This window comes from Pleomorphomonas sp. PLEO (genome assembly GCF_041320595.1).
Lineage (GTDB): Bacteria > Pseudomonadota > Alphaproteobacteria > Rhizobiales > Pleomorphomonadaceae > Pleomorphomonas.
This window is the reverse complement of record NZ_CP166625.1, coordinates 4313521-4426581: the sequence shown is the minus strand read 5'-3', so window position 1 is coordinate 4426581 and position 113061 is coordinate 4313521. Positions and strand designations below refer to the sequence as shown.

General features: G+C 62.8%; 107 protein-coding genes, 2 tRNA genes and 1 pseudogene (2 of these 110 cut by a window edge). 58 read left to right on the top strand and 52 right to left on the bottom strand.

Translation table 11 applies throughout. From position 1 onward, the window contains the following. From AB6N07_RS20555 to AB6N07_RS20545, 3 genes are all read right to left on the bottom strand, one after another. On the bottom strand, positions 1-426 hold the 5' portion of the coding sequence (locus tag AB6N07_RS20555; RefSeq protein WP_370674915.1) for a hypothetical protein. The gene continues 30 nt to the left of window position 1, outside the view; the window shows 426 of its 456 coding nt (coding positions 1-426); its start codon is at positions 424-426; its stop codon lies beyond the left edge, outside the window. Positions 427-503: 77 nt separating this feature from the next. Then, the gene (locus tag AB6N07_RS20550) at positions 504-2246 is read right to left on the bottom strand and encodes an alkaline phosphatase (RefSeq protein ID WP_370674914.1); all 1743 of its coding nucleotides are present in this window, start codon (positions 2244-2246) and stop codon (positions 504-506) included. 195 nt (positions 2247-2441) lie between these two features. Continuing rightward, positions 2442-3413 (bottom strand): SDR family NAD(P)-dependent oxidoreductase, encoded by a 972-nt coding sequence (locus tag AB6N07_RS20545; RefSeq protein WP_370674913.1) that lies wholly within the window; start codon positions 3411-3413, stop codon positions 2442-2444. Between the two features lie 136 nt (positions 3414-3549). Between AB6N07_RS20545 and AB6N07_RS20540 the strand changes: the two genes are divergently transcribed. After that, complete coding sequence (locus AB6N07_RS20540) at positions 3550-4140, top strand: TetR/AcrR family transcriptional regulator (RefSeq protein WP_370674912.1); 591 nt, start codon at positions 3550-3552, stop codon at positions 4138-4140. A gap of 6 nt (positions 4141-4146) precedes the next feature. On the opposite strand, the gene AB6N07_RS20535 is transcribed toward AB6N07_RS20540, so the two are convergent. The 5 genes from AB6N07_RS20535 to AB6N07_RS20515 all read right to left on the bottom strand — a co-directional run bounded on the left by AB6N07_RS20535 (position 4147) and on the right by AB6N07_RS20515 (position 9800). Further along, on the bottom strand, positions 4147-5244 hold the full coding sequence (locus tag AB6N07_RS20535) for an ABC transporter ATP-binding protein (protein WP_370674911.1): 1098 nt from the start codon (positions 5242-5244) through the stop codon (positions 4147-4149). Between the two features lie 5 nt (positions 5245-5249). Next, the gene (locus AB6N07_RS20530; RefSeq protein ID WP_370678287.1) at positions 5250-6143 is read right to left on the bottom strand and encodes a carbohydrate ABC transporter permease; all 894 of its coding nucleotides are present in this window, start codon (positions 6141-6143) and stop codon (positions 5250-5252) included. Between the two features lie 20 nt (positions 6144-6163). Further along, positions 6164-7036: a carbohydrate ABC transporter permease gene (locus tag AB6N07_RS20525; protein WP_370674910.1), complete on the bottom strand. Its 873-nt coding sequence runs from the start codon at positions 7034-7036 to the stop codon at positions 6164-6166. Between the two features lie 76 nt (positions 7037-7112). Beyond that, positions 7113-8339, bottom strand: coding sequence for an ABC transporter substrate-binding protein (locus tag AB6N07_RS20520; RefSeq protein ID WP_370674909.1), 1227 nt, complete (start codon positions 8337-8339; stop codon positions 7113-7115). 123 nt (positions 8340-8462) lie between these two features. Continuing rightward, positions 8463-9800, bottom strand: coding sequence for a GH1 family beta-glucosidase (locus AB6N07_RS20515; RefSeq protein ID WP_370674908.1), 1338 nt, complete (start codon positions 9798-9800; stop codon positions 8463-8465). 297 nt (positions 9801-10097) lie between these two features. On the opposite strand from AB6N07_RS20515, the gene AB6N07_RS20510 reads away from it, so the two are divergent. After that, positions 10098-11258, top strand: a complete 1161-nt coding sequence (locus AB6N07_RS20510; RefSeq protein WP_370674907.1) for an ROK family protein — start codon at positions 10098-10100, stop codon at positions 11256-11258. Positions 11259-11332: 74 nt separating this feature from the next. On the opposite strand, the gene AB6N07_RS20505 is transcribed toward AB6N07_RS20510, so the two are convergent. Continuing rightward, positions 11333-11408, bottom strand: a tRNA-Asn gene (locus AB6N07_RS20505). Positions 11409-11669: 261 nt separating this feature from the next. On the opposite strand from AB6N07_RS20505, the gene AB6N07_RS20500 reads away from it, so the two are divergent. Both AB6N07_RS20500 and AB6N07_RS20495 read left to right on the top strand, forming a co-directional pair. Further along, positions 11670-11924, top strand: a complete 255-nt coding sequence (locus tag AB6N07_RS20500; RefSeq protein ID WP_370674906.1) for a PGPGW domain-containing protein — start codon at positions 11670-11672, stop codon at positions 11922-11924. A 446-nt stretch (positions 11925-12370) separates the two neighbouring features. Beyond that, positions 12371-12607, top strand: a complete 237-nt coding sequence (locus AB6N07_RS20495; protein WP_370674905.1) for a hypothetical protein — start codon at positions 12371-12373, stop codon at positions 12605-12607. A gap of 43 nt (positions 12608-12650) precedes the next feature. On the opposite strand, the gene AB6N07_RS20490 is transcribed toward AB6N07_RS20495, so the two are convergent. Continuing rightward, positions 12651-14144, bottom strand: a complete 1494-nt coding sequence (locus tag AB6N07_RS20490) for a glycoside hydrolase family 1 protein (protein ID WP_370674904.1) — start codon at positions 14142-14144, stop codon at positions 12651-12653. Between the two features lie 175 nt (positions 14145-14319). Here AB6N07_RS20490 and AB6N07_RS20485 point away from each other — a divergent pair. The 5 genes from AB6N07_RS20485 (at position 14320) to AB6N07_RS20465 (ending at position 18248) form a co-directional block, all read left to right on the top strand. Then, positions 14320-14393 (top strand) — tRNA-Cys (locus AB6N07_RS20485). Between the two features lie 213 nt (positions 14394-14606). After that, positions 14607-15263, top strand: a complete 657-nt coding sequence (locus tag AB6N07_RS20480) for a protein-L-isoaspartate O-methyltransferase (protein WP_370674903.1) — start codon at positions 14607-14609, stop codon at positions 15261-15263. Between the two features lie 245 nt (positions 15264-15508). After that, on the top strand, positions 15509-16969 hold the full coding sequence (locus AB6N07_RS20475) for a TolC family outer membrane protein (RefSeq protein WP_370674902.1): 1461 nt from the start codon (positions 15509-15511) through the stop codon (positions 16967-16969). 260 nt (positions 16970-17229) lie between these two features. Continuing rightward, positions 17230-17910 (top strand): PopZ family protein, encoded by a 681-nt coding sequence (locus tag AB6N07_RS20470; RefSeq protein WP_370674901.1) that lies wholly within the window; start codon positions 17230-17232, stop codon positions 17908-17910. Between the two features lie 5 nt (positions 17911-17915). Further along, on the top strand, positions 17916-18248 hold the full coding sequence (locus tag AB6N07_RS20465) for a YnfA family protein (RefSeq protein WP_370674900.1): 333 nt from the start codon (positions 17916-17918) through the stop codon (positions 18246-18248). Positions 18249-18258: 10 nt separating this feature from the next. Here AB6N07_RS20465 and AB6N07_RS20460 read toward each other — a convergent pair whose 3' ends face one another. Then, complete coding sequence (locus tag AB6N07_RS20460; protein ID WP_370674899.1) at positions 18259-18441, bottom strand: hypothetical protein; 183 nt, start codon at positions 18439-18441, stop codon at positions 18259-18261. A gap of 67 nt (positions 18442-18508) precedes the next feature. Between AB6N07_RS20460 and AB6N07_RS20455 the strand changes: the two genes are divergently transcribed. Genes AB6N07_RS20455 through AB6N07_RS20445 form a run of 3 tightly spaced genes read left to right on the top strand, consistent with a single transcriptional unit; the run spans position 18509 to position 19114 of the window. Next, positions 18509-18727, top strand: a complete 219-nt coding sequence (locus tag AB6N07_RS20455; RefSeq protein ID WP_370674898.1) for a hypothetical protein — start codon at positions 18509-18511, stop codon at positions 18725-18727. Next, a complete protein-coding gene (locus AB6N07_RS20450; RefSeq protein ID WP_370674897.1) occupies positions 18728-18904 on the top strand; it encodes a hypothetical protein in 177 nt (58 codons plus the stop codon). Between the two features lie 6 nt (positions 18905-18910). Next, positions 18911-19114, top strand: a complete 204-nt coding sequence (locus tag AB6N07_RS20445) for a hypothetical protein (RefSeq protein WP_370674896.1) — start codon at positions 18911-18913, stop codon at positions 19112-19114. Positions 19115-19351: 237 nt separating this feature from the next. Here the strand turns inward: AB6N07_RS20445 and AB6N07_RS20440 are convergent, their stop codons facing one another. After that, positions 19352-20248 carry a LysR substrate-binding domain-containing protein gene (locus AB6N07_RS20440; RefSeq protein ID WP_370674895.1) on the bottom strand — a complete coding sequence of 299 codons (897 nt, stop codon included), beginning with the start codon at positions 20246-20248 and terminating at the stop codon, positions 19352-19354. Positions 20249-20285: 37 nt separating this feature from the next. Between AB6N07_RS20440 and AB6N07_RS20435 the strand changes: the two genes are divergently transcribed. From AB6N07_RS20435 to AB6N07_RS20425, 3 genes are all read left to right on the top strand, one after another. Further along, on the top strand, positions 20286-20582 hold the full coding sequence (locus AB6N07_RS20435; protein WP_370674894.1) for a hypothetical protein: 297 nt from the start codon (positions 20286-20288) through the stop codon (positions 20580-20582). Between the two features lie 88 nt (positions 20583-20670). After that, complete coding sequence (locus AB6N07_RS20430; protein ID WP_370674893.1) at positions 20671-23430, top strand: valine--tRNA ligase; 2760 nt, start codon at positions 20671-20673, stop codon at positions 23428-23430. A gap of 158 nt (positions 23431-23588) precedes the next feature. Then, positions 23589-24335, top strand: a complete 747-nt coding sequence (locus AB6N07_RS20425) for a metallophosphoesterase (protein WP_370674892.1) — start codon at positions 23589-23591, stop codon at positions 24333-24335. A 6-nt stretch (positions 24336-24341) separates the two neighbouring features. On the opposite strand, the gene AB6N07_RS20420 is transcribed toward AB6N07_RS20425, so the two are convergent. The 5 genes from AB6N07_RS20420 to uvrA all read right to left on the bottom strand — a co-directional run bounded on the left by AB6N07_RS20420 (position 24342) and on the right by uvrA (position 29894). Continuing rightward, the gene (locus AB6N07_RS20420; RefSeq protein ID WP_370674891.1) at positions 24342-25025 is read right to left on the bottom strand and encodes a (5-formylfuran-3-yl)methyl phosphate synthase; all 684 of its coding nucleotides are present in this window, start codon (positions 25023-25025) and stop codon (positions 24342-24344) included. Next, positions 25022-25513 (bottom strand): 2-amino-4-hydroxy-6-hydroxymethyldihydropteridine diphosphokinase, encoded by a 492-nt coding sequence (gene folK, locus AB6N07_RS20415; protein ID WP_370674890.1) that lies wholly within the window; start codon positions 25511-25513, stop codon positions 25022-25024. Before folK ends, AB6N07_RS20420 begins: the two co-directional genes overlap by 4 nt. After that, complete coding sequence (gene folB, locus AB6N07_RS20410; protein ID WP_370674889.1) at positions 25506-25877, bottom strand: dihydroneopterin aldolase; 372 nt, start codon at positions 25875-25877, stop codon at positions 25506-25508. The genes folK and folB overlap by 8 nt, the downstream gene beginning before the upstream one ends. Then, positions 25874-26692: a dihydropteroate synthase gene (gene folP, locus AB6N07_RS20405; RefSeq protein ID WP_370674888.1), complete on the bottom strand. Its 819-nt coding sequence runs from the start codon at positions 26690-26692 to the stop codon at positions 25874-25876. Before folP ends, folB begins: the two co-directional genes overlap by 4 nt. 289 nt (positions 26693-26981) lie before the next feature. Then, positions 26982-29894: an excinuclease ABC subunit UvrA gene (gene uvrA, locus AB6N07_RS20400; RefSeq protein WP_370674887.1), complete on the bottom strand. Its 2913-nt coding sequence runs from the start codon at positions 29892-29894 to the stop codon at positions 26982-26984. A 433-nt stretch (positions 29895-30327) separates the two neighbouring features. Between uvrA and AB6N07_RS20395 the strand changes: the two genes are divergently transcribed. Together AB6N07_RS20395 and AB6N07_RS20390 are read left to right on the top strand one after the other, a co-directional pair. After that, entirely contained in the window at positions 30328-30855 is a 528-nt protein-coding gene (locus AB6N07_RS20395; protein ID WP_370674886.1) for a single-stranded DNA-binding protein, read from the top strand. Positions 30856-30962: 107 nt separating this feature from the next. Further along, positions 30963-31214 (top strand): hypothetical protein, encoded by a 252-nt coding sequence (locus AB6N07_RS20390; protein WP_370674885.1) that lies wholly within the window; start codon positions 30963-30965, stop codon positions 31212-31214. A gap of 3 nt (positions 31215-31217) precedes the next feature. On the opposite strand, the gene AB6N07_RS20385 is transcribed toward AB6N07_RS20390, so the two are convergent. After that, positions 31218-32261 carry a zinc-dependent alcohol dehydrogenase family protein gene (locus AB6N07_RS20385; RefSeq protein ID WP_370674884.1) on the bottom strand — a complete coding sequence of 348 codons (1044 nt, stop codon included), beginning with the start codon at positions 32259-32261 and terminating at the stop codon, positions 31218-31220. Positions 32262-32354: 93 nt separating this feature from the next. Then, positions 32355-32726, bottom strand: a complete 372-nt coding sequence (locus AB6N07_RS20380) for a winged helix-turn-helix transcriptional regulator (protein ID WP_370674883.1) — start codon at positions 32724-32726, stop codon at positions 32355-32357. Positions 32727-32855: 129 nt separating this feature from the next. Here AB6N07_RS20380 and AB6N07_RS20375 point away from each other — a divergent pair, with 129 nt between their 5' ends. Further along, a complete protein-coding gene (locus AB6N07_RS20375) occupies positions 32856-33698 on the top strand; it encodes an SDR family oxidoreductase (protein ID WP_370674882.1) in 843 nt (280 codons plus the stop codon). A gap of 24 nt (positions 33699-33722) precedes the next feature. Here the strand turns inward: AB6N07_RS20375 and AB6N07_RS20370 are convergent, their stop codons facing one another. From AB6N07_RS20370 to AB6N07_RS20360, 3 genes are all read right to left on the bottom strand, one after another. After that, the gene (locus AB6N07_RS20370; protein WP_370674881.1) at positions 33723-34595 is read right to left on the bottom strand and encodes an MBL fold metallo-hydrolase; all 873 of its coding nucleotides are present in this window, start codon (positions 34593-34595) and stop codon (positions 33723-33725) included. Beyond that, entirely contained in the window at positions 34592-35023 is a 432-nt protein-coding gene (locus AB6N07_RS20365; RefSeq protein WP_370674880.1) for a metallopeptidase family protein, read from the bottom strand. Before AB6N07_RS20365 ends, AB6N07_RS20370 begins: the two co-directional genes overlap by 4 nt. A 445-nt stretch (positions 35024-35468) precedes the next feature. Beyond that, positions 35469-36596, bottom strand: a complete 1128-nt coding sequence (locus tag AB6N07_RS20360; protein WP_370674879.1) for a PA0069 family radical SAM protein — start codon at positions 36594-36596, stop codon at positions 35469-35471. A 264-nt stretch (positions 36597-36860) separates the two neighbouring features. On the opposite strand from AB6N07_RS20360, the gene AB6N07_RS20355 reads away from it, so the two are divergent. The 3 genes from AB6N07_RS20355 to AB6N07_RS20345 all read left to right on the top strand — a co-directional run bounded on the left by AB6N07_RS20355 (position 36861) and on the right by AB6N07_RS20345 (position 39512). Then, positions 36861-37562 (top strand): glycosyltransferase, encoded by a 702-nt coding sequence (locus AB6N07_RS20355; RefSeq protein WP_370674878.1) that lies wholly within the window; start codon positions 36861-36863, stop codon positions 37560-37562. Between the two features lie 107 nt (positions 37563-37669). Next, positions 37670-38176 carry a DUF1993 family protein gene (locus tag AB6N07_RS20350; RefSeq protein ID WP_370674877.1) on the top strand — a complete coding sequence of 169 codons (507 nt, stop codon included), beginning with the start codon at positions 37670-37672 and terminating at the stop codon, positions 38174-38176. A gap of 175 nt (positions 38177-38351) precedes the next feature. Further along, positions 38352-39512, top strand: coding sequence for a site-specific DNA-methyltransferase (locus tag AB6N07_RS20345; protein ID WP_370674876.1), 1161 nt, complete (start codon positions 38352-38354; stop codon positions 39510-39512). Between the two features lie 306 nt (positions 39513-39818). On the opposite strand, the gene mutY is transcribed toward AB6N07_RS20345, so the two are convergent. Then, positions 39819-40898 (bottom strand): A/G-specific adenine glycosylase, encoded by a 1080-nt coding sequence (gene mutY / locus AB6N07_RS20340; protein WP_370674875.1) that lies wholly within the window; start codon positions 40896-40898, stop codon positions 39819-39821. 48 nt (positions 40899-40946) lie between these two features. Between mutY and AB6N07_RS20335 the strand changes: the two genes are divergently transcribed. The 8 genes from AB6N07_RS20335 to AB6N07_RS20300 all read left to right on the top strand — a co-directional run bounded on the left by AB6N07_RS20335 (position 40947) and on the right by AB6N07_RS20300 (position 48895). Next, positions 40947-41474 (top strand): DUF721 domain-containing protein, encoded by a 528-nt coding sequence (locus AB6N07_RS20335; protein ID WP_370674874.1) that lies wholly within the window; start codon positions 40947-40949, stop codon positions 41472-41474. A gap of 173 nt (positions 41475-41647) precedes the next feature. After that, positions 41648-42298 carry a DsbA family protein gene (locus AB6N07_RS20330; RefSeq protein WP_370674873.1) on the top strand — a complete coding sequence of 217 codons (651 nt, stop codon included), beginning with the start codon at positions 41648-41650 and terminating at the stop codon, positions 42296-42298. A 141-nt stretch (positions 42299-42439) separates the two neighbouring features. Then, positions 42440-45898 carry a chromosome segregation SMC family protein gene (locus tag AB6N07_RS20325; protein ID WP_370674872.1) on the top strand — a complete coding sequence of 1153 codons (3459 nt, stop codon included), beginning with the start codon at positions 42440-42442 and terminating at the stop codon, positions 45896-45898. A 247-nt stretch (positions 45899-46145) separates the two neighbouring features. After that, positions 46146-46520, top strand: a complete 375-nt coding sequence (locus AB6N07_RS20320; protein ID WP_370674871.1) for an AtpZ/AtpI family protein — start codon at positions 46146-46148, stop codon at positions 46518-46520. Positions 46521-46589: 69 nt separating this feature from the next. Next, positions 46590-47348, top strand: a complete 759-nt coding sequence (locus AB6N07_RS20315; RefSeq protein WP_370674870.1) for a F0F1 ATP synthase subunit A — start codon at positions 46590-46592, stop codon at positions 47346-47348. A gap of 64 nt (positions 47349-47412) precedes the next feature. Then, the gene (locus tag AB6N07_RS20310) at positions 47413-47640 is read left to right on the top strand and encodes a F0F1 ATP synthase subunit C (protein ID WP_026789496.1); all 228 of its coding nucleotides are present in this window, start codon (positions 47413-47415) and stop codon (positions 47638-47640) included. Positions 47641-47787: 147 nt separating this feature from the next. Next, positions 47788-48402: an ATP F0F1 synthase subunit B gene (locus AB6N07_RS20305; protein ID WP_370674869.1), complete on the top strand. Its 615-nt coding sequence runs from the start codon at positions 47788-47790 to the stop codon at positions 48400-48402. A gap of 10 nt (positions 48403-48412) precedes the next feature. After that, on the top strand, positions 48413-48895 hold the full coding sequence (locus tag AB6N07_RS20300; RefSeq protein ID WP_370674868.1) for an ATP F0F1 synthase subunit B: 483 nt from the start codon (positions 48413-48415) through the stop codon (positions 48893-48895). A 49-nt stretch (positions 48896-48944) separates the two neighbouring features. Here AB6N07_RS20300 and AB6N07_RS20295 read toward each other — a convergent pair whose 3' ends face one another. Next, positions 48945-49640 (bottom strand): ribonuclease HII, encoded by a 696-nt coding sequence (locus AB6N07_RS20295; protein ID WP_370674867.1) that lies wholly within the window; start codon positions 49638-49640, stop codon positions 48945-48947. A gap of 146 nt (positions 49641-49786) precedes the next feature. On the opposite strand from AB6N07_RS20295, the gene aroC reads away from it, so the two are divergent. The 4 genes from aroC to AB6N07_RS20275 all read left to right on the top strand — a co-directional run bounded on the left by aroC (position 49787) and on the right by AB6N07_RS20275 (position 55171). Beyond that, on the top strand, positions 49787-50905 hold the full coding sequence (gene aroC / locus AB6N07_RS20290) for a chorismate synthase (RefSeq protein ID WP_370674866.1): 1119 nt from the start codon (positions 49787-49789) through the stop codon (positions 50903-50905). Between the two features lie 9 nt (positions 50906-50914). Further along, on the top strand, positions 50915-51442 hold the full coding sequence (locus AB6N07_RS20285) for an N-acetyltransferase family protein (protein WP_370674865.1): 528 nt from the start codon (positions 50915-50917) through the stop codon (positions 51440-51442). A gap of 224 nt (positions 51443-51666) precedes the next feature. After that, a complete protein-coding gene (locus AB6N07_RS20280) occupies positions 51667-53796 on the top strand; it encodes a methyl-accepting chemotaxis protein (RefSeq protein WP_370674864.1) in 2130 nt (709 codons plus the stop codon). Positions 53797-53935: 139 nt separating this feature from the next. Beyond that, positions 53936-55171, top strand: a complete 1236-nt coding sequence (locus AB6N07_RS20275; protein ID WP_370674863.1) for an amidohydrolase family protein — start codon at positions 53936-53938, stop codon at positions 55169-55171. On the opposite strand, the gene AB6N07_RS20270 is transcribed toward AB6N07_RS20275, so the two are convergent. Beyond that, entirely contained in the window at positions 55172-55630 is a 459-nt protein-coding gene (locus tag AB6N07_RS20270; protein ID WP_370674862.1) for an Lrp/AsnC family transcriptional regulator, read from the bottom strand. Positions 55631-55798: 168 nt separating this feature from the next. Here AB6N07_RS20270 and ald point away from each other — a divergent pair, with 168 nt between their 5' ends. Beyond that, on the top strand, positions 55799-56914 hold the full coding sequence (gene ald, locus AB6N07_RS20265) for an alanine dehydrogenase (RefSeq protein ID WP_370674861.1): 1116 nt from the start codon (positions 55799-55801) through the stop codon (positions 56912-56914). A gap of 97 nt (positions 56915-57011) precedes the next feature. On the opposite strand, the gene AB6N07_RS20260 is transcribed toward ald, so the two are convergent. The 3 genes from AB6N07_RS20260 to AB6N07_RS20250 all read right to left on the bottom strand — a co-directional run bounded on the left by AB6N07_RS20260 (position 57012) and on the right by AB6N07_RS20250 (position 60406). Then, positions 57012-58244, bottom strand: coding sequence for a class I SAM-dependent RNA methyltransferase (locus tag AB6N07_RS20260; protein WP_370674860.1), 1233 nt, complete (start codon positions 58242-58244; stop codon positions 57012-57014). Next, positions 58237-58971 (bottom strand): TlyA family RNA methyltransferase, encoded by a 735-nt coding sequence (locus tag AB6N07_RS20255; RefSeq protein WP_370674859.1) that lies wholly within the window; start codon positions 58969-58971, stop codon positions 58237-58239. Before AB6N07_RS20255 ends, AB6N07_RS20260 begins: the two co-directional genes overlap by 8 nt. Positions 58972-59110: 139 nt before the next feature. Then, complete coding sequence (locus AB6N07_RS20250) at positions 59111-60406, bottom strand: MFS transporter (protein WP_370674858.1); 1296 nt, start codon at positions 60404-60406, stop codon at positions 59111-59113. A 314-nt stretch (positions 60407-60720) separates the two neighbouring features. Between AB6N07_RS20250 and AB6N07_RS20245 the strand changes: the two genes are divergently transcribed. Continuing rightward, on the top strand, positions 60721-61560 hold the full coding sequence (locus tag AB6N07_RS20245) for an MBL fold metallo-hydrolase (RefSeq protein WP_370674857.1): 840 nt from the start codon (positions 60721-60723) through the stop codon (positions 61558-61560). On the opposite strand, the gene AB6N07_RS20240 is transcribed toward AB6N07_RS20245, so the two are convergent. Next, the gene (locus AB6N07_RS20240) at positions 61561-62343 is read right to left on the bottom strand and encodes a DUF1499 domain-containing protein (protein WP_370674856.1); all 783 of its coding nucleotides are present in this window, start codon (positions 62341-62343) and stop codon (positions 61561-61563) included. Then, on the bottom strand, positions 62340-63344 hold the full coding sequence (locus AB6N07_RS20235) for a DnaJ C-terminal domain-containing protein (RefSeq protein WP_370674855.1): 1005 nt from the start codon (positions 63342-63344) through the stop codon (positions 62340-62342). Before AB6N07_RS20235 ends, AB6N07_RS20240 begins: the two co-directional genes overlap by 4 nt. A 241-nt stretch (positions 63345-63585) precedes the next feature. On the opposite strand from AB6N07_RS20235, the gene pdxH reads away from it, so the two are divergent. From pdxH to AB6N07_RS20205, 6 genes are all read left to right on the top strand, one after another. Then, positions 63586-64194 carry a pyridoxamine 5'-phosphate oxidase gene (gene pdxH, locus AB6N07_RS20230; RefSeq protein WP_370674854.1) on the top strand — a complete coding sequence of 203 codons (609 nt, stop codon included), beginning with the start codon at positions 63586-63588 and terminating at the stop codon, positions 64192-64194. A 20-nt stretch (positions 64195-64214) separates the two neighbouring features. Then, a complete protein-coding gene (locus tag AB6N07_RS20225; protein WP_370674853.1) occupies positions 64215-64460 on the top strand; it encodes an exodeoxyribonuclease VII small subunit in 246 nt (81 codons plus the stop codon). 169 nt (positions 64461-64629) lie between these two features. Then, entirely contained in the window at positions 64630-66552 is a 1923-nt protein-coding gene (gene dxs / locus AB6N07_RS20220; protein ID WP_370674852.1) for a 1-deoxy-D-xylulose-5-phosphate synthase, read from the top strand. A gap of 121 nt (positions 66553-66673) precedes the next feature. After that, positions 66674-67378, top strand: a complete 705-nt coding sequence (locus AB6N07_RS20215) for a GNAT family N-acetyltransferase (protein WP_370674851.1) — start codon at positions 66674-66676, stop codon at positions 67376-67378. 68 nt (positions 67379-67446) lie between these two features. Then, positions 67447-69399, top strand: a complete 1953-nt coding sequence (locus tag AB6N07_RS20210) for a bifunctional 2',3'-cyclic-nucleotide 2'-phosphodiesterase/3'-nucleotidase (RefSeq protein ID WP_370674850.1) — start codon at positions 67447-67449, stop codon at positions 69397-69399. Positions 69400-69572: 173 nt separating this feature from the next. After that, a complete protein-coding gene (locus AB6N07_RS20205) occupies positions 69573-70616 on the top strand; it encodes a helix-turn-helix domain-containing protein (RefSeq protein ID WP_370674849.1) in 1044 nt (347 codons plus the stop codon). A 398-nt stretch (positions 70617-71014) separates the two neighbouring features. On the opposite strand, the gene AB6N07_RS20200 is transcribed toward AB6N07_RS20205, so the two are convergent. Both AB6N07_RS20200 and AB6N07_RS20195 read right to left on the bottom strand, forming a co-directional pair. Next, positions 71015-71398: a hypothetical protein gene (locus AB6N07_RS20200; RefSeq protein ID WP_370674848.1), complete on the bottom strand. Its 384-nt coding sequence runs from the start codon at positions 71396-71398 to the stop codon at positions 71015-71017. A 117-nt stretch (positions 71399-71515) separates the two neighbouring features. Beyond that, complete coding sequence (locus AB6N07_RS20195) at positions 71516-72493, bottom strand: magnesium transporter CorA family protein (RefSeq protein WP_370674847.1); 978 nt, start codon at positions 72491-72493, stop codon at positions 71516-71518. A 212-nt stretch (positions 72494-72705) separates the two neighbouring features. Here AB6N07_RS20195 and AB6N07_RS20190 point away from each other — a divergent pair, with 212 nt between their 5' ends. Together AB6N07_RS20190 and AB6N07_RS20185 are read left to right on the top strand one after the other, a co-directional pair. Then, positions 72706-73095 carry a DUF2946 family protein gene (locus AB6N07_RS20190; protein WP_370674846.1) on the top strand — a complete coding sequence of 130 codons (390 nt, stop codon included), beginning with the start codon at positions 72706-72708 and terminating at the stop codon, positions 73093-73095. A 115-nt stretch (positions 73096-73210) separates the two neighbouring features. Beyond that, a complete protein-coding gene (locus AB6N07_RS20185; RefSeq protein WP_370674845.1) occupies positions 73211-73780 on the top strand; it encodes a copper chaperone PCu(A)C in 570 nt (189 codons plus the stop codon). A gap of 211 nt (positions 73781-73991) precedes the next feature. Here the strand turns inward: AB6N07_RS20185 and AB6N07_RS20180 are convergent, their stop codons facing one another. The 3 genes from AB6N07_RS20180 to AB6N07_RS20170 form a co-directional block, all read right to left on the bottom strand. Continuing rightward, complete coding sequence (locus AB6N07_RS20180) at positions 73992-74183, bottom strand: hypothetical protein (protein ID WP_370674844.1); 192 nt, start codon at positions 74181-74183, stop codon at positions 73992-73994. A gap of 586 nt (positions 74184-74769) precedes the next feature. Further along, entirely contained in the window at positions 74770-75699 is a 930-nt protein-coding gene (locus AB6N07_RS20175; RefSeq protein WP_370674843.1) for a histone deacetylase family protein, read from the bottom strand. Positions 75700-75846: 147 nt separating this feature from the next. Further along, entirely contained in the window at positions 75847-76800 is a 954-nt protein-coding gene (locus AB6N07_RS20170) for an L-threonylcarbamoyladenylate synthase (RefSeq protein ID WP_370678286.1), read from the bottom strand. A 209-nt stretch (positions 76801-77009) separates the two neighbouring features. Here AB6N07_RS20170 and AB6N07_RS20165 point away from each other — a divergent pair, with 209 nt between their 5' ends. The 5 genes from AB6N07_RS20165 (at position 77010) to AB6N07_RS20145 (ending at position 84304) form a co-directional block, all read left to right on the top strand. After that, positions 77010-77558, top strand: a complete 549-nt coding sequence (locus AB6N07_RS20165; RefSeq protein ID WP_370674842.1) for an ATP-binding protein — start codon at positions 77010-77012, stop codon at positions 77556-77558. A gap of 218 nt (positions 77559-77776) precedes the next feature. Further along, the gene (locus tag AB6N07_RS20160; RefSeq protein WP_370674841.1) at positions 77777-78727 is read left to right on the top strand and encodes an ImuA family protein; all 951 of its coding nucleotides are present in this window, start codon (positions 77777-77779) and stop codon (positions 78725-78727) included. 19 nt (positions 78728-78746) lie between these two features. Next, entirely contained in the window at positions 78747-80222 is a 1476-nt protein-coding gene (locus AB6N07_RS20155) for a DNA polymerase Y family protein (protein WP_370674840.1), read from the top strand. A 16-nt stretch (positions 80223-80238) separates the two neighbouring features. Next, on the top strand, positions 80239-83598 hold the full coding sequence (locus AB6N07_RS20150; protein WP_370674839.1) for an error-prone DNA polymerase: 3360 nt from the start codon (positions 80239-80241) through the stop codon (positions 83596-83598). 70 nt (positions 83599-83668) lie between these two features. Then, positions 83669-84304, top strand: coding sequence for a LysE family translocator (locus AB6N07_RS20145; protein ID WP_370674838.1), 636 nt, complete (start codon positions 83669-83671; stop codon positions 84302-84304). 21 nt (positions 84305-84325) lie between these two features. Here the strand turns inward: AB6N07_RS20145 and AB6N07_RS20140 are convergent, their stop codons facing one another. From AB6N07_RS20140 to AB6N07_RS20130, 3 genes are all read right to left on the bottom strand, one after another. Continuing rightward, a complete protein-coding gene (locus tag AB6N07_RS20140; protein WP_370674837.1) occupies positions 84326-85813 on the bottom strand; it encodes a UxaA family hydrolase in 1488 nt (495 codons plus the stop codon). 84 nt (positions 85814-85897) lie between these two features. Further along, on the bottom strand, positions 85898-87367 hold the full coding sequence (locus tag AB6N07_RS20135; protein WP_370674836.1) for a tagaturonate reductase: 1470 nt from the start codon (positions 87365-87367) through the stop codon (positions 85898-85900). A gap of 19 nt (positions 87368-87386) precedes the next feature. Further along, complete coding sequence (locus AB6N07_RS20130) at positions 87387-88400, bottom strand: zinc-binding alcohol dehydrogenase family protein (RefSeq protein ID WP_370674835.1); 1014 nt, start codon at positions 88398-88400, stop codon at positions 87387-87389. Positions 88401-88647: 247 nt separating this feature from the next. On the opposite strand from AB6N07_RS20130, the gene AB6N07_RS20125 reads away from it, so the two are divergent. The 3 genes from AB6N07_RS20125 (at position 88648) to AB6N07_RS20115 (ending at position 90166) form a co-directional block, all read left to right on the top strand. Beyond that, complete coding sequence (locus tag AB6N07_RS20125) at positions 88648-89157, top strand: HXXEE domain-containing protein (protein WP_370674834.1); 510 nt, start codon at positions 88648-88650, stop codon at positions 89155-89157. A 143-nt stretch (positions 89158-89300) separates the two neighbouring features. After that, complete coding sequence (gene fldA / locus AB6N07_RS20120; RefSeq protein WP_370674833.1) at positions 89301-89783, top strand: flavodoxin FldA; 483 nt, start codon at positions 89301-89303, stop codon at positions 89781-89783. After that, a complete protein-coding gene (locus AB6N07_RS20115) occupies positions 89762-90166 on the top strand; it encodes a DUF2023 family protein (RefSeq protein WP_370674832.1) in 405 nt (134 codons plus the stop codon). Before fldA ends, AB6N07_RS20115 begins: the two co-directional genes overlap by 22 nt. Positions 90167-90174: 8 nt before the next feature. Here the strand turns inward: AB6N07_RS20115 and AB6N07_RS20110 are convergent, their stop codons facing one another. From AB6N07_RS20110 to AB6N07_RS20100, 3 genes are all read right to left on the bottom strand, one after another. Further along, the gene (locus tag AB6N07_RS20110; protein WP_370674831.1) at positions 90175-90894 is read right to left on the bottom strand and encodes an LrgB family protein; all 720 of its coding nucleotides are present in this window, start codon (positions 90892-90894) and stop codon (positions 90175-90177) included. Continuing rightward, positions 90891-91277, bottom strand: coding sequence for a CidA/LrgA family protein (locus AB6N07_RS20105; RefSeq protein WP_370674830.1), 387 nt, complete (start codon positions 91275-91277; stop codon positions 90891-90893). The genes AB6N07_RS20110 and AB6N07_RS20105 overlap by 4 nt, the downstream gene beginning before the upstream one ends. A gap of 113 nt (positions 91278-91390) precedes the next feature. Then, on the bottom strand, positions 91391-93865 hold the full coding sequence (locus AB6N07_RS20100; RefSeq protein WP_370674829.1) for a putative bifunctional diguanylate cyclase/phosphodiesterase: 2475 nt from the start codon (positions 93863-93865) through the stop codon (positions 91391-91393). A 196-nt stretch (positions 93866-94061) separates the two neighbouring features. On the opposite strand from AB6N07_RS20100, the gene AB6N07_RS20095 reads away from it, so the two are divergent. The 5 genes from AB6N07_RS20095 to AB6N07_RS20075 all read left to right on the top strand — a co-directional run bounded on the left by AB6N07_RS20095 (position 94062) and on the right by AB6N07_RS20075 (position 97229). Beyond that, positions 94062-94421: a metalloregulator ArsR/SmtB family transcription factor gene (locus AB6N07_RS20095; RefSeq protein ID WP_370674828.1), complete on the top strand. Its 360-nt coding sequence runs from the start codon at positions 94062-94064 to the stop codon at positions 94419-94421. A gap of 117 nt (positions 94422-94538) precedes the next feature. Further along, entirely contained in the window at positions 94539-94871 is a 333-nt protein-coding gene (locus tag AB6N07_RS20090; protein WP_370674827.1) for a rhodanese-like domain-containing protein, read from the top strand. A 136-nt stretch (positions 94872-95007) separates the two neighbouring features. Beyond that, the gene (locus AB6N07_RS20085) at positions 95008-95808 is read left to right on the top strand and encodes a transporter substrate-binding domain-containing protein (protein WP_370674826.1); all 801 of its coding nucleotides are present in this window, start codon (positions 95008-95010) and stop codon (positions 95806-95808) included. Positions 95809-95815: 7 nt separating this feature from the next. Next, the gene (locus tag AB6N07_RS20080) at positions 95816-96640 is read left to right on the top strand and encodes an amino acid ABC transporter permease (RefSeq protein WP_370674825.1); all 825 of its coding nucleotides are present in this window, start codon (positions 95816-95818) and stop codon (positions 96638-96640) included. Positions 96641-96716: 76 nt separating this feature from the next. Further along, the gene (locus AB6N07_RS20075) at positions 96717-97229 is read left to right on the top strand and encodes a dihydrofolate reductase family protein (RefSeq protein ID WP_370674824.1); all 513 of its coding nucleotides are present in this window, start codon (positions 96717-96719) and stop codon (positions 97227-97229) included. Positions 97230-97283: 54 nt separating this feature from the next. Here the strand turns inward: AB6N07_RS20075 and AB6N07_RS20070 are convergent, their stop codons facing one another. From AB6N07_RS20070 to AB6N07_RS20055, 4 genes are all read right to left on the bottom strand, one after another. Then, positions 97284-98903 (bottom strand): methyl-accepting chemotaxis protein, encoded by a 1620-nt coding sequence (locus tag AB6N07_RS20070; protein ID WP_370674823.1) that lies wholly within the window; start codon positions 98901-98903, stop codon positions 97284-97286. Continuing rightward, a complete protein-coding gene (locus AB6N07_RS20065; RefSeq protein ID WP_370674822.1) occupies positions 98878-99402 on the bottom strand; it encodes a PAS domain-containing protein in 525 nt (174 codons plus the stop codon). The genes AB6N07_RS20070 and AB6N07_RS20065 overlap by 26 nt, the downstream gene beginning before the upstream one ends. A 285-nt stretch (positions 99403-99687) precedes the next feature. Next, positions 99688-102132 (bottom strand): GH36-type glycosyl hydrolase domain-containing protein, encoded by a 2445-nt coding sequence (locus AB6N07_RS20060; protein WP_370674821.1) that lies wholly within the window; start codon positions 102130-102132, stop codon positions 99688-99690. A gap of 320 nt (positions 102133-102452) precedes the next feature. Beyond that, complete coding sequence (locus AB6N07_RS20055; RefSeq protein WP_370674820.1) at positions 102453-103376, bottom strand: ketopantoate reductase family protein; 924 nt, start codon at positions 103374-103376, stop codon at positions 102453-102455. A 168-nt stretch (positions 103377-103544) separates the two neighbouring features. Between AB6N07_RS20055 and AB6N07_RS20050 the strand changes: the two genes are divergently transcribed. Beyond that, complete coding sequence (locus AB6N07_RS20050) at positions 103545-104384, top strand: aldo/keto reductase (protein ID WP_370674819.1); 840 nt, start codon at positions 103545-103547, stop codon at positions 104382-104384. A gap of 83 nt (positions 104385-104467) precedes the next feature. Here AB6N07_RS20050 and AB6N07_RS20045 read toward each other — a convergent pair whose 3' ends face one another. From AB6N07_RS20045 to AB6N07_RS20020, 6 genes and pseudogenes are all read right to left on the bottom strand, one after another. Beyond that, entirely contained in the window at positions 104468-105892 is a 1425-nt protein-coding gene (locus AB6N07_RS20045; RefSeq protein ID WP_370678285.1) for a gamma-aminobutyraldehyde dehydrogenase, read from the bottom strand. A gap of 43 nt (positions 105893-105935) precedes the next feature. Beyond that, positions 105936-106742: an ABC transporter permease gene (locus AB6N07_RS20040; protein WP_370674818.1), complete on the bottom strand. Its 807-nt coding sequence runs from the start codon at positions 106740-106742 to the stop codon at positions 105936-105938. Then, entirely contained in the window at positions 106732-107667 is a 936-nt protein-coding gene (locus AB6N07_RS20035; RefSeq protein ID WP_370674817.1) for an ABC transporter permease, read from the bottom strand. Before AB6N07_RS20035 ends, AB6N07_RS20040 begins: the two co-directional genes overlap by 11 nt. Continuing rightward, positions 107657-108679, bottom strand: a complete 1023-nt coding sequence (locus AB6N07_RS20030; protein WP_370674816.1) for an ABC transporter ATP-binding protein — start codon at positions 108677-108679, stop codon at positions 107657-107659. Before AB6N07_RS20030 ends, AB6N07_RS20035 begins: the two co-directional genes overlap by 11 nt. Positions 108680-108869: 190 nt before the next feature. After that, a pseudogene (locus AB6N07_RS20025) lies at positions 108870-109953 on the bottom strand (ABC transporter substrate-binding protein); the annotation flags it as partial. Between the two features lie 207 nt (positions 109954-110160). Further along, complete coding sequence (locus tag AB6N07_RS20020) at positions 110161-111072, bottom strand: LysR family transcriptional regulator (RefSeq protein ID WP_370674815.1); 912 nt, start codon at positions 111070-111072, stop codon at positions 110161-110163. A 305-nt stretch (positions 111073-111377) separates the two neighbouring features. Between AB6N07_RS20020 and AB6N07_RS20015 the strand changes: the two genes are divergently transcribed. Continuing rightward, entirely contained in the window at positions 111378-112541 is a 1164-nt protein-coding gene (locus tag AB6N07_RS20015) for an AI-2E family transporter (RefSeq protein ID WP_370674814.1), read from the top strand. A 50-nt stretch (positions 112542-112591) separates the two neighbouring features. Here AB6N07_RS20015 and AB6N07_RS20010 read toward each other — a convergent pair whose 3' ends face one another. Further along, positions 112592-113061: the 3' portion of a deaminase gene (locus AB6N07_RS20010; protein ID WP_370674813.1), read on the bottom strand. Its footprint extends 127 nt past the window's final position; 470 of the gene's 597 nt are visible here — the last part of the coding sequence; its start codon lies off the right edge, out of view — the gene reads right to left on this strand; the stop codon is at positions 112592-112594.

Sequence of the window (113061 nt, the reverse complement as noted above, 5' to 3'; positions counted from 1 at the left end):
GCGCAGCAGGCTGACGAAACCCGTCTCGGGATCGGTCCAGGAGCCTACCTCAAGCGTACCTGTCACCTCGATCAGCCGCGACGGTGGCACGAAGGTGGTCTTCTCGTCGATGTAGACGACGACGATGTTGCTGGGCCAGTCGGCGTCCGACGAGCAGAAGGGGCAGAGCGCCATGGGAATTTCGGTGAGCACGAAGAACTTGGCTTCGGCCTTGAGTGGTGGTGCCATGAAGCCGCTCATTGATGCGGTCTTGCCGTTCAGCGCTTTCACCTTGTCCGAAAAGGCAAGGCCGAGAACCGACACCTTGCCGTAGAGCTCGTCGAAAGTCAGCGTGTCGCCGGCCTTGGCGATACCTGAGCAAGAGAGGGCGGCTAGGCCGGTGAGAAATGTCCGGCGGCTAACCGCAGGGACTGCCATAGGGGGCATGGAAGTCTCCATTTGCGAGAAAAAGCTACGGGCCGGACGGCCGTCGACCGTCCGGCCCGCGATGGTTTGCGTGGAGATTACTGCTTCACGCCGAGGGCGAAGGTGTCAGCGAGCACCTTGTAGACGTCGCTTTCTTCCATGTAGCCCTTGAACTCTTCGGCACCGGGGCCGGCGGCCTGCAGCACGACGTCGTCAACCGTGTGCGTGCCGGTCGACTCGTCCTTCGGCAGGTTGCCTTCGACGAAGATGGCGCCCGGCACGTCCTTGTACTTCTCGTTGGCGACATACTCGCCCTTTTCGTTCTTCACCGCCGGCTCGAACGGCCCGTCGAGCTTCGGATTGAAGGTCTCGTAGTGGTCCGGGTAGTTCGACACGAACATGGCGAGGCGGCGGCTCGGGTCGATCTTGTCGGGGTAGCCGTCCTTGTCCTCGTCGGTGTAGGTCGGGAAGCCGGCGTTGGCGCCGACCAGGAACTTCTCACGACCTTCCTTGCCGATGGTGTCGTCGATGGTGCCGACGATCGAAACGCCATGGGTGTGATCGCCGGTCACGACGATCAGCGTGTCGGGGTTCTTCGCCTGGAATTCGCGAGCCGCGGCGATCGCCTGGTCGAACTCGATGGTCTCGAACGCGGCGCGTTCCATATCGAGCGGATGGCTGGCCTTGTCGATGCAGGACCCTTCGACCATCAGGAAGAAGCCTTCTGGATTCTTCGACAGATTGTCGAGGGCAACCTTGGTCATCTCGACGAGGCCCGGCTGGTTCGGGAACTTGTCGACGGTGCCCTTCTTGAGCTGCATGCGGTCGAGGGCATAGTCCATGTTGCCGGGGTGGAACAGACCGAGGATCTTGTCCGAACCGGCGGCCTTCTCAAGCTCGGTCTTGTCGGTGGCGAGCTTGTAGCCGGCGTCCTGGAACAGCTTGATGAAGTCCTTGTCGTCCTTGCGCTTGGAGCCAGGCACGTCCTTTGACAGGAAGTAGGCCGAGCCGCCGCCCAGCACCACTTCCGGCTTAACGTTATAGAGCATGCCGACGATGTCGGCCTTGTCGTCGCGCTTGCGGGTATGGGCGACGACGGCGGCCGGCGTGGCGTCCTCGATCTCGGAGGTGACGACGACGCCGATCGACTTCTTGGTGGTGCGGCGCAGCGCCTCGGCGATGTTCTCCACCTTCGGGTCGTCGAGCGACGGCGGCGTGCGGTCGGCGTAGACGCCGAGGGCGTTGATCGCCGTCTTGTGGCCGGTCATGTAGGCCGACATGGTGTTGGCCGAGTCGGTGTTGATCGCGTTGGTCGAAGACGTGCCGATGAAGGCCATATGATCGAGGTCGTCCATGGCGAGACGGCCATTGGCCTTGCCTTCGGTCATGCCCTTCGACATCAGGCGGGCGGCAGTGCGGTGGGCGACAGAGAGACCATCGCCAAGCAGGAAGATGATGTTCTTGGCCTTGGGCGTCTCAGGCGTTGCGTAGACGTTCCAGGTGACGGACTTCGTCTCATCGCCAGCCGTAACATCGACCGTATAGGCGCCAGCCTTGTTGATCTTCACGCCGCGCAGCAACACGGCTGAGCCGAGCGTCGCGTCGTCCTTGCCCTTTTCGGAGGCGACGAATTCGACTTCGCCACCGAGCGCGGCCTTGTAGTCAGCGCCGTTGACGGCAATCTTGACGTCCTCGGCCTTTACCGTGCCCTTGAACTCCACCTTGAAGTCGAAGGGAGAGCCGGCGAGGATGGTCGCCCGGTCGAGCGGATAAACAGTGGCAGCGCCGGCCGTGCCGATCAAAGCCGTGCTGGCGGCAAGCGCCAGAAGAAGAGTCCGCATAATGTGCCCCCGTAAAATTGGATCGCGTCGAAAAGCGCGCGCGTTCCTTGGTAGGCAGGGGCCATGACGCTGGCGTGACGGACTCATGAAGCCCCTGTGACATGTAAGGGACTGAAAAATATTTGTAATTTATCTAAAGGGTTAGCCGGCAGTCGATAACTTATCCGACTGCCGGCCGGTGTTGAGAGGTCGGCGCTAGAAGCGTTCACCGACAAATTCTTCGCTTTTGGCCCACAGCGCCTTGGCGCGATCGGGATCGAGCGCGTAGGAGCGGACGCCTTCCGAGATGGGATCAGTCGGGCTTTGGGTGACCGGCGCAACATGACAGTTCTCGCAGTAGCGACCGCCCACCTCGTCAGCATCAGCGACAACGCCGGCCCAGACGGAGGTGGCGGCCCCCTGCGGAATGGTTTTCAACCGGAAGGGCGGCTTGCCGGCTGCGGTGAGGTCAGCATTGATGCGTTCAACCATGGTTTTGAGCCTGTCGACGCCAACGTGTCGGGTCAGTTCGGTGTTGATGCCACCCGGATGCACCGCCGCCGCGCGGACGCCGCGCGCTTGGTGCCGACGGTCGAACTCCACGGCGAACAGAATATTGGAAGTTTTCGAACGGCCATAGGCAATCCAAGGGTCGTAGGGCGTGCGCTCGAAGTTCGGGTCGTCGAGGTCTACGTCGGCGTAGCGGTGACCGGCGGAGGAGAGGTTGACGAGGCGTCCACCCGGCGCGATCAGTCCGGCGATCCGGTTGACGAACAGGAAGTGGCCGAGGTGGTTGGTGCCGAACTGCGTCTCGAAGCCATCGGCTGTATGGCCGAAGGGAGCCGCCATGACACCGGCGTTGGCGATGACGACGTCAAACGCCCGGCCATCGGCGACAAGCCTGTCGGAGGCGGCGCGGATGCTGGCGAACGAGGCGAGGTCGAGTTCGGTAAGCTCGAAAGCGCCATGGCCTTCGGCCGCTGCCTCGCGCACCGGTGCCGTTGCAGTTTCTGCTTTTTTGAGGTCGCGCGCCGCGCCGACAACCGAGGCGCTGTGGGCGACAAGCGCTCGGGCCGTTTCGACGCCAAGGCCGGCCGAAACGCCGGTGACGAGAATACGCTTGCCGGAAAGATCGATACCGGCGAGCACGTCGTCGGTGGTGGAGGTTGCACCGAAAGCTGAAGTCATGTCTGTCTCCATATGCCGAGATCGCCCCTCTTGGCTGGCGAGCCGTTGCCTGGCGCCTGGCTTTAAGCTAAAAAGGAGGGTATCTCCGTTTTTAAATACGGAGGATACCTCCGTTTATCAAGAGGCTCACGCGGACGTGATTGAGAATGCTGAAAAGCCGCCCCGAAAGCCCCGCGCCGATGCCGCCCGCAATCGCGCCCGACTGATCGATGCCGCCAAGTCGGTGTTCGCGGAGAGGGGAGGGGCTGCCAGCCTCGAGGAGGTGGCCCGTGCGGCGGCGGTCGGCATCGGCACCCTCTATCGCCATTTCCCGACACGTGACGCGCTGATCGAGGCGGTCTATCGCAACGAGAGCGACCAGTTGGTGCGGGCAGCCTCCGAGCTTGCCGCAACACGACCGCCGGTCGATGCGCTCAGGGAGTGGATGCGCCTCTTCTTCACCTACATGTCCGTCAAGCACGGCATGATGGAGCTCTTGGACTCGCTTGCCGACGGCAAGTCGTCACTTACCGCCGCTTCCGGCGCAGCGACCAAGCAGACGATCGACCTCCTGGTAGGCAATGCCATTGCAGCCGGCGAAATCGGCAACGTCGCCGAACCTCTCGATTTGCTTCGGGCGCTCGCCGGCATGGTTCATTTCAGTGGTGGTCGCGTGAACGAGGAAGCTGCGGCCCATGCCATCATCGACATCATGATATCGGGCCTGCAGGCAAACCGGCCGCGCTGATCGGCTTTAGACACGCCGCTCGCTTTCGGCATCGAATACTGACAAGCGGCTAAGATCAAAGCCGACGGTAACTGGCTCCCCGAGGTTCGGCAGCATGTCGGAGGGGAACTTGGCGACGATCTCCTGTTCCCCCATCACCAGCACGACGAGGTTGTCCGAGCCGGTGTGCTCGGTCAAAATTGGCTTCAACGTTATGGGAAAGGGCGCTCTGCCACCCGAGGCCTGAACGGACACCGGCTGGATGGATTCGGGGCGGAGGCCGATGACCACCGCTTGCCCCTCGGTCGGAGCCGCCTCGAAGGCGTAGCCGTCGAGCGGCAGCGTAATAGCGCCGATATCGGCCAAGACGCGGCCACCATCGAGCCGAAGGTTTCCCTTCATGAAGTTCATGCCGGGATTGCCGAGGAAGTCGGCGACGAACAGGTTGACTGGCCGGTGGTAGACCTCTTCCGGCTTGCCGACCTGCTGGATCTCGCCGGCCTTCATCACCACCATGCGGGTGGCCAGCGTCATCGCCTCCAACTGGTCGTGGGTGACGTAGATCGCTGTTGTCCCCAGCGTCAGATGCAGCTTCTTGATCTCGGTGCGCATGCTGGCGCGCAGCTTGGCGTCGAGGTTGCTGAGCGGCTCGTCGAACAGGAAGACCTTGGGATCGCGCACCAGCGCCCGGCCAATGGCGACGCGTTGCCGCTGACCGCCCGACAACTGGCTCGGTCGCCTGTCGAGCAGGTGATCGATATGCAGCATGCGCGCCTTTTCCTCGACCAGCGGTCGGATCTCGGACATCGGCTTGCCGCGCATCCTGAGACCGAACTCCATGTTGCTGCGCACGCTCATGGTCGGATAGAGGGCGTAGGACTGGAACACCATGGCGATGTCGCGATCCTTGGGCTCGACGTCGGTAACGTCGCGGCCGCCGATTTCAATCTCCCCCGAGCTCAGCCGGTCGAGGCCGGCGACTATGTGCAACAGCGTCGATTTGCCGCAACCCGATGGTCCCAGCAGCACGATGAACTCGCCGCGTTCGATCTCGAGATTGATATCCTTCAGCACCCTCAGCGAGCCGTAGCTTTTGTTGCAGTTGGAAATGCGGATGTCGATCATGACGGTCAACCCTTGACGGCCCCGGCGGTCATGCCGCGCAGGAAGTAGCGGCCCAGCAGGATGTAGAGGATGAGGGTGGGGGCGGCGGCGATCACCGTCGCTGCCATGTGGACGTTGTATTCCTTCACCCCGAAATTGGAGTTGACCAGGTTGTTGAGGGCGACCGTCATCGGCGCGCTCGACGGGTTGGAGAAGGAGACGGCGAACAGGAAGTCGTTCCAGATGCCGGTGAACTGCAGGATCAGCGCCACGACGATCACCGATGGCGACAACGGCAGCACGATGCGGAAGAAGATCCAGAAGAAGCCGGCACCATCGATACGCGCCGCCTTGATCAGGTCGTTGGGTACCGACAGGAAAAAGTTGCGGAACAGCATGGTGGTGATGGGTATGCCGTAGATCACGTGGATCAGGATCAGCCCCTCCACCGAGCCGAACAGGCCAAGCGTGCGGAGCGTCACCGCCACCGGCGCCAGCACCACCTGGAAGGGCACGAAGTTGCCGGCGACCAGCGCGGCGAATACGAAGCGAGCGCCAGGAAACGGCCACTTGGCGAGCGCATAGCCGTTGATGGCGCCGATCATCACCGAGATCAGCACGGCGGGGATGGTCATTACCATCGAGTTGCCGAAATAGCCCTTGAGGCCACCGCAGGTGATGCCGATACAGGCCTCGCCCCAGGCGGTGACCCAGGGTTGGACCGTTGGTTCGTGCGGCAGAGCCATCAATCCGCCCGACTGTATCTCCGGCATCGTCTTGAACGACGTGCTGAGCAGAATGTAGAGCGGGCCGGCGAAAAAGAGGGCGATAATAGCCAGCAGCAGGTAGAGCACTCCCCGGCTCAGGATGGCCTTGCGCCGCCGGGGCGTCAGCCAGCCGGACCGCGCGGCCCGGGGCATTGTTTCAGTCGAGGCTGGCATCAGCCGCGCTCCCTCGTTTCGACGTAGAGATAGGGGATCAGGATCGCCAGCACGGTGCCGAGCATCACCACCGCCGAGGCGGCCGACAGGCCGAGATTGGTGCGGCGGAAGGCCATGTCGAACATGAACACCGACGGCAGGTCGGACGACACGCCTGGGCCGCCATTGGTCAGCGCCACCACCAAGTCGAACGAGCGGACGATCGACAGAGCCAAAAGCACGACGACGGTGAGGAACACCGGCGCCAGCATCGGGATGACGATGTAAACGTAGACCCGCCAGGCGGGAATCCCGTCGACCGCCGCTGCCTTCCATATGTCCTCGTCGATGCCACGCAGGCCGGCGAGAAACAGCGCCATGACGAGGCCACAGCCTTGCCAGAAGGCGGCCACCACCAGAGCCCAGATGACGGTGTCGGGATTGGTCAGCCAGTCGAGGCGAAAGCTGGTGAAGCCCAGTTGGTGCACCATCACCTCGATACCGAGGGTGGGGTTGAGCAGCCATTGCCAGATGATGCCGGTCACCACGAAGGACATGGCCATCGGATACATGACGATCGAGCGGAAGAAGCTTTCCGCGCGGATGCGCTGGTCGATCAGGATGGCAATGACGAGCCCGAGCGAAATGGTGACGAGCAGGAACAGCCCACCGAACAGGAACATGTTGGTGAAGGCGACGTGCCAGCGCGGCGTGTGAAACAGCCGCCAGTATTGCTCCAGTCCGACGAAGCTGTCGAAGCGCGGGAAGGCCTTGCTATTGGTCGTGGAAACGGCCGCCGTATAGGCGATGAAGCCGTAGAGAAAGATCGCGATCAGCGCCAGCGAGGGCGACAGGGCGACTTGCGACACGTGCCGCTGGAGAAATCTGCGCATGATCGGAGCCCTCGCTTGGCGTATTGGAGATGGACCGGCGGTTTCCCGCCGCCGGCCCAACTTGTCAAAACCCCAATCAGCGGGTCGCTGCCACGGCGTCGGCCATGGCGGTCATGCCTTCCTGCGGTGTCATCTTGCTGTGCAGGAAGGTAGTCATCTGGTCGACCAGCGCGCCGATGCTTGTGGCGTCTGCGACGTTATCGGGCACAAGGAACAGGTGACCCTCGGCCGCTTCCCCCATGGCGATCTGGGCGCAGGGGTCGAAACCGGTCTTGTCTATGTCGAGGCGTGGCGGGATCGAGCCCTTGCGCAGGCTGAATTCCTTCTGCACCACCGGGTCCATGATCGTCTTGGCGAGCGCGAGTTGGGCTTCGCGGGTCGCCGGGTCCTTGACGGCGGTCATGGCGAAGGCGTCGGTGCCGAAGACCAGTGTCTTGCCGCCAGCCGGGAACACTTCGCAGGCGATGTCTTTGCCGGGGGCTTTGTTCGCCGCCACGAACTCGCCCTTCAGCCAGTCGCCCATGATCATGTAGGCCGCTTTGCCATTGATCAGCAGGCCACCGGTGATGTTCCAGTCGCGGCTTGGACTGCCGGGGTCGACGAGATCGCGCACCTTGGCGAAGGTTTCGAAGGCCTTGAGCATTTCCGGACTGCGCAGCGCGGTGTCATCGAGGTTGTAGGTGACCTTGGTCAGGAAATCACGGCCGCCGACGTCGATCAGGATGCTCTCGAAAACGAAGATCTCCTGCCAGGACTGGCCGCCGAGCGCCAGCGGGATATAGCCCTTGGCGCGGATCTTGTCGGCCGAGGCGATCAGCTCGTCCCAGGTCTTCGGCATGGGGATGCCGACGTCGTCGAGAACGGCCTGGTTGCCCCACAGCCAGTTGTGGCCATGGATATCCATCGGCGCGCTGACGTATTTGCCTTTATACTTGGCATTGTCGGCAATCACCTTGGGTAATAGCTTGTCCCAGTCCTGTGCCACCGCGTCGATGTCGTTGAGTTGGCCTTCCTCGGCCAGCGCCATCAAAGGTGCGCCAACCTGCCACTGCATGGAGGTCGGCGGATCGCCGCCGAGGATGCGGGTGCGCGCCACCATGCGCGCCGCCTCGCCGCCGGCCACCGGGTTATCCTTCCAGGTGTTGCCCGTCTTTTCATAGGCTTCGACCAGGATCTTCAAGGCCGCTGCCTCGCCACCGCTGGTCCACCAATGAATGACCTCGGCGGTGCCGGCGAACACCGGCGTGGTTGTCGTCAGGGCAAAGGCCATGGCCGAGCCCAGCACTCCAAGTTTCGTGAACATCTCTCTCCTCCTTCGTCGTGGCCCGATACTCTCCCTTCGGGCCCCTCCAACATCCTCATCCGCTTCGGCCGCTGAGATGCGGGCCGACGGGACGGAAAACACCCTCGCTTCCGGTCCTCCGGATCACCCCTTCAGAAAGTTGGCGAGCCAGCGGCCGCTGTCTTTCATGGTCCGCTTCTGAGTCGCGAAATCGACGTGCACCAAGCCGAACCGTTTGGAATAGCCTTCCGCCCATTCGAAATTGTCGAGAAGGCTCCAGACGAAATAGCCGGTGAGGTCGACGCCGCTGTCCACCGCCGCGCGCAACGCGTCGATATGGCGATGGATGTAGACGGCACGCTTCTCGTCATGAATCTTGCCGTCCGCTCCGACCACGTCGGGATAGGTCGCGCCGTTCTCGGTGATGGCGATGGGGACTGGCTGATAGTCACGTTTGACGCGGGAAAGCAGTTCGGTCAGGCCTTCGGGATAGACCTCCCAACCAAAGCCCGTGACGTCGGTGGCCTCTGGTTCCACCACGCGCGACCGCATCGGGCCCCCCTGGGGATCGTCGGCGATGATCTCGCGGAAATAATAGTTGATACCGAGGAAATCGGTCCGCCCGGCGATGATGGCAAGGTCGCCGTCGACGATCGTCGGGGCGGCGGCGCCGAGCTCGCGCAGAACGTCCTGCGGATAGCCGCGGCCGTGCAGGGGATCGAGGAACCAACGGTTCCTGAGACCATCATGGCGGATGGCTGCCAACCGGTCCGCCTCGGAGTCGGACGCCGTGTGGATGGGGTGCAGGCTGAGCGCGATGCCGCATCGGGCGTCGGTGACGTTGGCCCTGAGCACCGGCAGCGCTAGGCCATGCGATAGCAGAACGTGGTGGGTCGCCTGCATCGCCGCCGCGAGGTCTCGCTTGCCCGGTGCGAACTCGCCCTCGTAATAGCCCTTGATGGTGCTGCACCAGGGCTCGTTGTGGGTGATCCAGCGCTTGACGCGATCGCCAAGCCGGCGGGAAACCACGTCGGCGAAATTAGCGAAGGCGAGGGCGGTGTCCCGGTGCGGCCAGCCACCGGCATCTTCGAGCGGTTGCGGCAGATCCCAATGATAAAGGGTCAACCAGGGCTCGATGCCGCGTTCGAGCAGCCCATCGACCAGACGGTCGTAGAAGGCGAGGCCCGCCTCGTTCACCGCGCCGGTTCCCGTTGGCAGGATGCGCGGCCACGACACGGAAAAGCGATAGGCGCCGACGCAGAGCGCCTTCACCAAATCGAGGTCTTCTTTCCAACGATGATAGTGATCGCAAGCCAAGGCTGGCGTATCGCCACCCCGAATGCGGCCCGGCTCGGCAGCAAACGTGTCCCAAACCGAGGGACGGCGACCGTCGGCATCCGTTCCACCCTCAATCTGCAGAGCGGAGGTGGAAACGCCCCACCGGAAATCGTCGGGAAACTGGGCGCGAGTAGAGCGAGGCATTTTGGCGACCGCTGTTGATGATCTATCTTATTTCAATTAATTAAATGAAATGTAGTACGAGTCAAGTCGCGTAATTTCGCCGCCCGAATTTATCACTTCGGCGAGGCGGGCCGGCAATCGACAGGAGCTGCAAGGCGATTTTTGCAGATTTCCGCCGGATTTTCGCTGACTGATAGGCACTTCGGAAGAGGTGCGGAGCAAACACGAAAGCGACCGCAGAGTTGAAATCGGCCCCTTTTTCATTTCTATAAGTGAAGCCAACAGGGCCTCCGGCTCCTGACCAACGAAAGCAGCCTCATGCCCTCGCTGAAGGGAAACCAGAGCACTTCGCGCACTCTCAACCGATTGCTGCTGCTCAATCATCTGCGTCGGCACGGCCCGACGGCCCGCTCGGATATCGCCGCTGCGACGGGGCTCAGCCCGGCGGCGATCTCCTACGTGTCGTCCGAGCTTTTGGAACAGCAGGTGATCACCGAGCGCGACGCTGTGGCCGATGGCGGCCGGCGCCGGATGACGCGGCTCGATCTCAACTATGCCGGCCATGTGTCGCTTGGCGTCAAGCTGATGGAATATAGCTTTCGCGCGACGCTGACCGATCTCGGCACCAACGTCATCGATACCCTTACCGCCGATGTCGATGCGCGCTCCCCGGAGGCGGTGGCAAAGGCAATTGCCGACGCGCTCGCCCATCTCCTCGAACGCTCGGGAGAGGACAAGAAGCGGCTGATTGGTATCGGCCTTGCCATGCCCGGTCAGCATGACGCCGAGCGGGGGATCTGCCTGCGTTGCGACCGGTTCGGTTGGAAGGATGTGCCGATCGCGGCGCTGATTACCGATCTGGCTGGCGCGCCTGTCTGGGTCGACAACGACGTCAACGCCTTCGCACTCGCCGAACATCTGTTCGGTGCCGGGCGAAAGGCGTCATCATTGGCTGTGTTTTCCTTCGGTCGCGGCATCGGCGCGGCAATGATCGTCGATGGCCAGCTACTGCGCGGCCGGTACGGTGGCGCCGGCGAGATCGGTCATCTCACTGTGATTGAGGGTGGCCCGCGCTGCGAATGCGGCAGGCTCGGCTGTCTCGAGGCGGTAACATCGCTGCCGGCCATCCTGAACGCTTACGGCATCGTTCGGCCATCCGATCGCACCATCGATCCGGCCGCTCTGGCGGCGCTCGCGGCGAAGGGCGACGCAGTGGCGCGGGAGATCCTCGACACCGCCGGCCGGCGGCTCGGCGCGGCGGCGGCCACCTTCGCCAGCTTGTTTGATCCGGAGACCATGGTGATCGGCGGCGAAGGCGTGCTGTTCGGCCCGGCGTTGCTCGATCCGCTGGTTGCCACGCTGAAGGAAAAGAACTTCCAGCGCGGCACCGAGGTGTTCGTCGAGTTCTGGAACGACGACGCCTGGGCACGCGGCGCGGCGGCGCTCGCCATCGACAGCTTCTTCTCAATCCCGATGTGAATGCGGCGTTACCGCAGCACAACACCGTAGACGCACATCTAAGTGCTAGACGCCTGATTTCCTTGGGAAACCGATGGCTCCGCGAGTAGGACTCGAACCTACGACCCGGTGATTAACAGTCACCTGCTCTACCAACTGAGCTATCGCGGAACAGCTTCGGTGGCGGTGCGTATAACAAAGCTGTCCCGGTTTGCAAAGCCCCCTCGGCAAGGAAAATGCGACGGCGGCGCGAAAAGGCCGGAGAAGGTGGATATCTGATTGCTAACAGTATGGGCTGGAAAGGCTTTTTCCTTCACCAGGCCAGTGTTTTTCCGCACCTCCCACCAGCGGTCTTTGAAAAGGGATCGGTGATTTCCTATTTGTCCGGGACCTGTTTTCCGCCGGAACTGCGACGGTTTTGAAAGGCGATCCATGCCGAAAATGAAGCTTTGGGGACGGACGGTGCGACTACCGAGAAGCCGGCCTCTTCGCGTCGTCATGGGGTTCGCCTTCATTGCCATGGGACTTGTCGGTTTCATGCCGGTCGTCGGCTTCTGGATGATTCCGGTCGGTCTTGCCATTCTCTCGGTGGATTCGCCTCTAGCTCGCCGGTTCAGGCGGCGTGCAGAAGTCTGGGTGCTCCGCCGCTACAATCGCTGGAGAGGGCGCGACGGCGGCTCCACTTAGACGAACGAATAAGCGTTGGCCCCCCGCGAGCGATTTGCCGGAATCCATTCACGCGAATGTGCCTGACTTTGATATTTCGTTCCTGGAGTGGGGACTCCACCTATGGCAAGTTAGATGCAGGACAAGCGCGATGCGATCGCGATGTTGACGAGATACGACACTGAGCCGAAACGGACGGCGTCATATTTCGGTCGCGGTTGATGATTATCGGTTTGCCCCAGAGAGAAGCGCTCTCTCGTAATTGGGAAAGGAGGTCAAAATGACAGACATTTCGCACACGCGGATCGCGCGAACGAATGTATGCCGTTCGACGATCCATCCCAATCATCTTGGCTCGAAACGCCAATGGCGAATGTGTCTTTGCTAAGCATCTGACACTTCACACGAAAAACGTAATCGACAGGATGATGGTCTCGCACACGGCGCAAGACCAGGAGAGCAATATTATGTCCAAGCCAAGTGTTATTGAAGTGGCCGGAAAGGCCGTCGCGGTTGCCGCTCCCGCCGGGGATCAGGTGCGTTTCGTTGCCGTCAAGTATGACGTCTGGGATCTCGACGGCGAGCTCTACAGCTCGGTTGACGAGGCCAAGCGGGCGGCGGCGCGTCACCTCGCCGGTCAGGGTGCTGTGGCACAGCGGTTCGGCCAAAATGGCTCCTCAACCAGTTTGGCGGTTGCCGTCTGAATGATGGCCGCCCCATGCAACAACTCCACACACAAAACGGCCGCTACCAGTCGAGCCGATTGGTGGCGGCTACCCGGCTGAACCACAGCCCGGAATCCTTGATGGTGCGCTTCTGGTTGCGGAAATCAGTATGGATCAGACCGTAACGCTCGGTATGGCCCTCGCCCCATTGAAAATTATCCAGCAACGTCCAGGCATGGAATGCTCTTACGTTCGCGCCGTCGGCGATCGCCCGGGCGAGCTCGGACAGAACCTGTCGATACCACTCGATCCGCCTGAAGTCGGGCACCCTGCCATTATCTTCCTCGTAGGGCGCGTCGAGATAGCTGCATCCGCTCTCTGTGATTTCGATGGGCAAGCCGTCGTATTCCCGAGAAATCTGGCTTACGAGGTCGTAGATGCCACGCGGCCATAGCTCAAGACCCGCCTCGGTGAGCGGCCCTTCCTTGGGCATTTCGGCATTGAACCGAGTGTAAGGATCGCGGCCACCCGGCCCGCCCGACTCGATTTCGGTGCCGCTGAAGCTGCCGCCCCCAAAATGCTGTTCATGGCTTGCGTCCGCGACGACGCGGCGCGTGTAGTAGTGAAAGCCGATCCAATCAAGCGGTGCCTTGAGAATGGTCTCGTCGCCCGGTCGGAAGTCCATCAGCTCCAGCGGCGCCTCGCCGACGAAAGCCTTGGGATAGTGCCCCTTCATCGCCGCTTCTAGAAAGAACACGTTGTTCATGGCGTGATAACGCGCCGCCGCGGCTCGGTCGGCTTGGCTGTCGGTCTTCGGATAGGCCGGCGCCATCTCATAAGCGCTGCCGAAGGTTGCCTTTGATGACGCCGCCTTGACGGCGCGGTGCGCCTCGCCTTGCGCTAGGCCCAGCGTATGCGCCGCTTTCAGAAAATCACTTAGGCTGGTGCGGCAGGGAGGCAGGGCGCCTGCGGCATATCCCATGTACGCGATGGCCCATGGCATGTTGAACGGCGCCCAGGTGGTAATGCGGTCGCCAAGATGCTTTGCCAGGAGGCCGGCGTAATCTGCGAAATAGCCAGCAAGATCGCGGTTCGGCCAGCCGCCGCGATCCTCAAGTCCCTGTGGCAGGTCCCAGTGATACAGCGTGCACCATGGCCGGATACCGGCGGCGAGCAGAGCGTCAACCAGCCGACTATAGTAGTCGAGCCCTTTCATATTGGGGGCGCCGGTGCCATTGGGTTGGATTCGCGGCCAGGAGATGGAGAAGCGGTAGCTCTTGAGGTTGAGTTTCCTCATCAATGCCACGTCTTCTTCGTAGCGGTGGTACTGGTCGCAGGCGATGTCACCGGTCACACCGCCGCGTATCTTGCCGGGTGTGTGGGCGAATCGGTCCCAGATCGATTCGCCTTTGCCATCCTCGTCCCAGGCGCCTTCCACTTGATAGGCGGCGGTCGCCGCACCCCATATGAAGCCGTCGGGAAAGCGCGCCTTGCGGATCTCGGCTTCCGGCACCGTACCGGGGATCTCGTCCGCCGGTGTGACAGTGGAAGGAAACGGGGAGGCGACATGGTTCATGGCCCATCCTTTCTGTCGGGTCGGATAACTAGCCTCAACAGTCAGTAAAATAGCTTATCCCTGGTTGTGGTGGATGTCACCCTGATCATGGCGGCAAAGGACTTTGACGGGATGTATTTTCGCGCCTTGCCCCTTGTCTATGCCGCCGCGCTCGCTTATGAAGCCTTCCCCATGGGGCCACGTGGCGGAGTGGTTACGCAGCGGATTGCAAATCCGTGTACGGGGGTTCGATTCCCTCCGTGGCCTCCATATTCTCCAAAAATATAGCTAGTGTCGGTCGTTCATGGACCCTAACTCGCCGTGAACGCAGTGTTTGCCGTTTGTCACGGCGGGCCTGTTTCGCCCTCTCGCCTTGATCCTTGGTCGGCCACTCCGCAAAGCTGCGTAGAAGCTCTTGTTTCGGATGAGGGGGGCGGCTATTGGAAGAGCCGGAAGAGTATTCCGGCAGGGGACTTGCGATCCATGGTCGATTTTCCGGCGTTGCGCACAAAGATGGTCGACGGCCAGGTGAGGCCGAACGACGTGACCGATCTTCGTATCATCGACGCGATGGGCGAGGTGGCGCGAGAGAACTTCGCGCCGGAGGATCAGAAATCGCTTGCCTATCTCGATCGGGACCTGCCGCTCGGCAACGGTCGTGCGGCGCGGGTGTTGATCCAGCCGATGGTGCTTGCCCGCTTGCTGCAATACGCAGGAGTCAAGTCGACCGACAAGGTGCTGGAAGTCGGTACGGGCTCCGGTTACGGCGCCGCCGTGCTGGCGCGTCTCGCCGGATCGGTGGTGGCGCTGGAGCAGGATCCGGATCTGGCAGTCATTGCTCGCCTCCGGCTCGCGGGCCTTGCCAACGTAGCTGTCGTCGAAGCGCCACTCGTCAAGGGTGCTGCGAACGCCGCGCCCTTTGATGTCATCCTCTTCAACGGTGCCGTTGCCACATTCCCGGACGTCATTGCCGGTCAACTCGCCAAGGGTGGGCGGCTTCTTCTCGTCGAAGAAGGGGAAAGCGCGCCCAGAGCCAAGCTCTACACGCGCGGCGACGCTGGTGTGTCTGGCCGCGTGTTGTTCAATGCCTCGATTCCGGTTCTTCCCGGATTCGAAGCGGTTGCGGCTTTCGCCTTCTAGTTTCGCCCTTTAACGGGGCATTTTACGTCACTATCCCCTTCCATTCGCGAGCGTAAAGCCACGCGAATGGACTGGCGTGGTGATGTGATTTCTGTGCATCGATTTGACTGAATTCGCCGCCACGCCGCCGGCCGAGCTTCCGTTCGCCCGCTCATCGGCTATAGTCCGTCGCCGTACGATTAACATTTTCTTAGGAAATGTGGCGATCTCACGGCTTTCTCGCGAAGGCGTGATAAGACGAAGCCTTGATCGTTGGCTATATCGCACGAGTGGCGATGAACATGAGGTGTGCCGTGGCGTTCCGTCCTTCCCTGTATCTGTCGGCCGCCTTCGGCCTCCTCGTTGTGATGTCAGGTGTCGCCTCGGCGGAATCATTGCAGGATGCGATGGCAGCCGCCTACGCCAACAACCCCGAACTCAACGCGCAACGAGCGGGAACGCGTGCCGCCGACGAAAACGTGCCTCTGGCGCTCGCGCAAGGCAGACCGACGATCACCGGCCAAATCTCGGCGTCGCTGAGCGCCAGCGACACCCGCTACAGGTATCGCTCCTATACGGACTGGGCGAGCGTCTATACCGATTCCGCGGCGGTAAAGAGCCAGATAACGATTATCCAGCCGCTCTACGCCGGTGGGCGCATCGAAAACGGCGTCAACCAGGCCGAGGCAGCGGTAAAGGCTTCGCGCGAGCAGCTTCGCTCCAAGGAGCAGTCGACGCTGCTGGATACGGCGTCGGCCTATATGCAGGTCATTATGTATGGTCAGGCGCTGGACTTGCGGAAGTCTAACGTCGCCTTCCTGCAGGAGCAGGTTCGCGCTGCCAACGACCGCTTTTCGGTGGGTGAGGGCACCCGTACAGACGTATCGCAGGCCGAAGCGGCAATGGCGGCGGCCACGTCGGCCGTCAGTGTGGCTCAAGCCGACTTGATCACCGCTCAGGCCAACTACGTCAAGGTGGTCGGCCATGCGCCGAAAAATCTAAAGGACCCCGGGCCTTTCACCAAGTTGCTGCCGAATAAGCTGTCGGTGGCCGTCGATGCCTCGCGAACCGAGCATCCGGCCATCCGAGCGGCGATTTATAACGCCGATACAGCCGCATTCAATGTTCAGATCGAAGAAGGCACATTGCTGCCCACCCTCTCTTTGCAGGGGGCGGTCGGTAACACGCTCGCCGCGAATACGACCACTGATACCAACACGCCTGACAAAGGGCGCACCCTTGATGCGTCGGTCGCCGCCGTCCTGTCTATTCCAATTTACCAGGGCGGCGCCGAGTACGCCTCCGTCCGTAAGGCCAAGGAAGAGCTGGGCCAAGCCAAGCTACAGGTCGATGTAGCTCGCATGTCGGTGGATGCTTCGCTCATCCAGGCCTGGAGCACGCTCGAATCGTCCAAGGCGCAGATCGTGGCGGCTCAAGCATCTGTTGATGCAAGTAATTTGGCGCTCGAAGGCGTCGTCGAGGAGCAGAAAGTCGGTCAGCGGACGACGCTCGACGTCCTCAACGCTCAGAGCACTTTGATCGATGCGCGGCTGTCACAGGTGAGTGCGCGGGCCCAACTGGTGGTGGCCAGCTACAGCGTCGCCGCGGCAATGGGGCGCCTGGATCGTGAGCGCCTGAACCTCAAAGTGGTCGCCTACCAGCCCGAGCACCACTACGAGCAGGTTCGCGACAAGTGGATTGGGTTGCGCACGCCGGACGGCCGCTGATCTTCTTTGGCAGGGGCGCCGGGGATAACCGCCGGATTCCCGCCGCAAACCGTTTTCTGCAGCGTTAACTAATCTATACTTCGGATGTCGAATCAGGCTTGTCGATGCGTCCGGCCTGCCGATCGCCACGGTTATCGGCGTTCCGGCCCGCCGCCGACGGACTGGTTGGGAGTCGATTCGCCTCCGGGTGTTTGTGCGGAAGCAGGGCCGCGATCGATAGTGTAGAATGTAGTGGGGTGACCCACTCGGAGTAGAGACCAATGGCCAAGGCAGCTGCGTCCGCCGAACCTTCAATGGAAGAGATCCTGGCTTCCATCCGGCGGATCATTGCCGACGAACCCGAAGGCAAGGAGGCGGCGCCGGCGGCGCCTAAAGCCACTCCGGCCAAGGCGGCTGCTCCCAAACCGGAGGTCGAGCCAATGGCTAAGCCGGCGGTCGAGGAAGAGCATATTTCCGAGGATGATCTCGATAAACTGTTCGCCCAGTCGGGCGACGACGATAACGAACCGGAGATGGATGTCGATGATGCCGACGATGGGGATGAGCCGGAAGTGCTCGATCTCGCGGATGTCGGCACTGTCGACGAGGATGAGCCGTTGGACCTTGTGGAAGGGTTGAAAGACGACGAGGCCGAGGTCGCCTTCGCCGAGCCAGAGCCGCCACGCCGGCCCGAGCCCCCAAAGATGGAAGTGCCGCGTGCTCGTCCGGCGCCTGAGCTGGACGTTGAAGAGCCGTTGGTCTCCGCTGCCGCCAGTGCGACTGTCCAGTCCGCTTTCGGCCAACTGAGCCACACCGTGCTTGCTGCCAACGGACGGACGCTCGACGATCTCGTCAAGGAGATGCTACGGCCGATGCTGCATGCTTGGCTGGATGAGAATTTGCCGGTGATCGTGGAGCGGCTGGTGCGCGCCGAGATCGAGCGCGTATCGCGCGGGCGTTGAGCGGCGTGAGGTCCGTCCTCCTGCAACTTATCGCGGCTTTCTTCGAAATAGCAGGCTGTTTCGCCTTTTGGGCATGGCTGCGCCTCGGCAAATCTCCGCTATGGGCGCTGCCGGGTATACTCTCGCTGATCCTGTTTGCGCTGATCCTGACGCGCATCGACAGCACGGCTGCTGGGCGCGTCTTTGCGGCCTATGGCGGCGTTTATATCGCCGCTTCGCTTGCCTGGCTGTGGACGGCGGAGCGGCAGGCGCCAGACCGCTGGGACCTGGTGGGAGGCGCGGTCTGCTTGGTTGGCGCGGCAATCATTCTTCTAGGACCGCGCGCGGCGGCTGGCTGACATGTTGCCCTCAGGCGGCGACGCCGGCCGAAGAGGCCATCGTGGCGCTGTTGGCGACGCTGGCGTAAAGATTGCTGACCGTTTGCGACAGTCTTGCATTACTGCCACTATCACTACCGAAGTTATAGGGCGTGTTCTGCTGCGAGGAATCCGATCCGGAGGCCGACTGTCCTTGGCCACCTGTCGTCGACACGCTTGTCGTGCCGTCGGAATAACTGGTGGTGATGGTGGTGCTGCCGTCGGCGTTGTCGAGGTAGGTCGTGCTGACGACTTTCTTACTATCGCTGCTATCTGAAGCACTGGAGGTACTACCCGAGGACGAGGCGCTGTCGGTTGTCGACGAGGTTGAGTCGGTCGCCGATGTCGTACCCGTGCTGGACGTTGTGCTGGCGCTGCTCGAAGAAGAGGTGGCGTCATCCGCCGAACTCTGCGCACTGGACATCATTCCCTGTGGCGGGGGCGGCGGCGGTGGCATTTGAGTGGCATCCGTCTCTTCGGATGAGCCGTCATTGGATGTCGAAGCGGTGTCGCTGGTCGTAGCAGACGCCGTGCTCGAGGCTGCCGATGAATTCGACGGTGGGGGAGGCGGCGGCGGCATCTGTGTCGCGTCGAATTCCTCGGTTGAGCTATCGCTGGACGCTGAAGCGGCACTATAAGTCGTAGTGGCCGAACTGGAAGACGCCGCTGCCGTTGAGGAGTCCGAAAGCGGTGAAGACATCGCGGCGCTATCGGCGCCGGCTGTCTGTTCCTGCAACGACAGCAGTAAGGACTGCATTTCGCTGGCAAGCGACGAAAAGGCGCTGCCCGACGACACAGTGCTAGATGTCGAGCTGCTGCCTGTGTTGGACGTCGAGCTACTGCCCTGATCTTCGGAAGACGGCGACGAGAAGGCGGTGGTAGCCGAAGTTCCCTTACTGCTCGACGAGCCAAAAAGGGAGGCGAGGCTGCTTATATTGCTGCTCAAGGCCGATAGGGACGACATCTGCTGCCTCCGGGGAAAACTCCCTCTGCAGCTTTAGACGTGGCATTATGCAAAACCAGGCGCGGAAAACTCGGGAAAATATGGTTAACAGCGCAGCCCATTATATTAACGAATCCTGTCGTTATAATGGGTGCGCCTCAATGTCCTTCAGTAACCAGTCGCGGAAGGCTCGGATCTTTGGCTGGCTGCGTCGGTTTTCCGGATAAACCAGCCAATAGGCGGAACCATCTCTACAGACGATGTCGAATGGCATGACAAGCCGACCACTTGTCAATTCCTCGCGGTAGAATGCCGGCGTCAGGATGGCGACGCCGTGACCAGCGATGGCCGAGCTCGCTTCCAGTGTCTGCGAGCCGAACAGGTTGCGTTGTCGTCCCTCAAGATCGGCGTCGTGCACGCCTGCGGCCTGGAACCACAACCGCCACCAGGGGTCGCCGGGATCGATGATCTTGCATTTGAGGAGGTCACGCGGACTGTCGAGCGGCTTGACCCGGTCTAGCAGAGAGGGGCTAAGCATCGGGGCGCAGTCGAGGTCCATGACGTGATGGGCGACAAGTCCCGGCCAGTCGCCTTTGCCAAACCGGATGGCGACGTCGCCGGGATCGCGGCCAAAATCCATCGGCGTATTGTCGGCGACCAGCCGCACGGCGATATGCGGCGCTCCGAGCTGGAAGTTGCCGATGCGGCGGGCGAGCCAGTGGGCGGCAAACGTCGGTGTGGTGTTGATGACGAGTTGCTCCTCGACTGCCATCCGAGCAGCCGCCATGGCCTCCTCCAACAAGGCAAAGGCCTCGCTCACTTTGGGCTTCAAGCGCTCCCCGGCTTCGGTCAGCTCGATCCGGCGTGGCAGCCGGCGAAATAGCAGCTCTCCCAGCACACCCTCCAACTGTTTCACTTGGTAGCTCACCGCCGTCTGCGTCATGCCGAGTTCCTCGCCGGCGCGGGTAAAGCTCATCAGGCGAGACACCGCCTCGAACACCCGTAGCGCGTTGAGCGGTATCTGGCGGCCCAGCTTCATGCATAAGCTCTCTTTATGGATGGAGACGAAGGTTCGATTGGAAACACTCGTCTTTCTGGAGCTAGATTACCCTTATCGCATCAACGGATCAAGGGATATGACGATGACCTGCCTGGATCAGTCCATGGTCCGGCGCGACCGCTGGCGCGCCGGATTTCCTTCTGTTTTCACCGGACTTGTTGGAAGCTTCACCTCCTTTTGCAGGTGGCGAAACGGAAGGGTCGAGGACCTCAACGATCATATGCTGCGTGACATTGGATTTTTCGATGGTCGCTCTACCGAGGCCGCGATGCGGCGTGCGGCCGAGCATCAAGGCGGAATGGACCAGTTTTGACGGCGGGAAGGGCGCTTCTTGTTGATTTTCGGGGGCGTAGCGGCTAACCGTCGCTCACCCCAAGACGACAGGAAAAAGACGTCGGATCATGCTGGAAAAGACATTCGAAGCGGCGGACGTTGAGCCGCGCATCGCCAAGGCCTGGGAAGATGCGAAGGCGTTCGCCGCCGGCGCCGGCAAAAAGCCGGGCAAGGACACCTTCACCATCGTCATTCCGCCGCCGAACGTCACCGGCTCCCTGCACATGGGCCACGCGCTCAACAACACGCTGCAGGACATCCTCGTGCGTCTGCAGCGCATGCGCGGTCTCGACGTGCTCTGGCAGCCTGGTCTCGACCACGCCGGCATCGCCACGCAGATGGTGGTGGAGCGGCAGCTGGCTGAAAAGCAGATCCATCGTCGGCAGATCGGTCGCGAGGACTTCGTCAAGCGTGTCTGGGAATGGAAGGCCGAGTCGGGTGGCACCATCGTCGGTCAGTTGAAGCGCCTTGGCGCCTCCTGCGACTGGTCACGCGAACGCTTCACGATGGACGCCGGGCTTTCCAAGGCCGTGCTAAAGGTGTTCGTGCAGCTTTATCGCGAAGGGCTGATCTACAAGGACAAGCGCCTCGTCAACTGGGATCCCAAGCTGCTCACCGCCATCTCTGACCTTGAGGTCGTGCAGACGGAGTTGAAAGGCAATCTCTGGCATTTCCGCTATCCGCTGGCCGATGGCGTCACCTATCAGTACCCGATCGCCTTCGACGAGGCCGGCAAGCCGACCGAGTTCGAAACGCGCGACTATATCGTCGTCGCCACCACCCGTCCGGAGACCATGCTGGGCGATACCGCCGTTGCCGTGCATCCGACGGACGAGCGTTATGCCGCGATCGTTGGTAAGTTCGTTCGCCTGCCGCTGGTCGGGCGCCTGATCCCGATCGTCGCCGACGAATATTCCGATCCCACCAAGGGCACCGGCGCGGTGAAGATCACCCCGGCGCACGACTTCAACGACTTTGAAGTGGGCAAGCGGCATGGCTGCAAGCCGATCAGCATCCTCGATGTCGAGGGCGCGGTGACGCTGAAGGGCAACGCTGACTTCTTTGAAGGTGTCACGCCCACGGCCGAGCTCGATCAGACCGTCGACAACCTGCATGGCCGGGATCGCTTCGAGGCCCGCAAGCTGGTGGTCGCCGCCATCGAGGCGGCCGGTTTCCTCGACAAGATCGAACCGCATGTCCATCAGGTGCCGCACGGCGATCGCGGTGGCGTGCCGATCGAACCCTTCCTCACCGATCAGTGGTACGTCAATGCCAAGGTTCTGGCCGAGCCGGCACTGGCCTCGGTCAAGGAGGGGCGCACCAGCTTCGTGCCGAAGAACTGGGAAAAGACCTATTACGAGTGGATGGAGAACATCCAGCCGTGGTGCATCTCGCGCCAGCTCTGGTGGGGGCACCAGATCCCGGCCTGGTACGGGCCGGACGGCAAGGTGTTCGTCGCCGAGAGCGAGGCGGCCGCTGCCGATGAGGCGAAGGCTCACTACGGCGAGCCGGTCGAGCTGAAGCGCGACGAAGACGTGCTCGACACCTGGTTCTCGTCGGCGCTGTGGCCTTTCTCGACGCTCGGCTGGCCGGACCAGACGCCCGAGCTTGCTCGCTACTATCCGACCAACGTGCTCATCACCGGCTTCGACATCATCTTCTTCTGGGTCGCCCGGATGATGATGATGGGCAAGCACTTCATGGGCACCGAGCCCTTCAAGGACGTCTACATCCACGCCCTCGTCCGCGACGAGAAGGGCGCCAAGATGTCGAAGTCCAAGGGCAACGTCATCGATCCGCTCAACTTGATCGACGAGTTCGGCGCCGACGCCCTGCGCTTCACGCTGGCGGCAATGGCCGCCCAAGGCCGCGACATCAAGCTCGCCACCAGCCGTGTCGGTGGCTATCGCAACTTCGCGACCAAGCTCTGGAACGCCGTTCGCTTCACGGAAATGAACGGCTGCGTTCGCGTGGCTGGCTTCGATCCCGACAAGGTGACCGAGACGCTCAACCGCTGGATCGTCACCGAAGCGCGCAAGACTGAGGCCGAGGTCACCGAAGCGCTTGACGCCTACCGCTTCAACGACGCGGCCGGCGCCATCTACCGCTTCGTCTGGAACTCCTTCTGCGACTGGTACCTCGAGTTCACCAAGCCGGTGCTGACGGGTGACGATGGTCCGGCCAAGGACGAGACGCGCTCCACCTGCGCCTGGGTGATCGACGAGATCCTGAAGGTGCTGCATCCTTTCATGCCGTTCATCACCGAGGAGCTGTGGGCCAAGACCGGTGACACCGGTCCGGCTCGTGACAACCTGCTGGTTCTGACGTCCTGGCCGGAAGGCAGCCGTGAGACGACCGATGCGGCAGACGAGATCAACTGGCTGATCGACGTCATCACCGAGATCCGCTCGGTACGCGCCGAGATGAACGTCGCGCCCGCGACGCTGCTGCCGCTGGTCTTGGTCGGGGCTTCCGAAAAGGTCAGGGGATGGCTCGCCACCCATACGCCGGCCATCCTGCGTCTCGCTCGCGTGTCGGAGGTCTCCACCGCCGATGTGGCGCCCGGCCAGTCGGCTCAGATCGTCACCGCCGATGGCGTCATCGCCCTACCGCTGTCCGGCGTGGTTGACCTCGATAGCGAGCGTGCCCGCCTCGGCAAGGAGGAGGGTAAGCTGATGAACGAGATCGAACGCATCGACAAGAAGCTCGGCAATGCCGCCTTCGTTGCCAAGGCCCCGGAAGAGGTGGTCGAGGAGGAGAAGGCCAAGCGCGATGGCTACGCCGAGCGGCTGGTCAAGGTCCGCGAAGCGTTGGCCCGGCTGGCGTAAGGATATCTTCTTTGCTGGTAGAGTTTGGGCCTCGCGGGTAACCGCGAGGCCCCTTCAATTTTTGCGCGCTTGTACGGGGCCAACTTTCCGTCACTGCAGGCAGTTGGACAGTCAGGCGGAATCCGCTAAGGCTTGCGAGTGATTCTCAGGAAGCCTTCATGCGTATTGCCATTCTCTCAGACATTCATGGTAACGCCGATGCGTTTGCGGCGGTGCTCGACGATCTCAACAGCCGCTCAGTGGACGCCACGATTTGTCTTGGCGACCATCTGTCGGGACCGCTCGAAGCCCGGCGCACGGCTGAGATGCTGATGACCTCTTCGATTGCCTGTATTGCCGGCAACCACGATCGTGCGCTGGTGAGCACGCCCCGGGCGGAGATGGGGCTGTCGGATGGTCACGCCTATGACCAGCTTTCCGGCGCTCATATCGCCTGGCTGAAGGGACTCCCGGCCTCTCTATCGGTTGGTCCGGTGATCGCCTGGCACGGCACGCCGGCCTCCGACCTTGAGTATTGGCTGGAGACGGTAGAGGGCGGCCGCATGCGGCTGGCCGACCGCGATCTGGTGGAAGCTCGGGCAAACACTCCCGTGGGCACCATCGGACCATCGAGCTTGCTTTTGTGCGGCCACACTCACATGCCGCGAATCGTTCGACTGAAATCCGGGGCTGTCGTCGTCAACCCCGGCAGCGTCGGTCTGCAAGGCTACACCGACGACGCGCCAGTGCACATCATGCAGGTGGGCGCGCCCGAGGCCCGTTACGCGGTTGCCGAGCAGCGCTATGCCGGTTGGGCCGTGGTGCACTACGCCGTGCCTTACGACACGGCCAATGTCGTCCGCCTCGCCCGCGAGGCCGGCCGGCCCGAGTGGGCCTCGGCACTCGAAAGCGGCTGGATCGCCTGAGAGGGCTTACGCTTCTGGCTCAACGTGGCTGGTGTGGATGGCAAAGGCCGCGGCGACGGCGCGGATGCGCGCCGGATCGAGCGGCTTGGCCGGATCTTCATTCTCCGATACGGCAGCTCGGAATCCGAGATGGTCGGGTCGCAGCGGCAACAGCGTGCCGACATCGACGACACGCAGACCGCCGGTGAGGGCAACGGTCAGCTTCGATCGGCGCGCTGAGGCGATGAAGCGGGCAATGTCGGCGAGTTTGACGGCTTTCGTCAGCCCGTCCGGTGTCTCGGGGGCTGAAAGCCAGACGCCGGAAAAACCTGCGATGGCTGCCACGGGCATGAGATCGAAGTCCGGCCCCGCCTCGGGAGGAAAGGCGGCAATCAGCTTGACGCTGGTTGCCATCGACCGACCGATCCGCGACAGAAGCGCCGCCCCGGCGTCACCGTCCGGCACAGGCAAGACCAGCGCGGCGACGCCGGTCGCGGCGAGATCGGCCAGCCCCTCGGGCGTGAGATTCCCGGCCGCGGCGACCACCTCGGCCCGTTCGCCGGCAAGGGCCAGGATAGCCCGCAGCTCGGCCACCGAAAGAGGGGCCGGCAATCCCGCGACACTACCGGCGGCGAACATCATCGTGACGCCGGCAGCGATGGCCGCTTGCGCCTCCTCGGTCGTGGCGACAGTTACCTGAAGAGCAGTCATGGCAGGCCTCCGGCGCGTCCGAGCTTTTCGATCGGATCGTTCGCGAATCGGGCCGCCAGCTCGGCGACCGTCCTGTCGCCAATCAAGAGGTCCGGCGCGATCTCGGCAAGAGGTATTAGGACGAAGCCGCGCTCGTGGGCGTGGCGATGCGGGAGCGTCAACTCGGGGGTATCCATGCGCACGCCCTCATAGGCGGCGATGTCGATGTCGATGACGCGCGGCCCCCAGCGCTCGTGGCGGACGCGGCCAAGCTGGCGCTCCACCTCGAGGCAAATGGTGAGCAGCTCCAGCGGGGGGAGGGTGGTTTCTACTACGGCCGAGACGTTGGTGAAATCTGGCTGATCGGTCTTGCCCCAGGGACGGGTGCGATAATTCGATGAACGCGCGACCACATCCACACCCGCCGTCTCCAGCAGGTCCAGCGCGTTTGCGATGGTGGCTTGCACGTCGCCAATGTTGCCGCCGAGGCTGAGCGCTGCCCTAGGCATTGGCGCGGCTCCGGGTGATCTCCACCGACACATTGTCGAGCACATGCTGTACCGGTGCCGACGGCTTGTCGACACGGACGGTGATCGCCTCGACGAGCGGGAAGTTTGCCAGAATGTTGCCGGCGATCGCCTCTGCCAGGGCTTCCAGCAGATTGAAGCGCCGCGTGGTGGCGATGCCGACGGCAACGTCGGCCATGTCGGCGTAGGACACCGACTTCGTCAGGTCGTCGCTTTCCCCGGCGGCACGCGTATCGACCACCGCGTCAAATGAGATGAAGAAGCGCTGGCCGATCGCCGCCTCTTCAGTCAGTACGCCGTGGCGGGCGAAGACGGCGAGCCGGTGGACGCGAATATGGTCGCTCATCGCATCTCTTTCCTGATGGCGTCGGCTACGGCGGCGGCGTCGCGATGGGCGGCGACATCGTGGACGCGGATGATATCGGCGCCGGCAAGAATGGCGGCGACGTTGGAGGCGACGGTGCCATAGAGCCGCTCGGCAACCGGCCGCTCGGCGCCAATCAGCGCGCCGATCATCCGTTTGCGCGACGTTCCCATCAGCACCGGATAACCGAGCGCCTTGAGTTCGCCGACGCGCGCCACCGCCTGAATGTTCTGTTCGAGCGTCTTCCCGAAGCCGACACCTGGATCGAGAATGACATGATTGTCCGGAACGCCGGCCTTGCGGGCGATGTCCAGCGACCGCCCGAAGAAGGCTTTCATGTCCTCGATGATGTCGAGCGCCGGATCGATATCGAACCGATTGTGCATGACGATCACCAGCGCGCCGTGGGCGGCGGCGACGGAGGCAATGTCGGGCTCGCGCTGGAGGCCCCAGACGTCGTTGACGATAGCTGCTCCAGCGCGGAGCGCTACTTCCGCTGTCGCAGCCTTGTAGGTGTCGATGGATATAGGAGGAAAGTCGCCGGCGGCCAGGCGCTCGATCACCGGCTTCACGCGAGCGATCTCTTCTTCCTGCGACACCTCGGTGGCGCCCGGTCGCGTCGACTCGCCGCCGATATCGAGAATGTCGGCCCCCTCCTCCTTCATGCGGCGGGCGTGGGCGAACGCGGCCTCCGTCGAGCTATAGCGCCCGCCGTCGGAAAAGCTGTCGGGCGTTACGTTGAGGATGCCCATCACCAGCGTTCGCTTGCCGAGGTCGGGCAGGAGGGAGAGGACCATGGGCGTGCTCGCGTCTGTGGGTCGAGCTTCTGAGGTAGACTGCGCGCCAGCCGCTGGCAAGCGGCCGTTCGCCAACATCACCTGAAGCACTTCATCTTGATTCAAATTCTGAAGATTCGACAACTTGAATCGATGTGTGAGGTTCTTGATTTGTATTTTAAATCAATGAATTAAAGTGACTTCTGGAATCTCATGCAGAACCTCGTCGCTTTCCAGGGACGGCTGGCGCCTTCTCCAATCCCGCCGGCAAATCCATGATTGACCGGCGGGAAGGATTTGCTTGGCGCTGTCACTCCGCCGCGTTGCGTCGTTGCGGACGGCGGTCGAGCAGCTCACGGAGATAGCGGCCGGTGTAGCTCGCATCCACCTTCATCACCTCTTCCGGCGTACCGGCGGCAACGATGCGACCGCCGCCGTCGCCGCCCTCGGGACCGAGGTCGACCAACCAGTCGGCAGTTTTGATGACCTCGAGATTGTGCTCGATGATCACCACCGTGTTGCCCTGCTCGACCAGCTCGTGCAGCATTTCGAGAAGCTTGGCGACGTCGTGGAAGTGGAGGCCGGTCGTCGGTTCGTCGAGGATGTAGAGCGTGCGGCCGGTTGCCCGGCGCGACAGTTCCTTGGCGAGCTTGACGCGTTGCGCCTCGCCGCCCGACAGCGTCGTCGCCTGTTGGCCGACCTTGACGTAGCCGAGGCCGACGTCGCGCAGCGCCGTCATCTTGTCGCGGATGGCCGGCACCGCCTGGAAGAAGTCGCAGGCTTCCTCCACCGTCATGTCGAGCACGTCGGCGATCGACTTGCCCTTGAAGTGAACCTCCAGCGTCTCGCGATTGTAGCGATGGCCCTTGCAGACGTCGCAGGTCACGTAGACGTCCGGCAGGAAGTGCATCTCGATCTTGAGAACGCCGTCGCCCTGACAGGCTTCGCAGCGGCCGCCCTTGACGTTGAAGGAGAAGCGACCCGGCCCGTAGCCGCGCGCCTTGGCTTCCGGCAGGCCGGCGAACCAATCGCGGATCGGCGTGAAGGCGCCGGTGTAAGTGGCCGGGTTGGAGCGCGGCGTACGGCCGATCGGCGACTGGTCGATGTCGATCACCTTGTCGAGCATCTCCAGGCCTTCGATGCGGTCGTGCGGTGCCGCCTGCTCGCGGGCGCCGTTGAGGCGCCGCGCCGCCGCCTTGAACAGCGTGTCGATCAACAGCGTCGACTTGCCACCACCCGATACGCCGGTGACGCAGGTGAACAGGCCGATGGGGATGTCGGCGGTAACGTCCTTGAGGTTGTTGGCCCGCGCACCGACGACACGGATATATTTGTTCTTCTGCGGCTTGCGGCGCTTGTCGGGCAGGGGGATGGCAAGGGTGCCGGACAGATACTGGCCGGTGAGGCTGGCCGGATCGGCCATGATTTCGGCCGGCGTCCCCTCGGAGACGATCTTGCCACCATGGATACCGGCGCCCGGCCCGACGTCGAGCACATAATCGGCGGCGAGGATGGCGTCCTCGTCATGCTCGACGACGATCACCGTGTTGCCGAGATCGCGCAAGTGCTTCAGCGTCTCGATCAGCTTGTCGTTGTCGCGCTGGTGTAGGCCGATGGACGGCTCGTCGAGCACATAGAGCACGCCCGTCAGGCCGGAACCGATCTGGCTGGCCAGACGGATGCGCTGGCTCTCGCCGCCGGACAGCGTGCCCGATGCGCGCGACATCGTCAGGTATTCAAGACCGACATTGTTGAGAAAGCGCAGGCGCTCGCGAATTTCCTTCAGGATGCGAACGGCGATTTCATTCTGCTTGGCGGTCAGCTTGTCTGGCAGGGCCGTGAACCAGGCAACCGCCTCTCGGATCGACATCTGGGTGACCTGGCCGATGTGCAGGCCGGCGATCTTGACGGCCAGCGCTTCCGGCTTCAGGCGGTAGCCGTTGCAGGTCTCGCAAGGATGGTCGGACTGGAAGCGCCCCAGCTCCTCCCGCACCATATCGGAATCGGTTTCCTTCCAGCGCCGCTCGATGTTGCCGACTACGCCTTCGAACGGCTTCTTGGTGGTGTAGGTCCTGAGGCCGTCGTCATAGGTGAAGGCGATCTCCTCACTACCCGAACCGGTCAGAATGACGTCGCGCACCTTTTGCGGAAGATCCTTCCAGGGCGTCGTCATCGACGCCTTGAAATGGCGGCAAATCGCCTCGAGCGTCTGGGCGTAATAGGGCGAGGAGGCGCCGGTCTTCGCCCAAGGCAGGACGCAGCCGCCACGCAGGGACAAGCTGTCGTCGGGCACCACCAGCTCGGCTTCGAACTTCAGCTCGGTGCCCAGGCCGTCGCACTTGGGGCAGGCGCCGAATGGGTTGTTGAAGGAGAACAGGCGCGGCTCGATTTCGGAAATGGTGAAGCCGCTGACCGGACAGGCGAACTTTTCCGAGAAGGTGATGCGGCGCGGCTCGCTCTCGCCCTCGGCGATCTCGGCGATCTCGAGAATGGCGATACCGTCGGCCAGGGCCAGCGCCGTCTGAAAGCTGTCGGCGAGGCGAGCGGTAAGGTCCGGCTTGACGACGATACGGTCGACGACAATGTCGATGTCATGCTTGATCTTCTTGTCGAGCGCCGGCACTTCCTCGATCGGATAGAAGCTGCCGTCCACCTTGACGCGCTGGAAGCCCTTCTTCTGGAGGTCGGCGAACTCCTTGCGATACTCACCCTTTCGGCCGCGGATCATCGGCGCCAGCAAGTAGAGGCGGGTGCCTTCGGGCAATTCCAAAGTACGATCGACCATCTGGCTGATGGTCTGGCTCTCGATCGGCAGGCCGGTGGCTGGCGAATAGGGAATGCCGACGCGCGCGAACAGCAGGCGCATGTAGTCGTAGATTTCGGTGACGGTGCCCACCGTCGAGCGTGGATTGCGCGAGGTGGTCTTCTGTTCAATGGAAATGGCCGGCGACAGACCGTCGATCTGGTCGACGTCCGGCTTCTGCATCATGTCGAGGAACTGCCGGGCGTAAGCCGAAAGGCTCTCGACGTAGCGGCGCTGGCCCTCGGCATAAATGGTGTCGAAGGCGAGCGACGACTTGCCCGAGCCGGAGAGGCCGGTCATGACGATGAGGCTGTCGCGCGGCAGGTCGACGTCGATGTTCTTGAGATTGTGCTCGCGCGCGCCGCGCACCGAAAGGGAGCGCCGGGCCTGGTCGAAAATGCTGGTCGGCTTGTTCGGCATGTCTATCGTCGTCCTTGTCGCGTCTCCCGGGAGGGGCGGGAGGCGAAAAAATCCGTTGCCCAAAGCGCATGATCAGGCGGCCATAAGGCGCGCCACGCTAGTCCGGGTCTGCTGACGCATCCTGTCAGGATCGAGTGGCGACCTGCAAGAGCATCGGCGTGCGCGGCTGCCATACCGCCTACCCTGAGAAGAAAACGCCGAAAATCTTGGAATTCGGTTGCGGCATTCTTGTGAAACGGTTAGAACGTATCAGGAACACAATGCGGACGCTAGCCCTTTTCTCACTGTGGAAAAGGAGTGAGGGCAGCCGAGCCGGGGTATCGCAGTGTCGGTGCCGGCGATAACGTGCAACCGTGTTGCCGGGCGAAAGCGCCGGCCGGCGAGGCGTGCCAGTGCGCCAAGCCGAAGGTAACGAGTTTGAGGGAAGAAAGCCATGGCAGGCAGCGTCAACAAGGTCATCCTGATCGGCAATCTCGGACGTGATCCCGAGGTGCGGCGGATGGGGTCGGGCGATGCCGTGGTCAACCTGCGTATCGCGACCTCCGAAAACTGGCGCGACCGTCAGAGCGGCGAGCGCAAGGAACGCACCGAGTGGCACTCGGTGGTGATCTTCAACGAAAATCTGGCCAAGGTCGCCGAGCAGTACCTGAAGAAGGGCTCCAAGGTTTACATCGAGGGGCAGCTTCAGACCCGCAAGTGGACTGACCAGTCCGGCCAAGAGCGCTATTCCACGGAAGTGGTGCTGCAGCGCTTCCGTGGCGAACTGACCATTCTCGACAGTCGTGGCGGCGAAGGTGGTGGCCGCGGCGAGGGCGATTTTGGCGATGCCGGTTCGGATTACGGCTCCTCCGGCCCGATGGAACGCGCTCCTGCCAAGTCGTCGGGCGGTGGGCGTCCCCAGGGTGGCGGCGCTCCGGCCTCCAACTTCTCGTCCGACCTCGACGACGACATCCCGTTCTGAACGCTGGCGGACTGACGCCCGCTTTCTCTTTCGATTGGACGCCGCGGGTTGAGCCGCGCCCGGATCGTGTGGCTCGGGTTCGGCTTGCTCTGATGCATCGTCGACGCATGGCTGTTGGAACAGCAGCCGGTATCGGCTCAGAGCTGGTCCGGGCCGGTCTCGCTCAGCTCGCGGGAATCGGGGCGGCCGGTGCCATGCTGGTCGGCGATCCGGCCTATTATGGTCGCTTCGGCTTTGTCGCTCGGCCGGGCCTTGTCTGTGACGGCGTACCGGATGTTTACGGGCAGGCTGTCACTTTCATCACGCCGCCCGCCTGGGAACGCATCGCCTTCCATCCGGCCTTCTTCACCGCGAAATAAATCTCAGCCAAAGCGGGTGATGACGTTAATGCCGGTCTCCTGTGACCGGTCCATCCCGATGAGCAGATCGATGGCCTCGTCGAGCCCGACGTGGCGGTTGATCAGCTTCTGCGGTGCGAGTTTGCCGGCGGCGATCATCGCGAGCATGTCGCCATAGCGCCAAGCCTGCATGCCATGGCTGCCATAGACTTCCAGCTCCCAGCCGATGATGCGGGCCATGGGGATCGGGGCTTCTGCGTCGTCACCGAGCATCAGGCCGACCTGAACATGGCGACCGCGCCGCTTGAGCCCGAGGATGGAGTTGCGCGCGGTGACCCGATGACCAAGCGCATCAATCGACAGATGCGCACCGCCACCTGTCAGGTCGCGGACGGCGCCGGCAACGTCCGGCGTGGTCCGGCCGTTGATGACCGCCATGGCGCCGATGGTCTTGGCGAATTCCAACTTGTCATCGGCAATGTCGATGGCGATCACATTGGCGCCCATCGCCGCCGCGATCATGATGGCCGATAGGCCGACGCCGCCGCAGCCATGCACTGCCACCCATTCACCGCCGCGTACCCGCCCCTGATCGACCACCGCGCGGAACGAGGTGGCAAACCGGCAACCGAGGCTGGCGGCAGTTGGGAAGTCGATATCGTCGGGCAACGCCACCACGTTGTCGTCGGCGTGGTGCACGCCGACATATTCGGCAAATGAACCCCAGTGGGTGAAGCCGGGCTGCGTCTGATTGCGGCAGACCTGCTGATTGCCAGAGCCGCATTCCGGGCAACGGCCGCAGCCGGCGACGAAGGGCATGGTGACGCGCTCGCCCTCTCGGAAGCGGGTGACGTCGCGACCGACGGCAACGACACGACCGGCGAATTCATGGCCTGGCACATGCGGCAGCGCGATGTCGGGGTCGTGACCCATCCAGCCATGCCAGTCGGAGCGGCAAATGCCAGACGCTTCCACCTTCAACACCAGGCCGTGTGGCTCTGGCGTCGGATCGGGCAGGGTGCGGATTTCCGGCCGTTGGCCGAAGAGCTCATAGAAAATCGCGCGCATACTGGGTCTCCCGGAAGGCAATCAGCCAGCCCGGCGATAGCATGGACGGCGTGACCAAAAAAGCGTGGGATTGCCGATGCCTGCGTCTTTGGCCTAGCTGGACGCGTTGTTAGCATCATATGCGGCCTGGGCTGCGAGGACCGCGTCCATGTTGCGCTCCGCCCAATGAGCGAACGCGGCGACCGTCTCCGTCAGTGTGTGGCCAAGCGGGGTCAGCGCATAGTCCACGCTGACGGGAACGGTTGGACGGACGGTGCGTTCTATAAGACCGTCCCGCACCAGTCGCTTCAGAGTCTGCGACAAAACTTTCTGCGACAAGCCCCGAATGTCATGTCGGAGATGATTGAAGCGCACCGGGCCGTCATGCAACCGGTCCAGCACCAGAAGCGCCCATTTGTCGGCCAATCGGTCGAGGACCATGCGGGTTGGACAGCGATCGTCGAAGACGTCGTAAGAGGGGTTCATCAGCGTCCTTTCGGGTGGGTTTCCCGGGGGAAACCAAGGCACTGGAAACTGCCTTCTTTTCGGGATTTCTAGAATTGACTATGTTTCAACTAGAAACGCAGTTTCCAGTAGATACTAAGGAGTTTTAAAATGGCTGGCAAGATTCTGGTTCTGGGTGCCACCGGCAACATCGGGCGGCCGCTCATCAAGGCGCTGATGGCACGCGGTGAGGCGGTCAAGGCGGCGTCGCGTAGCGGCAAGCCGGTCGACGGTGCCGAGGGTGTGGTTTTCGACGTGGTCGATCCCATGACCTTTCCCACCGCCTTCGAGGGCGTCGATCGTGCCTTCGTCATGCTGCCGGGCGGCTATACGGAGGCCAAGGCGCTGCTGCTGCCGGTCATTGAGGCGGCTGCGACGCGTGGCGTGAAAGTGGTGTTGCTATCGGTGCTCGGCGTTGACGCCGACGATTCCATTCCCTACCGCCAAGCGGAAATCGCGCTCGAGAAATCTGGCGTGCGGTGGGTCGTTCTACGCCCCAACTGGTTCACCGATAATTTCATCAATTACTGGAAGCCCGGCATTGCTGCGGCGGGCGTCATTGCCGTGCCGGCCGCCGACGGCAAATCGAGCTTCATCGACGTCCGCGATATCGCCGACAGCGCGGCCGCCGCGCTGACGACGGATCGTTTCGACGGCAAGGCGTTCAATCTCACTGGTCCCCAGGCGCTCGGATATGCCGAGGCCGCCGCGTTGATCTCCGATGCCATCGGCAAGCCGGTATCCTACCTTGCTGTTGACGATGATGCCTTCGTCGGCGCCCTCGTCGGTGCCGGGGTACCGGAGGTCTACGCCCGCTTCCTCGCTTCAATCTTCTATCCGGTTCGCCAAGGCTGGACGGCCGTCGTCACCGACGATGTGCGGACGTTGACCGGCCATCCGGCGCGCGCGGTTACCGCGTGGGTGAAGGAGAATGCCGAGGCGTTGAAGGGCTGAGGGGGCGATGGCAGCGGCTCGGTTTCAGAGCCCGGCCGCTGCGACAGCCTTGAGATTGGCCGCGTGTACCACCTCGTAGGGCTGAAAATAGCCGATCCGGCCGGAGGCCACGTCACCGGCAACGAAGGCGGAGAGTGGCGTGCCGTCGCGCCCCTCGCCAACGACAAGTCGTGAGAGATAGTCGCGGTTGGCCGTGATGAGGCCTCCGTCGTAGCCGCCAGTCGCGATCCGGTCGGGCGCACCGTGGGCCGGCAGGATGCGCCGGGCAGGGAGGGCAGCGAGCCGCCCGAGTTCGGCGATATGCGTCGTCGTGTGTTCCACCTCGGAAATGTAGGTCACGGTGTCCTCGACCACATCGCCAGCGAGAAGCAGCTCGGCGTCGGGCAGCCACAGCACGACTCCGTCGGCACTGTGGATGGCGAAATGCATGGCCTCGACGCTACGGCCGCCAACAGTGAGCATCAGACCGTCGTCGAACGTATCGGTCGGCAACACCAGCGGTTTGATCGGCGGGTAGCCACCTTCGAGTTTGTCGCGGTTGGCGGCAAGCGCTTCGCGGGTCAGACGGTGGGCGATAATTGGCCCGTCCGCAAAGACGGCATTTCCTGCAACATGGTCGTCGTGCCAGTGGCTCAGCACCAAGGTGAAGCGCGTGACACCGAGTCCTTCAAGATGGTGGCGAACGGCACAGGCGTGGTCGAGCGAGATATGACTATCGAAGACCAGCGCCTCGTCGCCTCCGACGATGGCATAGGAGGCGATGCCGAGACTGTAGGCGCCGTCGTCAAGCCAGTTCGCAGCTGTGGAGTGCAGGCGGACGCCGGGCACGCGCCCATCATAATAGGCGAACACGCCCGGCGCTGGTTCAAGGATGCGCAGCGTGCTCGTATCGGTCATGGCTCGTTGTCCTCGATGTCATCTATGTCGTCGTCGCTCAGGCCAAAATGGTGGCCGATCTCATGAACGAGCACATGGCTGACGATGTCGCCAAGCGTCTCCTCATGCTCGGCCCAATAGTCGAGAATGGGGCGACGATAGAGCCAGATGCGGTTGGGCAGGCGACCTGTCTCCGGCACCGCGGCGTCGTGGGCAAGACCGGTACCGACAAACAGGCCGAGAATGTCAAAATCGCTCTCGAGCTCCATTTCCTTGACGACGTCCTCATCGGGAAAGTCGGCCACGCGGATCTCGATTTCGCCGGTCAGCGCCCGGAAATCGGCCGGAAGCGCGGCATAGGCTTCGGCTGCCATGGCCTCGAAGTCGTCGAGCTCCGGCGCTTTCAGGTCCTTCCAGGCGAATTTCGCACCACCGCCGAAGAGCTTCATCCTTGTCTCCCGCCATCCTTCGATCAGGCTTCAGAAGTGTCGTTGGAACGAGGAGACGTCAAGGGAGAAGAAAACGGCGGCGCCCTGAACGGAAACCGGCAGGTTGAACTGGTTTCGTATTGGCGCCATCTTGAAAGCAGCGTTGCAGGCTCTGCAAAGCCTTTTCCAATTTGCCGTTGTCGCCTGCCAAAGAAAGCTTCCGGAACGCGATGCGAACGAGAGACTGGCTGCTGCTTGTTCTTGTCCTGTTTGTGGGTACATGGATCGTCTACGTTGGAACGCGCCTCAGCCCCAAAGGGTGCGTCGAGCATTCTGGTCTTTGGCGCTTCATGACGGCCGAGTGCGAGGGGCGCTCGATCTGGCAACCCGAACCGTAGCTTCCTTGACGCTCCTTGGGGGGATGGTATTCCTCGACATCCTATAGCGTTTGTTCGTTATTTGTTCTTTAGAACAAACTAAGCTGGACGCCGCCATTGCCGGGTTTCAGGAACTTTTCCGTGTCGAGCTTGACCTTATGCTTGTTGAGACCGAGGCGCTTGGTGGTCAGCTCGAACCTCCGGCCTATCTGCCAAGCGTAGGGGCCGGTGCCGCGCATGCGCTTGCCCCATTCCGCGTCGTAGTCCTTGCCGCCGCGCATCGACTTCAGCACGTTCATGACGTGCCGATAACGGTCGGGCAGCTCGCGCAGAAGGAATTCGCGGAAGATTTCCGACACCTCGAGCGGCAGGCGTAGCAGCACGTAGCCGGCCTCGCGAGCGCCGAAGGTGTGGGCAGCCTCCAGAATGCGCTCGATCTCGCTGTCGGTGACCGCCGGAATGATCGGCGCCATCATGACGCCGACTGGAATGCCGGCTTCCGTAAGTTTCTGGATTGCTTCGAGGCGTCGCTGTGGGCTGGAGGCGCGCGGCTCCATGGCGCGCGCCAGCCGGCGATCGAGCGTCGTGATGGAAATAGCCACCTTGACCAGCCCTTGGGCGGCCATCGTCTGGAGAATGTCGATATCGCGCAGGACCAGCGCCGATTTGGTGATGATCAGTGCCGGGTGTTGGGTCTTCGCCAGGACTTCCAGCACGCGCCGGGTGATCTTCTGCTCCTTCTCGATCGGCTGGTAGGCGTCGGTAGCCGTACCGATGGCGATCACCTTCGGCTGGTAGGACGGCGCACCGAGCTGGCGGTCCAGCACTTCGGCGGCGTTGGTCTTGGCATAGAGGTGGGTCTCGAAGTCGAGTCCCGGCGACAAGCCGAGATAGGCGTGGTTTGGTCGGGCATAGCAGTAGACGCAACCATGCTCGCAACCACGGTAGGGGTTGAGCGAACGATCGAAGGCGATGTCCGGACTGTCGTTGCGGGTGATGACTGAACGCGCCGGTTCGACCTGTACTGTCGTCTTGAACGGCGGCAGTTCCTCGCTGTCGCTCCAACCGTCGTCGAAGGTGGTGCGGGCATAAGCCTCGAACCGGCCCGAAGGGTTGATTCCGGCGCCTCGGCCGCGCCGGCGTCCGGCCGTGACCGCTGTGTCGGCGATCTCAGGCGCCGGGATGGGCTCTTCGAGGTTGCGACATGCGATGTTCATGATTTGATCTTAGGTGAAAATGAGAACAGGTCAAGAACATTGTTGAGTTCGACCACTAGCGGATTGGCTCTCGAAAAGGGGCGTCGGCTGGGTGGTGGTATAGGCGTTATGCGTCGGATGGCGGCCTCGCAAAACAGCGAAGATGAGATGACCGAAGCGTGCCGAAGGTCGAGGTTGGGAAGGGCGTGCGATGGTCGTCGGGCGATTGTTTGTCCGCGTTCGGACGGGCTCGCGCTTCCTGGGAAAACCCGCTAGAACGAAAGTATGATCTCGGTTGTCATACCCACCCGGAACAGCGAGGAAGCCCTCGTCCGCACGCTGTCGACGCTGGTCACCGGCGCCGCCGACGGAACGGTGCGCGAAGTCGTCGTGGTCGACGGCGGCTCGGAGGATCAGACGCGTCTCGTCGCGGAGGGGACCGGCTGCGATCTCATTTCCGCCGCGGGGGGCGCCTGGGCGCGTTGCGCCATTGGAGCGGCCGCTGCCCAGCGCGGTGAATTCCTGATGTTCCTGCGCCCGGGGGTCCTACTCGATCCAGGCTGGGAGAGCGATTTCCAGGCGACCGCCGAGCGGCGTCTTAGGCATGGTGACAGCCGTTTCGTGGCTGTCTTCCGCCTCGCTTCCGACGACGATACGCTCGGCGGCGGCCTGAAGCACTATCTGCTGCGCCTGTTCGGCCGTTGTGCCGGTGTAACGCATCCCGACCAGGGCATGATCATCTCGCGCGGCTACTTCCGCGAACTCGGCGGTTTCAGCCGGCGCGACGGCCTAGCCGGCATCGATCTCATCCGCCGTGCCGGACACCGTCGCCTCGTTCGCCTGAGGACTCCCGTGGTGCGGGTGATTGCCGACGGCCAGGATGCGACGATCGCCGGTGGCGGCGCCCTCGGCGCTTTGGCGGGCCTGCTGCTCGCCATTCGCCTTCCCATCGGTGTGGTCGCCGGGCTCACGGGCCGTCGGGTCTGACGTTATCTCCGAGAGTTGACTGGTTGAGTCTGCCATTGCCGGGTAATGAGGCGCGTGCAGAGCAGGGACACCATTGGAAGTGTCCCGCCAGCCGGAAGGATTCCCCCATGACCATCGAGCTTCATGCCATCGCGGCGCCGGTATTCACGGCCCGCCTCAAGTCCCTCGTCCATCTGTTGAAGATCGCCGAGGCCGAAGGTCCGGCGCGCGGCCTTTCCGAAGAGGCCGTGCTCGGTGCGCGCCTCGCCTCGGACATGTTCGACCTGAAGCGGCAGGTCCAGATCGCGACCGATCATGCAAAAGGGGCGATGGCGCGCCTCGCCGGGATTGACGTTCCTTCCTTCCCCGACAGCGAGCAGACCTTTAGCGAGCTTTACGCGCGCATCGACAAGACGCTCGCTTTCGTTGCATCGGTACCGGCCTCGGCCGTCGACGGCCGTCAGGAGGCGATCGTCACGCTGAAGCTTCGCCACGAGACGATGGAGCTCAAGGCGTTCGACTACCTGCAGGGCTTCGCCATTCCCAACTTCTATTTCCACCTGACCACCGCCTATGACATTTTGCGCCATCTCGGCATGCCGGTCGGCAAGCGCGATTTTCTCTGGCAGGAATGACGGCGGGAGCGGCAGCATTCGCCCCTGCCGCCGGTATGGTTAACAAACCATTGAAATAATTAATCAATGACGATTCCCGTCGTTTAACTCCGAATTTACCCTGCCGGGGCAGATTGGTTTTCGGCAGGGGCGTGAAGACCCCCTCCTGTTTGTTTTGCGTCGGAGTGGGAGAGCCATGAGTGTACTGCGTCAGCGGGCGGCTGCGTCGTCGTCCGAGGTTTCTCTCCACTCCCCTGCCGCGTCGCCGTCGCCTGATTGGCTCGACAGCGTCATCGTCGGCGACTGTGTCGCCGCGCTGGAGCGCCTGCCCAAGGCGTCGGTCGACCTGATTTTTGCCGACCCGCCCTACAACCTGCAGCTTGGCGGCGATCTTACCCGTCCCGACCAGTCGAAGGTCGATGCCGTCGATGACGACTGGGACCGCTTCGATAGTTTCGAAGCCTACGACGCCTTCACGCGAGCCTGGCTGCTTGCCTGCCGGCGGGTGTTGAAGCCGACCGGTACCATCTGGGTGATCGGTTCCTACCACAACATCTTCCGCGTCGGCTCGATCATGCAGGACCTCGGGTTCTGGGTGCTCAACGACGTCATCTGGCGCAAGGCCAACCCGATGCCCAACTTCAAGGGCAAGCGCTTCACCAACGCGCACGAGACGCTCATCTGGGCGTCGCGCGACCGGGAAGCCAAGGGCATCACCTTCAATTACGAGGCCATGAAGGCCTTCAACGACGATCTCCAGATGCGATCCGACTGGTTGCTGCCGATCTGTACCGGTGGCGAGCGGCTGAAAAATGCCGACGGCGACAAGGTGCATCCGACGCAGAAACCGGAGGCTTTGCTCTGGCGCGTGCTGATGTCGTCTTCAAAGCCCGGCGACGTTATCCTCGACCCGTTCCTGGGAACCGGTACCTCGGCGGCCGTCGCCAAACGGCTGGGCCGGCATTACGTCGGCGTCGAGCGGGATAGCACCTACGCCAATTTTGCGCGGGATCGGATCGCCTCGGTCGAGAGGGCGCCCGATGATGGCCTTGCGGTTGTCACGCCTCGGCGGGCCGAGCCACGCGTTCCCTTTGGCTCACTGATCGAGGCTGGTCTGATCCAGCCGGGCGACAAGCTCTGCGATGCCCGCCGTCGCCATGTTGCCACCGTTCGTGCGGACGGCTCGATTGCCGCTGGCACAGTTGCCGGGTCGATCCACAAGGTCGGCGCCTCGCTGCAAGGGCTCGAGGCCTGCAATGGCTGGACCTACTGGCATGTCGAAAAGCAAGGTGCGCTGGTTCTGATCGACGAATTGCGCAGCCGGATCCGCAGCGAATTCGCCGCCGCTGGTGCTTGAACGACCGCGCTTTGATCCGCGCATAAAGAAGGCTCCCCGATCAGTTCGGAGAGCCATTTCTTCTTTGCTCAGTTTTTAAGCCCGTGCCCTACGGCATGCAGGCTGGCTTGCCCTCAAAATCTATGTCGTTCGAACCTTCCGCGCTGGATTAGCCCAACCCACCGCTGGTCGATCAAATGACTATCGGGCCATGCCCCAATGGAAGTCATTATCTCACCCATACCGTTAACCACCAAGTAAACTGTGATGCGACCAAGGTCGCAAAATGGCTGGATTTCGACGGTCTCTGATTGCGGGAGTGTGCGGTCACATCTTGGGCGTGCCGCGCCTTTGCCGCGCCGGTCGACCTGTGGCCGCCTCCACAACCTTGCGCATCACGGAAGGCAGCGCCTCACCCGCGACGGCCGCGGCCTCCAGCCAAAAACAGTCGGCCGGCGGCGGCCGGTCGCCGACCTCCGCTCCCTTCACCGACAACACGAGGTGGAAGTGGGTGAAGGTATGCTCCACGTCGCCGGCACTTTTCCAATCGGCCTGGAAGGGTGGGGTAGCCTCGGGCGCCGCGTCTTCTTTCCAGTCGCTGCCGGGGACTTCCAGCATGCCGCCCAGCAGCCCCTTGTCGGGGCGTCTGCGCACCAGAAGCGCGCCGTCATACCGATGGGCGACGAAGGCGGTGCCGTAGCGCGTCGGCCGCTCGGCCTTGGCTCGTCGGCGCGGCAAGGTGTCGGCATCGCCGCGTCGGCGGGCGAGGCAGGGCTCCGACCAGGGGCAGAGGGCACAGGCAGGACGCTTCGGCGTACAAATGGTGGCGCCGAGATCCATCATCGCCTGCGCGAAATCGCCGGGGCGTTTGTCTGGCGTCAGCGTCGCCGTCAGGCGGCGGATCTCCGGTTTGACATCGGGAAGCGGCGCTTCCAGTGCGAACAGCCGGGCAACCACCCGTTCAACATTGCCGTCGACGACGGCGGCCGGCGTGTCGAAGGCGATGGCGGCGATGGCCGCCGCCGTATAGGGACCGATGCCGGGCAGGGTGGCAAGACCTTCCACCGTTTCTGGAAAACGGCCGCCGTGATCGCGCGTCACCGCTTCGGCGCAGGCCTTGAGATTGCGGGCGCGCGAGTAGTAGCCAAGCCCGGCCCAGGCGGCCATCACGTCATCGCGCGGCGCGGCGGCGAGCGCTTGCAAGGTCGGCCAACGGGCCAGAAAATCCAGGAAATAGCTCTTGACGGCGGCTACCGTCGTCTGCTGCAGCATCACCTCGGAAAGCCAGATACGGTAAGGGTCGGGCAAGACGCCCAGCTTCCGATCCTCAGGCGGTATCCGCCAAGGCAATCGTCGGGCATGGACGTCGTACCAGTCGAGAAGGGCGGTGGCGGACGGCGCCGGCATATGGGATAACCTGAGCTATAGAACGGGACGCTGGAGGTTCCATAGCAGATGGCGCGCTTGAGAAAACCGGCTTTCGTCTACAAAGGGGTACGGCCGCTCGCCGACATCATCGCCGCGCCGCTCAGTGTCGCCTGCCGCAAACGCGGCTTTGCCACGCTCGACCTCGTCGCCCACTGGCCGGATATCGTCGGCCCCGCCTATGCTGAAACGACGGCCCCCGACCAGCTTTCCTGGCCGCGCCGGCCGAAAGGTTTGATCGGCGAGGAAGAGCACGAGCCGGCGGTCCTTACCGTGCGATGCTCGGGGGCGGCGGCCATGCGCCTGACGCTCGAAGCACCTCAGTTGATCGAGCGCATCAACACCTTTTTCGGCTATCGCGTCGTCGGTCGTCTCAGGCCTTTGCAACTGCCGCCGGTCAGGATTGGTCCGCGGCCGCGTCCGCGGCCGGCGCAGATTTCACCGGAGGCGGAGGCAAGGGTGCAGACGCTTGCCGCCGGCATCAACGATGACGGCCTCAAGGCGGCGGTTGAGCGGCTGGGGCGCGCGATCAGCGGCGATGTTCGCGGCCGGCGTTGAAAAGTAAGCCCGAACAGCGTCCCCGGCTACCCGCGCCATGTGGCGCCGCCACGAGTGGCTGGCGCACACGACGAACAAGACACGAAAAGCATCCTCTTCCCAATGACGCGCCCTTGCCATAATTTGTCGCCAATGACGGACCCGCTAGGGCCTGTTATCCGAAAGGGAACGACATGTTGACTCGCCGCCGCTTTCTTATGACCACTGCAATTGCCGCGGCCGGGTTTGCCGCCGTGGCATCGTTCCCCGGATTGGCCTTCGCTCAGGAGCCGCCGGCGACCGTCGACGTAACCGAGCTGATGAAGCCTGGCGTGCTGCCCGAAATGGCCCTCGGCAATCCCGACGCCAAGGTAAAGATCGTCGAATATATGTCGATGACTTGCAGCCACTGTGCCGATTTTCATAACAAGACCTTCGACGCGATCAAGACCAAGTACATCGACACCGGCAAGATTTACTTCGTGATCCGCGAATTTCCATTGGATCCGCTGGCCGCCGCCGGCTTCATGCTGGCGCGCAACGCGCCGGGCGGCAAGTATTTCGACGTGGTGTCCTATCTGTTCAAGACGCAGAGCCAGTGGGCCTTCGTCGATGATCCGCTGTCCGGCCTGCGCAACGTCTCCAAGCAGTTCGGCTATTCGCCCTCGACTTTCGAGGCGACGCTGACCGATCAGAAGTTGCTCGACAATATCAACGAGACGCGCAAGCACGGCGCCGATGCCTTTGGCATCACCGGAACCCCGACCTTCTTCATCAACGGCAAGCGGGAAGTCGGCTTCATGTCGGTCGACGAGATGTCGGCCAAGATCGATCCGCTGCTCTGATTCTCAACTGGTGATAACCGCCGGATATCAACAGGCCGCGATGCCCCGCCTCTTGCCGGCAGGGCGTCGCGGCCTTCATGATATGGTGGTCCATGGTACGGTCACACTCTATGAATAGGGTGTTGCCGAAGCGGATCGCCAATGCAGTTCGAGCGGCTGAAGATACAGGGCTTCAAGTCCTTCGTGGACTTCTCCGAGTTCGTCATCGAACCCGGCCTGACAGGCGTGGTCGGCCCCAACGGCTGCGGCAAGTCCAATCTCGTCGAGGCCATGCGCTGGGTGATGGGCGAAAGCTCCTACAAGGCGATGCGTGCCTCCGGCATGGACGATGTCATCTTTTCCGGCTCCGGCAAGCGGGCGGCCCGCAACGCGGCCGAAGTGACGCTGGTCCTCAGAAACGACCTGCGCACCGCGCCGCCCGCCTTCAATGACGCCGATCTTCTGGAGATCACACGTCGTATCGAACGACAGGCCGGGTCTTCCTACCGCATCAACGGCAAAGACGTACGCGCCCGCGACGTACAGCTATTGTTCGCCGATGCCTCTACCGGTGCCCGCTCGCCGGCCATGGTGCGGCAGGGACAGATCGGCGAATTGATCGCCGCCAAGCCGACGCAGCGCCGCACCATCCTGGAGGAAGCGGCTGGCATCTCTGGTCTGCATTCCCGGCGCCACGACGCCGAACTGCGTCTCAAGGGCGCCGAAACCAATCTCACGCGCATGGAAGACGTATTGCGGGAGATCGAGACGCGACTTGAAGGATTGCGCAAGCAGGCAAGGCAGGCGGCTCGCTACCGCAACCTCTCAGGTGACATCCGCAAGGCCGAAGCCACCGTCGCCTTCCTGCGGGTAAGCGATCTGATGACCCAGGTCGAGGAAGCCGAAGCGCAGATGACGGATAGCTTCGGCGCCGTTGCCGACGCCCAGACAGCCCAGACCGAGGCCGTTCGTCGCCAGGCGATCATCGCCCACGAACTGCCCGGCCTGCGCGATCGGGCCGTTGAAACAGCGGCGGCGTTGCAGCGGCTCCGCATCGCGCTCGCCGAATCCGAGGCGGAGGAGCGGCGCGCCCGCGAACGATTGGCGGAACTTTCGCGCCGCGCCGAGGAAATCGCGCGCGATCGTACTCGTGAGGCGGCCCTGGTGGCCGAAAACGACGAACGTCTGGCCGCCCTCGCCGACGAGGCGGAGACTCTGCTGGCTGAGGAGCTTGGCGAGGAGGAACGACGGGTTGAGGCTGAGGCGCTCGCCTCGGATATTGCCAGCCGTCTGGCCGAGATCGACGCTGAACTCGCCGCCGCGACCTCCGCCGAAGCCGAGGCCGCCGCGCTGAAGGGAGCGCTTGAACGCGAAATCCGCGACGCCGGTCTTCGTCTCGATCGTCTCCTGCGCGATCTCGAAGGGCTTGACGCCGAACTTTCGGAGCTGGACGAGCGGCTCAATGCCGACGACGCCATTGCCGCCGCGCGCGAGGAGATCGAGCTGGCCACCGCCATGGTGTTCGAGGCGGAAGCCGCTGTCGAGGATGCCGAGGCCAGCCGCCGCGCCGCCGAGGAAGAGCGCCTTGCCGCCACGGGGCCACTTGCCGACGCTGAACGCGAACTGCAGAAGCTCGATACCGAGGCGCGTACTTTGGCGAAGATGCTCGATATCGAGCACGGCCAGCTGTTCCCACCCCTGGTCGATCGCCTGACGCCGCAGAAGGGCTTCGAGACGGCGCTGGCCGCCGCCCTCGGAGAGGACATCGAGGCGCCGATGGACGATCGCGCCCCGGCTTATTGGACCATGCCCGGCAATGGTGCCGCCGATCCGTCGCTGCCGGACGGTGTGCCGCCACTTGCCAAGTTCGTTGATGGCCCTGACCTTATTGCCCGCCGCCTGCGCCAGATCGGCGTCATCAAGGCCGAGGATGCAGCACGACTACAGCCGTTGCTTGCCACCGGTCAGTTGTTGGTGACGCTCGACGGGGCTCTGTGGCGCTGGGACGGCTATGCCGCCGCCGCCGATGCGCCGACCGTCGCGGCTCGCCGGCTCGCCGCCCGCAATCGCCTTGCCGAGATCGACGCGCAGCGCGAAACGGCAAACGAACTCTGCGCCACGCGGCGTCAGGTGCTCGACGCTGCCGAGATCCGCCTTCGCGAGACCGAGGCGGAGGAGCGGGCTGCTCGCGAGGCAATCAAGGCCGCTGAACGCGCCGCCTCGGTCGCCCGCGATCAACTGTTGATGGCCGAACGGGCGCTGGCGGAGACAGTCGCCCGCCGTGCCGCCGCCGCCGGCCAGCGCGAGCGTCTCGCGGCCGACGTCGAAGACTTTGCCGCTCGCAAAACGGAGGCCGAGGAACGGTACGCCGAGCTCGCCGATGCGTCGGAGCTTGCGACCCGCGTCCAGGATCTCAGGAGCGAGGCGGCTGACACGCGCGCGCGCTTCTCGGAAGCCCGCTCCGCCGTCGAAATGATCCGCCGCGAGGGCGAGTTACGGAAGCGTCGCATGGAGGCGATCGAGCGCGAGCTGGCCGGCTGGGGCGATCGCGTCCGCCATGCCGCGGCGCATCTCGGCGAATTGGACGACCGGCTTGCCCAGGTGGAAGACGAACGGGCCGAACTGGTCGATCGCCCCGATGAGATCATTGAAGCCAGACGCGGCCTGATGCGGGCGATTGCCTCGGCCGAGGCCGCCAGCACCGAGGCCTCCGATCGCTTGCGCGATGGCGAGCTGCAGGCCGGCGAAGCCGATCGTACTGCCACGGAGGCTTTGGCTCGGCTTTCGACCATCCGCGAAGGTCGGGCGCGAGTCGAGGAGCGCCTCGCCGCCGCCAAGCAGCGGCTTGAGGAATATGCCGACGAGATCCGGGACCGCTTCGATGCGCCGCTCTTTGCCCTGCGCCAGCTCGCCGAGATCGACGATGCCGCGCCGTTGCCCGATATCGGCGGCGTGGAGACCCGGCTCGAACGGTTGAAGTTGGAGCGCGACAAGCTCGGCGGCGTCAATTTGCAGGCCGAGGCCGAACAGGCCGAGCTGGAGGGGCGCCTCGATACTCTTGTCAACGAGCGCGAAGATCTGATCGAGGCGATCCGCCGGCTGCGCCAGGGCATTCAGAACTTGAACCGCGAGGCGCGCGAGCGCCTGCTCAACGCCTTCGGTATCGTCAACGCCCACTTTCAGCGTCTGTTTGGGCACCTGTTCGGCGGTGGCACGGCTGAACTACAGCTCGTCGACGCCGAGGACCCGCTGGAAGCCGGCCTGGAGATTCTCGCTCGCCCGCCGGGCAAGAAGCCGCAGACCATGACGCTGCTCTCCGGCGGCGAACAGGCTCTGACGGCCATGGCACTGATCTTTGCCGTCTTCCTCACCAATCCCGCGCCGATCTGCGTACTCGATGAAGTGGACGCGCCGCTCGATGACGCCAATGTCGAACGCTATTGCGACCTCCTGGAAGAAATGGCCCGCTCGACCGAGACTCGTTTTGTGGTCATCACCCACAATCCCATCACCATGGCGCGAATGAACCGGCTGTTCGGCGTCACGATGGCTGAGCGCGGCGTGTCGCAACTGGTCTCAGTCGACCTCGAAACCGCCGAATCTTTCCGAGAGGCGAGCTGAGCCACTTGCCGCTTCCAGCCCCCTGTTGCGAGGCAGTGGCAGCTTAATCGATTATGCTCACCTCGACTAAGGTCGTAGTCTGTGGTGGGGTGTGGTTTCATCAGGAGAAATGGCATATAAATCAATGAAATGTTAAGACCCGTGCCAATCTTGACAGGCATCCGTGTGAACACTATGGTGCCGGCCAAATCAGGGATTACCCCGATCTTGCAGGGCCTTGGCGACTACGTTCTTGAGGATGCCGCCGATGGGTCAGGATGACGAACGGCCGGACGACGCCGGAAGCGATCCCCGCCTTAGGGCGTTGGGAGAGAAGCTGGCGGAAGCGCGGCGCGCTCCGTCCGAACCGGCGGGCGGCGGGCCTCAATCGTCTGGGCTCTCTGGTTTCGGCCAGGCGATGAAAGTCGGGTCGGAGTTCGTGGCTGGGGTGATCGTTGGCTTCGTGATCGGCTACACGATCGATCGGCTCTTCGGGACAACCCCGTGGGGCATGATTGTATTCTTGTTGCTGGGCTTTGCTGCCGGGACGCTGAACGTGATGCGTTCGGCGGGGGTGGCGAAGGATCCGTTTTCCGCCGGGTCGGGCAAGACGCCTGGACGGAATAAGGACGGCGAAGACTGAGTTAGAACGGCAGGGCGGGCTGGCCCGAGGCCGTAGTGCGGGCGAGATCGAGCGAGGGAGCTCCTCAAGGTGGCTGACGTAAGAACCGATCCCATCCATCAGTTTGGCATCCACAAGCTGGTGGACATCAATATTGACGGCTACGACGTCTCCTTCACCAACTCTTCGCTGTTCATGATATTGACGCTGGCAGCTATCGCGCTGGTACTGTTGTGGGGCACTTCGTCGCGTGCCGTGGTGCCGGGCCGGGCGCAGTCGGTGGCAGAGCTATCCTACGAATTTGTCGCCAATACGCTGAGAAACGCGGCCGGCGAGGGCGGCATGCGCTTTATGCCGCTGGTGTTCTCGCTATTCATGTTTGTGCTGACAGCCAACATATTCGGCATGGTGCCCTATTTCTTCACGGTGACCTCGCACATCATCGTCACGGCGGCCCTGGCGCTGCTGGTGATTTTCACGGTGACGATCTACGGGTTCTACAAGAACGGCACTCATTTCCTGAAGCTGTTCGTACCCTCGGGCGTGCCCATGGCTATTGTGCCGCTGGTGACGCTGATCGAGATCATTTCCTTCCTGTCGCGGCCGCTCAGCCTCGCCGTTCGTCTGTTCGCCAACATGTTGGCCGGCCATATCACCCTCAAGGTGTTCGCGGGCTTCGTGGTGACGCTAACCGGCTTCGGTGCCTTCGGCTTTCTCGGTGCGTTGTTGCCGCTGATCATGGTGGTGGCGCTGACCGCCCTCGAATTCCTGGTGGCTTTCCTCCAGGCTTACGTCTTCACGATCCTTACCTGCATGTACCTCAACGACGCCCTGCACCCGGGGCACTGAGGCCGGATCGACGAAGTTCACCCATCAAAACCGTCCAGGTCTTTGTTTCTTAAGGAGCGTTACAATGGAAGCTGAAGCCGCGAAGTACATCGGCGCTGGCCTTTCGACCATCGGCATCGCCGGTGCCGCCATCGGCCTCGGCAGCATCTTCGGCAATTATCTGTCGAGTGCCGTCCGTAATCCTTCGGCCGCTGATGGCCAGTTCGGTCGCCTGATCCTCGGCTTTGCCGTGACCGAAGCGCTCGGCATCTTCTCGCTGCTGATCGCCCTGTTGCTGCTGTTCGCCGTCTGATCGCGAGACAGTCGAAGCGAGTCCCTGTGGGGCTCGCAGCATGTCGCTGGCCGGTTTCCGGCCAGCCGTGACGAGCCGGCGCCTCGCGAGGTGATTTTCGCCTCGGGGCGCCGCTTGATCGTTATCATCCATGGAGCCTGAGCGTCGATGAGCTGGTTCATCAGCCAAGCCAACGCACAAGAGCCGGCAAGCGTTCCGGCAGAGGGCGGCCACGCGCCGACGGAAGCCGCCGGCTCGACGGTGGCGCACGGGGGCGGCGAACACGGTGGCACTTTCCCACCGTTCGATCCCTCGACTTTCCCCTCGCAGCTGTTCTGGCTGGCCATCGTCTTCATCGCGCTCTACGTCCTGATGGCCAAGAAGGTCATTCCGCAGATCGGTAGTATCTTCGAGGCACGCGCCGCGAAGATTGCCGGCGATCTTGCTGAAGCCGAAAAGGCCAAGGGGGAAACGGACGCTGCCATTGCTTCCTACGAGGCGTCGCTGGCCGCCGCTCGTAACAAGGCCAATGCCATCGCCCACGATACGCGCACCAAGGTCGCCCACGAGATTGACGGCCGGCGCCATGCCGCCGAAGGGCAGCTTGCCGCCAAGCTCTCTGAGACCGAAAAGCACATAGCCGACGTCAAGAATATCGCGCTCGACCATGTGTCGACGATCGCTACCGAGACGACCGAGGCGGTCGTCGAGGCGCTGCTCGGCAAGGTTGGTCGCGAGGAGGCCGCCGTGGCCGTCGCCGCCGTCTCGGCCGGCAAGCACTGAGGGGGCCACGATGCTCGACAACACCACTTGGGCCTTCGTCGGTCTGATCCTTTTCTTCGTCGTGCTCGCCTACTATGGGGTGTTCGGCACTGTTGGCCGCATGCTCGACAAGCGGGGCGAAGAGGTGACCGCTGAATTGGAAGCGGCTCAGCGCCTGCGCCGGGAAGCGGAAGCCCTTCTGGCCGAGTACCAGCAGAAGCGCGCCGCTGCCGAAAAGGACGCGGCCGAGATCATCGCTCACGCTGAAGACGAGGCAAAGCGCATGACGGCTGACGCGGAAGTGGCGCTCAAGGAGCTGATCGAGCACCGGACCCGCACCGTTGAGGCCAAGATCGCTCATGCCGAGGCGGCCGCCGTCGCCGAAGTGCGGGCCGTCGCCATTGACATGGCGATCGCCGCCTCGAGGCGGCTGCTGACCGAAAAGGTTCAGGGCGAGGTTGCCGCCGACCTTATCTCCAAGGGCGTTGATGAGGTAAAGGCTCGGTTCGGCTGAGCCGCTGGCGCCGATCGATACGGAACGAGGGGCCTTTGGGGCCCCTTTTTCATGGCTGCCTGCAACCCGCCCGCGCTTCGATGCATTCCCGGACCGGCCGGAAGCTGCGTCGATGGATGGGCGTCGGCCCCAGTTCGGTGAGCGCCCTCAGATGTTTGGCCGAGCCGTAGCCGACGTTGGTTTCGAAGCCGTAGCCGGGAAACGCGTCGGCATGGAGTTCCATCATGCGGTCGCGCATCACCTTGGCGACGACAGAAGCGGCGGCGATGGCGGCGACGCGAGCATCGCCCTTGACGATGGCGGCGCCCCGATAGCCGGCGGCAAGCAGCGCCGCGGGCACATCCCGTCCGTCGACGAGCACGCCCACCGGCTGTTCGGCCAGCGACCGTACCGCCCGGTTCATCGCCCATAGATTGGCGGCCAGAATATTCATGGAATCGATGCGCGCCGCCGACGCCGAGGCAACGGCGACGATATGATCGCGACAGATGGCTTCGAACATTTGTTCGCGCACACTGGGGCGAAGTTGCTTTGAATCGGTTAGCCCCTCGGGCAGTGGTGCGTCGGTGAGAATCACCGCCGCGGTCACCACCGGGCCGGCCAAGGGGCCACGGCCGACCTCGTCCACCCCAGCGACGGGGCCGCCCCAGCGGCGAGCGAAATCTTCTTCCATGCGACGGTCGCAGGCTTCGACGATAAGGCCCGAAAGAAGATCGTGGGAGGGGGAGGAAGCGGTACGAGGCATGAGCTGTCAGTAGGGGCGAATCAACATCTCAGCCATGATACGGCAGATTGGTGAAGCCGCAGCCATTTGACGTCCGCCTCCATGCCACATAAGAGAAATCCCAGATCGTTGCGGCCGCCGCCGCTCACCAATTCCTAGGCATCCCGATGTCACACAACAGCTTTGGACATCTCTTCCGCATCACCACATGGGGCGAAAGCCACGGCCCAGCGCTGGGTGTCGTTGTCGATGGTTGCCCCCCGGGTCTGCCGCTGACGGCTGAGTTCATCCAGGCCTTTCTTGACCGACGCAAGCCGGGCCAGTCACGTTTCGTGACGCAGCGGCGTGAGGATGACATCGTCGAGATTCTTTCCGGCGTGTTCGAGGATGACCGCACAGGCGGTCCCGTCACGACGGGAACGCCGATCTCGCTGCTCATCCGCAATACCGACCAGCGCTCCAAGGATTATGGCGACATCCGCGACAAGTACCGTCCCGGTCACGCCGATGTCGCCTACGATCTCAAGTATGGCGTCCGCGATTACCGTGGCGGCGGCCGCTCTTCCGCCCGCGAGACGGCGGCGCGCGTTGCCGCCGGTGCCGTGGCCCGCAAGGTTATCGATGGCGTGACCGTTCGCGGTGCTCTCGTCCAGATTGGCAAGGAAAAGATCGACCGCGCCAACTGGGACTGGAGTACGGTCAACGACAATCCGTTCTTCTGCCCCGATCCCCAGGCGGTGCCGCGCTTCGAGGCCTATCTCGACCGCGTCCGCAAGGCCGGCTCGTCGGTCGGCGCTGTGGTCGAGCTGGTGGCCGAGGGCGTGCCGGCCGGCTGGGGCGCCCCGATCTACGCCAAGCTCGATCAGGACCTTGCCTCGGCACTGATGTCGATCAATGCCGTGAAGGGCGTCGAGATTGGCGAGGGTTTCGCGGCCGCCGAACTCACCGGCGAGGCCAATGCCGACGAGATGCACATGGGCAATGACGGGACCATCCTGCATGGCTCGAACCATGCCGGCGGCATCCTTGGCGGTATCTCCACCGGCCAGCCGCTGGTGGCGCGCTTTGCCGTCAAGCCGACCTCGTCGATCCTGATCGACCGCCGCTCGGTATCGGCGGCCGGCGAGGACGTGGACGTCATGACGCGTGGCCGCCACGACCCTTGCGTCGGTATTCGTGCCGTGCCGGTGGGCGAGGCGATGATGGCGCTAGTGCTTGCCGACCACAAGCTGCGTCACAGAGGCCAGATCGGTCGCGATGGCGCTGTCGCCTTCCCGCTACGCTGATCACGCCCCATGGACGCGACAGCGGTCAGCCTTGCACCGCTAAACCCGGTGAACGATCTCGGTGCCGTGGGGGCGGTCTACCGCCGCGCCGCCGACTATCTGGAGCTTGAAAGCGGCCTGACGCCGGAAGAGGCTGCGCTTGCCTTCTTTGCGGATCGACCACCTACGAACATCGAAGAGCCGCTGAAGTTTGGCGTCCGCGATGATGACGGCGCGCTCGTTGCCATCGGTGACCTCGCATTCGGCTATCCCGAGCCGGGCGATGCCTATCTCGGTCTGCTGCTTCTCGTTCCGGAGATGCGCGATAAGGGCTTGGGCCGGGCGATACTCGGCGAGGTGAAACAGCTCGCGCAGGTACGTGGCGCATCACGCCTTCTGATTGGTGTTCTTGACGCCAACATACGGGCGCGCAGCTTCTGGGAAGGCCAGGGTTTCGAGCTAACGCGAACCAGCGGGCCGCATGCTTTCGGCGAACGGTGGCACGTTGTCCACCGTTTCGAAATGCTGCTGACGGGCATATCCGGGAATTGTGCCTAGAGGGACTGCAATCTTCTGGATATCGCGAATTCTTCATACTCGTTTTACCGCTTGTTTACGCGCGACCGCGCAGAAACTCAGACGAAAGTATCAGTCAAGGCGGGGACCAGTCATCGGCGGAGGCCGGACCGGTCTGTCGAATTTGGGTGAGGGCGTTTGTGCCCTTGCGCCGGCTTCGGCATCGCGAAAACAGGCGGTCCCGCGCCAATCTAGCGGGGACACGCATGCTGAAGTCGTTCACGGGGAGAATAGTTTTCGTCGTGCTGGTGTCCGCGCTGGCGCTGGCCGCTGCCCTGACCTTCGCAACGCAGCGAATGGCCGAACAGACGGTTACCGATCTCTCGGGCGAAGCCATCGTCACCGCTGCCGGTGCCCGCGCTGGCGCCTTGCAGGCCTGGATCGATAGCCTCTCCAGCCAGGCGGCAGCCGTTGCCTCCGCCTCTGCCCTTCAGGAGTCGGCGCGCGAATTCAAAAGTGGCTGGAACCAGCTGCTTGACGATGATCCGGGCGCCCGCCTGCGGCAGGTGTTTGTCGACGGCAACACGAACCCGCAACATCGCGAGGAGATGACCGCGGTCAGCGACACCTCGGAGCGCTATTTCATCTACCACGCGACCGGCCACAAGGCGGTCGCGTCTGCCCTGCGCGACACCGGCTTTGACGACCTCGTGCTATTCGACGACGGCGGCAAGGCCTACTACTCCTACGCCAAAGACGAATTGTTCGGCCGTCGCATCGCCGATGCCACAGACAAGCCGGCGCTGGTCGACGTGGTCAAGGCGATGATCCCGGCGCCGGGCGCCAAGCCAGCCGCACTCAAACCCGCTTTCACTGGCTTCATGCCGGACCCGTCCTCTACGGTCGGCCTCAGCAGCTATTTCGTGGCGCCCGTGATCATGGAGGGGCGCTTTGTCGCCGTGGTGGCGCTGCGCGTCAACATGGCGCAGGCAGCAAAGGTTCTGACCGACAAGACCGGCCTTGGTGCCACTGGACGTTCCATTCTTGTGTCCTCGGAAACCGGCTCCGGTTTCACCTTCGGCCAGACGGCGAAGGGCGACATGTCGATCGACCTCTCGGCCAATTCTCTGCGCAAGGCGACGGAGGGCCAGGTGTTCGAGGCGGAAATCGAACCTGGCATTGTCGAGCTGGCCGCCCTGGCGTCGGTGCGTCCCGGCTGGCAGGTGTTGTCCCTGCATGATCGCAGCGCCGCTCTGGCACCAGTCAAACGGCTGACGCTGATCCTCGTTGCCGTTGCCGCGGCGGTTCTGCTCCTCGTCGGCGGCATCGCGGTGCAGCTCACACGCCGTCTGACCCGCCCCCTGGCGACCCTGGCCACCGATGTCCGTCGGCTCGGTGCCGGCGAACTCGATGCCCAGTTGTCGGGGCGCGACCGCAAGGACGAGATCGGCGATCTTGCGCGTGCCGTCGATGTGTTCCGCGCCGCGGCCATCGAGCGGTTGCGGCTCGAAGAACAGCAGATCGCGGAAGGCCGTCGTCGCGAGAGCCGCCAGCAGGAGGTCGATCGTCTGGTCGCCTCATTCCGCGCCGAAGTACACAACACCATTGAGGCGGTTGCCCGTCGCATGGCCGATATGACCGCTACCGCCGCCGACCTGACGCAGGTTGCCGAGGAGACTACGGTCCGCACCGGTGAGGCGGCGCATGCCTCGTCGACGGCATCGGGCTCGGTGGGCTCGGTCGCCGCCGCAGCGGAAGAGCTGGACGCTTCGATCCGTAACCTTGGTACGCAGGTGAACTCCGCGCGCGATGTGGTCGAGAGTGCCACCCAGGGCGCCAATGCCGCCAACGCCAAGGTCGGCGGCCTGCGGGTTGCCTCCGAGGAGATTGGCAAGATCGTCACGCTGATCCAGTCGATCGCCGGCCAGACCAATCTTCTGGCGCTCAACGCCACCATCGAAGCGGCACGGGCCGGCGAGGCTGGTCGGGGCTTTGCCGTCGTCGCCTCGGAGGTGAAGAACCTTGCCGGCCAGACCGCCAAGGCGACCGAGGAAATTTCTCACCAGATCACGGCGATCCAGACCTCTTCCGAGGAAGCGGCCGAAGCTATCCAGGCGATTACCGACACCATGGCGACCGTCAATCGCTATACGGTCGCCATGGCCGACGCCATGGGCCAGCAGAGCGAGGCGACCACCTCGATCAGCGGCAACGTCCACGCCGCCGCAGCGGCCACCGGCTCGGTGCTCGGCATCGTCGAGCGCGTGGCCAGCGCGGCCGACGCCACCACGCGTTCGGCGCAGTCGGTGAAGGATAGCGCCGCCGATGTCGAGCGGGAGACCAAGGCATTGGAAGAACTGTTGGCCGACTTTCTCGATAAGGTAACGGCGGCCTGAGCGTGCATCTGGCCGGACGGGCGGAAGACCCTTCCGGCCGGCTTCGCCCCTCAAGGGCCATAAAGCCGCATTTCATGCCTTGACCGGAGCATGGGTGCCGCTAATTCTCGCCGTCACGATCTTTTTGAGAGACTGGCGGATGCTCCTCGTCAACGGTTCCATCTTCGACGGCGAGGCTCTGCTGCCGGCCGGTCATGCGATTCTGGTCGAGGATGGCCGTATCGCCCACATTGCGCCTGTCGCCGCCTTCGCCGGCTACGTAGGTCGTACGGTGGATGCCGGGGGCATGACCGTCCTGCCTGGCCTTATCGACTGCCATGCTCATCTCGTGCTCGGCGGCGAACTGAATCCCTCGGCGGTTTTGGCCGGTATCTCCCATGTCGAGCTGACGTTGCGTTGCCTGGAGAATGCCACAGCGTCGTTGGCCGGCGGAATAACGTCCATGCGCGATCTCGGCGGCGTCGACCATGTCGAGCTGCGCGTTCGCGACGCGTTCAATTCCGGCCGGATGTTCGGGCCGACCATTCGAGCCGCCGGCAAGTTCATCTGCATGACCGGTGGGACCAATTATTTCATAGCCCGCCAGGCGGATGGCCCGGCCGAGATGATCAAAGCCGTGCGAGAGCAAATTCATGCCGGCTGCGACTGCGTCAAGCTGATGGCCACCGGCGGCGTGCTGACGCCTGGAGTTCGGCTGGAGCACGCCCAGTTCACCTGCGAGGAGATGACGGCCGCCGTTGGCGAAGCGCGCCGTTTCGATCGTCCTAGCGCCGCGCATGCCATGACGCCGGCGGGCATACTCAACGCGGTGCGGGCCGGCGTCGATTCCATCGAACATGGCATAATGCTCGATCAACAGTGCATCGACGAGATGTTGCTGCGCGGCGTCGTGCTGGTCCCGACGCTTATGCCCTTTCATTGCATGCTCGCGAGCAACGTCGGCGGTGTGCCCGAATGGGCGATGGAAAAGGCGCGTTGGGCATCGGAACACCATCGGCGATCCTTCAAGGCCTACTACGATGCCGGCGGCCGCATCGCCATGGGCGCTGACACCGGAACGCCGTTCAATCCGCACGGCAACGCCGCCTGGGAATTGGCTCACATGGTTGGCGCCGGCATGAAATCCATCCACGCCCTGACGGCCGCGACGGCAACGGCTGCCGATCTGCTTCGGCTCGATGATCGCGGGCGCCTCAGGCAAGGCTTTGCCGCCGATCTGCTGGTCGTCGAGGGCAACCCGCTCGACGACATCATGGCGGTGGCCGACAAGGTCAACCACCGGTTCATCTTGAAGGATGGCCGCGTGGTGAGGGATGATTTCACCAACGCTGGACGCGCGGATAGCCGCATCCGACGCCCGACTGTCGGGGCCTGATCAGATCGGCAGCTTGGTGGAGCGTTTCACGGTTCGGAGCGTCAGCTGCGATTGAACGCGCACGACGCCGGGCAGGGGTGTCAGTATCTCGCTGTGGATGCGCTCGAGGTCGGCGGCGTCGCGATAGACGACGCGCAGCAGATAGTCGTGCTGACCGGCCAGCAGATAGCATTCGGTGATCTCCGGTATCACGCGGACCGCGGCCTCGAACTTGTCGAGCGAGGCGCGTCCCTGGCTGTCGAGCGTCACGGAAACATAGGCGGTGCCGGGTACGCCGGCTATTCGCGGGTCCAAAATGGCGACAAAGCGGGCGATAAGGCCGCTTTCCTCGAGAAGGCGCGTGCGCCTCAAGCAGGCCGAGGCTGAGAGGTGCACCCGATCCGCAAGCTCGGCATTGGTCGGTCGGGCATTGTCTTGCAAGGCGGTCAGGATCGCACGATCCGTCACGTCGAGGCGCATGGGTTGAATTTCCTGCGTTTCAAGGGGCGAAGAGCAGAATTTTATGCCGATTTACGCCCGTAGTCTGCTGAATCTGTGCAAGTAATTGCGTCAAGATTGGCCAAATATGCGCCATCACGCCAAGCCGGGACCAAACCCGGCGGCGGAACCAGCAGGGGATCAATAAAAATGCTCGTCGGTACACCCAAAGAAATCAAGGATCACGAGGACCGCGTTGGCCTCGTTCCGTCGTCTGTGCGCGAACTCGTCGCTGCCGGACACAAGGTTATCATCGAAAAGAACGCCGGCGCCGGCATCGGTGTGGCTGACGCCGCCTACGTCAAGGCCGGTGCCACCATCGTCGATGGCCCCGATGAAATCTTCGCCAAGGCCGACCTGGTCGTCAAGGTCAAGGAGCCGCTGGCCGTCGAGCGCAAGAAGCTGCGTGAAGGGCAAACGCTGTTCACCTATCTCCATCTTGCGCCCGACCCGGAGCAGGCCGAAGACCTGGTGAAATCCGGTGCGACCTGCATCGCCTACGAGACGGTGACGGCTGCCAACGGTTCGCTGCCGTTGCTTGCTCCCATGTCGGAAGTGGCTGGTCGCATGGCGCCGCAGGTTGGCGCCGCCGCGCTTGAAAACGCGGCCGGCGGTAAAGGCATCCTGCTCGGCGGTGTGGCTGGCGTGGCGCCGGCCAAGGTGGTGATCCTCGGCGCTGGTGTTGCCGGCACCAATGCCACCCACGTTGCCCTTGGCATGGGCGCCGACGTGACGCTGGTCGATAATTCGATCGACGCTCTGCGCCGTGCCATTGCCACCTTTGGCGTGCGCATCAAGACGGCCCATTCGAACAAGGATACCGTGGCCGACCTCGTCATCGGCGCCGATCTCGTCATATCCACGGTTCTGGTGCCGGGCGCGGGTACGCCGAAGCTGATCAGCCGCGAACTGATCGCAGCCATGCAGAAGGGCTCCGCCTTCGTCGACGTCGCCATCGACCAGGGCGGCGCCTCGGAAACGTCGCGCGCCACCACGCACTCCGACCCGACCTATATCGAAAGCGGCGTCGTCCACTATTGCGTCGCCAACATGCCTGGCGGCGTCGCTCGCACCTCGACCTTCGCCCTCAACAACGCCACGCTGCCTTTCGCGCTGGCGCTGGCCAACAAGGGCTGGAAGCAGGCCTGCAAGGACGACATCCACCTTGCCCATGGCCTCAACGTCCATGCCGGCAAGATCACTTACAAGGCGGTGAGTGACGCCCTCGGCCTCGCCTACCTTGATCAGGCCAAGGCGCTGGCCTGACGCCGGCCTCGGACTGATATGAAAATGGCCGGAGTGGGAAACCGCTCCGGCCATTTTCATATTCAGCAATCTGGATCGGCGTCGCCGATCTCGTTGCTCAGCGCCTCAATACCGTTACCACCTCGACGTGGCTCGACCAGAGGAACTGGTCGACCGGCGTAACGCTTTCGATGCGATAGCCGCCATCGACCAATATCCTGAGATCGCGGGAAAGCGTCGCCGGATTACAGGAGACGGCCACGATGGTCGGTACTTTCGAACGCGCCAGCCACTGGCTCTGCTCGGCAGCGCCGGCGCGGGGCGGGTCGAAGACCACGGCGTCGACCTTCTCGAGTTCCTTTTCGATCAGTGGCCGGCGGGCGAGGTCACGTTTCTCGGTGGTGATTCGATGGCGACCGGTCATGCCGCGTGCCGCCTGGTCGAGCGCTGCGACTGCGCCACCTTCGCCTTCGATCGCCAATATTTCGGCCTTTCGGGCAAGGCGCAACGCGAAGGTGCCAACACCCGAGAAGAGATCGGCAACTCGTTTTGCCTTGTCCGGAATTGCGGCCGTCACCAACTCGCCCATGATCGCTTCGGCCTCTTCCGAGACCTGCAGGAAGCCACCGGGGGACGGCGTTACCGCTACGCCATCAATGTTGATCGCGACGGAGCGTCGTTCGACGATCGCCTCGCCACCGGCTGACAGGCGGGCAAGATCGAAACGGGTCGCGAGCTCGATAAGCTGCATGCGCAGCCGATCGGCATCGCGCGCCGCGATGCCGGCGACCGACACGTCGAGGCCGCCGTTGGTGAGCGTTACCGTGAGGTCGAGCCCGCCCTTTCTCGGTGCGATGAGGCCAGTCAGCGCCGTCAGCGCCGGGAGCGCGGCAAGCAGCTGCGGCCTCACCACCGGACATTCGTCGATCGTGACCAGGCGGTGACTGCCTCGCTCGTTAAAACCGACCAGCGGATGACGGCCGGCCATGATGCCGGCGAAGGTGGCGCGGCGCCGAGAGTGAGGCGGAACGATACGCGTCTCGCCGATCTCGGGGGCGAGGCCACGGTCGGCCAGAGCATCGACGACGAGCCGACGCTTGAAATCGGCATAGGGCGCCGGTGCCATATGCTGCAGCGTGCAGCCGCCACAGGTGCCGAAGTGTCGGCAAACCGGCTCAATTCGGTCGGCTGAGGGCGTTAGAACCCCCTTGAGTCGCCCCGTGCCGCCCTGAAGATCGACGTCGACGGTTTCGCCGGGCAGCGTGTAGGGGACGAACAGCTGCTGCCCGTCGGGCTGGAGCACGACACCATCACCGCGGTGGCCGAGGCGGTCGATCACAAGTTCAGTCAAGGCTCGCTCCGAGAAGATATTCGTGGTTGCCGTCGCCGCCGAGGATGGGCGAGGAGATGAGGTCGTGGACGCGCCAGTCATCACGGCCGTCGAGCCAGGCGCGAATGCGTTCAGCGGCGGCCTTGCCGGTTGCCTCATCGACGAGGCCTCCCTTGCCGATCGCCTGCCTGCCTGCCTCGAACTGCGGTTTGACCAGAAAGACGCCGACGGCCGGCCGGCGCGCCAGCACCAATGACGGCGGAAGCGCCAGGGTCAGTGAGATGAAGGAAACATCGGAGACGATCACGTCGGGACGAAAGGGCAGGTCATCCGACGTGAGGTCACGGGCGTTCAATCCCTCGATGTTGCTGACGCGCGGATCGTCGGCAATGCGCGGATGGAGTTGGCCATGGCCGACGTCCAGCGCGACAACGCGGGCGGCGCCGCGTTTGAGCAGCACCTCGGTGAAGCCGCCGGTGGAGGCGCCGACATCAAGGCAGTCGCGACCGTCGACATCAAAGCCGAAATGGTCGAGGCCTGCGACGAGTTTCAGAGCAGCGCGCGACACATAGGCGGCGGCCGGATCGGATATCGAAAGCTCAATATCCTCCTCGACCGAAAGGCCCGGCTTGTCGACCGGCCGTCCTGCAACGGTTACGTGGCCACGCAAGACGGCGTCGCGGGCGCGAGCGCGGCTATCCACGAGGCCACGGGTGACGAGAAGCTGGTCGAGACGGATCCTTGCCATGGCGTTGCTTTGAGGCAGGCGCCGGCCTTTGGCAAGGCCCGTCAGGGCATCGGACCGAAAAGTGGAACCCGGTTTTTGGGAAATCCGATGCGATAAAAAACGAGATCGCCCTTCAGCGTCCGTCAGGACGCGCAGCAATCTAGGGAGAATCGGCTTCCGCGGGCTCCTTCGGCTCGGTCGCCGGCACGACTGGCGTCTGGAGGATGGGGTCATCCGGCGAGGGAGCTTCCGGTGGAATGGCGCCGCCGACCGGCGCGGTTGCGTACATTTCGTAAGCTTCCTTGGGATCGTCCGGACGTGACGGACGAATGCGCCAGCGCAGCACGATGAAGGCGGCAAGCAACAGCTCGACCGCGGCCATGAAGACAAACAGCGAGTCGTTGCCCCAGCTCTCCATGGCGAAGGAGGCGATCAACGGTCCGAACACGGCGCCGACGCCGTTGGCGAGCAGCACGCCGGTCGCCATTTCGACATAGGCGGATTTTTCGGCGCGATCGTAAGCGTGGGCGGCGGCCACCGAATAGGCGGTGAGCACCACGGTGCCGAGCACAAAGGCCATGACGAACAGGCCATTGCTGCCAAGCGGCAGCAGAACGGTGAGCAGGCTGGCGATGGCCGACAGCACAATCACGCCGGCCAGCACCAAGCGACGGTCGTGGGCGTCGGACAGGCGGCCGACCGGCCATTGCATCAGGGCACCACCGACGACGGCGATGGAGAGAAAAATCGCCGCGCCATCCGCCGTCAAGCCACGCCCGATGGCAAAGACGGTGACCAGCGACCAGAAGGCCCCGTTGGCTACGCCGATCATGAAGGTGCCGGCGAGACCGACTGGCGCAATTTTCAAAAGGCGAAGCGGCCGAAACTGGACGATGGCGATCGGCGCCGGCTGCGCCGACGTGGTCAGCGCCACCGGCACCACGGCGAGCGACACCAAGAGCGAGGCGGCGGCGAACAGTTCGAAGTGCTGAATGGGCGCCAGCAGCACCATCAACTGACCAACGGTCGTGGTGAGGAAGTTGACGACGATGTAGACGCTCATGATCAGGCCGCGATTGTCGTTGGTTGCGCGGTCGTTGAGCCAGCTTTCAATGATCAGATAGAGACCGGCAAGGCAGAAGCCGGTGATGGAGCGCGCGCCGATCCAGATCAGTGGGTCGACGACCATCGGATGAACGAGCGTGGTGGCAGCGGCCAGCGACACCAGCGTCGAATAGGCCCGGATGTGGCCGGCTCTCAGGATGAGGTAGGGACAGGCGAGGCAGCCGACCACGAAGCCGAGATTGTAGGACGAACCCATAAGGCCGATGATGACCGGCGTGAAATGCTCGTAGAGGCCACGCAACGGAATCACCGTGCCCAGCAGCGCGTTGCCGCACAACAGGAAGCCGATGCCGGTCAGCAGCGAGACGAGCGGGGTGAAGGTCTTGGACAAGGAATGAACTCGTATGCAGGCGAGAAGGCGCTGGCCGCTGGCAAAACCGGTCGGCGTGGATGCACCGACATCGGTCCGTCCGGTCTTTCGATGCGGACAGTTGCAAACCTCTACGGCGTTTCCGTGAACTTTGTATTTTGAATCGGTTTGAGGCAGTTCGCCTGGAAATGCAAGCGTGGCTCGGCCATATTCGGCGCGGTAGGTGAACGAGTCCATAGAGGCTCATTCTGAGTCAGATTGATTCATGAGGTTTCTCGAGGATTCATGCTGCTCCATGGACACCCATGGCGATGCATTCGCTTAAGGAGAGTGGCATGAGCATCGATCCCGCCTTGGATTTCATGCCCGCCTATGGCGCTGCCGAGCGAGTATGTGTGGGCGTCCGAAGGCTGACCGCCCGTAACACTGGACCACTGACCTTTCGCGGGACCAACTGTTATCTTCTTGGCGACAGCGAGATCACCGTGATCGATCCCGGTCCCGACGATGACGCCCACGTCGCCGATCTCTTGGCAGTGGCCGGCGCGCCGATCCGACGTGTCCTCGTTACCCACGATCATGCCGATCATGCTGGCGCTGCGCGGCGGCTATCGGAATTGACCGGTGCCGAAGTTGTGGGCTCGGCGCCAATCCCTTCGCGTCCGTTCTATCGACCCGACGGGATCCTTGCCGACGACGAGACTGTCGCGACGGAAATCGGCCCTCTCCGGGTTGTTGCAACGCCCGGTCACGCCGCCGGGCATATTTGTTTCGACCTTGCGGGTTCGAGCCTTCTGTTCTCGGGCGATCATGTCATGGCCTGGTCGACCAGCGTCGTGGTGCCGCCGGACGGTCGCATGGCGGATTATATGGCTTCCCTCGATCGCTTGGCCGGTGTCGGGGCGCGCAGCTATCTGCCAGGGCACGGCGGTCAGGTGATCGACGGTCTCGCCCGCGTCAGTGAGCTGAAGCGGCACCGACAGGCGCGCGAGGCGGCTATCCTGCGGGCTCTCGACAGCGGCGAACGGACCATCGAGGAGATTGTCTCGGCGGTTTACATCGGTCTCGACCCGGCATTGACCGGCGCGGCTGCGCTGTCGGTCACGGCCCATACCGATTGGCTCGAAGAACGGCGCCTCGTCAGAAAAGCAGAGGGCCGGCTGAGCCGGTGCTGATCAGTTGGCCGCCTGCCGCCGCGACACCTCGGCGAAGCGGGCGAGGAAGTCGCCGACATGGCGAGCGTTTTCGCCGAGGTCGGGCATTGCCACTTGGCTCAGAGAGCGGACGTCGATACGGCTGCCGCCGTCGCCGGGGCGAATACGGACGACGACATCCTCCTGGGTGCCCAGCAGCATTGACCGCGCTTCGGCTTCAATCCGGCCACTTGCCGCCTCGGTGTCGGGCTCTTCGGCTAGCCTGATCGTCCAGCCAAGATCATCGATGGTCTGTCGGGCAAGGGCATAAGCCTCGACGGTGGACAGATCGACCGCCTGCGTCGTCAGCTCTGGATAGGCATCTTCCTGCAAGGCCGCGTCATCGTCCGGCGCGGCGCGCAGGTCGATTGGCAACGCCACCTGCTTAAAGCCGGCCGGAGCGGCCGGTGGATCGTCGGTGTCGGTCGACACGCTGTCCAGGGCGGGATAGGCGACATAGGCGGCGACGCCGCCGATCAACGGCGAAAAGGTGGCGATGATCAAAAGCAGTGTGCCGAAAGCACTGCTCGCACCACGCCGTCCCTCACGCCAGACATCGCGCACCGTCACTGAAACCACGGCGAGCGCTGCCAAGCCCAACAGGAGACCGGCAATGACGGCCGCGTACATGGTGGCGCTCGATATGAAATCGAGGTGGCGGGAACCGATCCCCACCACCATCACCATGAAGGCGAGGCTGGCTAGAAAGCGCGCAGGCTGGGCGCCGCGCGCCGACGGCAGCGGCAGCGGCGGCAGGCGGCTCATGCGGAGAATTCCGGTCCACGCACGTCGTAGGGACGCACCTCACGCCAGCGTTCCATCAGCTTTTCGAGACCAGCATCGGCACCGTCCGGCAGTACGATTCGCGGGGTGACGAAGATATCGCCCCGAACGCCCTTCTTGTCCGGTAACCCCTTGCCACGCAGGCGGAAAGCCTTCGACCCGGTAACCCCGGCCGGAATAGTCATGTCGACGGCGCCTTCAAGCGTCGGGACGCGCACCTTGCCACCCAGCACCGCCTCGTCGAGGCTGACAGGCAGATCGAGGCGCAAGTTGTAGCCGTCTGGCCGGAACAGGGCGTGTGGCTCGTAGACCAGGATGGCAATGGCATCGCCCGGCGGCGTTCCTTCGCCGCCCTGACCCTTGAGACGGAGTTGCTGACCCGGCTCGAAGCCTGCGGGGATCTTGGCGTCGAGCGACTTGCCGTTCGGTAGCGTGACGCGCACCTTGCCCGAGCCGACGATGTCCTCAAGGCGCACGCGCGCCGTCACCATGGTGTCGGCGCCCTTGGTTGATGGGGCACCGCCCGCCGCGGGGCCTGCGCCGCCTGCCGAGAAGCCTTCGAAGCCGGAAAATCCGGCCCCGCCACGCCGACTCCCTCGTGTATTGCCACGGGCACCGCCGTTGGCGAAATTGGCAAAGGTTTCGCCGAAGATATCGTGCAAGATGTCGTCCGTTGCCCGACCGCCGGCTTGGCGGAAGCCGCCGTGCATGCCGCCCTGACCGCCGGCGCCTCCGAACCCTTCGAAGCCGGTAAAGCGCGGCTTGCCGTCGGCGTCGATTTCGCCGGCGTCGAACTGGCGGCGCTTGTCCTTGTCGCCGACGATTTCATAGGCCGAATTGAGTTCGGAAAAGCGTTCCTTGGAACGCGGGTCGTTCTTGTTGGTATCGGGGTGATGCTGCTTGGCAAGCTTGCGATACGCCTTCTTGATCGTCGTTTCGTCCGCGCTCTTAGGCACGCCCAAGATCTCATACGGATCACGCATGCTGGTTGGCCCTCTTCAAATGGATAACGGCGCCCGATAGCGCCAAGGTTCTGCCAAGCATGTAATGCCCGATCACGTTCCGTTCCAGAGTGTGCCATTATACGGGTCGCGCAGCTTTGACAAAATCTTTTCGGTGGGATCGCTTGGGAGGTTGTCGATGGCCGGGATGTCGCTATATGCCGGTCGGACGCTTGCGCGAATCTGGCCCACGGCCAGCCAGCATGACGAGGCGCCGAAGAAAATGTCCAGTTCCGAGCCCGATTTCACCGAAGCCTCAGAGCCCTACCAGTTGTTCGTCAGCTGGATGAAGGAGGCTGAGAAGAGCGAGCCGAGCGATCCCAACGCCATGGCGCTTGCCACCGTCGACGAGGACGGGCTGCCGGATGCGCGCATGGTGCTGCTCAAGGGCTTCGACGAGCGTGGCTTTGTCTTCTACACCAACTTCGGCTCAGCCAAGGGCGAGCAGATCCTGAAGAGCGGCAAGGCGTCTCTTCTGTTTCACTGGAAAAGCCTCAGGCGGCAGGTGCGCGTGCGCGGCATCGTCTCGGAAGTTTCGAAGGAAGAGGCGGACGCCTATTTCCAAAGTCGCGATCGCGGTAGCCGGATCGGAGCCTGGGCCTCCAAGCAGTCACGCCCACTCGAAAGCCGCTTCGCTCTCGAAAAGGCGGTGGCCGAATGGGGTCTCAAGTTCGGTGTCGGTATGGTGCCGCGGCCAGATTATTGGTCGGGCCTGCGCGTATCGCCGACCGCCATCGAATTCTGGCGCGACGGGCTGTTCCGCCTGCACGATCGTGTCCGCTTCCTGCCCGACGGCAATGGCGGCTGGACGCGGACTCGCCTCTATCCCTGATCGACGAAAGGTCGCCGACAATGACTACCGCTACCGACGTCAGTGCTCTTAGCTTCGAGCAGGCTCTGAAAGAACTTGAGGGCATCGTCGCCCGGCTCGAACAGGGTTCGGTGCCGCTCGAGGAGAGCATTTCCATCTATGAGCGTGGCGACGCGATACGCAAACACTGCGACGGTTTGCTGAAGGCCGCCGAGGCGAAGGTGGAGAAGATCCGCATTGCCGGGGATGGCTCGGCCGCTGGCGTCGAGCCGCTCGACCGCGAATGATAAGCCGGGGCGCCACCCGTTTTGGTGGCGGCGGTTAATATCAAAACTTATTTCGTGCATTCGCCGCAATTGGGCTCAATAAAGAGCGCGCTTGCGAATTGAAGACACTGTGATTGACTGATATCTGAAGATGAGGGATTTGCCCTCGTAGTTTCACGGATTTTTTGGATTGCCGCGTCCCGCCACCCCGCTCCTCGACAAGATATCGTCGCCGGATGATCTCAAGGTACTATCGGTTGCCGAGCTTGAGCAGCTCGCATCCGAGGTGCGCGCTGAGATGATCGACGCAGTGTCGGCAACCGGCGGCCATCTCGGCGCCGGGCTGGGCGTCGTCGAGCTGACGGTAGCGCTGCACGCCGTGTTCGACACGCCGCGCGATCGGCTGATCTGGGACGTCGGTCATCAGGCTTATCCGCATAAAATTCTGACCGGTCGACGTGCGGACATCCGCACTTTGCGCCAGGGCGGCGGCCTCTCCGGGTTCACCAAGCGCGCCGAGAGCGTTTACGATCCGTTTGGCGCCGGCCATTCGTCGACGTCGATCTCGGCCGGCCTTGGCATGGCAGTGGCGCGCGACTTGAAGGGCGGCGACAATCAGGTCATCGCCGTCATCGGCGATGGCGCCATGTCGGCCGGCATGGCCTACGAGGCGATGAACAACGCTGGTGCGATGGACAGCCGTCTCGTGGTTATCTTGAACGACAACGACATGTCGATCGCTCCGCCGACTGGCGCCATGAGCGCCTATCTGGCGCGCCTCGTTTCCGGCCCCACCTATCTCACGTTGCGCGAGGCGATGAAGCAGCTTGCCTTTAACCTGCCGAAAGGCCTCCGGCAGAAGGCGCAGCGGGCCGAGGAATACGCACGTGGCTTCCTAACCGGCGGCACACTGTTCGAGGAACTGGGCTTCTATTATGTCGGCCCCATCGACGGGCACAATCTGTCTCATCTGCTGCCAGTGCTGCGCAATGTCCGTAACGCCAAGGACGGGCCGGTGCTGCTGCACGTCGTCACCAAGAAGGGCAAGGGCTACCCGCCAGCCGAGGCAGCCGCCGATAAATATCACGGTGTGAGCCGGTTCGACGTGGTGACCGGCGCTCAAGTGAAGCCCAAGGCCAATGCGCCGAGTTATACGCAGGTGTTTGGCGAGACGCTGGTCGACGAGGGACGGCGTGACGAGCGCATCGTCGGCATTACCGCCGCCATGCCGGCCGGCACCGGGCTCGACCTGTTTGCCGAGGCCTTCCCCCATCGCATGTTCGATGTCGGCATCGCCGAACAGCATGCGGTGACCTTCGCGGCGGGCATGGCAACCGAAGGCCTGAAGCCTTTCTGCGCCATCTATTCCACCTTCCTGCAACGTGCCTACGATCAGGTCGTACACGACGTGGCCTTGCAGAACCTGCCTGTTCGCCTGCCGATCGACCGGGCCGGCTTCGTTGGCGCCGACGGCTCGACGCATGCTGGCGCCTTTGACACTGCTTTTCTCGCCTGCCTGCCCAACATGGTGGTGATGGCGCCCGGCGATGAGGCGGAGCTCCGGCACATGGTGGCGACGGCGGTCGCCTATGACGATGGTCCGATCGCTTTCCGTTATCCGCGCGGCGAGGGCGTCGGCGTCGAGCTGCCGGCCTGTGGCCAGCTGCTTGAGATCGGCCGTGGGCGTATCGTCGTCGAGGGCGGTAAGGTAGCCATCCTTTCGTTCGGCACCCGTCTCGCCGAGGCGCTGAAAGCGGCCGAGGAGCTTGCCGCTTTCGGCCTGCCTACCACGGTGGCCGATGCGCGCTTTGCCAAACCGCTCGACCGTGCGCTGATCCGTCAGCTGGCGGCCCACCACGAACTGCTGATCACCGTCGAGGAAGGTTCAACCGGCGGCTTTGGCAGCCAGGTGGCCCAGGCGCTGATCGATGACGGCCGCTTCGATCGTGGCTTCCGGTTCCGGGCGCTGACGCTGCCCGATGCTTTCGTCGATCACGAGAAGCCGGAGCGCATGTATGCCGCCGCCGGTCTCGACGCCCACGGTATCGTTCAAGCGGCGCTCACCGCGCTCGGGCAGAATCGGGTCGAATTCGCGGGCGTGATCGGCAAATAAGGCCGGAGGGGCAACGGCTTCGTGCGGAAAAGTGGCAACCGATTTTCTGCCAAAATGATGCGACATTAGGCAAGGTGGCACTTTGCGTTAGCCAGAAGGCGCACTGCTCCAGGGGGATGAAATGAGCTTTACCGAACTGGACGCCAATGGCAATCCTGTCGGGCCGGTGGTCGACGGCTGGTCGCCTCGCCCGCGTCCGTCGCATACGGCGCTGGAAGGGCGGACGGTGCGACTCGAGCCTTTGTCGACCGTTCACGTGCCGGATCTATTCGCCGCCTATTCCGCCGACGAGAGCGGCCGGATGTGGACCTATCTGTCCGTCGGTCCCTTTTCGAGCGAAGCCGATTTGGGCGTCTGGATTGCCCCGCTCATCCCATCCGAAGACCCGCTGTTTTTCGCGGCGGTGGACAAGGCGAGCGGCCGGGCGGTCGGCATCGTCTCCTATCTTCGCATCGATCCGGTCAACGGCTCCATCGAGGTCGGCTGGGTGACCTGGTCGCCTCTGATGCAGAAATCGGCCATCTCCACCGAAGCGCACTATCTGCTGATGAAGAACGCCTTCGATGGCCTCGGTTATCGGCGCTATGAGTGGAAATGCAACGCTCTCAACCTACCGTCGATGAAAGCCGCCGAACGGCTGGGGTTTACTTTTGAAGGCACTTTCCGCCAGGCCGTCATCGTCAAGGGACGCAACCGTGATACTGCTTGGTTCTCGGTGATTGATAGCGAATGGCCGGCTCTGAAGGCCTCCTTCGAAGCTTGGCTGATGCCGGACAACTTCGACGGCGAGGGGCGACAGAAAAAGCGGCTCCAGGAGTTCAGGTAGCCCTCGCTTCCGCGTCGCCATTGATGCCTTTTGCCCGGCAAGGGCATTCATTCAGGAGACAAGCCACAATGCCGATTCATCGTCTCAGCCGCCGTGAATTATTGCTGGCTACCGCCGCCGGTGCGCTCGTTGCCTTCGTTCCCACGGTTGCCGCCGCTGCCGAACCGACTGTCCGATTGCGCCTGATGGCGACCTCCGATCTCCACGTCAATGTCTTTCCCTATGATTATTATCGCGATAAGTCGGACGATACCGTCGGTCTCGCCAAGACGGCCGCGTTGATCGCCGCGGCTCGCGACGAAGCGCACAACGCCCTCCTGTTCGACAATGGCGACCTCATCCAGGGCAGCCCGCTCGGTGACTATATCGCCTACGAGAAGGGCCTCGACGGTGGCAACAAGCATCCGATCGTCGCGGCGATGAACGGCCTCGGCTATCTCTGCGGCACGCTCGGCAATCACGAGTTCAACTATGGGCTCGACTTTCTTGGCAAGGCGCTGTCCGGCGCCGAGTTCCCGGCCGTCTGCGCCAACGTGCTGAAACCCGATGGGACGCCGCTGATCGAGCCGACTCGCATCTTCGACGCCAAGGTGACCGACGCGGAGGGCGACGAGCATGTGCTGCGCATTGGCGTTATCGGTTTCGTGCCGCCGCAGATCGTCCAGTGGGACAAGGATAACCTTGAGGGCAAGGCGACCACGATCGATATCGTCGATGCCGCCGGAAAATACCTGCCCGCGCTACGCAAGCAGTCGGATGTGGTCATCGCCCTCTGCCATTCTGGCATTGCCGGCGGTGAGCGGTCGGGTGGCGAGGAAAACGCCGCGCTGTTCCTTTCGATGGTGCCAGGGATCGACGCCATTTTCACCGGTCACCAGCATCTCGTCTTCCCCGGCAAGGATTTCACCGGCATAGAAGGGGCCGATATTGAGAAGGGAACGCTCAACGGCGTGCCGACTGTGATGCCCGGCTTCTGGGGCAGCCATCTCGGCGTCATCGATCTCGATCTCGTCAAGGAAGGCGAGGGCTGGAAGGTCAGTGGCTTCAAGGTCGAAGCGCGCCCGATCTACGAACGGACGGCTGACAAGAAAATCGTACCCCGCGTGGATGCCGTGCCGGCGGTACTCGCGGCGGTGAAAGCCGACCACGAGGCGACGCTCGATTACGTCCGCCGTCCTGTTGGCGAGACCTCTGCGCCCATCTCTAGCTATTGGGCGCTGGTTGCCGATGATCCGTCGGTGCAGATCGTCAGTCAGGCGCAGCTTTGGTATGGAGCGGCTCAGGCGAAGGCGGCCGGCTTGCCGGACTTGCCGATCCTGTCGGCAGCGGCTCCCTTCAAATGCGGCGGCCGTTCCGGTCCGGACTACTACACTTTCGTTCCCAAGGGCCCGATCGCCATCAAGAACGTCGCGGACATTTATCTTTACCCCAACACCATCCGCATCGTGAAAATCACCGGCGAGCAGCTGCGGGAGTGGCTTGAGCGTTCGGCCGGCATCTTCAACCGGATCGATCCGACGAAGATCGACGAGCAGCCGCTGATCGATACGACCTTTCCGTCCTATAATTACGACGTGATCGATGGCGTCACCTACCGCATCGATGTCACGCAGGAGAGGCGTTACGACAACGACGGCAAGGTGGTGGCGGAGGGCGCTCATCGCATCATCGATCTCGCCTACCAAGGCAAGCAGGTCGAGCCGAACCAGGAGTTCCTGGTGGTGACCAACAACTACCGTGCTGGCGGTGGTGGTCACTTCCCAGGTGCCGACGGCAGCACGGTAGTATTCCAGGGGCCGGACAGCAACCGCGACGTCATCGTCCGCTATATCATCGAGAACAAGACCATCAATCCTTCAGCCGACGGCAACTGGTCGATCGCCAAGCTGCCGGACAGTGTCAACCTCACTTTCCCGAACTCGCCAAACGCCACGCTGGATACCGTCCCGGCCGGCGTCAAGGTGGAGAAGGTCGGCGACGCCGGCGAAGGGTTTGCGAAATATCGCCTGTCGGTGGCGTGAAAACTTGGCAGGTGCGCACTACGTGAACCATCCGACACCCGACGGCAACGCCAGGTGCCGGATGCCTTGCACGGCTAGACAGTCGCGGGCTGCTTGATATTCCGGGTGCTCTCTGTATAAGTAATTGTGCAGACTGTCAGTTTCTACATGACGCCCGGAGCGCCCGACCCTAGATGAGCGCCGTTTCTCCCGATTCAAAACTCCCGCGTTCTCGCTTCGATAGCCGACTGTTACCGGCCCATCTCGTCCAGCCGGCCTGGAACGAGGCGATCGGCGTGATTTTTGACACCCGCCCGCGCAAAAGCGTGGAGGAGGGCTTTTTCGCTCACGTCGACGCGGCCTTCGTCGGCGATGTGGGGCTCGGCCGTGTGCGCAGCACAGCGCAGGATTTCGATCGTTCTCGCTATAAGATCGCCCGTGACGGCATGGACGGCTACCTCCTGCAATTCTACCTCTCCGGCCGAAGCGCTACGCGGGGAGGGAGCAATTCTGAAGTGGCAGGCGAGGGCGATCTCTACATGATCGATATGGCTCAGCCGCTCGCCACCTCCACCACCGATCACGATCAGATCAGCCTCGTGGTGCCACGCCGCCTGCTGTCAACGCGGCTTGAAAGCCCGGATGCCTCTCACATGCGGATTATTCCGGCTGGCCTGCCACTGGTCACGCTGTTCCGCGAGAGCCTGAAGAGCTTCCATGGCCAGATCGACAATATGTCGCGCCGTGAAGCTGAAACTGTGATGCAACCGCTGCTCGACCTCGCCGCCGCCGCCATCAATGGTCATGTGGATGAGCGGAGCATGGCTGGCGTCAATCTGGCGCACTTTGTTGGCTTGAGACGCTACGTCGAAGAAAATCTTCTCGATCCCACTCTTTCGCTGGATAGTCTGCTCGCGACTTTCGGGCTATCGCGGCGGAAAGCCTACCGACTCTTCGAGCCGGTTGGTGGCTTCGCCACCTATGTCAGCCGTCGGCGCCTGCAACGTGCCCTGCAGGCACTACGCTCGCCGGACTGCCGGCACATGTCAATTTCCGAGATCGGCAGCGCCCACGGCTTTCCCAATCCTGAAAACTTCAGCCGGGCATTCCGCCGTGAATACGATCTGTCGCCGCGCGAGGTGCGCCAACTCGCCGGCTCGGGGCGGAGCCTACAGGACGTGGCGGGGAAACTGTCGGAAATGGGGTGGGCGCAGTGGATCGAGAATATCGGTCGTTAAAGGCAAGACGACCGGTCCCAACAGCCCTCCAGAGTGAGAAAAGCTGACACGGAATGCCGGGTGGCTGGCACAAGATGACCATTTCCCGGTCGCTACGTATTGGGCCATAGAAATCCGCCGTCCTGCATGCGATGGAACGTCGGTCCCGAGACAATCGGGCCCATCGAGGTGGCTGAACGCGTGGCGATCCCATACGAAGCAATTTTTAAGCGTAGCGTTTTAAGCTTTTCATAAAGCCATAAGCAGACACAAGATTAGAACTCCGGTCAGCCCAGTTCAGCCGCCTCGATCTCTCTCCGACTAAGCGTTATTGTTAATTTATTTGAGAAATGAGCGTCCTGTCTCCGGTCCGGTAGGGATCGGAGACAGGACGCATATTTTTTGATGACTCAATGAAGTCAGGAAAGTGGCAGGCAGATATCGACGTCGGCCGGCTTGACGCGTCCCGCCTTGAGATCGCTCAGCTGCGGAATCGAGGAATCGGGGCCGCCGATTATCCTTTCATAGGTCGCTCGGTCCAGCCCTACCTGTCGTCCGCTCGAAGTGAAGGCCACCATGCCATCCTTGCCGACGTAGGCCTTGCTTGCCCACATCTTGCAGAAGTACTGCTTCGTGCCGTTCGAGGCTATCCAGCCGGGCATGCCTGATTTGCCTGTGGTGAGCTTGCCAAGCTTGTAGCCCTGTTGTGTCAGCTTGGTGAACGATTCTGCCTTGGCAATGCCGGTAGTGGCAATGCCGGCGACGACCGCGCAGATGGCAAGTTTCTTCAATGAAATGAACATGGACAGCCCCAGATCGATGTCGACCTTGGACGTTTTACCAAGACTCTCAGTCTGCAACCACAGTGTGCATTGGTCGAGGATATCTATTCCACATATTGTACGCGCCCGTTTCGCGCCTTACAGCCATCTCTTCCAGCGGAAGAGGCCGTAGGTACCAACTGCCGAGAGGATCATGACGGCGATTCCCCAGACATAGCCGTAGGTCCAGTCGAGCTCCGGCATGAAGCGGAAGTTCATGCCATAGAAGCTGGCGACCAGCGTGGGCGGCATGAAGATCACGGCCAGAACCGAGAAGATCTTGATCGTGTCGTTCTGCTGGATCGAGATGAGGCCGAGCGTTGCGTCCAGCAGGAAGGTGATGCGTTCCTCCTGGCCGCGGCAATGGTCGGCCAGCGCTGTGACGTCGCTTTTCATCGGCTTCAGGCGAGCAACATCTTCCTTGGAATAGCGTGGCCCTTCCATTTTTGCGGTAAGAAACAACAGCAGGCGCGAGAGTGAAATCAAGCTCTCCTGGAAATGGCCCAGGCGCAAACCTTCGCGGCCGATACGCCGAAGCGAGCTCTTGTACCGATCGCCGGTTGGCGCGGCACGCGAGTCGTCCTCGAACACGCGCCGGGCGATGGTCTCGATGCGAGCGCCCGACTGTTCGATGACGTCGGCCAGCCGATCGATGGCCGCCTCCAGGATCGTCAACAGCGCACCGTGCGGCGTCGTCACGTTGGCGCCCGCTGTCGTGACATTCTTGATGGCGAGCGGAATGGTCCCCGGCTCGTCATAGCGGACGGTGACAAGATGCTTGTCGGTGAGCACGAAGGTGACGACGGTAATGCCCGGATCATTGCTGCCGGCACGGCAGGGCAGGGCAGCGGTAAGATAGAGGACGTCGTTGGTGACCGATAGCCGGCTCGACGGCTCGATCTCTTCCATCTCAGCACGCGTCGGAAGCTCGGCGCCGATGAATTCCTCAACCGCCAATTCCTCGGCGCGTGTCGGCGTCATCAGGTCGATCCACAGCGCTTGCTGATCTGGCACAAGGGTGCCGCAATTGGGGGCGTATTCGAGCTTGTCGCCGACGGGATGAAACGCGTTGAGCATGGGCGACGTCCAGAACTCTGGCCTTCGCGAGGCCGGTTCGCTTGGCGATGGGCGAATTCTCCGAATGCGGCGACTCCCTTCGAAGAAGGAGGCGTCACCGTCCGCAGTCTCTCTATACGCGGGCGCGGCGGCGGTCGAGTCTTTCCCGTTGGACATTGCACCGCCAAGGCAATCTGGTAAGTGTTTGGTCGGATATGAGCCGTGGGGAGGCCATGACACGTAACGGCTGGCGGCAGGGGCTGAGAGATCTGGCGCGCGATGTCACGCGTGTCCTGTTCGTCTATGCGCTTGTGCTGCAAACGCTGGCACCGCTCGCCGCCGCGCAGGCAGAGGCGCGTGATGGCCTCGGAGCTTATCCAGTTCTTTGTTCGGCGATGGCGGGCGCAGACACGCAGCTACCGGTCAAAGCACCGGCGCGGATCGTCCATGATTGCCTCTCCTGTTGCCTTGGCAGCGCCGTTGGGGTCTTGGCAGCGCCGGCCGCGTTGCCGGAGCCGACAGGTTTTCCGCTTCTGCTTGCGCCTGCCGTGCCAAAGGCTCCGATTGTACCGGTGCGGGCCGGTCGCCCGCCATCGCAACGGGCACCGCCTGGGCTCGCCTGATCGGTAACCGGCTCTCTGAAAGGCGACGCGCCTTCTCTTCATTCAACAAATCAAACCCGCGATGCGGGCATGCCGGAGCCACGGGCGACCGGCCGTCAATCAATCGAGGTTTTCCATGGTCCAGATTTCTCAGACCCTTTTCCGCACGGCGCTGGTTGCCGGCTTCTTGGCTGTTTTACCGGCGGCGTCCGCACTGGCTATCCAGCCGGCCGCTGCCCATGAATTCAAGGCCGGGGCGCTTATCCTGAAGCATCCCTGGACGCGGGCCACCGCCAAGGGCGCCGAGATGGGAGGTGGTTTCGTGACCATCGTCAACACCGGCAATACGGCTGACCGGCTGACCGGCGGCAGCTTCGCGCTCGCCGGCCGCGCCGAGGTGCATGAGATGAAGATGGAAGGCGATGTCATGAAGATGCGGCAGCTTGGGGGAGGGGTCGATATTCCGGCGGGCGCGACCGTTGAGCTGAAGCCCGGCTCCTACCACCTCATGTTCATGAAGCTGACGGCGCCTCTCGAAGCCGGCACGAAGGTGAAGGGAACGCTGATTTTCGAGAAGGCGGGTGAGGTACCGGTGGAATTCGCGGTCGAGGCAATCGATGCCAAGGCGATGGACCACAAGGCAGGTGGCCACGACGGCATGCCTATGGATGGTGCCAACAAGATGCCCGACGCTCACGGGGGCTAATGAGGCGTCGGCAGAAAGCGCCACTAAAACGCCGAAGGCCGGAGCATCAAGCCCCGGCCTTCGACGAACTCACCCGTTTACTCCAGAAACACAAGCCCTTCCTCACGCACAGAACCATCAAGGATCGGTGCGTCGAGCCTCCGAAGCAAATCTGAAAATGGCTCACCGCCGGGCCGGCTGCAACATGCGCCAGCCCCGGGAGGTCGTCCGATCAATCCTCGTAGGAGAACATCGGAGCGGTCTGCTGGACCGTCGTATAGTCCTTCTGCTGCACCTGACGACGCATTGCGCGCGCCGCAGCGTTCACCGCCGGAATGCCGATCTCATGATATTGGGCGTCGAGCTCCAGCTCGCTGCCTTGCTGGATCTGGCCGTTGTTAACAGCGTCAGCCTGTTTGACCATCTGAGTACCGTCCTACCCCGTCGCCGGGTACGTGGTTTGTCTTATGTATTCATTCGGGAGTGCCGTGTTTAAATCACGTCTTCCACGTTCATATATTATGCCTCTGAATGCGGCTGAACAAGGGCGGGCAGCATTCATGCGGTTCGGATTTCTTCCTAGGCTGAATTAGATTTTTGAATGCGTGACTAAAATGCGACATTTGCTTTGTTACCGCCTGAGACTAAAAGCTAATCAAGTATTTGACACAACGCAAAGCAAATGATCACCCCAAGAAGATCTTAACCTCTTATTAAGCAAAAGTTCCGTCGTTGTCTGCGGCGCGTGCCTTTCGGAAAAGCAGCACACGACGAGATGCCGCCTTCACTGGGTCGATAAAGGGAGTTGGTGGCAGCCAAATCCGAGCGAAGTCGCGCCGCATGGCTCCGAACACTCGTGTGCGCCCACACCGCCTGGGTATTGGAAATAAACGCCTTTCCGATTACCCGGCCTCCAACGGCATTGCTCAGAGCGACTCATACCAAGATGCAAATGAGAAATCGGCAATGGCTTCAATGAGCGGATGCGTCAGCATCTTCGCCAATTGGGATCAGTGGCCCATCAGGGCCGAAACATGGGCGGCGGCCGACAGGCCGAGGGCGTCGACGTCGTAGCCGCCTTCCAGCAGGGAGACGATGCGGCCGCCACAGACACGATCGGCGACTTCCATCAAGGCGCGGGTCAGGACGCCGTAATCGCCCTCGACGAGGTTGAGGTCGCCAAGCGGGTCGCGATAGTGAGCATCGAAGCCGGCCGACAATACCAGGAGATCGGGCCGGAAGGCTTCGACGGCCGGCAGAATGGCGGTTGTCATTGCCTCGAGCACGACCGCTCCGTTGGCGCCGGCGTCGAGCGGCACATTGAGAATGTTGCCGGCGATGCCGGTCTCCGAGGTCTCTCCGGTACCCGGAAACAGTTGTGCCTGATGGATCGAGGCGTAGAAGACCGTTTTGTCGGAATAAAAGATGTTCTGCGTGCCGTTGCCATGATGGACGTCGAAATCGACGATGGCGACGCGTTCGGCTCCGTGCGCCGCCTGGGCGTGGCGGGCGGCTATGGCGGCATGGTTGAAGAAGCAGAAGCCCATGGCCTGTCGTGCGCTGGCGTGGTGACCGGGTGGGCGGGCGGCGGAAAAGGCGTTGTCGACGAGGCCGCCCATCACTTCATCGACAGCGAGGCAAGCGGCGCCAGCGGCAAGCCGCGCCGCCTCATAAGTGCCATTTGACAAAATGGTGTCGCCGCTGATCGACATCAGGCCGTCATGCGGCGCCTGGATGCGGATATGGTCGACATAGCCGGCGGGATGGACGCGCTGGATTTCCGCGTCCGAGACCGGTCGTGCCATATCGCGGATCAAATGTTGGAAGGCCTCACCTTCCAGCCGCCGCTCGATCGCCATTATGCGCTCTGGCTGTTCGGGGTGGTTCTCCGGGGCGAGGTGGTCACGATAACGCGGGTGGCTCAGGAAAAGTGTCCGCATACGACCCTCTCCGGAAGGCGCCTTGTGGCGTCCGTGAAAATCCTGAGACAGAGGATGCCGCCACGGTCGCGCCGTCAAGGTGGCAGGAAGGCTTAGCGCATCGTGCGGAAAGGGAAGAATCGGCTTTCCGCTCAAACGCTCATGGCCTTAGCGCGGCGCCGCTGCTCGTGTCAGCCGGTCGCGGATCGCCTCGCCAAGTCCATGGATGGGGATTGGCGCCACCGCGATGCCGGTGATGTCTTCGCCGTCGGCCTGGCGCAACATGTCGAACAAATTGGCCGCCGCTTCGCGCAGGCTACCCGAGGGGCTGAGGTTGAAGACGCGCGCAGCCTCCGCGACGCCGTGGATCGAAGCCCCGCCGAAGGCGAGAAGGGCTTCAGTGGGACTGACACGGCGGGCGTCGAGCCGAACGCGCGCGCGCGGCGCGTAATGGGAGGCGAGCATGCCGGGCGCCACCGGCGTGGTGGACGGGTCGCCCTCCGAACGGATGACGGCGATACCGATCGCCGCTTCGATCTCCTCGCGGGCGAGACCACCCGGACGCAGAAGATACGGAATGTTGTCGCGGACCTGCAGAATGGTCGATTCGAGACCTACCTCGGTGCGGCCGCCGTCGAGGATCAGCGGCACGCGGCGCGAAAGATCGCCATAGACATGAGCCGCGGACGTGGGGCTGACGTGGCCGGAGGTGTTGGCGCTGGGCGCGACGATCGGCACGCCGGCGACGCGGATCAGTTCGAGCGCTACCCGGTGCGCCGGCATGCGCACGGCGAGTGTGTCGAGGCCAGCGGTGGCCAGCGACGAGACAGGGCAATCCGGCCGCTCGGGCAACACCAGCGTCAGCGGGCCTGGCCAGAAGGTCTCGGCGAGCTGTCGCGACAGCGGATCGAAGACGACCAGCGTCTCCGCCATGGCAATGCTGTCGACATGGGCGATCAGCGGATTGAAGGAGGGCCGCCCCTTGGCCTCGTAGATGGAGGCAACGGCCTGGCCCTGTGTCGCATCAGCGCCGAGGCCATAAACGGTCTCGGTCGGAAAGGCGACGAGATCGCCCTGCCGAATAAGGTTGGCGGCGCGGCGAATAGCTTCGTCGGTCGCCATTTCGATGCGGGCAAGCTCTAAGGGGCGCTGTGGCACGGAGTATCCCGATGATGGATTGTCTTTAGGCGGTTCGCCCGACCCGGCTTGTGTGAGACCAATACATGGCGACGTCAAGGCGGTGGATGGAGTGGGTAGTTTCGTTTTGGTCTGAACCGCAAAGTTGCGGTCAGGAGGAAGACGTCTTAAGTCGGCATCTTTAGGAGGCATCGATGCGTATCGCAGTAACTGGCACGCACGGTTGTGGCAAGACGACGCTGATCGACGATTTCATATCCGCGCATGGCAACTACGAGAGCGTACCCGAGCCCTATTGGTTGCTTGCTCAAAACGGCATGCCATTCGCCGACGGGCCAACCACGGCGGACCTTGAGGAACAACTCGGGCAAAGCTGTATGCTGCTCCTTGAGCAGGCCAGGGAAAAGGATCTGATTTTCGATCGCTGTCCGCTCGATTTTATCGCCTATTTGGACATTGTCAGCGCAAGTGAAGGCTTCGAATGGCTACCGCAAGGACGCTTGCTGAACCGTATTGCCAAAGCTCTCGCCTCACTGGATCTGATCGTCTTCGTGCCGTTGCTTCGGCTCGACGAGATCGGGGTCCCGATCGAATATCCGCAATTGCGCACCAAGGTGGACCAGCGGCTCAAGACCATGTTGCGGCAGGACGATCTGGGATTGCTGGAGGATGGGCCGCGTATTGTTGAGGTTTCCGGATCCCGTGCGGAACGCGTGGCTCGCATTGAGACGCTACTCAACTGAGTATGGAATCTCTATCGAGCGTCCTGCCATCCTTATCGTAGTAGCGGGGGTGCTCACCTTGCACAGCCCCCTTGCTGCGCCTAAACCTCGGCATGTCCCGCCGCATACCCGTCCTTGACTCTTCCAAAGCCCCTTCTATACTGGAACATATAGAGAACAAGAACCACGAAAACGGGGGTTAAACCGTGCTCGCGAGCGAGTCGACGGACAGGATTGCTATGCTTCGACGGCAGATCGCCCAACTGGAACGGGCGCGCGGCCGAGGCGATGGCCGTGCGGAAGCCCCTGCGGCGGCAGAGGAGGTGGCTGGCGTGCCGGTGCATGACATCGCCCCTGTCGCTCGCCGCCTCACTCCGGCCGCCGTTTTCCGCAATGGGCGAGCAGCTAATGTCTGGGCAGGACCGGAGACGACGGCTGTTCCCTTCGGTCACCCCGAGGTTGATGCGGCGACGGGCGGTCTACGGCGCGGCGCGCTGCACGACATAAGTCCAGCCGGCGCGCCCGACATGGCTGCCGCGACCGGTTTTGCCCTGGCACTTGCCGGGCGGCTCCTGTCGTCGGCTGGGCGGGGAGGTCTCTGGCTCTGGGTCCGCGCGGAGATGGCCGGCCGCGAGGCAGGCGAGCCTTACGGCCCCGGCCTTACCGCCTTCGGCCTCGATCCGTCATGCCTCGTTGCTGTAACGGCCCGCGACACGGCGGATGTGTTGCGTGCCGCCGAGGAGGGGCTTGCCGCCCGCGCCTTCGCGGCGGTGCTGATCGAACCGTTCGGCGACGACCGCCACCTCGATCTGACGGCCTGTCGTCGCCTGTCATTGATCGCCGACGGAAGCCGCTCCACCGGAATTTTGCTCAGAACCGGCGGTGTTCCGGGGGCGACCAGCGCCGTCACGCGCTGGCGCGTCGCGGCCGCTCCAAGTTGCGGTGGCCGGCATCCCGGCAACCCGGTTTTTTCGGCCGACCTCGCGCGAAATCGTTTGGGTCCGGTCGGTGCGTGGATGATGGAGTGGCGTATCGATGAGCAATCCTTCCGTGCCCCACGTATCGGATCCAAAGCCGAGGGATCCGGCTCCTTGGCGGTCCCGCTATCTGGTCGTCTGGCTGCCGCATCTGGCGACCGATCGTCTCACCCGGCTCGATCGGGAGCGGTCGTCCCCTTCCGCGGCGCCTGAGCCGATAGCCCGTCCGCCCATGGTACTTACGGCCAAGCATCGCGGCGCCGCGCGTCTCGCCCATGTCGACGGACAGGCCGTGCGGCTTGGGCTGCAGCCGGGACTCGGCCTTGCCGACGCCCGCGCCCGTGTGCCAGGCCTCGACGTGCGCGCCGCCGATCCTGAGGCCGATGCCGCTTTCCTCGACCGGCTATGCGATTGGTCGCAGCGCTACACGCCGCTCGCCGGCCGCCGCATCGGCACGTCCTCCATCGACCCCGAGTTTCCTTACCCGGAGGACTTCACACTGATACTCGATATCGCCGGCTGTGCTCACCTGTTCGGCGGCGAGGAGGCTCTAGCCGCCGATATGGCACGACGGCTCGAACGGCAGGGACTGACGGTGACCATCGGCATCGCCTCGATCATTGGCGCCGCCCATGCGCTGGCCGCCTTTGGGCGTGGCGGGCGGCTTCAAGCCGGCGAGGAGCGACGGGCGCTTGCAGGTCTGCCGGTGGCGGCGCTGCGGCTGGATGCGCCCACCGTCGATGCGCTCGCCCGTGTCGGCCTGAAGCGCATCGGCGACCTTATCGATGGCCCGCGCGCCCCGCTCACCGCCCGCTTCGGTCGCGCCCCGCTCATTCAGCTCGACCGGGCGTTGGGGCTCGCTGAGGAGGCCTTCTCGCCACGGCTACCGATCGCGCCCTATTGTGCCGAGCGGCGTTTTTTCGAGCCAATCTCTCGCCAGGAAGACGTACGCGCCGTCGCCCTGTCTCTGATCGGTACGCTGGCCGACCGGCTGGAGGCGGTGGGTGAGGGGGCGCTACGTCTTCGTCTCAGCCTCTGGCGCGTCGACGGTGCCCTCGCCCACGTCGAGGCAGGGCTCAGCCGGCCGAGCAGAGAGGCGGGGGTGATGCAGGATATTCTCTGCCGTCGGCTCGACAGCCTCACCGAGGAGTTCGACGCCGGTTACGGCTTCGATTGCGTCACCGTTGCCGTCACCGAGGCGAGCCGCCGCGATGCCGAGGCGCTGTCGCTGGCCGGTCCCGACACGACGCTGGAGCTGACGCGTTTCGTCGATCGAGTCGGCGCCCGCATCGGTCAGGGCCGAGTGCGGCGTCTCCAAGCGCGCGAGAGTCACATTCCTGAGCGGGCGTGTCGTGCCGTGCCGGCTCACATGGCGGGGGAGGGCAAGTCCTCTGCAACCGAGATGCTGCCCGGGGACCCGCCGGAGCGGCCGATCCGTCTGTTCGCCCATCCGGAGTTGGTAGAGGCGATGGCCTCGGTGCCGGATGGCCCGCCGCTCCGCTTCCGCTGGCGGCGCGTCACGCACGAGGTGAAGCGCGCCGAGGGTCCGGAGCGGATCGCTGGCGAGTGGTGGCGACAGGAGGCGCCGACACGCGATTATTTCCGCGTCGAGGACGCCGAGGGGCGACGCTTCTGGATGTTCCGCGAAGGCCTGTTCGAGGTCGAGACCGTTCACCCGCGCTGGTTCGTGCATGGGCTGTTCGCGTGAGAAAGCGAGGTCGACCATGACCGCCTATGCCGAGCTTGCCGCCGTCACCAACTATTCGTTCCTGCGCGGTGCCTCCCATCCTCTGGAGATGGTGGGAACGGCGGGGCAGCTCGGCTATGCCGGCATTGGCGTCGCCGATCGCAACACGCTGGCCGGCGTGGTGCGCGCCCATGTGGCGGCCAAGGAATATGGCGTACGGCTCGCTGTCGGCGCCCGCCTCGTCTTCACCGACGGCACGCCCGATCTTCTCGCCTATCCCAAGGATCGAACCGCCTATGGCCGGCTCTGCCGCCTGCTCACCAACGGCAATCGGCGGGCCGAAAAAGGCGATTGCATCCTGACGGTTGCCGATCTCATGGAGTTCTCGGAGGGACTCAGGCTGATCGTCGTGCCGCCGCGCCGCCTCCTGCCGGCCTTCAGCACCCAGGTGAAGCGGCTCGCCGCCGATCTGTCCGGTCAGCTTTGGCTCGGTGTCACCATGCCAAGGCTCGGCGACGACCGGCGACGGCTTGTGGCCTTCGCTACGCTGGCCAAAGCAGCCGATCTCAAACCAATCGCTCTTGGCGATCCGCTCTATCATGTTCCGGAACGGCGACCGCTGCAGGATATCGTCACCTGCATCCGCGAACACGTCACCATCGACGAGGCCGGTTTTCGCCTCGAACAGAACGCCGAGCGCCACCTCAAGCGACCGGAGGAAATGGAGCGGCTGTTCGCCGATCTGCCGCAGGCGGTGAGCGAGACAGTGCGCTTCCTCGACGGGCTCAATTTCTCACTCAAAGAACTCAAGTACGAATACCCTCGCGAGTCCTTTGTGGGCTATGCCACGGCGGCTGAGGCGCTGGTGGCGCTGATAGAGGAGGGGGTAAAACGGCGCTTTCCAGACGGAGTCGGCACTCATATCCGCGAGACCATCGAACATGAGCTCGCCATCATCGCGACACTCGAATACGAGCCTTACTTCCTGACCGTCTACGATATCGTCCGCTTCGCTCGGTCAAAGGACATCCTGTGCCAGGGGCGTGGATCGGCCGCCAATTCCGTTGTCTGCTATTGTCTTGGAATTACCGATGTGGACCCCAGACATGGCGACCTTCTGTTCGAGCGCTTCATCTCGGTCGAGCGAGGTGAGCCGCCGGACATCGACGTCGATTTCGAGCATGGCCGGCGCGAAGAGGTGATCCAATACATCTACGAGCGCTATGGCCGAGAGAAGGCCGGCATAGCTGCCACGGTGATCACCTATCGCGGTCGCAGCGCCGTGCGCGAGGTGGGCAAGGTGTTCGGCCTCACCGACGACGCGGTGACGGCGCTGTCCGGTTCGGTGTGGGGCTCGCCATCGAAGGGACTGAAGGACGATGACGCCCGCCGCACCGGTTTCGATCCGACCGAGAAGCGCCTCGCCATGGTGTTGCAATACGCTCGAGAGCTCTCGGGCTTTCCGCGCCATCTCAGTCAGCACGTCGGCGGCTTCGTGCTGACGGCGGGGCGGCTCGACGAAGCCGTGCCGATCGGCAACGCCGCCATGAAGGATCGCACTTTCGTCGAATGGGACAAGGACGATCTCGACGCGCTCGGGATGCTGAAGGTCGACGTACTCGCCTTGGGCATGCTGACGGCGCTGGCCAAGGCGCTGAAAATGCTTGGTGAGCATTACGATCGGCGCTGGACGCTCGCCAGCCTGCCGCCTGATCGGAAGGCGGTTTACGCCATGATCCAGCGTGCCGATACGCTCGGCGTCTTCCAGATCGAGAGCCGGGCTCAGATGAGCATGCTGCCACGCCTGAAGCCGGCCAATTTCTACGATCTTGTCATAGAGGTGGCGATTGTCCGGCCCGGTCCCATCCAGGGTAACATGGTGCATCCCTATCTCCGCCGCCGGCAGGGACTGGAAGATGAGATCTATCCATCCCCGTCACCTGAGTTCGGTCCCAAGGATGAACTCGCACAAGTCCTGCACAAGACATTGGGCGTGCCGCTGTTCCAGGAGCAGGCGATGCGTATAGCCATTGTCGCCGCCGGCTTCACGCCGGGCGAGGCGGACAAGCTGCGGCGCGCCATGGCCACCTTCCGCCGCATGGGTACCATCGGCACCTTCCGCGACAAGATGGTGGGAGGCATGGTCGGGCGTGGTTACGACCGCACCTTTGCCGAGAACTGCTTCCGCCAGATCGAAGGTTTTGGCGACTACGGCTTTCCCGAGAGCCACGCCGCAAGCTTCGCCCTGCTGGTCTACGCTTCGGCTTTCATCAAGTGCTATTATCCGGATGTCTTCGCCGCTTCGCTGCTCAGTGCCCAACCGCTTGGCTTCTACGCGCCGGCCCAGATCGTCCGCGATGCGCGCGACCATGGCGTCACGGTGCGGCCGCCGGACATCAACCTCTCTGAGTGGGACGCGACGCTGGAACCGGGGGCGCCGGAGGTGACCCCGCATCCTCGCCACGCTTCTATGGCCGGACGGATCCTTACGACGCATGCCCTCCGTCTCGGCTTCCGCGAGGTGAGCGGCCTCAAGGAGAGTGATGGCCGGTTGGTCGCCGAGCGCCGGGGCAGGGGATACGATTCCATCCGTGACGTCTGGCTCCGGACCGGTCTGCCGAGTTCGACACTGGAGCGGCTGGCCGATGCCGATGCCTTCGCCTCGCTCGGTCTCAGTCGCCGAGATGCGCTCTGGGCGGTACGCGGCCTGGGCCGGGCCGGCGACAAGGACGACCTGCCGTTGTTCCTGGCCGCCGAAGAGGCCGGACGAGAGACCGAGCCGGACATGCATCTGCCGCCGATGCCGCCGGGCGAGGAAGTGGTGATGGACTATCGCCATCTCCGTATGTCGCTGCGCGCCCACCCGGTGAGCTTCTTGCGCTCCCATCTCGATCATCTGCGCGCCATGCCATGCGACGACCTGACGCGCACGGCCGACGGTCGCCGCGTCACCGTGGCAGGCCTCATCGTGGTGCGTCAGCGACCGGGCACGGCCAAGGGCACCATTTTCCTGACGCTCGAAGATGAGAGCGGCATCGCCAATATCATTGTCTGGGCGAAGGTGTTCGAGGCGCACCGGGCCATTGTGCTCGGCTCGCGCATGGTATCGGTCACCGGCCGTATGCAGTCGGAAAGTGGCGTCATCCATGTGGTCGCCGACCGCATTGTCAACGTGACGCATCTGCTCGGTCATCTCGCTGCCGACGACGCGGCAGAGGCGCTGACACCGCCCGGCGAGGCTGTGCGCGCCACCGACAAGGGCGGTGGGCTGCCTGATTTCTCCGGCCAGCCATCGCCTGCCGCCAACGCGCCGTTGCCGATCGAGCCGGAGGTGGCCGCCGATCTCGACGTTCCCGCTCGGGCAACGCGCCACGTGCCGGCCCGGCGGCGCGCGTGATGAGCGTTTTCCGCATGCATAGCTACCGCCGAACCGGTAAAGCGGAACCCATCATGGCGTGAGGATGAACATGCTGGGCTACGATTTGGCGCACTGGGCGACCTTCTTCGCTGCGGCCTTCCTGCTGAACATATCACCGGGGCCGGATATTGCCTTCATCCTCGGCCACACGGCGCGCGGCGGCCGTCGGCAGGGACTGGCTGCCATGCTCGGCCTCTGGGCCGGCGCCTTCTGTCATGTGCTCTTTGCCGCCATCGGCCTGTCGGCCATCGTGGCGACCTCGGCCACCGCCTTCTCTCTGGTGAAATGGGCCGGCGTCGCTTATCTCGCCTACCTCGGCGTTATGGCTCTGCGGTCGAAGGCGAGTGCCTTCAATGTCAAGACGACGCAAGCAGAGAGCCGCCTGTCGGCTGTCTTCCTGCAGGGCATGCTGGTCGACATCCTGAACCCCAAGGTGGCGATCTTCTTTCTTGCCTTCCTGCCTCAATTCGTCGTCGATGGCGCAGGGCCGGTGCCGTTGCAGCTTCTGCTGCATGGCGTGCTGATCGTCGCCGTCGCGGCGACTGTCGAACCATTGGTGGTGCTCGGTGGCGCCTGGCTGACGGCGCGACTACGGTCCAGCGATCGCCTGGCCTTGTGGCTCGATCGCTCGCTGGGCGCACTGTTTCTCGGCCTCGCGGCAAAACTCGCCGCCTTGCACCGGTGAGAGTTTAGGCCGCTTGTCACCTCACAGCGTGACGCCTGTCTTGAAGATGACGATTTCGCCGATGGCGTTGGTCTCGTTTCTGGCTGGTTTGCCGGAGGCGATGTCGAGGACGGCGTCGACGAAGCTGTCTCTGAGGCCGGCGACGGTGGTCTCGCCGGTGGCGATGGGGCCTGCGTCGAAGTCGATCCAGTGCGGCTTGCGATTGGCAAGGTCACTGTTGGTGGCGATCTTCATGGTTGGAACGACGCCGCCGAGTGGCGTACCACGGCCGGTGGTGAACAGAACCATGTGGCAGCCCGAGGCGGCGAGCGCGGTGACTGCGACGCCGTCGTTGCCGGGCGCCGACAACAGGTTGAGGCCGGGCTTGGTGATCTTGCCGGTGTAGCCCACCACGTCGCGCACCGTTGAGAGACCGGCCTTCTGCGTGCAGCCGAGCGACTTCTCCTCCAGCGTCGAGATGCCGCCCGCCTTGTTGCCCGGCGAGGGGTTCTCGTAGATCGGCTGCTTGTTGTCCACATAGTAGCGCTTGAAGTCGTTGATCAGCGTCACGGTCTTGTCGAACACTTCGCGGCTTTCCGCCCGCTCCATCAGCAGCTGTTCGGCACCGAACATCTCCGGCACCTCGGTGAGCACCGTGGTGCCACCGATGCCGGTCAGCCAGTCGGAAAAGGCCCCAAGCAGCGGATTGGCGGTAATGCCTGAAAAGCCGTCCGAGCCGCCGCACTTGAGGCCAATCTTCAGCCGGTCGGCGCCGACTTCGGTCCGCTTGTCACTGGCCATCTTTGCCGTGAGCTCGCGGCAGAGGGCAAGCGCCTCGGTCCTCTCGTCACCGGCCTCCTGGCTGGTCAGGAACCGGACGCGCTCGGGATCGGGCAGCTCCAGCCCCTCCTTGAAGTAGGCCTTGGTGTTGTTCTCGCAGCCGAGGCTGAGCACCAGCACGCCGCCGGCGTTGGGATGGGCCACGTAGTTCTGCAGAATGCCACGCGTGTTGGCGAGGTCATCGCCGAGCTGCGAGCAGCCATAGGGGTGGCTGAGGACGGTGACCTTGGACCCCTCGGGCAGCATGCCTTCCCTGTCCACCGCCTTGGCGATGTTATCGGCCAGGCCGTTGATGCAGCCGACCAGGGGCACGATGTAGAGGTCGTTGCGAATGCCGATGTCGCCGTTGACCCGCTCGAAGGCTTGAATGGTCGGCACCGGTCCGCCGTTCTGCGGCCGTGCCGCGACGTTGCCGGCATAGTTGTAGTCGAGAATGTCGCCGAGGGCGGTCTTGAGATTATGGACGTGGACATGACCGCCCCGGGCGATCGCCTCGCGGGCCAAGCCGATCACCGCGCCATACTTGATCACCTTCTCGCCCTCGGCGATGTCCTTCAGGGCGAACTTGTGCGCCTGCGGCACGTCGTCGAGAAGCGTCAGCCCGAAGGCGTCAATCACCGTACCCTTGGCGAGCGGTTCGAGGGCGACGGCGACGCTGTCGTCCGGATGGATCTTGAGAACGCGCGGCATGGCTCACATCCTGAGTTCTGATGCGATGGAACCGGCGCCGGGAAGGCGCCGGTCTTCGGTATATGGGGAGCGAGACCCCGCCCGTCAGCGGGCGTCGATCAGCGCCCCTAGCCGGTCGAAGCTCATCGGCGCGGCGGTCAGCGCCGTGAAGTCGGCAAGAACGGCGGTCCTCAAAGCTGGCGTATCGATCGACCGGCCCCAGAAGGCGGCTTCCCCGAGATAGGCCGATACCATCGCTTCGCGGCCGGTCGGCGTGCCGTCGTCGAGCGCGCCGATTGCCTTGACCTTGGCGATGATGTCGGCACCGTCGCGCGGCGGATAGGCCTCCGAGCCAGAGAAGCGGCCGAGGTAGAATACCAGCCAGGCGGCGAGCGCCAGCGTCATCAGCGGTGCCGGCTTGCCGTGGCGCTCCATGTAGGCGGTGAGGCGGTCGAGATCGCGCGTCTGGTACTTGACGAGACCGTTGAGCGAGATGTCGTACCAGAGGTGGCGGATATAGGGGTTGGCAAAGCGCCGGAGCACCGCGTCGGCGAAGGCCTTGAGCTCATCCTTGGGCAGCGTCAGGAAGGGGATCACTTCCTCGGCGAGCAACCGGTCGAGGAACTTGGCGCCAACCGGCGTGGTCACTGCCTCGCCCACCGTCTCGACGCCGGAGATCAGGCTGAGGGCGCAGAGCGCGGTGTGGGCGCCGTTGAGGATCGCCACCTTGCGTGCCTTGTAAGGCGTGGCATCCGGCACGACGACGGTGTTCTCGTCATGATGGGCGAGCGGCAGGCGCAGTTCCGGCTGACCCGGCTGCCGTTCGATGACGAAGAAGTGGAACAGCTCGCCGGTGGTCATGAACCGGTCAGTGTAGCCAAGTTCCTGCTCGATTGCCTCGGCATCGGCCTTCGGGTAGCCCGGTACAATGCGGTCGACCAGTGTGTTGTAGAAGGCGTTGGCCTCCTTCACCCAGGTAATGAAGGCCGGCTCGAGACCCCATTCCTCGGCGTGCCGCAGCACGATGCGGCGGAGTTCGTCGCCGTTGTGGTCGATCAGCTCACAGGCGATCATCTGCCAGCCGGCGTCCGACTTGCCGGCGAACGCCTGCCAGCGCTCGTGCAACAGGCGCGTCATCTTGGCCGGGAAGGAGGACTGCGGCGCGTCGTCATACTTGACGGTCGGCACAAAGGCGATGCCGGCGTCGGTCGTGTTGGAGATGACGACGGTGATCTCCGGCGAACGGGCCAGCTCAAGCACCTCGTTCCAGTGCTGATAGGCGCCGATCTCTTTGAGCACCGAGCCGACGACGCGCGCCTCCGACACCTTCGAGCCGTCATCGGCAACGCCGCGTGACAGTACCGTGTAGAGGCCGTCCTGTTCATTGAGCCAGTGCGGGTTGCCGCCGGCGATGGGGCGGACGATGACAACACCCCAGTCGAGACCACCGGCCTCGTTCATGCGGTCGATCTTCCAGTCGACGAAGGCGCGCAGGAAATTGCCCTCACCCCATTGCAGGATGCGGGCTCGCGGCCGAGAGCGCCCCTTGAGGGCGGAAGCGTCTATTGGGTTCATGATGGAGTTCCTTGCCGCCTCAGCACTCGATCAGGATTTTCAGCGTCGAGGCGCGCGCCTCGGTCCAGTAGGGCAGGGCCTTGTCGGCTTCCGCGAACGGGAACACCTTGGAGATCAGGTCGTCGGGAGCGTGATCGAGACCTTCGAGGTAGGCGATGACCGCCTTGAAGTCGTCGATGGTGGCGTTGCGGGAGCCGTGGATGTCCAGCTCCTTCATGTTGAAATACTTGGTGTCGTAAGTGACCGGCGCCTTGGAGTAGCCGATGTAGACGACGCGGCCGGCAAAGCAGGCAAGATCGATGGCCTGGGTGAAGGTGGCCGGCAAGCCGACCGCCTCGATCACCACGTCGGCGCCGTCGCCGCCGGTCAGCTCGTTCACGCGAGCGACGACGTCTTCCTTGCCGGCGTCGATGGCATGCTTGGCGCCATACTTCAGGGCCATGGCCGTCTTGTCGCCGAGATCGACGGCGATCACCTCGGCACCGCGCGCCACCGCGCCGGCCACCGCGCCCATGCCGATCATGCCGCAGCCGATCACCACCACACGGTCGCCGGCGGCAATGCGGCCGCGATCGACGGCGTGGAAGCCGACCGACAGCGGTTCGACTAGCGCCAGATGGCGCGGCGCCAAGCTGTCGTTGAGGATCAGTTTGCCGTAAGGAAGCACGATCTTCTCGGCAAGGCCGCCTTCCTGCTGGACGCCGAGCGTCCGATTGTAGCGGCAGGCGTTGACCCGGCCCTTGCGGCAGGACGAGCATTTGCCGCAGGCCGTATAGGGCACGACGATGACGCGCTTGCCGGGGGCGTACTCGGCCGGCACGTCCTCGCCGACGCAGACGATCTCCGCGCCGATTTCGTGGCCGGGAATACGCGGCAGGCTGACCAGCGGATTGAGGCCGGAAAATGTGTTGAGATCGCTGCCGCACAGCCCGACGTGCTTGACCGCGATCATCACCTCGCCAGCCCCGGCAACCGGCTCCGCGACCTCGTGAAACGAGCTCACTCCCGCACCGTCGATCTTCAATGCGCGCATGACCATCCCTCCCGGTGAAGCGCAGCTCATCAATGAACGCTCATCGTCGCGCCTCTTGTCTATTATCGATATCTAGACAAATCAGCCTTGGATTGTCAAAGCGTTTTTCGAAGGGGCTACCCCGATCCGCTCCATCCCTAGCGGCTTATTCGCGCCGCGAGCCCAGTATGCTATCATGCGCAGGTGCCGCCGAGACCGTATCCTGTTCTTCCGGCTTAGCCAGAGGAACCCAGCCAGGAGGTGTGTCATGACGTCCGCCGCGCTCTATTGGCTCTTCGCTCTTGCCATCACGGTTCACAATATTGAAGAAGGCTTGTTTCTTCCGACCTATACGGCAGTCATTCCGCGCCTTGCCGGTCGAGTAACACCTTTCGTATTTCGCTTTGCATTGGTCGCGTTGACTGCCGTAGCGTATGGAATTGTCGCATTTGCTGTGGCGGGTAGCCATTCCGCCGCCGATTTGCTGGCCGGCGTCGCCGTTGTGATGGCCATCAACGCGGTGATCCCGCACTTGACGCTAACCCTGGTGCTTCGTCGCTACGCGCCAGGCACTGGTACGGCTATCTGCATCGTGCTCCCCCTGTCGCTGCTCGTCATCCTCAACGGCTTTGCAGCCGGTACGATGACTGTGCAAAACTTGATCATCGCCGCCGTCATTGTCGCCGTGACGCTGTTTGTCGCCATTCCCTTGCTGTTCTGGGCTGGGAGCCTCACAGAGCGCCGCCTACCTTGGCTGTCAGCAAATGGGGCGACCTAGTTCCCTGCTAAGCAGCCCCCTTCTGTCCGCGACTTAAAGAACTCCTGCGGGATTGCCCTAATTGCGAATGCATCGCAACAGCAATTAGGGTTCAATCAACGACGAAGCCTAATGGCTCCGCCGCAGCAGAGAGGACAAGGGACATGACTGTTCACGTGATCTATGGATCGGATTCCGGTCGCACCAAAGCGGCGGCCGGCAAGATTGCCGCCAAGCTCGATGCCAAGATCATCAACGTCAAGAACGCGACGGCGGCCGACTTCGAGGACTGCGACCTTCTGGTGCTTGGCTCGCCCACCTATGGCGAGGGCGATCTGCAGTCGGACTGGGATACCGGTGTCGACGTGCTCGGCGAAGCCGACCTGTCGGGCAAGAAGGTAGCCCTGTTCGGACTCGGCGATCAGAGCACCTATCCGGACAGCTTTGTCGACGCCATCGGCACGCTCTATGATGCCGTGGTGGAAAAGGGTGCCGAGGTCGTCGGCTTTACCGACACCAAGGGCTACGAGTTCGAGGGATCCACGGCGGTTCGCGACGGGCAGTTCGTCGGTCTCGTCCTCGACCAGGATAATCAGGGTGCCAAGTCCGAGAAGCGGATCGCGTCATGGACCAGCCAGATTCTCTGATCTCCGTCAGTGGCCGCATCGTCAACCACTCGCTTTACGAGTTGGACAAGGGTGTGCGGCAACTGTTCATGCTCACCCTTTCCTGGGCGGACCTGCCGGGCGTTATCGCCCGGCTGGCAGCCGACCGGGTGGATCACTATGTCCACCGGCTCAACGACAGCCGCGTCAACCTGTTCTTCGGGCGGGCGGCATTGGTCGAGATGGTCCGCCGCTTCGTCGACAAGCCACTGTGCGAATTGACGGCGGAGGAGGATTTCATGCTCGGCGCGCTGCTCGGTTATGATCGCGAACAACAATGCCGCCGCTATCTCGAACGGACAACGACGGTCGAACGGCAATTCCACGCCGGAGAGGCGACGGTTGCGCCTGCTTCTTTGTGCTGACCGGCGTTTCAGCCGCCGATGAGTGACGCCGCCAACGGTACAAGCACCGCCGTCATGAGGCCATTGAGGCTCATGGCAACGCCCGCGAAGGTGCCGGTGATCGGGTGTACCTGAAAGGCGCGGGCCGTGCCGACGCCGTGGGCGGCGAGGCCTACGGCGAAGCCGCGCGCCCGACGGTCTTCTATACGCAGGACATTCAGAAGTGGCGTCGCCATCACCGCGCCGATGATGCCAGTCGCGACGACGATGATCGCTGTCAGCGAAGCGTCACCCCCGACAGATTGCGAGATGCCCATGGCGACTCCCGAGGTGGCGGACTTGGGCAGCGAGGAGATGGTGATCATCTTGGGCAGATCGAAAATAATGGCGCACACGATCACCGAGCCGATGGTGGCGACAGACCCCACCAAAAGGGCGGCGACGATCGGCACCAGCGAACGCATGACGACGCGCCTGTTCTCGTAGAGCGGCAAGGCCAGGGCCACGGTGGATGGTCCAAGCAGGAAGTGGATGAAATAGGCGCCATCAAAATAGGTCTGATAAGGCGTACCACTGGCCACGAGGATCGTGCCGATCACCCAGACGGAATGCAGGACAGGGTTGGCGAGCGGGTTGCGCTGCGTCAGCAAAGAGAGGCGGTCAGCGATCGCGTAGACAGTGAGGGTCAGCGTCAGCCAGAACAGCGCGCCCCCTGAAAGATGGGCCCAAAGGCCGCCCGTCGTGGTCATTCCTGGTTCTCCATGGGAGCGGGGAACCAGCGCGAGACGAACCTGAAGGTGAAGGCTGTGACCGTGATCGAAACAGCCGTGGTTACCACGATGATGGCAAGCACGCCGAGGATGTTCGCCTGGAGAATGCCGAGGCGCTGGACGATGCCGACGCCAGCCGGCACGAACAACAGCGCCATCTGCTGCACCAGTGTTTCGCAGGTCTTGTCGATCTCCTCGCTGCGAAGCGAGAAGGGCAGCCATTCCCAGCGATCCCGCACAACAAAGAAACCGAACAACAGCACCAGCCCCACCACGGGAGCCGGCAGTGGCAGGTGTGTCGTGTAGGCGAAGATTTCACCAATGAGCTGGCAGAGCAGCACTACCGCGAGTCCAACGATCATGGGAGACCCTCAGGACAGGTTTGAACGTGGCCCCCGAATAGTCGAACTGGCCGACCTCGTCCAATGCGGAGTCCGCGACGCAGCCGCGCACGACGCGAGCCAGGCGAGATAGATCAGGCGCGGCGCTCGAGTTCGATCGCATGCGGCACCTCGGCGGCGGTCAGCCGGGCCGGGCGACCAAACAGGAAGCCTTGCGCCTCTTCACAGCCTTCCTCTTCGAGGATGCTGAGTTGGCCGACCGTCTCTACGCCCTCTGCCAACACAGGTACGTCGAGGCTACGGCCAAGTGCCACTACCGCTTTGACGATGGCGCGCGAGTCCTCTTTCATCTCGGCCTCGGCCAGGAACGAACGGTCGATCTTGATCTTGTCGAAGGGGAAGGAGTTCAGGGTGTCGAGCGAGGAATAACCGGTGCCAAAATCGTCGAGTGCCACGGTGATGCCCAGTGCCTTGAGTTGCCTCAGCACGTGCAGGGCATGCGCTTTGTCGCCGATGATGGTGGATTCCGTGATCTCCAGTTCGAGCCGTTGCGGTGCAAGACCGGTTTCGAGCAGTGCCTCATGCACCAGCTTGACGATGTCGTCGTTGGCGATCTGCACGGGTGACAGATTGACGGCGACGCGCAGTCCGTCGCTCCAGGCAACGGCGTCGCTGCAGGCGCGCTTCAGCACCCATCGCCCAATCGGCAATATGGCGCCGCATTCCTCGGCGATGGAAATGAAAGCGTCTGGCGCAATGGCTCCGCGGGTTGGGTGCGTCCAGCGAATGAGGGCCTCGTAGCCGATGGTTTCGCGCGAGCGAATATTCTTCTGGACCTGATACGTCAGGTGGAACTCATCGCGATCAAGCGCATCCCAGAGGTCACGTGCCACGGCCCGCCGTTCGCGCGAAGCCTCGTCCATCTCCGCTTCGTAGAAGCAGACATTCTGCGTTACCGAACGCTTGGCGCGGTACTTGGCAAGATCGGCGTTGTTGACGAGTTGGTCGGCGTCGGTTGCGTCCTCAGGATAGATGGCGACACCGATCGAGACGCTGACGGAAATGTCGTTCTCCTCGATCCGAATAGGATCATTGAAGCAGCGTTCGATGCGTCCGAGAAACTCGCCCATCTCCGTCTGATTGCGGAATTTCTTGAGCGCGCAATATTCGTCGCCGCCGATGCGCCCGACAAACTCGCCGTCTTGCGCGATGTTCTCAAGACGACGGCCGATCGCCACCAGAACGGCATCGCCGGTGGAGTGGCCGCGTTGATCGTTGATTTCCGTGAACTTGTTGAGATCCAAGCTTATGGCAGCGAGCTTGATGCCATTGTCGGCCGCCCAGGAAAGGTCCATGGCGATGCGGTCGTTGAACTGGGTTCGGTTCGGCAAGCCGGTGAGTGCGTCGAACCGCGAGAGATAGGCGAGACGCGCCTCCTGGGCGCGTCGCTCGGTGACGTCTTCGATGGTGGTGACCCAACCGCCTTCGCCGGTCACCACGTGAGTAAAGGATATGATCTGCTCGCCGAAAGTCTCCTCGCCGGACACCGGTTCTGACTGCGTGAACAGACGGCTGAGATGACGGCCGAATAATTCCCCGCCCGCGGAATGGGCGGTGTGGCCGTATGTCTCAGCGATCTGGCCTCTGATGAGATCCTCGACTTCCTCGGCCGACAGCTTGGCGCCAAACGCTTGTTCCGGGAGATCAAAAATTTCAAGAAAACGTTCATTCACCAAAAGCAGATGGTGTTGTGCGTCAAAGAGGCCTAGCCCCTGTGTCATCGAGCGGAGCGCCGTATCGAGATTTCCAGTCGCCCGCTCCAGCTTGTGGAGGGCGACGACATTGGCTGCCTCCAAAGCGTTTTTCTCGGCGAGATTGTTGCGAAACACCACAAGCGCTTCGGAAAGGTCGCAAATCTCGCGGGCCTTATCGACGGACTCGGGGATTTCCACCAGTTCGCCGGAGGCGAGGCGTCGCGTGAGACCGCTCAACCGTTCGAGCGGACTGACAACGGTCACGCGCATCAATAGAACGGCAAGCATCAGCACCGCGAGGACGATGAAGGCGGCGAGTTGGGCTCGGTCGAGGATGGTCTTGCGCCAGCCGGCGTAGTCGCCACTCAGGTCAATGTGAGCCGAGAAAAAGCCAGAGAAACGAGCGGCACCGTCTCCGAGAACGAAAGCGCGGCGGATACTGAGATCGTTGTCCCCCCAAACCACGATGTCACCCGTCGCGGTGGCGGCTTCCTCAGTCCCGGTACCGACTTCGACCTGAACGGTTTCGCCCGGATGATTGTGCGTATAGGCGTCGGCAATTGAGCGAAGGGACTCCAGAGCGCCTTGAATATCGGTGCTGTGTCGGCCGGCTGCCGCGCTACGGTCCGGAATGGCGGCCAGAAGATCGAGCCCAGCCGTCGCCCGGTACATGGCTGCCGACTGGATACCATCGAGCTGCCGCACAGTCTCCGTAGCGCCGACGGCCAGCTGCAGTATGGCGAGCATCAAGCCGACAATGGCGACGATGATCGCCTGCAGCGATAGGACACGGGGCTTCCGATAGGATGCTTCGTGGGGAGCCTTCTCTTCCGAGAACGTTTTCAGGCGTTTCATAACAACGGCGCTCGCCACCTGAGATCAGTCGACCCAAGATATCCGCCTCTTCGATAATATTTCGCTAAGTCGCCTTGGCGTGCGCCTCGCCTAGTCCTGTTGAGCCCCTGATGAGGGACGAACAGCAGGAATGGAATTGCCAGATTGCGTATATTTGAATATTATGAGTTTCATAAAGTATAGGGACTTTATGATCATGTCTGTGCCTATTGAAGAACCCAGCCTATGCGACTCTCTCGGCAATCCGGTCGATGTCATGGAACCACGAGCCGAGGAAGCTGCCCGCCTGCTGTCGGCTCTAGGCCAAACCAAGCGGCTGATGGTTCTCTGCCGGCTTGTCGACACCGAAATGTCGGTGGGGGCACTTGCCGAGGCTGTCGGTCTTGGTCAGTCGGCGCTGTCGCAGCATCTTGCGCGCTTGCGCGACCTTGGCATCGTTGCGACCCGACGGGAAGCGCAGACCATCTATTATCGTCTCGCCTCTGACAACGCGCGCCGGCTGATCGGCTTGCTTTATGAACTATATTGCGCCCCGTCGGCGCGGAAGCCCGACTGAGCGCGCTACCGAGCTGACCCCGCCGCGACTATCGGCGAAAGCGGAGCTCCTTGATCAATTGTAAATATTAGTATATTATAACTTACGTGTATTGCGGTGCTGACAGGAGATTGGTCCATGGCTTTCTTTTCCAATACCACCAAAACATTGTCCCCCCAGGAGGTCAGTGATCTTGTTGGCGGTGCGTCCGTTCACCTCGTAGACGTGCGCGAGGCGCACGAATGGAACGACGGGCACATCCCCGGCGCTATCCACCGGCCGCTTTCGGAGCTAGCGACTTGGGTCGGCAATTTGCCACAGGACAAACCTGTGGTCTTCTATTGCCTTTCTGGCGGTCGGTCGGGGCAGGCGCTCTCCCTGTGCAAGTCGGCCGGACAGGCGGTGGAGGGCCATATGGGCGGTGGCATTAGCGCGTGGCGGATGCAGGGTCTACCCGTGACGCGGGATTGATCAGCACCCCTGCACACAGAACGGCTTAAGGCAAGTAACCCCTTGCCAGCCTTGCGCGAAAAAGCCAATAGTGGCCATCACGCGCCGGGGACGGAGGGATCTCGTTCCGGCTACCTCAGCGACGGAGGATCCTTTCATGCAGGTTCTTGCGAACGCGGCTGCCGCCGCCGCGATTCTGTTGTCCGCTCTTGTGTCTCAGGCCGGCGCGGCCGACCTTCCCGATCTTAAAGGCCGCACCATTATCGCGGTTACCGAAAACGCCTACGTTCCCCTCAACTTCGCCGATCCAAAGACCGGTAATGGCGTCGGTTGGGAATATGACGCCGTCAACGAGATCGGCAAGCGGCTCAACGCCAAGATTGAATGGAAACTGACGTCCTGGGACGCCATGATTCAGGCGGTCCGCGATGGCCAGTTCGACGTCGGCATGGATGGCATCACCATCAACGACGAGCGCAAGCAGCAGGTCGACTTCTCCGACCCCTATATGGTCTCCGAGCAGTACATGCTGGTGCGTGGTGACGAGAACCGCTTCACCGACGGCCCGACTTTCGCTGCCTTCAAGGACGGTCTGGTCGGCGCCCAGGCGGGTACCACCAATTTCTACGTTGCCGTCTACAGCGTGCTCGATGGCGATGAGAAGAACTCGCGCATCAAGCTGTTCGAAACTTTTGGTGCCTCTGTGCAGGCGCTCAAAGCCGGTGATGTCGATACGGTGCTGATGGATAAGACCTCGGCCGATGGCTACATCGGCGCGCAGCCCGGCGCCTTCAAGATCGTCGGAGGACCACTTGGTCACGAGGACTTCGGCTTCATTTTGAAGAAGGGATCCGACCTCACCGTCCCGATCAACGCCGCCATCGCTTCCATGAAGGCCGACGGCACGCTCGACGCCCTCAACAAAAAATGGCTCTACGACTACAAGAGCCAGAACTGAGCCGGTTTTGACCTCACCAGAGACCCGTCGCCGCGAACTGCCTTGGTGGTTGATCGCGGCGATCCTGCTTGCGATCGCCTTTGGCCTCGTCATCGGCTCGGACGTCAGCTATCGCATTATCTTCGGGGCCGTCGCGAGCGGTATTTGGGTGACCGTCTTCGTAACGGTCATAGCTTATGTTTTTGCCTGCGCCATCGGCCTTGGCATCGCGTCGGCCGGCCTGTCGAAGCATCGTGTCCTGCGCGAAACGGCCACCTTCTACGTCGAAATCATTCGCGGCGTGCCAGTGCTGGTGCTTCTGTTTTACATGGCATTCGTTGCCGCTCCGGTCATGGTGGCGGCCTGGAACATCATCACCGAGCCTCTCCAGGCGGTGGGGATCCTCGGCCCCGCCAGTATCCGCAATTTCGATCTTCTATGGCGAGCCGTGGTGGCGCTGGTCATCTCCTATTCCGCTTTTTTGTCGGAGATTTTCCGTGCCGGCCTGCAATCGGTTGATCGCGGCCAGATTGAAGCGGCCAAGGCGCTGGGGCTCAGTCGCTTCAAGGTCTTCCGGCTGGTCATCCTGCCGCAGGCCTTCCGCACGGTGCTGCCGCCGCTCGGCAACGACTTCGTGGCGATGATCAAGGATTCCTCGCTGGTCTCCGTGCTTGGCGTGCAAGATGTGACACAGCTCGGCAAGGTTTATTCGTCGGGTACGTTTCTGTTCTTCGAAACCTACAGTGTCGTTGCCTATGTCTACCTGCTGATGACCGTGTCGCTGTCGCTCGCCGTACGCGGGCTGGAGCGCCGCCTGCAACGGCACCGCGACTTCATCGGCGATCGGCGATGACCGGATGAGGGGACTGCTGACGGTATCCGGCAGGGCTGTCGGTACTGTCCAGCCCTCATGAACCGGAGAACGCGCCATGATCCGTGGATATATCGCTTCGACGCTCGACGGCTACATCGCCACTTCCGATCATAGCTTTGCCTTTCTCGATGCCTATCCGGCGGAGGATGCGGGCTATGAGGACTTCTATGCCGGTATCGGCACGCTGGTGATGGGGCGCCTCACCTACGAGGTTTGCCGACGATCTATTGAGCCATGGCCATATGCCGGCAAACGCCTGATCGTCGTCACCTCCAGAGCAATCGACGACCTGCCGGCCGATGCTGAAACCTGGACCGCTGGCATTGATGCCTTGATCGGCCACCTCCGCGCCGAGGCGAAGCAGGATGTGTGGATCGTCGGCGGTGGTCGGCTGCAACAGGCCTTCATTGACCGCGACGCTCTCGATCGGCTCGATCAGTTCATCGTCCCGGTCATCCTCGGCGGTGGTATCCCGCTTTACCCCGACGTCGCGTCCCCTCGGACATTGAAACTCGTCGAGGTCGGACGCTTCGGTCAGATCGCTCATCTTCGCCTCGACCGGCAATGAACAAACGGTGCCGGACGTGACCGGTGTCGTTTGTTTGCCGTGAAGAGTGCCTACTCAGGCGGCGACCGCCATCGTCTTGCCTTTGCTCACAAGTTTGCGTAGGCGGTTTGAAGCCGCTGGACTCATTTCGGCGAGTTTGAATTCAACACCGATATTGTTATCGCGAATCCACCGCACCGTGGCCGGAACGGCATTTTCTTTCTCGCCGGTGATCTGAATGTCGTCTCCGATCCGCATCGGCGGCAGCTGTCCGGCAAAGCGGGCGCCGGTGAGCGAAATGTCCACGCAGGTCGCGTTTGCTGAGCCCTTGGCTGTCGTGATGGTGACGACGTGGCCGCCCGGTACGCGTTCGGCCGCCTGACGGCGATCGAGCGGACCGCGCCGCAGCCTGACCAGAAATTCGCGAACGGTGACGGACAACCGATCACCCTCGGTCGACAAGGCGCCGGAGGTTGAAAACAAGCTTTGCGCCAGCGCTGACGTCTCGCGGGCGATGCCAGTGATACCGGAAATCCGATCGGACACTTGCCGGGTCCCCTCGGAGGCATTGCTGACGCCCTGTGCGATCTCTGTCGTTGCCGCTATCTGCGCTTCAATGGAGCCGCGCATATCGGCGGTGATGGCATTGATCTCGGCGATGGTGCCGCTGATTCCCATTATGCTGCCAACGGCCGCGCGGGTCGCCGTCTGCACCTCGGAAATGTGCTGAGTGATCTCGCCGGTAGCCGCGGCGGTCTGCGAGGCCAACGCCTTGACCTCTTGCGCGACGACGGCAAATCCCCTGCCTGCCTCACCGGCTCGTGCCGCCTCGATCGTTGCGTTCAACGCCAGCAGGTTGGTCTGGCCGGCCACCTGCTCGATCAGGCCGATGACGGCGCCAATTTTCTCGGCAGCTTCCGAAAGGCCGGCAACGATGCGCGTCGTCTCCTCGGCGCGGGCGACGGCATCCCTGGCGATACTGGCGGATCGTTCGATTTCCCGACCGACGTCGCGCGCGGAGCCGGTAAGCTGGGTGGCGGCTTGAGCGACCCGCTGTACGTCGCTGGACGCCATGCTTGAACTGGAGGCCGCGTCGGCCGCGCGCTGGTCGGTCGAGCTGGCTCCCTCGCCGAGGCGCGTCGCTGCGCCTCCCATATCGTGCGAAGCATTGATGAGGCTTTCCACGATGGAGTTGATGGTCGCGCCGAATTCGTCGGTCGACGCTTCGAAGGCCGCGACGCGATCCTGGATCATGTCCGTGGCCTCGTTGATAGTTGTCGAGGCGCGAAGCAGTGCGCCTTCCATGCCGTTGGGCAGGATGCGGCGGTAGTAGCGATTGAGGCGGACAGCCTCCATGGCCGCGCTAGCCTCCCGGACGAAGGCGTCGATATGGTCGGCCATGTCGTTGATGGCTTCGGTAAGCTTTCCGGCCTGACCCCACTGGTCAAAAACCAGATCGCGTATTTCGAAGTCGCCTTTTCCGAGCGCCCGGGCCACCTTGATCGATCGCCCGATGGCCGCGAAGAGGCGCAGGGATAAAGCAAGGCTGACCGCTGCGCCGATGACGGCCACAGCGATCAACGCCAGGGCAAGGGTCGGCCTCTCGGCTGCTATGGCGCCGGCGGCGCCGGCGAGCAGGAGGATGACCGCCGCGCCGGGGGCGAACGCCTCAAAGCGAGAAGATGAGTTCGTCATAGCTGACGGCTTTCGATTTCACGACGTTCACGAGCTGAGCGAAAGAGGCAGCAAGCCCATCTTTCGGACTGGCGTAGGAGGCCTCGGTCTGGAGCAACGCGCCATAAAGTGGCTCAATTACCTCTCGGACGACACCACGGTCCGGCAGGCGCCGACTTGAATGATACCCGATGACGCTGCCATTATTGTCAAAAGACGGAGTGACGTGGGCAAACACCCAATAGAAAGCGCCGTTTCGAGTCATGTTCTTTACATAAGCGAAGATTTCGCGCTCCTCACCGAGCTGGTCCCAGAGCAATTTGAACACGCAGCGTGGCATGTCGGGATGGCGAATGATCGAGTGAGGTGCGTTCATAAGTTCGGCGCGGCTATAACCGCAGATCTTGGAAAAAGTAGCATTGGCGTAAGTAATTCGCCCTTTAAGGTCCGTCTTTGAAACAATTATCTCGTCCGAAAGAAACGTGACTTCTTCGGAGGTAGGCTGAACGCGCGGCTTCATAAGCTGCACCTCAATGCACCAGGCTATAGTGCCGCAACCATGACGGGTCAGTCGTAAACAAAGAATAACGTCGCTAAAATATAACTGACGCCTAATCCGCAAAGGTAATTTTACGTATGCGGACTGCGTATTTTACTGAATGATATAAACTGAAGTTCCATTAGCTGAAATCAGGGGAGTGTGGCAACCAATGGTTTTCGGTGGGGGGATAGACTTGTGTTTGGTATATAAGAAAAGGCGCCACGAACGGCGCCTTTCTACTACTTTGTCCAAGATTTGGGGGTGTCAGCCCAGTACGGCCTCAACCTTCACGGACTTCACGCCCTTGGCCGGTGGCGGCACAATATCCCCGGCGATCGGTTTGCCATCGACGATGAGCGATACCGCGTTGCCAGCACCGTTTCGCTTCACCGAGATGTCGTAAGTGACGCCACGGAAGACGCGGCTCGCCGTGAAATCGGTCCAGCGTTCCGGCACCACCGGGGCAATCCTGAGGCCGGTGTACTCGGGCCGAATGCCGAGGATCCACTGGGTGATGGCATAGTAGTTCCAGGCTGCCGTTCCGGTCAGCCAGGAGTTCTTGGCTTCACCATGGGTCGGCGCATCGCGGCCGGCGATCATCTGGGCGTAGACATAGGGCTCGAGCCGGTGGACGTCGGAGATGCCCTCGCGCACCGATGGCGAGATGCGGCTGTAGTAGTCGAAGGCCGCGTCGCCGTTGCCCAACACCACTTCGCCGATGACCACCCAAGGATTGTTATGGCAGAAGATGCCGGCGTTTTCCTTGTAGCCGGGCGGATAGGTCGAGATCTCGCCATACTCGATGTAGTAGCGGCTGTAGGCCGGCTGTTGCAGCACGATGCCGTGCGGCGTGGCGAGGTGCTTGCGCACCGCGTCGAGCGCCGAGCGCGCCTTGCCGTCGTCGACGCCGATGCCGGCGAGTGCCGCAAAGCCCTGGGATTCGATGAAGATCTTGCCTTCCTCGTTTTCCTTCGAGCCGATCTTGCGGCCGAAGTCGTCATAGGCGCGCACGAACCACTCGCCGTCCCAGCCCTCGGTACGCACGGTCTCGTCCATCTTCTTGGCGACATCGGCGTAGAAGGTGGCGTCATCGGCCTTGCCGATCTGGTTTGCCAGGGCGGATAGCTCGCGGGCCGACAGCACCATCAGCGCGCCGATGAACACCGACTCCGCCACCTTGCCGTCCTTGCTGGTGGTCGTCTGGAACGACTGGCCGGGCGTGTCGGAGAAGCAGTTGAGGTTGAGGCAGTCGTTCCAGTCGGCGCGGCCGATCAGCGGCAGGCCGTGCGGGCCGAGCCGGTCGAGCGCGTACTGGATCGAACGGCGAAGATGCTCGTAGAGTGGCACCTCGGTGCCCGGCTGGTTGTCGAACACGACGGGCTCGTCGAGGATCGAGAAGTCGCCGGTCTCTTTGAGGTAAGCAGCGACGCCGATGATCAGCCAGTGCGGGTCGTCGTTGAAGTCGCCGCCGATGTCGTTGTTGCCCTTCTTGGTCAGCGGCTGGTACTGATGATACGCCCCACCGCTCGAAAGCTGAGTTGCCGCAAGGTCAAGGATGCGCTCGCGGGCTCGCGACGGCACCATGTGCACGAATCCCAAGAGATCTTGGTTGGAATCGCGGAAACCGAGGCCGCGACCGATGCCCGTTTCGAATGACGAGGCAGAGCGCGACATGTTGAAGGTGGCCATGCACTGGTAGGCGTTCCAGATGTTGACCATGCGGTTGGCATGTTCGTCTGGCGAGGCAACCTGATAAACGCCAAGCAACTCGTCCCAATGTTTGCCGAGCGCCGCGAAGGCCGCCTCGACGTTCTTGACGTCGCGATATTTGGCGATGATCGGCTTGACGGTTGTCTTGTTGACGGTCTGCGAACCCGGCGGATCGAACTTCAGCTCGTTCGGATTCTCATGGTAGCCGAGCACGTAGATGATCTGGCGGCTCTCGCCCGGGGCGAGCGTCAACTTCACATGGTGCGAACCCATCGGCGACCAGCCATAGGCGATCGAGTTGCGCGACTTGCCTTCCTCGACGGCAATCGGCTTGTTCCAGCCGCGCCAAGGTCCGAGGAAGCTTTCGCGCTGCGTATCGAAGCCGGCGAGCGGCTCCGAGCAGGAGAACCAGGCGAAGTGGTTGCGGCGCTCGCGATACTCGGTCTTGTGATAGATGACCTCATCCTCGACCTCGACCTGGCCAGTGGAGAGGTTGCGCTGATAGTTGGTGGCGTCGTCGTTGGCTTCCCACAGACAGAATTCTACCGACGAGAAGATCGATACGTCGGCCGGCGTCAGCCGCTCGTTGGTGACGGTTGTCTGCCAGATCTCCAGCGTCTCGTCGAGCGGCACGAAATAGCGGGTGGCGGTGCGGATGCCCGAGCGCTTGGCCGAGATGGTGGAATAGCCCATGCCATGACGGCAGCTATAGTCCTCAAGATCCGACTGGGTCGGCATCCACGACGGCGACCAGTAATCGCCGCTGGTGTTGTCGCGGACGTAGACGTAACGACCGCCGAAATCGGCCGGCACGTTGTTGTAGCGGCCGCGGGTCAGCCGGCGCAGGCGGGCGTCGCGATAGTAAGAATAGCCACCACCAGTGGCCGACAGGATGCCGAAATAGCCCTGGCAACCGATGTAGTTGATCCACGGCAACGGCGTATCCGGCCGTGTGATCACATACTCGCGGGCTTTGTCGTCGAAATAACCATACTTCATGGCGGCATCCTGCTTGTCGATGCTGTGTTCCCGCCAGCGCGGGCAGATAATTCGGTGCGAACGCGTCCTCTCCGGTTGGTCCGGCCGGCGTTCGGCGCACCTCTTAGCATAGTTGTCCGAAAGGCAGAAGCGTAACGTTTCGAATTTAGCAAAAGATAAGGGTTATCCCGATGGCGGGCGGGGCAACGTCGTCACCAATTCGGCCAATTTTGGCGGAAGAGGCGGTGAATTGAAGATCATTTCCACCGCCCGCCGATCTGGCCTCTTCCCGTTCCTTTGCCAAAGCGCGGTAACGTTCAAGATAGCTTCTGCGAAGGCGCTTATTCAGCAAGACGCCGCGCTGCGTAGATGCCGAGATTGATGGCCGCGAGATGAAGGTAGGGTGTCTTGATGCCGACTGAGCCGGCGCGGTCGAGCAGATCATCGAGGATCTCGTCGTTCTCCACCGGCAGACCCTTGACGAGATCGCGATACATCGAGGCGGTCATCGGCGAACCCGACGTGGTGAGCAGCTTGCGCGTCGCTTCGAGATAGGTCGGATTTGGCGCCTTGCCATGGGCCGTCGCGACGGCGCTCACCTCGCCGAGCAGCGCCTCAATGAACGACTGGCCGCCGGGGCGGGCGATAATGTCGCCGATGGAGCCGCGCATCAGGCAGTTGGCCGCGCCGAGGCTGGCGAGCAGCACCCACTTCTCCCAAAGCTCGCGACCGACGTCGTCCGACAGTCGGGCGTCGAAGCCTGCCCCCTTGAAGAAGGCGTCGATCGCCGCCATGCGTGGGGTGTGGCTGCCGTCATACTCGCCATAGATCATGTCATGCAGTGGCGACATTTGGATGATGCGGCCATGATCGTCGAGGCGGGCGTTGATCTTGCAGAAGCTGCCGATCACCCGATCGCCGCCGAAGCGCTCGGACAACGTGTCGAAATGCTTGAGGCCGTTGAGCACTGGCAGGATCAGCGTATTGGGGCCGATTGCCGGCGCTATGTCGTCCAGCGCCGCCGCGAGCGAATAGGCTTTCACGCTGATCAGCACGAGATCGTAGACACCGCCGAGCTTGTCGGCAGTGACAATCTTCGGCTCAATCCGTGTTTCGCCCTTGGGGTCGACGATGACGAAGCCATTTTTGGCAATCTCGGCAGCGCGCTTGGGGCGGATGAGGAAGGTAACATCGCGGCCAGCGGCCGCCAGCCGTCCGCCAAAATAACCGCCGGTGGCGCCGGCGCCGACCACGAGAAGCCGCATGAAGCATCCTTTCCAGATGATCTATCGAGCGCCAGATGGCGCGAAGTCGCCGCAGGATAGAGGATTTTGGACGCCCCCGTCACGTATTCGGAACGGTATCGCCCCGATGCGAACAGCTATCGCCCGCCGCTGCGGTTCGACTGCTATAATCGGGCGGAATCAAGGGAGATGCCGATGAAGACCGTTCGCTTGCCAAGTGGCGAAGACGTGCCGGCGTTGGGCCTCGGCACCTGGATGATGGGCGACGATTCGCGCAAGCACGCGGACGAGATTGCCGCATTGCGCCGGGGTATGGATCTCGGCATGAGCCTGATCGACACCGCCGAAATGTATGGCGAGGGCGCCTCCGAGCGCTTGGTGGGCGAGGCGATTGCCGGTCGGCGCGACGAGGTATTCCTGGTCTCCAAGGTCTATCCGCACAATGCCTCGCGTGAAGGCACGGTCGCCGCCTGCGAACGATCGCTGAAGCGGCTCGGCACCGATTGGCTCGACCTCTATCTCCTGCATTGGCGCGGACAATATCCGCTCGCCGAGACGGTCGCCGCCTTCGAGACGCTGAGGGCGGCCGGCAAGATTCGCCACTGGGGGGTCTCTAATCTCGACGCCAGCGACATGACCGAACTGATGGGCGTGCCGGGTGGAGACGGAGTAGCCGCCAACCAGGTGCTCTATAACCTGTCGCGGCGTGGCATCGAATGGGACTTGCTGCCCGCCATGCAAGAGCTTGGCGTCCCGGTCATGGCCTACTCGCCGGTGGAGCAGGCCAAGCTCCTGAAGGACCGGCGCCTCGCCACGCTCGCCGCCGATCATGGCGTCAGTGTCGCGCAACTGGCGCTCGCCTTCGTGCTGGACCGTGACGGCGTCATCGCCATTCCCAAGGCGGGGCGGGCCGCTCATGTCGAGGACAACGCCGGAGCGCTTGATGTCGTCGTCACGGATGAGCTGCGCGTGGCCCTCGACGCGCTGTACCCACCACCCCGGCGGGCAACGTCGCTCGAGATGATCTGAAGCGATCGATTGCCGCGACGGAGCGATTGTTGCCGGTCGCAAGTCTCCTCGCGCGGTTCTTTTCATCTCTATCTGATCTCAGTTCAAAGCTTGATCATGACGTGGCGAACCACCGAATAGTCCTCCAGCGAATAGACGGACATATCCTTGCCATAGCCCGACTGCTTCATGCCGCCATGTGGCATCTCACTCGTCAGCATGAAGTGGCAATTGATCCAGCTGGCGCCGTATTGCAACCGTGCGGCAGCACTCATGGCTTTCGACACATCGCGGCTCCACACCGATGATGCCAGGCCATAATCGCTATCGTTGGCCCAGCCGATCACGTCGTCCTCGTCTGTAAAGCGGGTGACCGATACCACCGGCCCGAACACTTCCCGGCGAACGATCTCGTCACTCTGCAGGGCACCGGCGACGACCGTCGGCTGATAGAAGAACCCGGGGCCGTCGACGGCCTTGCCGCCGGTGGCGATCTCGATATGTTTTTGCTCCATGGCGCGTTCGACGAAGCTGGCAACGCGTGCCCGCTGGCGCGCCGAGATCAACGGTCCGATCTCGTTATCGCCATCGTCGGCTTCGTTATACGTGATCGTGGAAACCGCGGAGGCCAGTTCGGCCACGAGCTTGTCGTAGATCTTCGCCCCGGCATAGACGCGGCAGGCGGCCGTGCAGTCCTGACCGGCGTTGTAATAACCGAAGGTTCGCAGTCCCTCGACCACCGAAGCGACATCGGCGTCGTCATAGACAATGACCGGCGCCTTGCCACCAAGCTCCAGATGCGTACGCTTGATAGTCTTGGAGGCCGCCTGCAGCACTTTCTTGCCTGTGGCAACGTCGCCGGTCAGCGACACCATGGACACACGCGGATGATTGATCAGCGGGCTGCCGACGCTCTCGCCACGGCCAACGATGACGTTGACGACACCCGGCGGGAAAATGTCCGCGGCCACTTCGGCCAGCTTCAGCGTTGTGAGCGGGGTCTGCTCGGACGGTTTCAACACCACAGTGTTGCCCGCCGCGAGAGCCGGCGCGATCTTCCAGGCCGCCATCATCAGTGGATAATTCCACGGCGCGATCTGGCCGCAGACCCCGATGGGATCGCGGCGGATCATCGACGTGAAGCCTTCGATATATTCACCGGCCGCCATGGCCGGCACCACGCGCGCCGCGCCGGCGAAGAACCTGAAGCAATCGACAACGGCGGGAATCTCATCCCGCAATACAGCGTGATAGGGCTTGCCGCACTGAAGGGCTTCGAGGCGAGCGAAGGTTTCCGCCTCTGCCTCGATGCTGTTGGCAAGCCGCAGCAACAGGGACGAACGGGCAGCGGGCGTCAACCGCCCATAGCTCACGAAGGCTTCCGAGGCCGCCGCGACGGCCGCCTCCACCTGATCGATGGAGGCCTCCGGCATGGCAATCAGCGTCTCGCCGGTACGCGGATTGAGGACATTCTCGGCCGTCTCCGTTCCGGCGACGAATTCCGATCCGATCAGCATCTTGGTGGGCAGGACGACAGTCATTTTTGGCTCCGTCTGGGTCTTGTCTGTGATGTCAGCGCGAGCCGCCGGCAACATGCTCACCCTCGCGGGTCAGCCAATAGGCGGCGAGAATCGGGAAGAAGGTGACGGCCATCACCAGCACGGCGACCACGTTGGTCACGGGTCGTTCGCGCGGGCGGACCAATTCGTTGAGCATCCAGATCGGCAGCGTTGTCTGCTGACCGGCGGTAAAGGTGGTGACGATCACCTCATCGAAGGACAAGGCGAAGGCGAGCATGCCGCCGGCGAGCAGCGCCGTGCCGATATTGGGCAGCACAACGTAGCGAAAAGTCTGGAAAGCATCCGCGCCGAGGTCAAACGACGCCTCGACCAGCGATGGCGACAGGCGGCGGAAGCGGGCGACCGCGTTGTTGTAGACGACGACGATGCAGAACGTGGCATGCCCCAATACGATGGTGAACACCGAATAGGGCAGATCCATCAGGTTGAAGGCCGATCGCAAGGCAATGCCGGTGATGATGCCGGGCAGGGCGATCGGCAGGATCAACAGCAGCGAGACATTATCCCGCCCCCAGAATTGCGCGCGCGACAAGCCAGCCGCGGCAAGCGTGCCCAGCACCAGAGCCAATCCAGTCGCCACCAGAGCCACATTGAAGGACAACGTCAGCGCAGCCCAGATGTCGGCACGCCCCCAAGCCACCGAAAACCAGTGCAGCGTCAAGCCCGGAGGCGGGAACTGATAGCTCTTGTCCTCCGTCGTGAAGGCATAGACCACGATGATGGCGAGGGGGCCGTGCAGGAACACCAGCCCGCCGATCGCAGACAGTTTGAGGAGCAGGGAGGAGCCGTCAGAGCGCATCGAATGCCCCCAGCTTGCGGGCAAATGTCAGATAGACGCCCATGATCAGGATCGGCACCACCGAGAAGGCGGCCGCGAGCGGTATGTTGCCGGCCGTGCCCTGCTGGGCATAGACCGCCTGGCCAAGATAGTACTGCGAGCCTCCGACGATCTGCGGAATGATGTAGTCACCAAGCGTCAGCGAGAAGGTGAAGATCGAGCCGGCCACCACGCCGGGAAAGGCGAGCGGCAGGATGACATGCCGGAAGGTGGCGCCCGGACTGGCTCCGAGATCGGCGCTGGCCTCGATCAGGTTGTTTGGCACCCGCTCCAACGCCGCTTGTACCGGCAGGATCATGTAGGGCAGCCAGACATAGCAGAAGACGATGAAGGTTCCGGTATAAGAAGCCGAGAGTGACGGGCCGCCAATCACCGGCAACGACAGATACCAGTCGAGCAGCGCCTCGATGCCGAGCTTGTCGAGCACCCAGGTGTAGATGCCTTCGCGTGCCAGGATCAGTTTCCAGGCATAGACCTTGACCAGATAACTCGACCACAGCGGCATCATTACCAGCAGATAGAAGGCCGCCTTCATCGGGCCACGGGCATAGCGAGCGGCATAATAGGCAATCGGAAAGGCCATGATGGCATCGGCGATTGTCACCAGCGCCGACATCGACACCGTGCGAATGATGACGTCTAGGTTGGCGGGCGCCATCAACTGCACCCAGGTGGACAAGGTAAACTCGCGAACGATCACCCCGGAGAAGTCGTCCAGACTGAAAAAGCTTTGGGCGAGAAGCGCAAACAGCGAGCCGAGATAGACGACGCCGAGCCACAGGAGCGGCGGTGTCAGCAGAACCGCGAGGAAGAGGCGCGGACGGCGATAGATGGCGTCAAGAAGCGAAGACAACGGCCCGCGCCGCAGGGCAAGATCAGACATCATTGCCCTCCCCATCCATGGCATGCAGGGCGCCATGCGACCAGCCGACCGTAACCGCTTGCCCCACGCCAAGCGTCTGCGAAGCCGGGGCCATAGCCCAGACCTCAAACTCGTTGATCTTGAGCAGCGTCTTGCGCATGGCGCCCTGGAACTGTTGATCGATCACCTCGCCAGCTTGCCGGATGTCCATGGCATCGGCCGCCGCGCCGATCAGGATCGATTCCGGTCGCAAGCTGGTCCAGCGGCTGATCCCACCGAAGCGAGGCGCCTGATCCGGCGTCAACACATTGGATGACCCCACGAAGTCGGCCACAAAGCGCGTCGTCGGTCGCTGGTAGATGTCTTCAGGTGTACCAACCTGGACGATGCGGCCCTTGTTGAACACGGCCACGCGGTCCGCCATGGACAGCGCCTCGCCCTGATCATGGGTCACGAATACGAACGTGAGGCCGAGTTGCTTGTGCAGGCGGCGCAACTCTTCCTGCATTTCCTCGCGCAGCTTGAGGTCGAGCGCCCCGAGCGGCTCGTCGAGCAACAGCACCTTCGGTCGGTTGACCAGGGCGCGGGCGAGCGCCACGCGCTGTCTCTGGCCGCCGGACAACTGCGACGGGCGCCGGGCATCCATGCCCTCGAGCCGAACGAGAGACAGCGTTTCCCGGGCACGCTTTTCGCGCTCGGCGCGCGGAACCCCACGGACCATCAGCCCATAGGCCACGTTGTCCAGCACCGTCATGTGCGGGAACAGCGCATAGTCCTGAAACACGGTGTTGACGTCGCGCCGGTTGGGCGCAAGCCCCTCCGCCGTCTCGCCGAAAATCTCGATATGCCCCGCAGTCGGTTGTTCGAAGCCTGCGATCAGGCGGAGGCAGGTCGTCTTGCCTGAACCCGACGGCCCGAGCATGGCGAAGAACTCGCCGTGTCCTATCTTGAGATCCACCCCATCCACGGCACGCACCGTACCGAAATGGCGGCTGACGTTCTGGAACAGGACAGCGGTCGCGGATGTGGATGTCATACGGAAGGCTCGCTTGGATAACAAAAGATGTCGCGACCAGCGCCCAGCGAATGCGCCTGCACCATCACCCAAGGGCAGGTCAAACATGACTGCCGGTCACGAACAGGAAGCGAACACTATCGATTGGACAGACGTTGCCTCGGGATGCGGGCCCGGAAATACATCCCGGGCCACACGTCCAACCACCGCTTCAACGGCCGCCAAGGACCGCCATATAGTCCGACACCCAGCGGTGATAGGGCACGCAGCCCTCGGCCGCCGAACACTTGGCGACGGGCGTGCGCCAGAAGCTGATCTTGTCGAAGTTATCGATGCCGTTGGTCTTGCAGCCTTCGTCGGTCAAATTTGCGTTGCCTTTGCAGGCGGCCGGAACCGACGGAACCGAACCGAACCAGGCGGCGACATCGCCCTGCACCTTTGGCTGCAGCGAATGCTCCATCCACAGATAGGCGCAGTTGGGATGCTTGGCATTGGCATGCATCATGGTCGTGTCGGCCCAGCCGGTGGCGCCTTCCGACGGAATGACTGAGGCAATCGGTTTCTTCTGGGAGGCCAGGAGGTTGACCTGGAATGGCCAGGACGACGAAGCGACGACGCCCTCGTTATTGAAGTCATCCACCTGCTTCATGGCATCGTGCCAATAGCGCTGCACCAGATCCTTCTGCGTGCGCAACAGGTCGAGGGCAGCCTTATACTGCGTCTCGGTCAGCGCGTAGGGGTCGGTGATGCCGAGCTCGGGATTGTGGGCCTTCAGATAAAGCGCGGCGTCGGCGATATAGATCGGTCCGTCAAAAGCCTGGATGCGTCCCTTGTTGGACTTTCCGTCCGGTAGGGCCTGTTCCTGGAACACCACGTTCCAGCTTGTGGGCGTGGTGCCCTTGAACGCTTCGGTGTTATACATCAGCACGTTGGCGCCCCATTGATAGGGCACGCCATAATGAACGCCATCCACCGTGTGCCAGGGGGGCGTTCTGCAGGCGCTCGTCCACCGTCTTCCAGGACGGGATCAGGTCCAGGTTGATCGGCTGCACCTTTTTGCCGGCGATGAGACGCAATGACGCGTCGCCCGAGGCGGTGACGAGGTCGAAACCGCCCTCATTCATCAGCGACACCATCTCGTCGGATGTGCCGGCGACCTTCACCTGCACCTTGCAGCTGGTGGCTTTCTCGAAATCGGTGACCCAGTCGTAATTCTTGTCGCTCTCGCCGCGTTCGATATAGCCCGCCCAAGCGACGATATCGACTTCCCCCTCGCCGGGGCCGATCGAGGCGAGCTGAGCGTAAGACGGCGTGACACCAATAAGCAGCGCCGGCACCATGCCCAACGCAATCATGCGCTTTGCAAAAATGGTCATGTCGGTTCCCCTTGTCATGGGCACGATCAGTGGACGCCGCGCCCTTAGGGAAAACCCTAACAAAACCCTGCTTTCTCGCAATTTCAAAAAATCAAGAAACAATATCGGAAATTCCGATATCACAGGCTACTGCATCAGACGACCCGCATTGTAGGAAAGTGTAACCTCAATAAAGCGCTGGGCATTGAGATTGTCATGGGTGCCTCGCCGGCGTACCAGGGCCGCCTTTGCCATGGGCATCGGCGCGGAAATTTGACGCGCCTCTAGGCGCAGGCCATCCAGTGACCAGGGGCGAAAGACAAGATCGGGCAAAATGGCAACGCCGACCCCGCTAGCCACCAGCGAGCGCACCGCCTCGACCGAGCGCGAGCGGAAAGCGATGTGGGGCCGCAAGCCGGAACCACGCCAGAGATGATCGACGGGTTCTTCGATTTCATCGATACTGAGCGCAATTTGCGGAAATTCCGAAATCATTGCCAGATCCAACTGGTCGCGCTCTGCCAGCACATGACCGGAAGCCATCCAAAGTCGATAGCGATAGGCTTCAAGCTCGTCGGCCGCCAGGGACTCGGGATTGTGAAGCCCGGACATGGTGACGACTGCCAGATCAATCTCGCCATTGAGCAGCAGGTGCTCGAGATAATCGTGCCCGTCTTCAACGAGATCGACGCTGACACCGGGAAAGGCGCGGGAAAATCGTGCCAGCAGATCGGAGAGCACGTAGCCAGCCACCAGCGACGTTACTCCGAGCGCCAAACGCCCCGTCACCTCGGGCGCGACATTGGCGAGCGCGCCCCGCGCGTCGGCCACGTCCTGCCAGATACGCTCGGCATGCCGGCGAAACAGTCGCCCCTTGTGCGTCAGACCAAGACCGCGCGATTGGCGCTCAAACAGCTTCACGCCGAGATCGGCTTCCAGATCCTTCATCGCCTCGGTAATGGTCGACTGCGACGTCGAAAGTTGCGCAGCCGCCTTCGATACAGAGCCGGTTTCGGCGATCGCAAGAAAATATTGAAGCTGACGCAGCGAAAAGGACATGGTCGCGCCCGTGGGGGTGATGGTGGTAGCGGTTGGTCAGCAAGGCGCGCCGATATGGGCATAGAGGCCGGCCATCGTATTGAGCCGCCCAGGAGCGACCGGATCATCGCTGATGAAAGCGATGGTTTCCAGTATCATCTAGCAGGAGCGTTGCACGGTCCATTCGGCATTCTGTTCCAAAACGATGGCGCCAACCAAGCTGACGAGGGTCTCTTTGGCCGGGAAGGTCCTGCGCAGTGGTTGCGGCCATCCCGGCGATGGACCATAAACCAGCTGCCCGCGTGTTCCGACGAAAAGGCCCCCCCGTGACCGATCTGCGAACTCCCGTGACAAAAGACCAGCCGCGCTGGCTTGGCGCCGTTCCCTCCGGCCGCGTACCGATCGTGCCGCTGATCGCCGCCGCGCGGTGGCTGCTGCTGCTGGTTGTCATCGCCGGCATCTACTTTTTCAGTGGGTTCATCACGCCTGTGCTTGCCGCACTGGTGATTGGGTTCGCCACTTGGCCGCTGTTTCGCGATCTGACGCGGCTTTGTCATGGCAACACCAAACTCAGCGCCTCGATCGCTCTCTTGTGCATCCTTCTGTTCCTCGTCGTTCCGATGCTGATGGCCGTCGGTTTTGCCTTCGACGAGTTCAAGGTCTGGTTCAACTGGCTGCTGGAGGCCAATCGTAGCGGCGTGGCCGTGCCACCATGGATCGCCGCTCTGCCGATGGTGGGGGACTGGCTGGCCGAGCAGTGGACCCTGCACGTCGGCCCGCCAGGGGCTATCGGTGAACTCATCCAGATGACATCCGGCGCCAATATCGGCAATATTTACAGGGCGATCATGACGGCCGGCGGAGAGGCCTTCCGTCTGGTGCTGGCGCTGTTGTTCATGATGATCGCGCTGTTTTTCGTCTATAAGGACGGCAGCGCCTTGGTGGCGCAGATCGATCTCGTCGGCGAGCGCATCCTGCCGACGCGCTGGGCTCGCATATCGCGCATTGTGCCGGCCACCATCAGTTCGACCGTTACCGGCATGACGCTGATCGCCATCGGGGAGGGCATTGTGCTCGGCGTCGCCTATTGGATCGCCGGTGTCCCCTCGCCAGCCATTTTGGGTGTGATCACCGGCGTCATGGCGCTCGTCCCGGGCGGCGCCCCGCTGAGTTTTACGCTGATTTCGCTCTACCTTGTCGCCAGCGGGCAAGTGGTCGCAGGTGCGGCGTTGCTTGTCTGGGGAACGGTCGAGCTGTTCATCGTCGACAAGACGCTGCGCCCGCGCCTCGTCGGCGGTCCCATTAAGCTGCCCTTCCTGCCGACTTTCTTCGGCCTCATCGGCGGTGTGAAGACGATGGGCTTTCTCGGCCTGTTCATCGGCCCAGTGCTGATGGCGCTGCTTGTCGCCATCTGGCGCGAGTGGCTCACCGAGCTGAGAGACGAGGATATGCCCTCCACCGTGCCGCCGACCAAGCCGCCCGGCGCTTGATGAAATCCACTCGCCTGCGCGGGGCATGGATTTCGATGCGGCCGGCCCGCCTATTTCAAGGGGATGTCGGTCTGTAGCTTGCCCTGCTGGTAGGTCGCAGACAGTGCGGAGTATTCCGCTCGGATACTCTCGGAGCGCGCCTGAAACTCTTCTTGGACGGCGGTGTCGCAAGTGGCAATCAAATCGGCGATATGCTCGCTGTGCCAGAAGGTATTGCTCCGCCGGTAGCCGCCTGGCTCCAGCGTGAATACTTCCTTGAGTATTCGAAGGTCATGCGGAATGGAGAAGGCGTCCCGTGAATCCTCATGGCTGAAGAAATAGAAAAAATTGTCGAAGCCGGCCCAGGTGATTGCCGACAGACACATTGAGCAAGGCTCATGTGTCGATAGGAACAGCAGATCGCTCGTATTCGGCCGTTCCTTGATTTCGTAGAATTTCTTGATGGTGTGCACTTCGCCGTGCCAAAGAGGATTTTCCATCTCGTTGTTGGTCCCGGCGAGAACCACCGAATAGGTCTTCT

Coding starts and splice junctions, on each gene's coding strand:
- AB6N07_RS20550 (WP_370674914.1), bottom strand. CDS start 2,246: ATGCGGACTCTTCTTCTGGCGCTTGCCGCCAGCACGGCTTTGATCGGC.
- AB6N07_RS20545 (WP_370674913.1), bottom strand. CDS start 3,413: ATGACTTCAGCTTTCGGTGCAACCTCCACCACCGACGACGTGCTCGCC.
- AB6N07_RS20535 (WP_370674911.1), bottom strand. CDS start 5,244: ATGATCGACATCCGCATTTCCAACTGCAACAAAAGCTACGGCTCGCTG.
- AB6N07_RS20530 (WP_370678287.1), bottom strand. CDS start 6,143: ATGCCCCGGGCCGCGCGGTCCGGCTGGCTGACGCCCCGGCGGCGCAAG.
- AB6N07_RS20525 (WP_370674910.1), bottom strand. CDS start 7,036: ATGCGCAGATTTCTCCAGCGGCACGTGTCGCAAGTCGCCCTGTCGCCC.
- AB6N07_RS20520 (WP_370674909.1), bottom strand. CDS start 8,339: ATGTTCACGAAACTTGGAGTGCTGGGCTCGGCCATGGCCTTTGCCCTG.
- AB6N07_RS20515 (WP_370674908.1), bottom strand. CDS start 9,800: ATGCCTCGCTCTACTCGCGCCCAGTTTCCCGACGATTTCCGGTGGGGC.
- AB6N07_RS20510 (WP_370674907.1), top strand. CDS start 10,098: ATGCCCTCGCTGAAGGGAAACCAGAGCACTTCGCGCACTCTCAACCGA.
- AB6N07_RS20500 (WP_370674906.1), top strand. CDS start 11,670: ATGCCGAAAATGAAGCTTTGGGGACGGACGGTGCGACTACCGAGAAGC.
- AB6N07_RS20495 (WP_370674905.1), top strand. CDS start 12,371: ATGTCCAAGCCAAGTGTTATTGAAGTGGCCGGAAAGGCCGTCGCGGTT.
- AB6N07_RS20490 (WP_370674904.1), bottom strand. CDS start 14,144: ATGAACCATGTCGCCTCCCCGTTTCCTTCCACTGTCACACCGGCGGAC.
- AB6N07_RS20480 (WP_370674903.1), top strand. CDS start 14,607: ATGGTCGATTTTCCGGCGTTGCGCACAAAGATGGTCGACGGCCAGGTG.
- AB6N07_RS20470 (WP_370674901.1), top strand. CDS start 17,230: ATGGCCAAGGCAGCTGCGTCCGCCGAACCTTCAATGGAAGAGATCCTG.
- AB6N07_RS20440 (WP_370674895.1), bottom strand. CDS start 20,248: ATGAAGCTGGGCCGCCAGATACCGCTCAACGCGCTACGGGTGTTCGAG.
- AB6N07_RS20430 (WP_370674893.1), top strand. CDS start 20,671: ATGCTGGAAAAGACATTCGAAGCGGCGGACGTTGAGCCGCGCATCGCC.
- AB6N07_RS20425 (WP_370674892.1), top strand. CDS start 23,589: ATGCGTATTGCCATTCTCTCAGACATTCATGGTAACGCCGATGCGTTT.
- AB6N07_RS20420 (WP_370674891.1), bottom strand. CDS start 25,025: ATGACTGCTCTTCAGGTAACTGTCGCCACGACCGAGGAGGCGCAAGCG.
- folK (WP_370674890.1), bottom strand. CDS start 25,513: ATGCCTAGGGCAGCGCTCAGCCTCGGCGGCAACATTGGCGACGTGCAA.
- folB (WP_370674889.1), bottom strand. CDS start 25,877: ATGAGCGACCATATTCGCGTCCACCGGCTCGCCGTCTTCGCCCGCCAC.
- folP (WP_370674888.1), bottom strand. CDS start 26,692: ATGGTCCTCTCCCTCCTGCCCGACCTCGGCAAGCGAACGCTGGTGATG.
- uvrA (WP_370674887.1), bottom strand. CDS start 29,894: ATGCCGAACAAGCCGACCAGCATTTTCGACCAGGCCCGGCGCTCCCTT.
- AB6N07_RS20395 (WP_370674886.1), top strand. CDS start 30,328: ATGGCAGGCAGCGTCAACAAGGTCATCCTGATCGGCAATCTCGGACGT.
- AB6N07_RS20390 (WP_370674885.1), top strand. CDS start 30,963: ATGGCTGTTGGAACAGCAGCCGGTATCGGCTCAGAGCTGGTCCGGGCC.
- AB6N07_RS20385 (WP_370674884.1), bottom strand. CDS start 32,261: ATGCGCGCGATTTTCTATGAGCTCTTCGGCCAACGGCCGGAAATCCGC.
- AB6N07_RS20380 (WP_370674883.1), bottom strand. CDS start 32,726: ATGAACCCCTCTTACGACGTCTTCGACGATCGCTGTCCAACCCGCATG.
- AB6N07_RS20375 (WP_370674882.1), top strand. CDS start 32,856: ATGGCTGGCAAGATTCTGGTTCTGGGTGCCACCGGCAACATCGGGCGG.
- AB6N07_RS20370 (WP_370674881.1), bottom strand. CDS start 34,595: ATGACCGATACGAGCACGCTGCGCATCCTTGAACCAGCGCCGGGCGTG.
- AB6N07_RS20365 (WP_370674880.1), bottom strand. CDS start 35,023: ATGAAGCTCTTCGGCGGTGGTGCGAAATTCGCCTGGAAGGACCTGAAA.
- AB6N07_RS20360 (WP_370674879.1), bottom strand. CDS start 36,596: ATGAACATCGCATGTCGCAACCTCGAAGAGCCCATCCCGGCGCCTGAG.
- AB6N07_RS20355 (WP_370674878.1), top strand. CDS start 36,861: ATGATCTCGGTTGTCATACCCACCCGGAACAGCGAGGAAGCCCTCGTC.
- AB6N07_RS20350 (WP_370674877.1), top strand. CDS start 37,670: ATGACCATCGAGCTTCATGCCATCGCGGCGCCGGTATTCACGGCCCGC.
- AB6N07_RS20345 (WP_370674876.1), top strand. CDS start 38,352: ATGAGTGTACTGCGTCAGCGGGCGGCTGCGTCGTCGTCCGAGGTTTCT.
- mutY (WP_370674875.1), bottom strand. CDS start 40,898: ATGCCGGCGCCGTCCGCCACCGCCCTTCTCGACTGGTACGACGTCCAT.
- AB6N07_RS20335 (WP_370674874.1), top strand. CDS start 40,947: ATGGCGCGCTTGAGAAAACCGGCTTTCGTCTACAAAGGGGTACGGCCG.
- AB6N07_RS20330 (WP_370674873.1), top strand. CDS start 41,648: ATGTTGACTCGCCGCCGCTTTCTTATGACCACTGCAATTGCCGCGGCC.
- AB6N07_RS20325 (WP_370674872.1), top strand. CDS start 42,440: ATGCAGTTCGAGCGGCTGAAGATACAGGGCTTCAAGTCCTTCGTGGAC.
- AB6N07_RS20320 (WP_370674871.1), top strand. CDS start 46,146: ATGGGTCAGGATGACGAACGGCCGGACGACGCCGGAAGCGATCCCCGC.
- AB6N07_RS20310 (WP_026789496.1), top strand. CDS start 47,413: ATGGAAGCTGAAGCCGCGAAGTACATCGGCGCTGGCCTTTCGACCATC.
- AB6N07_RS20305 (WP_370674869.1), top strand. CDS start 47,788: ATGAGCTGGTTCATCAGCCAAGCCAACGCACAAGAGCCGGCAAGCGTT.
- AB6N07_RS20300 (WP_370674868.1), top strand. CDS start 48,413: ATGCTCGACAACACCACTTGGGCCTTCGTCGGTCTGATCCTTTTCTTC.
- AB6N07_RS20295 (WP_370674867.1), bottom strand. CDS start 49,640: ATGCCTCGTACCGCTTCCTCCCCCTCCCACGATCTTCTTTCGGGCCTT.
- aroC (WP_370674866.1), top strand. CDS start 49,787: ATGTCACACAACAGCTTTGGACATCTCTTCCGCATCACCACATGGGGC.
- AB6N07_RS20285 (WP_370674865.1), top strand. CDS start 50,915: ATGGACGCGACAGCGGTCAGCCTTGCACCGCTAAACCCGGTGAACGAT.
- AB6N07_RS20280 (WP_370674864.1), top strand. CDS start 51,667: ATGCTGAAGTCGTTCACGGGGAGAATAGTTTTCGTCGTGCTGGTGTCC.
- AB6N07_RS20275 (WP_370674863.1), top strand. CDS start 53,936: ATGCTCCTCGTCAACGGTTCCATCTTCGACGGCGAGGCTCTGCTGCCG.
- AB6N07_RS20270 (WP_370674862.1), bottom strand. CDS start 55,630: ATGCGCCTCGACGTGACGGATCGTGCGATCCTGACCGCCTTGCAAGAC.
- ald (WP_370674861.1), top strand. CDS start 55,799: ATGCTCGTCGGTACACCCAAAGAAATCAAGGATCACGAGGACCGCGTT.
- AB6N07_RS20255 (WP_370674859.1), bottom strand. CDS start 58,971: ATGGCAAGGATCCGTCTCGACCAGCTTCTCGTCACCCGTGGCCTCGTG.
- AB6N07_RS20245 (WP_370674857.1), top strand. CDS start 60,721: ATGAGCATCGATCCCGCCTTGGATTTCATGCCCGCCTATGGCGCTGCC.
- AB6N07_RS20240 (WP_370674856.1), bottom strand. CDS start 62,343: ATGAGCCGCCTGCCGCCGCTGCCGCTGCCGTCGGCGCGCGGCGCCCAG.
- AB6N07_RS20235 (WP_370674855.1), bottom strand. CDS start 63,344: ATGCGTGATCCGTATGAGATCTTGGGCGTGCCTAAGAGCGCGGACGAA.
- pdxH (WP_370674854.1), top strand. CDS start 63,586: ATGTCCAGTTCCGAGCCCGATTTCACCGAAGCCTCAGAGCCCTACCAG.
- AB6N07_RS20225 (WP_370674853.1), top strand. CDS start 64,215: ATGACTACCGCTACCGACGTCAGTGCTCTTAGCTTCGAGCAGGCTCTG.
- AB6N07_RS20215 (WP_370674851.1), top strand. CDS start 66,674: ATGAGCTTTACCGAACTGGACGCCAATGGCAATCCTGTCGGGCCGGTG.
- AB6N07_RS20210 (WP_370674850.1), top strand. CDS start 67,447: ATGCCGATTCATCGTCTCAGCCGCCGTGAATTATTGCTGGCTACCGCC.
- AB6N07_RS20205 (WP_370674849.1), top strand. CDS start 69,573: ATGAGCGCCGTTTCTCCCGATTCAAAACTCCCGCGTTCTCGCTTCGAT.
- AB6N07_RS20200 (WP_370674848.1), bottom strand. CDS start 71,398: ATGTTCATTTCATTGAAGAAACTTGCCATCTGCGCGGTCGTCGCCGGC.
- AB6N07_RS20195 (WP_370674847.1), bottom strand. CDS start 72,493: ATGCTCAACGCGTTTCATCCCGTCGGCGACAAGCTCGAATACGCCCCC.
- AB6N07_RS20190 (WP_370674846.1), top strand. CDS start 72,706: ATGACACGTAACGGCTGGCGGCAGGGGCTGAGAGATCTGGCGCGCGAT.
- AB6N07_RS20185 (WP_370674845.1), top strand. CDS start 73,211: ATGGTCCAGATTTCTCAGACCCTTTTCCGCACGGCGCTGGTTGCCGGC.
- AB6N07_RS20180 (WP_370674844.1), bottom strand. CDS start 74,183: ATGGTCAAACAGGCTGACGCTGTTAACAACGGCCAGATCCAGCAAGGC.
- AB6N07_RS20175 (WP_370674843.1), bottom strand. CDS start 75,699: ATGCGGACACTTTTCCTGAGCCACCCGCGTTATCGTGACCACCTCGCC.
- AB6N07_RS20170 (WP_370678286.1), bottom strand. CDS start 76,800: ATGGCGACCGACGAAGCTATTCGCCGCGCCGCCAACCTTATTCGGCAG.
- AB6N07_RS20165 (WP_370674842.1), top strand. CDS start 77,010: ATGCGTATCGCAGTAACTGGCACGCACGGTTGTGGCAAGACGACGCTG.
- AB6N07_RS20160 (WP_370674841.1), top strand. CDS start 77,777: ATGCTTCGACGGCAGATCGCCCAACTGGAACGGGCGCGCGGCCGAGGC.
- AB6N07_RS20155 (WP_370674840.1), top strand. CDS start 78,747: ATGGTACTTACGGCCAAGCATCGCGGCGCCGCGCGTCTCGCCCATGTC.
- AB6N07_RS20150 (WP_370674839.1), top strand. CDS start 80,239: ATGACCGCCTATGCCGAGCTTGCCGCCGTCACCAACTATTCGTTCCTG.
- AB6N07_RS20145 (WP_370674838.1), top strand. CDS start 83,669: ATGCTGGGCTACGATTTGGCGCACTGGGCGACCTTCTTCGCTGCGGCC.
- AB6N07_RS20140 (WP_370674837.1), bottom strand. CDS start 85,813: ATGCCGCGCGTTCTCAAGATCCATCCGGACGACAGCGTCGCCGTCGCC.
- AB6N07_RS20135 (WP_370674836.1), bottom strand. CDS start 87,367: ATGAACCCAATAGACGCTTCCGCCCTCAAGGGGCGCTCTCGGCCGCGA.
- AB6N07_RS20130 (WP_370674835.1), bottom strand. CDS start 88,400: ATGCGCGCATTGAAGATCGACGGTGCGGGAGTGAGCTCGTTTCACGAG.
- AB6N07_RS20125 (WP_370674834.1), top strand. CDS start 88,648: ATGACGTCCGCCGCGCTCTATTGGCTCTTCGCTCTTGCCATCACGGTT.
- fldA (WP_370674833.1), top strand. CDS start 89,301: ATGACTGTTCACGTGATCTATGGATCGGATTCCGGTCGCACCAAAGCG.
- AB6N07_RS20115 (WP_370674832.1), top strand. CDS start 89,762: ATGGACCAGCCAGATTCTCTGATCTCCGTCAGTGGCCGCATCGTCAAC.
- AB6N07_RS20110 (WP_370674831.1), bottom strand. CDS start 90,894: ATGACCACGACGGGCGGCCTTTGGGCCCATCTTTCAGGGGGCGCGCTG.
- AB6N07_RS20105 (WP_370674830.1), bottom strand. CDS start 91,277: ATGATCGTTGGACTCGCGGTAGTGCTGCTCTGCCAGCTCATTGGTGAA.
- AB6N07_RS20100 (WP_370674829.1), bottom strand. CDS start 93,865: ATGAAACGCCTGAAAACGTTCTCGGAAGAGAAGGCTCCCCACGAAGCA.
- AB6N07_RS20095 (WP_370674828.1), top strand. CDS start 94,062: ATGTCTGTGCCTATTGAAGAACCCAGCCTATGCGACTCTCTCGGCAAT.
- AB6N07_RS20090 (WP_370674827.1), top strand. CDS start 94,539: ATGGCTTTCTTTTCCAATACCACCAAAACATTGTCCCCCCAGGAGGTC.
- AB6N07_RS20085 (WP_370674826.1), top strand. CDS start 95,008: ATGCAGGTTCTTGCGAACGCGGCTGCCGCCGCCGCGATTCTGTTGTCC.
- AB6N07_RS20075 (WP_370674824.1), top strand. CDS start 96,717: ATGATCCGTGGATATATCGCTTCGACGCTCGACGGCTACATCGCCACT.
- AB6N07_RS20070 (WP_370674823.1), bottom strand. CDS start 98,903: ATGACGAACTCATCTTCTCGCTTTGAGGCGTTCGCCCCCGGCGCGGCG.
- AB6N07_RS20065 (WP_370674822.1), bottom strand. CDS start 99,402: ATGAAGCCGCGCGTTCAGCCTACCTCCGAAGAAGTCACGTTTCTTTCG.
- AB6N07_RS20060 (WP_370674821.1), bottom strand. CDS start 102,132: ATGAAGTATGGTTATTTCGACGACAAAGCCCGCGAGTATGTGATCACA.
- AB6N07_RS20055 (WP_370674820.1), bottom strand. CDS start 103,376: ATGCGGCTTCTCGTGGTCGGCGCCGGCGCCACCGGCGGTTATTTTGGC.
- AB6N07_RS20050 (WP_370674819.1), top strand. CDS start 103,545: ATGCCGATGAAGACCGTTCGCTTGCCAAGTGGCGAAGACGTGCCGGCG.
- AB6N07_RS20040 (WP_370674818.1), bottom strand. CDS start 106,742: ATGCGCTCTGACGGCTCCTCCCTGCTCCTCAAACTGTCTGCGATCGGC.
- AB6N07_RS20035 (WP_370674817.1), bottom strand. CDS start 107,667: ATGATGTCTGATCTTGCCCTGCGGCGCGGGCCGTTGTCTTCGCTTCTT.
- AB6N07_RS20030 (WP_370674816.1), bottom strand. CDS start 108,679: ATGACATCCACATCCGCGACCGCTGTCCTGTTCCAGAACGTCAGCCGC.
- AB6N07_RS20020 (WP_370674815.1), bottom strand. CDS start 111,072: ATGTCCTTTTCGCTGCGTCAGCTTCAATATTTTCTTGCGATCGCCGAA.